The sequence below is a fragment of the Streptomyces sp. NPDC093225 genome, from assembly GCF_044753805.1.
In the GTDB taxonomy this organism is placed as follows: Bacteria; Actinomycetota; Actinomycetes; order Streptomycetales; family Streptomycetaceae; genus Streptomyces.
In genome coordinates, this window is the sequence record NZ_JBIVNX010000004.1 from 173,015 (window position 1) to 263,338 (window position 90,324).

Below are 90,324 nucleotides of genomic sequence, written 5' to 3' on the forward strand. Positions count from 1 at the left end.
AGGTCGCCCACGCGCTCCTGGTCGTCGCCGTGCTCGTCTCGGCGTTCCCCTTCTACTGGACGATCGTCGCGGCCAGCCGCTCCAACGCCGACCTGGCCCGGGTCCCGCCGTCGCTCCTGCCCGGGCCGAACCTCCTGCGGAACTTCGAGGCGGTGACGGAAGAGGCCGACATCGGCAGGGCGCTCCTCAACTCCCTCATCGTGTCGGGATCGGTCACCCTGGGCACGGTGCTGTGCTGCACGCTCGCCGGGTTCGCCTTCGCCAAGCTCCGCTTCCGCGGCCGCGGCGCCCTGCTGGCGATCACCGTCGGCACCATGATGATCCCGCCGCAACTGGGCGTCATCCCGTTGTTCATGCTGATCGCCGAGCTGCAGTGGGTGAACCAGCTCCAGGCCGTCATCCTGCCCGGCCTGGTCTCCGCCTTCGGCGTGTTCTTCATGCGCCAGCACCTCGTGCAGTCGCTGCCCGACGAACTGATCGAGGCCGCCCGGGTCGACGGCGCGTCCACGGCACGGATCTTCTGGTCCATCGTCGTGCCCATCGCCCGGCCCGGCATGGCCGTCCTCGGCCTGCTGACCTTCATGGCCGCCTGGAACGACTTCTTCTGGCCCATCGTCGCCCTGTCCTCCTCCGAGCCGACCGTCCAGGTCGCCCTGCGCCAGCTCGGCGGCGGCTACGTCAACGACCAGTCCGTGATCATGGCGGGCACCCTGCTCGGCACGCTGCCCGTGCTGCTGGTCTTCGGGCTGCTGGGCCGGCAGATCGTCGGCGGCATCATGCAGGGCGCGGTCAAGGGCTGACCACGCGGGGCGGGACCCGTCTCCGCGCCGCCCCGCCCACCCGTCCACACCACAGTCGTCTCACCTTCGGGAGATCCGCACCCATGACCGCCCTGGACACCCGCCCGAGCAGCACCACGACGCTCCGGTTCCCCGAGAGCTTCCGCTGGGGCACCGCCACCGCCGCCTACCAGATCGAGGGCGCCGCCGCCGAGGACGGCCGCACCCCCTCCATCTGGGACACCTTCAGCCGCACCCCCGGGAAGGTCCGCAACGGCGACACCGGTGACGTCGCCGCGGACCACTACCACCGGGTGGGCGAGGACGTCGCGCTGATGCGGCGGCTCGGCGTGACCGACTACCGCTTCTCCCTGGCGTGGCCGCGCGTCCAGCCGACCGGCCGGGGACCCGCCGTTCAGCGGGGCCTGGACTTCTACCGCCGGCTCACGGACGAGCTGCGCGAGGCGGGCATCCGGCCGGTGGCGACCCTGTACCACTGGGACCTGCCCCAGGAGCTGGAGGACGCGGGCGGCTGGCCGCGGCGGGAGACCGCGTACCGCTTCGCCGAGTACGCCGGCCTCGCGGCCGAGGCGCTCGGCGACCGCGTCGCGACGTGGACCACCCTCAACGAGCCCTGGTGCGCCGCCTTCCTCGGCTACGGCAACGGGGTGCACGCCCCCGGCCGTACCAGTGCGGTCGACTCGCTGCGGGCCGCCCACCACTTCAACCTGGCCCACGGCCTGGCCGTGCAGGCGCTGCGCGCCGCGCTCCCCGAGCCGGCCGAGGTCTCCCTCACCCTCAACCTCCACGCCGTCCGCGCCCACACCGGCACGCCCGAGGACCGTGACGCGGCCCGCCGGATCGACGCCGTCGGCAACCGGATCTTCCTCGACCCGGTCTTCCACGGACGGCTGCCGCAGGACCTCGTCGCCGACACCGCGGCCGTCACCGACTGGTCCTTCGTCCGGGACGGGGACCTGCGGACGGCCGCCGCGCCGATCGACTCGCTCGGCATCAACTACTACGCCCCCACCGAGGTCGCGGCCGGCAGTTCGCCCTCGCCCTCGCCGTCGCCCTCGCCGTGGGCGGGCGCCGAGCGGCACGTGCGCTTCGTTCCCGTCCCGGGGCCCCGCACGGCCATGGACTGGCCCGTCGACGCCGACGGGCTGTACGAACTCCTGGTCCGGCTGAAGGACGAGCTGCCCGGGCTGCCGCTGGTCGTCACCGAGAACGGCGCCGCGTACGACGACTACGCCGACCCGTCCGGCGCGGTGAAGGACCCCGAGCGGGTGGCCTACCTGCACGCCCACCTGACGGCCGTGCACCGGGCGATCGAGGACGGCGCGGACGTCCGCGGCTACTTCCTGTGGTCGCTGCTCGACAACTTCGAGTGGGCCTACGGGTACGGCAAGCGCTTCGGCATCGTCCACGTCGACTTCGCGTCGCAGCGCCGCACCCTCAAGTCCAGCGCCCACTGGTACGCGGACGTCATCGCCCGGGGCGGCGTGCCCGCCTGACCTTCCCCGCGCAGCCGGGCCTCCCGTGCCGCACCGCAGCCGCAGCCGCAGCCGTCGTCGACCGTCGACCGGCGTTCTCCGGCGCCGCGACGAGGTGCGCGCGTAGGCTGGTCGCCTTACGCGGGAGGGCAATTGAGTGCGGTCGTCTTCGTGCACGGCGTGGGCAAGCAGTACCTCGGCGAGGACTCCCTGGCGCGGGACACCGTGCCGGAGCTGCTGAGCGGCATACGGCTGGCGGGCGGGCCGGTGCCCGAACCGGACGACGTCGGCACGGCCTTCTACGGCGACCTGTTCCGGCCCCGCGGCACCCGCGCCGGGCAGGAACCGCCGCACGGGCCGGAGGACGTCGAGACCGAGGAGGAGTTCCGGCTCCTGATGGCCTGGTGGGAGGCGGCGGCCCGGACCGACCCGGCCGTCCCCGATCCGGCGGCCGACGGCACGCGGGGCGCGGCTTTCTGGGCGCCTTCCCAGGCCCTGCGGCTGAACGCCGTCCGGGCGGCCCTCGACGCCCTGACGGGCGCGGCGTTCCTGCGCGGGGTGCTCGACGGCATGCTCGTCGGCAGCCTCAAGCAGCTCACCGCCTACCTGTCGGACGACGACGTGCGCGCCGCGGCCCGGGCCCGGGTGGCCGCGCGGATCACGTCCGGGACCCGGGTGGTGGTGGGGCACTCGCTCGGGTCGGTGATCGCGTACGAGACCCTCTGCGACGAGGCGTACAACGGGAGTTGGGACGTGCGCATGCTCGTCACGCTCGGGTCCCCGCTCGGCATGCGGTCCCTCGTCCTGGACCGGCTCGACCCGCCGCCCCGGGACCGGAGGGCGCGCTGGCCGAAGCCGCTGCGGGCCTGGACCAACGTCGCCGACTCCACCGACGTCGTCGCCGCGGTGCGCGAACTGCGCCCCGCCTTCGGGAACCGCGTCACCGACCTCCTGGTCCACAACGGCAGCCACATGCACGACGCCACCCGCTACCTGACCGCCGTCGAGACGGGCCGCGCCATCGCCGCGGGGCTGGGGACGGAGCCGGGGCCCGGGGCGCGCTGATGCGCTACCTCGTGGCGGCGGGGACCCGGCACTACCGCGACGCCGCGCTCCCCGAGCTGCCGGCGGTCCCCGGCGACGTCGCGGCGCTGGTCTCGCTCTTCGGGTCGATGGGGTACGAGCGGGTGCTGGCCGAGGTCTCGGACGACCCGGGCGCGGGGGACCTCGAGGACGCGTTGGCCGACTGGTGCGCGTCCGCCGCGCTCTCGGCCGAGGACGTCGTGGTCGTGTACTACGCGGGCCACGGCGAGCGCCCGCCGGCCGGCGGATACCGGCTCGCGTGCGCGGACACCGGGTACGGCCGGCCGCACTCGTGGCTCTCGCCGGCCGACCTGGCCGAGGTACTGGCCACGTCGCCGGTCCGGCACGTCCTGTTCGTCGTCGACGCCTGCTACGCGGCGGTCGCCGGGACCGGCATCGGCACGGTGAGCGACGCCGTCGCCGCGGGCCGCGCCCGGACCGACGCCACGGGGTCCGGGACCTGGCTGCTGGCCTCCGCCCGGCACCGCGACCTCGCCGACGACGGGGCGTTCGTGTCCCGGCTGGCCGACGCGGTCGCCGCGGGCGACGGCGCGTCGCAGCGGTACCTGGCCCCCGGCACGCTCGCCGACCGGGTCAACCGCGCCTTCACCGCCGCCGGCCGCCGGCAGCGGGCCACCTGCTACGCGGTCGACCAGTCCGAGGCCCCGCCCTTCTTCACCAACCCCCTGCACGACCCCCGGGCGGAGCGGGCGGGGGACGGCGCCCGCGGCGCCGACGCCGGCGACCTCGCCGCGCACTTCGAGCCGCGCGGGCGCGGGGTGGAACAGGTCCACGACCCCGGCTCGTACTTCACCGGCCGCGAACGCGTCCTGCGCGAGGCCCGCGCGCACCTGGCCGGCGAGGGAGCCGCGGGCGCCCTGGTGGTGACGGCCGATCCGGGCTCCGGGAAGTCGGCCGTACTCGGCCGGCTCGTCCTCGAGGGCCACGCCGACGCGTCCGTCAACGCCCACCACCAGACCCTGGACGCCCTCGTCGGCAGACTCGCGGCCGCGGCCGACGTGCACGCCGCCACGCCGAGCGCCCTGTTCGAGGCCCTGGCAGGAAGGCGCCGGCCGCTGCGGATCGTCGTCGACTCGCTGGACGAGGCCGGTCCCGGCGGCGACCGGGCCGAGGCCCGCCGCATCGCCTGGGACCTGCTGCGGCCGCTGGCGGGCGTACCGTGCGTACGGCTGCTGGTCGGCTCGCGCCGGGAGCTGCTCCCGCACCTCGGGGACCGCGTCCCCCTCATCGACCTCGACGAGGGGACGTACGCCGACGACACCGACACCGCCGAGTACGTCGAGAAGGTGATCTCCGAGACGGGCGCCCCGTACGCGGACCTGCCCGACCTGGCCCGACGCGTCGCGGCGGAGGTCGCCCGCCGCGCCGGGCGGTGCTTCCTGGTCGCCCGGATGACGGCGAGCGCCCTGCTGCGCGGCCGGCCGGCCGACACCTCGGTGCCGGGCTGGGCGGAGCAGCTGCCGTCGGACGTCGGCGGCGCCTTCGAGGCGTACCTGCGGCGCCGTCCGGCCGGGCGGCGGACCGCGACGACGGCCCTGCTCACCGCGTTGGCGTTCGCCGAGGGCAGCGGCCTGCCGCGCCGGTTGTGGGTGCGGGTCGCCGGACGGCTGTCGGGGCTCCCCCTGACGGAGACGGACGTCGACCTGCTGCTGGAGGAGGACGGCTCGTACGTCGCGCACGCGTCGGTGGACCGTACGCGTTCCTTCCGGCTCTACCACCAGGAGCTCACGGACCACATGCGGGCGCGGGTGCTGCGGCACCGGGACGCGGCGGACGTCCAGCAGTGCTTCGTGGACGTGCTGCGCGAGCTGGTCCCGGACGGCGACTGGTCCGCCGCCCCCGCGTACGTCCGCTCGCACCTCGCCACCCACGCAGCGGGCTCGGGGGCACTGGACGACCTCATCGAGGACGCGGCGTTCGTCCTCGCCGCGGACCCGGCGACGCTGCTGCCCGCGGTGCGGCAGGTGGTGCGCCGGCCCGTGCCGGCGCTCGCGGTGGAGCGGTACGGGTCGCTGCTCGCGGGAGCGGACCCGGATCCCGACCGGGCGGCACTGCTGGCGTTCGTCGCGGAGACCTACGGGGTGCACGGGCTGGCGCGCGCCGCGGAGGAGCTCTCCGGCACGGTGCGGCGGATCGCGGCCCAGCCGCGGCGGATCACTCCGCACCGGGTGGTCGGCCGGCACGAGGGCGACGTCTACTCGACGATGTCGGTGTTCGGCGGCTGGCGGCTGGAGCCGCTGGTGCTGCCTTCCGCGGGCCGGGCCGTGGTGGCGCAGCCGCCACTGAAGGGCCGGGTGAACGTCTGGTTCCTCGACGACCCCGCCCAGTCCACGGTCCTGCCCCATGCGGACGGGGTCCTGGGGATCGCCGTGCTGGCGGACCGTGCCGAGGCCGTGACCCTCGACCGGGAGGGCACCCTGCGAGTCTGGGGCGTCGCGGACCAGTCGGTACGCGCAGCCGCTCCGGACACCGGCTTCCAGCATCTGGGCGGCAGTGCGTCCCTGTCCGACGGCACACCCGTGGTCATCTGCGGTGATGGCGACCGCGTGGTGGCACTGTCGCTCCCCGGCCTGGACGTCCTCGCCGAGCATCGAACGGAGCGGACCGGGCGCTCCGGTGCCCCTGCCCGCACCGCCCGCCTCGGCTGCGACGAGGCGGGCCGGGCCGTCATGTTCGTGTTCGACGGGAACAGTGGGGTGCTCACCGCGCACGACCTCGAGCGGAGCGGTGCACCGCGCCGGGTGCTGGCCGGCCTGGCCGGCGGGGTGCTGCTGGACGGCGTCCGCGGGCCGCGCGGCACGGTCCTCGCCTTTGTGGAGTGGCCGGGGCACTACACCGTGTTCGAGCCGGCCACAGGGAGGAGGAGGAGCACGCCTCGGGAGGTGTCCCTGCCCTGGGAGTCTGTGGGTGGTTTCGCGTACGGCGGCGGCGCGGACCCCGTGTACGTCGTGAGCAATATGGAGTACTTCCTCGGCGTCCGCCTCGGCGGGCTGATGAGGGGCGCGGCGCACGTCCATCTGCGTCCGGCCATGGCGGACGCCGTGCTGGCGGACGGCGAGCTGTTCGTCGTCGGCGCCCACACGAGCGGAGACGTGGTCCTGACCGCGTGCGCCACAGGAGCGCCGGCCGGCGCGCTGTACGGGCACGAAGGGGCGGTGAGCGCCGTGCGGGTGCTCGACGGCCCCGGGGCCGCGGGCCCGGACGTGCTCGCGGTCGGCAACGACGGGACCGCGCGGCTGTGGCGGTGGGGGGCGCACGCCGAAGGTCGGCCGCACGGCCCGGCGGCCGGCGAGGAACGGCTGCCCGCGCAGCCCGAGGTGCATTCGCTGGCCGCCCTGAGGGGGGAGCCCCTGTCCGTCGTGGCACGGGGATTCCGGACCGTGTGGCGCGCGACGTACGTCCCCGGGGAGGAAGGTACGGGCAGGGTGGCACTCGGCCCGACCACCGAGTCCGCTCTCCACGGCACCGACACCGTGCGCAGCCACGAGGACTCCGACGGAACGCTCAACCTCTTGGACCGGCGCGTGGCCTCGCGGAGCTTCGTCGGGTCCGGAGACGGGCCGCCGGACCCTGACGGGCCCGTGTTCGAGAGCATCATGTCCAGTACCTGGCGCCGGTTGCGGGCGGCGGCGGACCTGCCGGCCTGGAGCTGGCCCAGCGGGAACCAGTCCGCCCTTCACTCGTGGTTCCTGCCGGCCACGGACGGCCACCCCGCCACCCGTGTGCTCGAGTTCGACGCACTGTGCGGCCGTGCCACGCTCGTGGCGGGCTCCGACGGGGCGCGGAACGTCGTGGACCTGCCGTGGACCGTGGCCGTGGACGCGGACGTCGTCCGCGCCACGGGCTTCACGGCGACGGCGGGTGACGCGGTGCTCATGACCGCCACCAGGACCGCCCGGGGCGGCGAGACGAGCGTCGGCGGATACCGGCGCAACCGGCTGGGGCGCCCGAGCTCCGGGAGCGGGCAGGTCACCCCCGGACACCTCTGGGACGCGGCCACCGGACTGCCGTACGCCCGTGACGCGTACGAACTGGCCCCCGACGTGGACCTGTTGGTGCCGCACCACGGGCGGAGCGGGACGCGCTGGATCGCCCAGCGGGGCCTGGACACCGCGACGTCCGTCATCGACCTGGTGACCCGTGCCCGGTACCCGGTGAGCCCGCCGGCGCCGGACGCGAACCGGGAGAAGGACCCGGGCCCTGGCTTCCTCCGTTGGGCCGACCTCGGCGACGGCGCTGCCGTGCTCCTCTGTCTCGTCGGCCCGCTGCCGGACACCGTGGACGCGGTGCCGAGCGAGGCCCCCGTCCCGGTGGCCGTCTGGCACGCTGCGGATCCCGGGGTGACGGGCCGGCTGCCCGTCCTGGCCCACCGGATCCTGTGGACGGGGCACGCACCCAGCGGCGAAGCACTCGTGGCCGTGAGCGACGGAACCGGGGTGGTGCTGTGCCATCTGCCGAGCGGCGAGCAGGTGTGGGCCGCCCCGGTGCCGGCGCTCGTCACGGCGCTCGTCCCGCTGCCGGGCAGCGCGGGCCTGGACCTGGCCGTGGGGACGCAGCAGGGGGTGGTGTTCGTCCGGCCGCGGCTGTCGGCGAGGTGGCGGGAGCGGCTCGGGGTGGAGTGAGGGGTCAGCCGCCCGTCGCCAGGTGGTGGAAGCGGTCGGGGAGGGCCCGCAGCCAGCTGGCGCGGGCCCGGGCGACCTCACGCAGGCGGGCGTCGTCGGAGCGGGCCACGAGGTGGCCGAGGTAGCGCTCGTTGAAGCGGGCGTACTCCTGGTGCAGGGTGCGCAGGGCGCGGGCCGTGTGGTCCGGGGCGGTGCCGGACAGGCGGGCGAGGGCGGGGGCGTACTGCTTCCAGCGGCCCTCGACCGCCTGGCGCAGCAGGGCGGTCAGGTCGGCGGTGCGGTCGAGGACGGTGCGGAGCTCGTCGGGGGTCAGCCCGAGGGCGTCGGCGAGCAGGAGCGTCTGGCGGTCGGATCCGGGCCAGTGCTGGTCGCCCTCCGCCCGGGCGTAAGCGTCGGCGTCCATGCCGATGCGGCGGGCGAGGCGGGGGGCGGTGAACTGGCGGGCCAGCCGGTACTCGCGCAGGGTGCGGGGGTTGCGGGCCATCAGGACCGCGACCGGGCACCAGAGGGCGTCGGCGAGGGCGAAGAGCTCCGGTTCGGTGGGCGTGGCCGCACCCGACTCCCAGTCCCGGACGGTGTCGGGCTCGCGCGCGATGCCCAACTGGGACATGTGGAAAGTGACCTGGTGGAAGGTCAGGCCGACCCGGGCGCGGGCGGCCCGGGCCTGCTCGGCGGAGAACGGCGGGCGGGAGGGGGCGGGCGCCGGCGGGTACGGCGGCTGGTGCGGCTGGTGCGGGGGTGTCGGCGGCTGGGTGGGCACGGCGCGTCACCAGCTCGGGGTGGGGTCCGGGTCGGGGGCCAGCGCGGCGTCCCAGTCGATCTCCTCGCGCGAGCGGCGGTCGGCCCGGGTGTGGAAGAAGAGGTTCAGGAGGACCGCGGTCAGGCTGCCCAGGGTGATGCCGCTGCCGAGCACCGCGCGGACCTCCGTGGGCAGGTGGTCGAAGAAGGGGCCGACGACGGTGGGGAGCATCGCGGCGCCCAGGCTGAGCCCGAGGATCAGGGCGTTGCGCTCCTGCTTGAGGTCGGCCTTGCCCAGGATCTGGATGCCGACGGTGGCGACCATGCCGAACATCGCCACGGCCGCGCCGCCCAGGACCGGGTGCGGGACGGAGGCCACGATCGCGCCGGCCTTGGGCACCAGGCCCAGGGCGATCATGAAGACCCCGGCGGCGACCACGACGAAGCGGCTGGTCACGCGGGAGATCCGGACGAGGCCGATGTTCTCGGCGAAGGCCACGTACGGGAAGGAGTTGAAGACGCCGCCGAGGACGGTGGCCACCCCGTCCGCGCGCAGCGCGCGGCCGACGGTCTCGCCGTCGACGTCCCGACCGGTGATCTCGCCCATCGCGTACACGTCACCGGTGGTCTCCACCATCGTGATCAGCATGACCACGACCATGGCCAGCACGGGGAAGAGCGAGAAGTGCGGCAGCCCGTAGTGGAACGGGGTGCTGACGCCCAGCCAGCCGGCCTGGTCCACCGCGCCGAGGTCCGCGTCGCCGAGCAGCCAGGCCACGGCCGTGCCGCCGACCAGCCCGAGCAGGACGGCGACGCTGCCGAGGAACGGTCCGCCGAAGCGGGTGACGAGCAGGATGAAGAGCAGGGTGCCGCCGGCGTACGCGAGGTGGCTCGGGGCGCCGTACGAGGGCCCGCCCATCAGGGACGCGCCGCCCCCGACGTCCTGCAGGGCGACGGGGATGAGCGTGACGCCGATGACGGTCAGCAGGGTGCCCGTGACGATCGGCGGGAAGTACGGGGCGAGCCGGCCGGCGAACGGGGCCAGCAGGAAGGTCGCCACGCCCGCGGTGATCACGGCGCCGTACACGACGAGGAGGCCCGCGGTGCCGCCGCCCGCGCCCTGCCCGATGGCGATCATCGGGGAGACGGCGGTGAACGTCGCGCCCTGGACGAGCGGGAGGCGGGCGCCGATCCGCCAGAAGCCCCAGGCCTGGATGACGGTGGCGATGCCGGCGGTGACCAGGTCCGCGTTGATCAGGTACACGAGCTCCTGGCGGGACAGGCCGAGGCTGTTGCCGAGGAGGACGGGGACGAGGACCGCCCCCGCGTAGAAGGCCAGGACGTGCTGGAAGCCGTACAGCGTGAGTCGGGGGAGGGGGAGCACCTCGTCCACGGGGTGGACGGGGGCGGTGGTGCGGGTTCTGCGGCGCGCGGCCAGTGGTGCCATCTCTGCCTTGCCTGAGGGTAGGTGAATGAGAGGGGGCGCGACGGTGTCGTACGGCGCCACGGGGACGAGGGGCGTGCGTACGGTGGGGGCGTCGCGGCGAGTCGCGGGGGGGAAGGGCCTCGGGCGGTGTGCGGCCGGCCGCGCGGATGGGGCGGGCGAAGGGGTGGCCGGGCGCACGGGATTGCCGGTGCGCGGCCGGGAGCCGAGGCGGAACGGGCCGTTCCACGACCCGACGGGGGCTGATCCTTGCCGATGGGCGTGGCGGCGCGCAAGGCTCGGTGGCAGGGTTTCCGACCCAAAACCCGGCGGTAACTTGGGAATCGACGGAAACTACAGCGGGATGGGGATGGATCCTTTGGCGGTGTCGACGAGAGGTCTCCACCGCCCTCCGCCCCGACCCCTCGGGCCCGCCGCCGCCGTCGACGCGGACATGTCCGCATCGCGGGCGGTCCCGCCGCGGCGGATGCGCCGGTGGCTAGGGTGCGCCGCATGGCCGAGACGGTGCAGTTGGTGATCGTGATACGGACCCTGCCGGGACGCGGGGCGGAGCAGGTGGCGGCGTTCGAGCGGTTGGCGCCGGTCGTCCGGGCGGAGGAGGGGTGCCTGCAGTACGACATGCACCGGGTGGGCGGGGACCCGGACGGGTTCGTCCTCATCGAGCGGTGGGCCTCGCAGGAGGCGCTGGACGCGCACGACGCCACGCCGCACATGGTCGAGGCCGACGCGGCGAGCCCCGCCTTCCGGGCGGGGCCCGCGCAGGTGCTGCGGCTGGCGGCCGAGCCGCTGGCCTGACGGTCCCGAGGGGGTTGCCGGCGGACCGGGCCAGCCCCTTACGCGGGGGTGTCCGTCCCGTCAGGCCCGCGGGTGCGCGTCGAGGTGGGCGACGGTGAAGTGGCTTTCGCGAGCGGGGGTTTCGAGCTCGTCGAGCACGGCGACCGCCAGGTCCTCGGCGCTGATCCGCGAGTCGCCGTCGGTACCGGTGAGGAGGGTGTCGGTGCCGCGCCGGTAGCGGCCGGTGCGCACGCCCGGCTCCAGCAGGGCCGGCGGACTCAGGTACACCCAGTCGGCGTGGGCGTGCGTCCGGCAGGCCGAGAGCTGCGCGATCCCGGCGGCGGCCACGGGCCGCCACGCGTCCGGTACGTACGCCGGGTCGTCGGCGACGAGCAGGCCTGGGTCCGCCGGGCTGCGCAGCGCGCCGGCCCCGCCCACCACCAGCACGCGGATGCCGAGCTCGGCGGCGGCGTCCAGCACGGTACGGGTGGTGGCGGACAGGAACTCCGGGTCGGCCGGGAAGGTGCGGAGCGCGAGGACGACGACGTCCGCGGCCCGGTGGGCGGCGGAGGCGGCGAGCGCCGCGCGCAGGGACTGCGGGGAGCCCGCGTCGGCCGCGATCGGCAGGACGCTCCCCGGCAGGGTCCCGGCCCGGCCGCCGGCCCGGTTCTCCTGCTTCCCCGGCTCGTTCCCGCGGTCCCCCGTCGCGGCGGGTGACGGGGCGGGTGGGGGCACGGGGTTCCGGGAGAGGGCCAGGACGTCGTGGCCGCGGGCGGTGGCCTCGGCCAGGACGCGGCTGCCCACCATGCCGGTGGCGCCGAGGACGGCGACGGTCAGGCCCGCGGCGGTCCGGCGGGCGGTGGCGGGGTCGGGGTCGGGGTGCGTCGCGCGGGTGTTCATCGGGTGCGGTGTCCTTCGGGGGTCGGGCGGCCCGGGGTGAGCTGGGCGGCCAGGAGGGCGGTGAGGGAGAGGGTGAGGCCGAGTGCCTGGGGCGGGCTGAGCGACTCGCCCAGCGCCAGCCCGAGCAGGGTCGCCACCAGCGGCGAGAGGAGCACCAGGGGGGCCGATGCGCCCACCGGCAGGCGACCGATGCCGCGGAACCAGAGGACGTAGGCGATCAGGCCGCCCATGCTGCCCAACCACAGGTAGCCCGCCGTGGCGCCGGCGTCGATGTGCGCGGGTACGCCCTCGAACGCGAGCGTGAGCGGCAGGAGCAGGAGGCCGCCGGCCGTCAACTGCCAGGCCGCCAGGGTCAGGGGGCCGGCTCCCGGGGGCCGGCCCCAGCGCTTGGCGAGGACGACTCCGGCGGCCATGCCCGCCGTACCGGCGACGCCGGCGAGGACCCCGACGAGGTCCAGCCGGGCCGTCGGGCCGAGCACCATGAGCCCGACGCCGGCGACGCCCGACACCCCCCACGCCAGCCGCCAGGGCGTGGGCCGTTCGTGCAGCACCGCGACGGCCAGGCCGGCCACGATCAGCGGCTGGGTGGCGCCGAGCGTGGCGGCGACCCCGCCGGGCAGCCGCTGGGCCGCCAGGAACAGCAGGGGGAACAGGGCGCCTATGTTCAGCACCCCGAGCACGGCGGCCTTCCACCACCACTCTCCGCGCGGGAGCGTGCGGGCGAGGGCGAGCCCGACCAGTCCGGCGGGCAGGGCCCGCATCAGTCCGGCGAACAACGGGTGCCCGGGCGGCAGCAGTTCGGTCGTCACGGCGTACGTCGTGCCCCAGGCGGCGGGGGCGAGCGCCGTGAGGGCGAGGACCGCGTAGGGCGTACGGGGGGCGGCCGGACGTCCGGCGGTCGGGCGGGCGGCGCCGGCCTCGGGGGCGGGGGCGTCGGTGGGCGGGCGGTCGGCGGGTGGGCGGTCGGCGGGTGGGCGTCCGGCGGTGGAGGCGGGCATGTGGGAAGTCTCGGCCCGCACGGCCATGGCGCCAATTCATGGTTGTCATGCCAGTGATGAACCTGGAGCATGACGGCGTGGACCTGCAGCAGATGCGGTACGTCGTCGCCCTCGCCGAGACCCGCAACTTCACCCGTGCCGCCGAGCGCTGCGACGTCGTGCAGTCCTCGCTCAGCCACCGGATCGCCGGCCTGGAACGGGAACTGGGCGTCAGACTCTTCGCGCGGTCCAGCCGCCGCGTCGAACTCACCAGCGCCGGGACGGCGTTCCTCGCCGCCGCCCGCGACTGCCTGGCCGCCGCCGACCGCGCGGTCGCCGACGCGGCCGCGGCGGCCGGCGTGGTGCGGGGCCGGCTCGCCGTCGGCGTGATCGTGACCACGGCCGCCGTCGACATCCCCGACCTGCTCCAGCGCTACCGGGCCAGCTACCCGGACGTGCACGTGCGCCTGCGGGCCGGCGGCAGCGACGAGTTGGCCGCCGCCGTCCGGACGGGCGACCTCGACATCGCCTTCCTCGGCCTGCCCGAGGGCGAACGGCCGGCGGGCGTCGAGTCCCTGGCCCTCGACCACGACCGGCACGTGCTGATCGTCCCGGCCGGGCACCGCCTCGCCGGTGCCGCCCCCGTCACGCTGCGGGAGATCGCGGACGAGACGTACGTGGACTTCACCGCCGGGACCCCGGCACGGGCCCAGTCCGACCAGGCCTTCGCCGCCGCCGGGCTGGTCCGCGACGTCGCCTACGAGGCAGGCTTCGCCGAACTCGTCCCCGGCCTCGTCGCGCGCGGGCTCGGCGTCGCGCTGATGCCGTCCGCCTTCATCCGCCCCGTCGTCGCCGCCGACCCGGCCCTGGCCCTGGTCCCCGTCGTCGACGGCCCCCGCCGCGTCGAGTACCTGGCCTGGAGCCGCTTCAACCCGAGCCCGGCCACCCGCGCCCTGCTGGACGTCCTGGGCGTCAGGGGACGTTCCCAGGAGTAGTCCGGCCGGCCGTGCGGCTTCCCGAGCCGCTGCGCCGGCCAGCGCGGCGCGGGCTACCGGCCGGTGAGCAACTGCAGTGCGTGGGTGCGGAGTTCGGTGTCCGGTTGGTCGTCTCCCGCGCTAGCGGTACTCGACCGTGAGGGTGGGGCGGGGGGCGGTGGCGAGGAAGAGGTACGCCGTGGACGTCGGCGTGGTGGCGAAGCGCAGGCGGAGCTGGGTGGTGCCGGTGCGGTCGAGGGCGGCCAGGGCGGCGGGGGAGAGGTCCGTGGAGGCGCGCGTGCCGGAGGAGAAGGCGGGGAGTTCGGCGGCGGCGGGGACGGTCGCCGGGGCGGACCAGTCGGACGGCTCGGTGGTGCACGAGGCGCCGAAGCAGCCCGTACGGACGTCCAGCAGCAGGCGGTTGCCGGCGGGCGAGGCCCACGGGTCACCGGAGCCGCTCGCGCGGGTGGCGCTCACGTACGCCCGGACGATCTCCTTGCCGGCCGGGACGCGCGAGGTGTCGAAGGAGAGCAGGCTGCGGTTGTCCTTGCCGTCGCTGCCGCGGCCGAGGGCCAGGCCGGAGACGCCCTCGAGGGTGCCGACCGCCGCTCCGGAACCGTCCGGGGCGGCCTTCACGTAGCCGTCCTGGGCGTCGAGGGAGGGGAGGGTGACGGTGGTCGTCGGGGTCGGCGGTTCCGTGCCCCCGCCGCCGAGGGCGCGGACCATGTTCATGATGGCCTCGATCTGCTTGCCGCCGTGCTGTGCGTACGCGCCGTCGCCGAGGTAACCCCACCAGTTCCAGCACCCGTTGGGGTTGTCGAGGGTGGTGGTCGGGACGGCCTGCGGGTAGAGGACGAGGAGGTGGTTGGTGTCCGCGTACTCGTCGAGGTACGCGGTGTCGATGAACTTCGTGCCGAAGGACTGGTACGAGTACCCCTGCTTGCAGCCGTGCAGGGCGACGAGCAGGCGGCAGGGGGTGGCGGTGTCGGAGCAGGCGGCGGGTTCGTAGAGGAAGCCGCTGCCGTCCATGGAGACGGCGGAGGCCGATCCGCCGGGCACGTACCGGTTCTGGTCGAAGCGGACGAGCGAGCCGGTGGGGGCCGGGGCGGGGGCGTCGACGGCTCCCGTGAGGTGGCCGAGGAGGTCGCGCTCGGCGTCGATCCCGCAGTCGTTGACGTACGGGCTCTGCGTGACGGTGCACGCGTTCGGCCCCAGCGGGCTGATCCAGGCGTGCCCGGCGGCGGTCGTGGCGTCGTACCGCACGCGGGCGCCGAAGCGGCCGTAGTACGCGGCCAGGGCGCCGGCGACGGGCCGCTCCACGGTCGCGTCCCCCGACCCGCTGAAGACGTACACCGGGTCGCCGGAGAGGTTGGCCACCGGGTCGATCAGGCCCTGCGCGGACCGGTCGCGGGTGGTGCGCTCGAGGGCGTCGAGCCCGAGGTCCTGGTACGTCTTCATGCAGGCGTACTGGGCCCGGTAGAGGTCGCCCCGCGCGCAGTCGTACGGCCCGGCGGCGAAGACGGCGGAGCCGGCGAACGTGCCCGAGTACGCCACGTGGAGCTGGGTGGCCATGTACCCGCCGGACGAGATCCCGGCGGTGTAGGCGGCGCTGATGGTGTGGGGCCTGAGCTCGCCGGGGGTGGGTGCAGGCGTGACGGCAGCCTGGGCCGTGGGGGCGGTGGGGAGCGCGGTCGACGCGGCGAGCAGCAGCAGTGCGGCCAGCCGGCGGAGCCGCGGGAAGCGTGGCGGTTGCTTCAAGGGGGCCTCCTCGGTGGGGGTGGGGATTCCCGGGAGGCTAGGGCGCGCCGTGGTCGCCCACTATGTGATGGGCGGACACAACGGGGGTGGCGCGTATGGGTGTTCAGACGCAGGCGGTGAAGGCAGACCAGGCTCGGGGGGAGAGGGCGAGGGGGCGGAGAGCGGTGTCCTTGGAATCGCGGACGAGGACGGCCTCGGGCTGCACGGCGACTTCGACGCAGTTGTCGCCGTCGCCGCCGCTGTAGGTGCTCTTGAACCAGGCCGGTTCCGTGGTGCTCATAGCGCTCCTCGCATCTGCTCCAGCAGGCTCGTGCTGTCCTGACGGCTCAGGGCCTGTGAGCGCATCTTGCCATAGCGCTGGAGCATGGCACTGACCGCTTTCGTGTCACTGATCACGGTGCTCGTGTTGTGCCCTTCCACGTATCCCAGCCACTTATTGTCGCTGGTCTCGGCGAGGTACATCGAGCCGTCGTAGCCCGAGTGGTCCTCCTGCTGCAACGGCATGACCAGGACCTCGACGTTGCGGCGCCGGCCGTGCGTCAGGAGCCCCTCCAGGAGGGTCCGGGTCACCTCGGCACCGCCGAAGCGCCGTTCGAGGAGAGCCTGCTCGATCAAGAAGCAGAAGCTCGTGTTCGGCAGCTCGATCAGCAACTGTTGGCGTGCGAGCCGCGACGTGACCTGTCGCTCGATCTGCTCCTCCGTGAGCGGCGGCAGGCGACGCTCGAAGACCGCCCGCGCGTACGACTCCGGCTGGAGGAGTCCGGGGATGACCCGGCACTCGTACGTATAGAGGGAGACGGCCTCCTCCTCGATGCCGGCCCACTCGTGGAACCGCGACGCCAGCCCCGCCTTGCGGGTGAGGCTGTGTGCCGCCGCAGCCAGCACCTTGGCGGCGGCCGCTCCCAGCGCCTCCTCCGCCCGCTGCGGCAGATCCGCCGGAGGGAACCGCTTTCCCTGCTCGATCTTGGCGACGTAATGCGCCGAATAGCGCACCTTGCGGGCGAAGGCCTCCTGCGTCAGGCCGGCCTCGTCCCGCAGCGCCTTCAGGACCGCCCCGAACGTCTTGAGGCTGTCGGAGAACTCCGGATCGCCGTTGTTGCCGCCGCCGCTGTCAACCGTCATGAAACAGCCGCCCCTTCGCGCACGCGCACCCTCGCCCGACCCGGAACAGCGTTACGGACCGTCACCAGCACAGTCCAGAGCGGGAACCGGTACAGACGGATCTGTACCAGTGTCGGCCCTCCCGACCAGGGGGCGCAGCCGGAACGCTGGACCCCATGACACCTCGCGCACCCCAAGCCCCGGTCACCGTACGTACGTTCACCCAGCGGTTCTCCGCCACCCGCCGCGGAGCGCGCCTCGCGCGGCTGCTCGCTGCGCAGCAGGCCGTGGACTGGGGCATCCCGCGCGGTACGACCGCCCACGACGCGCTCGTGACGGTCGTGGGGGAGCTGGCGGCCAACGCCGTGCTGCACGGGCGCGTTCCCGGACGCGACTTCGAGCTGCACCTGCGCAGGGGCCACGGGTGCGTGCACGTGGAGGTATCGGACACCCATCCCCGCCGGCCGGCCCTGCGGCCGACGGGCGCCGACGCCGAGGGCGGCCGGGGGCTCGTGCTCGTCGGGGCGCTCGCGCTGCGGTGGGGCGTACGGGAGCGGAACGGGCCGGGCAAGACGGTCTGGGCCGAGTGCGCGGCCCGGTCCCGGCCCGCACGGCCGGCTCCTCCGGAGCGGTGTCGTCCGGACGGCGGTCCGGACCCCGGGTGACGCGGCGTACAACTTTTGTGTGCCGTCGCAGGTCACACGGGCCATGAAACATCGTCAACTTCGCTTCTCGGTCATGGCCGTGGCCGCTCTGGCCGCCCTCGGGCCGTCGGTGACGGCCACGGCTGCGCAGGCGTCCGCGCCCGCGGCCGCCCGGCCGGCCCCCGCCGCCGAGCCGCCGATCAGGCTGGAGGCGCCCGCCACGAACGTGGCCCTGGGCGGCCGCTGGCAGCTCCTCGACGTCCTCTACGACAACCCGGGCGCGGACTACCCGGACCCCTTCACCGTCACCGCGGACTTCGCCGGCATCGCCGGGTTCGCGAAGGCGGAGTTCGAGGAACCCGAGCAGGAGGACTGCAAGGTGACCGGCACCAAGGTCACCTGCACGGGATCCGCCGTGCTGCGCGGAGGCGCCCGGGGCCGGCTGGCCACGATCGTCGTCCGTACGCTGCCGGGCGCGAAGGTGGGTGACCGCGGGACCGTCAAGATCTCGGCCCACGTCCGGGGCCGCACCGTGAAGGGCGTCGACGCGAGGGTGGAGGCCGGTGGCCCCGACCTCGAGATGAAGATGCCCGACCACGACCCGAGGCCCGAGCCCGGTGCCCGGATCCCGCTGCCGTTCACGCTCACCAACAAGGGCACCGAGCCCGTCACCGACGTGCTGCTGACCGCGGAGGCAACGTACGGCCTGAAGCTGGGACTGGACCACCGCAACTGCGCGTACCGCCGCGGCCCCATGGACTACGTCGGCGGCGAGGACGCGTACCTCGACGCACTGATGAACATGTCGGCCACCTACCAGTGCCGGATCAAGGGCACCTTCCTGCCCGGCAGGAGCTACCGGCTCGCCCTCCCCGCCGGGATCCGGGTGGCCGCTTACGCCTCCGGCTCGGAGAGGTTCTTCCTCCGGGTCGACGAGGACAACGCGGGGAACCGCACCGCGTGGCGCGGGGGCCGCACGGTGCGCACCGGCACCGGTCCCGAGCTGAAGTTCAAGACGGTGGCCGTCGCGGCGCCCACCGGGGTGGGCGACACCGGCCGGGACACCAACCGCTACAACAGCCACTACTTCGGGACGGTGTCGGTCGCGGGCGGTGCGGACTTCGCGGCGGTCGGCACGACCGTGCGGGGCGGGGCAGGCACGACGGTGCGGGCCACGGTCAAGCTGCGCAACCAGGGCCCCGCGTACTTCCTCTCGGCGCGTGAGGTGCAGGGGATCCTGAAGCTGCCGAAGGGCGTCTCGGTCGTCAAGGCCGACCCTGCCTGCCGTCCGCGCGAGCGCGCGGACGGCACCGTGGCGTACCACTGGTGCGAGGTGGTCCCGCCCGGCGGCCGGATCTTCGTGAAGCCGGGCGACGAGTTCGCGTACACCTTCACCCTGAAGCTGGAGCAGACCCTCAAGGACGTCTCCGGCAGCTTCTCTACGAGGTTCCTTGCGGACACGTACCTCGACGACCCGGACCACCGCAACGACTCGGCCCGGATCCGGGTGAACCCGTCGAGGTCCTAATGCGTGTTTGAGATGCGTTCACAGTGCCTGCCGTATCAGGGCGAGTTGGATGGTGGCCTCGTAGCGGACGGCCAGCCTCTCGTAGCGCGACTGCTGGGCGGCTGGATTCATCCTCGGGGAGGGGCCGGTTGCCCTCGTGGCGGTGGACCGGCTTGCGGCCCCATGCTCATTGCCGACCTCTCAGGTACGTGAGAACGGCCTGGACACGCCGGTTGGTGTCGTTACTGACCGGCAGGTTCAGCTTGGCCAGCAGGCTGCCGATGTGTTTGCCCACACCTGCCTCGGTCAGGGTGAGGATGTGGGCGATCGCCGCGTTCGAATGCCCCTCGGCGATCAACGCGAGCACCTGACGCTCCCGCGGCGACAGGTGACGGAGCGGATCCCGCTGCCGCTGCATCAACTGCCGCACTACCTCGGGGTCGACGACCGTACCGCCGGCGGCCACCCGCCGCAGCATCTCCGCGAACTCGGCGACGTCGCCCACCCGGTCTTTGAGTAGGTACCCAACGGCCCGTCCCTGGCCCGAGGCGAGCAGTTCGTCAGCGTAGCTGTGCTGCACGTACTGGCTCAGCGCCACCACCGCCAAGTCGGGGTCGGCGTCGCGCAACGCCACTGCGGCGCGCAGGCCCTCGTCGGTGAATCCGGGTGGCATGCGCACGTCGGTGACCACCAGGCGGGGCCTGGTCTGCTGCACCGCCGCGACCAGCCCGTCGGCGTCACCGACCGCGGCCAGGACCTCGAAACCGAACCGGGGCAGCAGTCCGATCAGCCCCTCACGGAGCAGGACCGAGTCTTCGGCGATCACAACGTGCACGGCAGCTCCACCCGCACGATCGTCGGCCCTCCGACCGGGCTGGAGATCAGCAGCCGGCCCCCGGCCGCCGCCGTGCGGTCGGCCAGACCGGTCAGGCCCGTACCTCCCGACGGGTCCGCCCCGCCGCGTCCGTCGTCACGCACCTGCACGGTCAGTATGCCGCCCGAACGCCGGACCCTCACCGCGGCCTCGCCGGCGGCCCCGTGCTTGACCGCGTTGGCCAGTGCCTCCGACACCGCCGCGAACGCAACCGTCTCCACCCCTGGCGGGAAGCGACCCGGGTCGGCGTCCACCTCGACCTCCAGCGGGCTGCCCGCGGCCAGTTCCTCGATCGCGGCGCGCAGCCCCAGCTCACGGAGCGTTCGCGGACTGATCCCCCGGATCAGATCCCGCAGTTCGACCATCAACGCCTTGGCGTGGTCGTGCGCCAGGGCCACCGGCGCCTTCGCCGGAGAGTCCGCCGGCAGGTCCAGCTTGGCCACACTGAGTTGCATGGTCAGGCTCACCAACCGCTGCTGAGCGATGTCGTGCAGGTCTCGCTCGATCCGGTGGCGCTCGGCGTCGAACGCGTCCGCCAGCCGCGTCCGCGACCGTGCCACCTCGACCAGTTCGGCCGCAGCCGGGTCCGGCTCGGCGCACAGCAGCAACCGGGCGAGCCCGGCATGCGCACCACTGAACGTCGCGGTCAGGTACGGCATCGCCTGGAGCAGCAGCAGCCCGAGTGCGGCCCGCCCGACCACGCCGCCCACCGGTGCCGCGGCCGCCAGCTGATGGTGCACCGCAATCGGTGTGGAGACCACCACTAGGCCGGCGACCGCCAGTACCCCCAGCCACAGCGGCGCGATCACAGCCAGCAGCAGCAGGTACGCAACCGCCCGCCAGGCAGCCGGATCGGTGTAGACGCCGTTGTTGCGCCGCGACACGACCGGCCCGTCGTCGGCCAGCCGCAACCGCCACCGCTCCACGGCCGCCACCGCAAGGGCCAGCCACGGCCCCACCAGCGCGAGGAGGCTGACGCCGAGCAGACCGAGCGCGGTCGCGGCCAGTGCATACCAGCCCGTGTCGATCCCCTCGTTCATGAGTACTGCCACGGCCAGCACCAGGGGAGCAGACAGACAGGTCAGCACGAGCCAGACAAGGCCCGACACCACTGCCGCCGTCGCGGCGTACACCGCCCCGCGCCATGGCCACGCCGAGACCAGGAACCGGGGTCTCATCATCGCCCTGAGCAGGGTATCGGCCGAGGTCATGGGCCCAGGCTAGGCGCACCCGGTCGGCCCGAGCCAGGACGCTGGGGCGAGTCCTGCGGTAGGGCCAGCCCTACCTTTCCGCCCGCGCCGCCGCACAGCTCGCCCCGTGCCCGCCGACAGGTCCGGGCACGGCCACCGGCAGGTGGTGCCAGACCTACCCCGGGAGTAGGTCCAGCGGGCTGTCGGCGGTTGCCGACAGCCGCCTAGCTTGGGCGCACCGTGCCCGCCCACCTGCGTTGTGCGGCCGATCCGACGAGGAGTCACCTTTGAGCACCACCCACGCCCGAAGGCGTAACGCCGAGCTCCTGGCCATGACCCTTCTGCTGGCCGTCGCGTTCTTCCTGGCACCGCCACTGTTCTTCCCCGGCCCGTTCGACGACTTCCCGCGCGCCTTTGCCGCGTACTGGTCCTCGGGCGGCGGCCGGGGCTTCCCGGCCGACCTCCAGCACCTTGTCGACCAACAGTTCGGCTATCACCTGGTACGGGCGGTGATAGCTCTGCCGCTGCTCGTGGTGCTGGTGGCACTGGCCGTCCGGCTCCGGCGGTTCCGACTGCCGCTCGCGGTGCTCGCGCTCGCGGCGGCGGCACTGATGATCTTGAACGTCCAGGGGTTCGTGTCGCCGTTCGGCACGCTGCTGCCGCGTCTGGCGTCCCACCCCGCCCACGCCGATCTGACCGCTGACCTGGCCCAGGCCCGGAACCAGCTCGCACACGGCCCGATCTCGCCCGCGCTGCACGTGATGCTCGACGAGTACGTGCGATGGCACCTGGTGAAGGGCGTGCTGTCCGGGCTCCTGGCAGCCGTCCTCATCGGCCTGTCCGTGGTGGCCTGGCGTCGGGGTCGGCGGTGGTACAGCCTGCTGCCGACAGTCCCGGCCCTGGCTGCGCTGGGGGTCGTGGTGGCCAATGCAACCACCGTGGCGAACCCCGACCCGGGGTTCTTGCTGCTCCTCCAGGGCAGTTGGTGACCGCCGAACACCCAGGGAGTGGCTCCTGTCGAGCGGGTGCGGAACAACCCGCACACCATCTCGGAGAAGCGGGACCGGGCCGGACACCGTCGTCGGCGACCTGGGCGACGGCGGCGTCGAGCAGGCGGCCGTGGGCCGTGAGGGTGCCGGTCCGGTGGCGGGCGGTGTCGGTCACCGCGCGGGCGAACAGCGCTCCCCACCGCGTGAGGTCGCCGTCGGCCGCGGCCCCCAGGGCCGGACCGGAGACCTCACCGGCCACCTCCGCCCCTTGATCACGATCAGATCCGCGCGCTAGATCCCCCGGCCCGAGGCGGTGAGGTACACGTACACCGCGATCAGGCCCGTCACGCACAGGAGGACGGCCCACGAAGCGGCGCCCGTGTGGCGGCCCGTGCGGCGGGGGGAGCGAGGGGTGCGGGTGCGGCGGCGAGGGGCCGCGTCGTGTGCGCCGCGCTGCCGGGGGACGGTCGCGGCGTCCTCGGGAGCGGCCGTCTCGGCGAGGAGGCGGCGGCACAGGGCGGCGAGCCCGGCCGTGCCGGCGGCCGGGTCCGCGACGGCCTCGCAGCGGGCCGGGGCCGAGGTACCGCCGGGCAGGATCCGGCCGGCCCGAACGAGGAGTTCGCCCTTGCCGCCGGTCGGGGACAGGCTGATCCAGCGCTGGACGTGGTCCCCGCGGATCACCACCCCGCCCGACCGCTCCCGGTAGACGGTGTGCTCCCGCCACAGCAGGGCACCCAGTTCCGCCGCGGTCGCCCTCAGTCGTGCGCTCATGTCTCCCCACCCCTGGCCCTGCGCGAACGGTCGGACGGCACTGTAGCCGCGGCCACCGACAGGGGCCCTCCCGGGGCGACGGCCCGACGGCCTACGACTCCAGGTACCGCAGCACTGCGAGGATGCGGCGGCCGTAGCCGGAGGTGTGGGAGAGCTCCAGCTTGTCGAAGACCGCGTTGAGGTTCTTCTCCACCGAGCTGAGCGAGAGGTGCAGTCGGTGCGCGATGGCCGTGTTCGTGAGCCCCTCGGCCAGGGCCTCCAGCACCGTGCGCTCGCGCGGGGTCAGCCGGGCCAGCGGGTCGCCACGGGTGGTGCGGACGACGAGCTGCCGTTACGACTTCGGGGTCGAGGACGGCGCCTCCGGCCCGCGCACAGCGCCGGCGACGAGCAGGGCGGCCAAGGCCGCGCCGAAGTCGAGCAGTGCGAGGACGACGGTGCACAGCAGGCCCGCGGAGCAGCGCAGCGCCAGGAAGCGCAGGACCTTGGCGTCCGGGGCACGGTAGGGCGCGGGGAAGGCGTCGCCGAAGAAGGCGGTGCGGCGGGCGCGTTCCAGGGCTGCCAGCCGCCGGGCGCCGCCCATCAGGACGGCGAGGGCGTCCGGGCGGGAGCGGGGCCACAGGAGGAACGGGCCGGCCCAGCCCGCGAAGCCGTCGGCGGGCTGCTGGGCGAGGGCGATCGGGAGGAGGTGGGGCGGCATCGTGGGTCTCCGGGGGAGGGCTCGGTAGGCGGGGCGGTTGCCCCGGCGGCCCTTCCACGCTAGGAAGCGCGGGGCGGCGCGGGTATGCGGATGCCCGTCGGTCGCGGTGCGGTGGTCCGTATCCGACCCCTGCGGGAAACCGCAGGGTGGCGACCGGTTCTCCGGGTGGTTCTCAGGTCGGCTCTCAGGCTCCGGTACGGCGGCCCGGCGTGCGGACGGCCAGGGCGGCGCAGGCGCCGGCCAGCGGGAGTTCGGCGCAGGCGGCCATCGCCACGGCGGTCGCGAGGCCGGCGCCCGCCGGGGCCGTGGTGATGTCGAACCAGGCGTCGGTGACCAGCAGCGTCGCCGTGGCCGCGGCGGCGGCGGGCAGCCGCGGGTCGCCCTTGCGCAGGAGCACGCCCGTGGCGAGCAGGCCGGCCGCGATCAGGGCGTCCAGGCCCACCCAGGCGGTGGCCCAGTGCGACACCTCGGTGGTCTGCGGCAGGGTCTTGGCCAGGACCACCATCCACGGGAGCAGGGCCACGCCGGACCCGATGAGCACCGTGGGCAGCAGGCCGACGAGGGAGCGGCGCGGTGAGACCCCCGAAGTGCCGCGCCCGGCAGTGCCCTTGAAGCCCGGCAGCAGACCGGTCCGGGGCGCCGGGCGCCGCCGGCCGGAGGGGGCGAGCGGACCGAAGGACGGGCGCGGGGCCGTGAGGGACATGCGAGGGGACTCCTTTCGGCGCGGCGGGCCGGGCGGTCCGCCGTCGATGTCCCAAGCCTGTCCGGCGGGCCGCTCCCGGGCAGTAGCGCGGGCGTCCGAACCGGGGGTGGTGCCAGGTACACCATCGGGCGGGCACCAGGGGGATGGAGCCCGGCCCCGCCCCCATGATTAGCTTTCGATCATGGAAGCTACGGGGGCGCTGCGGCGCGCATTCCGAGGGACCGCCGCCCACGCCCCGTGGTCGGCCTTGGCCTGGCGCCACACGGCCTTCACGGTCTCGGCCCTGCCGCTCGCGCTGCCGGCCGCGGGCGCCGTCGCGTACCTCATGCGGGCGCCCGGCCGCACGCCCTCCGCGCTGCTCGCCCTCCTCGTTCTGAGCCCGCTGCTGACGGCGCTGCAACGCAGCCGGTTCTGGTCCCTGTTGGACCTCGAGGTGCCGGCGGTCGTCCACGAGGGTCGACCGCTCTCCCCGCGCGGGCTGCTCGCGCGGCTGCGCTCGGAGGCCACCTGGCGGCAGTACGGGTACCACCTGCTGGTCGCCCCCGTCGCCGGCGCGGCCGGCGCGCTCGTCGTCCTCGCCTGGCTCGGCGGCGCCGCCGGGGCCACCGCGTACGCCTGGGCCGCGGCCGTGCCGTGGCAGGAGCGCACCCTGGGGTGGACCTCCCAGTACGACCTGCTGACCGGCGCCGGCGTCCTGCTGCTGCTCCTGACGCCCTGGCTCGCGGCCGCCGTCGCGCGGCTCGACGCGACCGCCGCGGCCGCCCTGCTCGGCCCCAACCGCGCCAAGGAGCTCCAGCGCCGCGTCGAGGACCTGGCCGAGAGCCGGGCCGGGGTGCTGGACGCCGCCGACCTCGAACGGCGGCGCATCGAACGGGACCTGCACGACGGCGCCCAGCAGCGCCTGGTGGCCCTCGCCATGAACCTCGGCATCGCCCGCGCCACCCTCACCGACCTGCCGCCCGCCGCCCGCGCCGTCATCGACGAGGCGCACCGCGAGGCCAAGGAGGCCATCGCGGAGCTCAACGACCTGGTGCGCGGGCTGCACCCGGCCGTCCTGGAGGACCGGGGCCTGGACGCCGCGCTGTCGGGCGTCGCGGCCCGGGCGCCCTTCCCGGTCGAGCTGACCGTACGGCTGACCGAGCGGCCCGGGCCGACGGTGGAGGCCGTGGCCTACTTCGTGGTCTCCGAGGCGCTGGCCAACGTGGCCAAGCACGCCCGGGCCTCGCGGTGCGAGGTGACCGTCGTGCGCGAACCCGAGGGCGGGGGAGGCCCGTTGCGCATCACCGTCACCGACGACGGGGTCGGCGGCGCCGATCCGGCCGGGGGCACCGGACTGACCGGACTGCGCAAGCGCGTAGGGTCGGTGGACGGAACGATCGAGATCGACAGCCCCCTCGGGGGCCCGACCGTCATCACTGTGGAGCTGCCGTGCGGGCTGTGATCGCCGAGGACTCGGTGCTGCTGCGGATCGGACTCGTCAAGGTCCTGGAGATGGCCGGGTTCGAGGTCGCCGCCGAGACCGGGGACGCCGAGGGCCTGCTGGCCGCCGTCGAGGAGCACCGGCCCGCGCTGGCCCTGGTCGACGTCCGGATGCCGCCCGGTTTCACCGACGAGGGCGTACGGGCGGCGTTGATGATCCGTCAGCAGTGGCCGGGGACAGCCGTGCTGCTGCTCTCGCAGTACGTGGAGGAGCGCTACGCCGCCGACCTGCTCGCCACCCAGAGCGGTGGCATCGGCTACCTGCTCAAGCAACGGGTCGCCGACGTCGAGGAGTTCGTCGACGCCCTCAAGAGGGTCGCCGCCGGGGGCACCGCCCTGGACCCCCAGGTGGTGGCCCAGCTGCTGCTGCGCCGGAGCGGGGCCGAGCGGCCGCTGGCCCGGCTGACGCCGCGCGAGCGGGACGTGCTGGCGCTCATGGCGGAGGGGCGGTCCAACGCCGGGATCGCGGCCGAGCTGGTGGTGGGCGACTCGGCGGTGGCCAAGCACATCAACAACATCTTCGCCAAGCTCGACCTGCCCCCGGCGGACGGGGACCACCGCAGGGTGCTGGCGGTGCTGCGGTTCCTGGAGGGCGGCTCGTGACGGGCGCCCCCGACGCTCCGCCCGGTGCCGCCGGCGGCGACCGCGCCCGATCCGCCGCCCCCGCCGCCGGCCGCGAGGGTCCGTCCGCGCGCGCCGCGACGGCGGCCCCCGAGGGTGCGGGTCCCGGGACCTCGGCCTCCGCCACCGCGGCCCCCGAGGACGCGGCCCGTGCCGGCCGTGCCCCGCGGCGGGCGCGTACCGCGTGGTACGCCGTCGCCGCCGTGAGCGCCGCGCTGGTGCTCGTGCCCGTCGCGTCCTGGGCGGTGTCCCGGCAGGCCCGGCACCAGGAGGCGCTGGCCGGCGGCAGCGGCGCGCAGCGGGTGCGTGCCGTCGAGATCGAGGTGGACGACGCCTCGGTCAGCGTGACCCCCGGCTCCGGCGGCGCGGTGGACTACCGCGGTACGGCCCGGTGGTTCGGGCAGCGGCCGACCGTGGAGCAGAGCCTGCTGGGTGACGTGCTGCGGCTGACCGCCCGCTGTTCCGACGGCGGGCTGCCCCTCGTCGTGGGCCCCGGCTGCTCGTTGGACCTCGCGGTGACGGTGCCGAAGGGCGTCCCGGTGCGGGTCGAGAGCGCCTCGGGCCCGATCGGCCTCAGCGGTCTGACCGGCCCGGTCGACGCCCGCAGCGCGTCCGGCGAGGTGCGGCTGTACGGGCTCGGCGGTCCGGTACGGGCCGAGGTCGGCAGCGGCACCGTCCGGGCCACCGCGCTCACCTCCGCCCAGGCGGAGGTCCGGGTGGGCTCGGGCAGCGCCGTGGTGGGCTTCGCGGCGCCGCCCGGGTCGGTGACCGGGACGGCCGACTCGGGATCGCTGCACGTCACGCTGCCCCCGGGGGTGCGCTACCGGGTGCGGTGCACGGCCGGGTCGGGGACGTGCACGGTGTCCGACGCGCTCCGGGACCCCCGCGCGGCGGGGGTGCTGCGACTGTCCGCCGACTCGGGCTCGGCCGACGCGGACTACGCGGAGTGAAGCCGTCGGCGGCCGCCGCGCGGCACCGCGCCCGTATCCGCGAAGAAGACCAGGTCAGAGCCGCTTGACCAAAGAAACCGGCGGGCGTTACATAGGGGATATAAAGGGCATATAAAGCTTCATGGGAGGCGGCCCGAGATGACCACCAGCATTGAACAACACCCCGACCTCGCCGAGATGCGCGCCCGGTTCGAGCGGGCGACGACCACCCCACGGGCGCAGTTCACGGAGACCCTGGCCCTGCTCACGGGCCTGTACCTGGCGGCCTCGCCGTGGATCGTCGGCTTCAACGACCTCACGACGCTCGCCGTCACGAACCTGATCACCGGCGTGGCCTACTGCGCGATCATGGGCGGCTTCGGCTCGGCTTACGAGCGCACCCACGCCATGGCGTGGGCGGGCATCGCCATCGGCGCCTGGGCGATCCTCGCGCCGTGGGTCGTGGCCGGGAACGTCGACACCACCCGCAGTGTGGTCAGCAACGTCATCTGCGGAGCCGTGGCCCTGCTGCTCGGCTGCGCGATGGCGGCGGCCGCCATGGGTACGGGCGGCCGGCGCGGGCTGTCGGCCCGTCGGGCCGGACGCCCGCCGACCATGGACCCGATGGTCTGACGCGACCGGATCCCGGATCCATCGAGCCCCGCCGTCCCCGGCGGGGAAGGCCGGCTCCCCGTGCCCCCTCAGCGGGGCGTGGGGAGCCAGCCGCGTTGTACGGCCCGCGCGCCCGCCTCGAAGCGGCTGCGCGCACCCAGCCGGTCCATCAGCTCGGTGGCCAGCCGGCGCGCGGTGCGCGAGGAGACCCCGAGGCGCTTGGCGATCGCGTCGTCGGTGTGGCCGTCCGCCAGGAACCGCAGGACCGTCCCCAGTTGCGGGGTGAGGTCCTCCTCCTCGGACGGGGCGGCCGCCGGTTCGGAGCCGAGCGGCTCGGCCGCCGACCACAGGCCCTCGAACAGGGCGGTGAGCGCGCTCAGCGTGCCCTGCCCGGTCAGGACGACCGCCCCGGCGGCGGTGTCGTCGCTGCTCACCGGGATGACGGCGGTGGCCCGGTCGACGATGATCATGCGGGTGGGGAGGGTGGTCAGGGTGCGGACCTGGCCGCCGCGGGAGCCCAGCCAGTCGGCGTACTCGACCGTGGGCCGGTCGTTGCGCACGCTGGCGAGGTAGATCGTGCGCATCCGCACGCCGCGGCCCAGCAGTTCCTCGTCCAGCGGGCGGGCGGCCGCCAGGTTCTCGGGGGTCTGGGCGCCGCCCGGCGACAGGCTCACCACCTCCTCGCGGACCTCGCGGGTGAGCCGGGCGAGCCGGTCGCGGATCTCGTCCAGACCCAGCAGCTGCTCCACGCCGGGGTGGGCCGTGGCCGGGCGCAGGTCGGCGTACTCGGCGATGAGCTGGGCGGCGGCGGCCCGGGACTGCTCGAGGCGCTGCTGCTGGGCCGCGATCTCCGCCTGCTGGCGGACCATCAGCAGCTCCATGCCGACCTCCGGTGACACCGCGCGCAGCGAGCCGTCGCCGGTGTGCGAGGGGCGGACCAGGGCCAGGATGCTGAGTTGGTCGAGCGCGGCGCGCACGTCGTCCTGCGACAGGGCGCATTCGCCGGCCAGGGCGGGGATCCCCGCCAGCGGCAGGCGCAGCATGGCCCGGTAGACGAGCTCCGCCCCGGTTTCCAATCCCAGCGTGGAAAGCATCCGACCCCCCGGTTCCTTTGGATCAGTTGATCTTTACAGAACCCCCCCACGGCCTGCCATCTCCAGAGGTCCCAAAACGTGGACGGTTCCGGCCAGGGACGGAACCGTCCGTCGCGTCGACTGGCCCAGGACGCCCGGGATTTCCCACTCTTGTCGGCATGTACCTCGTCCATGTCTCCCTGCGCCCCCCGCCGGGCGGCGGTTCCCTCGGCGCGGACCTGCCCGCCCTCCTGCGCGCGATCTCGCGACCGGAAGAGGCCCTCGAACACGTCACGCCCCACCCCGACGCGCGGCCGTACCCGGTCCTCGGGCTGCACCTGGTCGCCGGCTCGCTCGCCGACGCCGAGGGTGCCGCGCTGGCCGTCGGCCGGCGCGGCACCAAGGTGCTCCCCGAGCTGCGCGGCTGGGCGGTCCAGTGCGCCCAAGTCCCCCTCCTCAGCGCCTTCCTGGACTTCGCCGGCACTCCTGCCGTACGCCGTCCGCCGGCCGGCCGGGACGGTTCCGGACAGGGCCGGATCCGTCCAGCCGGATGGGCTTCCGAGCGGCCGGGCCGATCCGAAAACTAGTGACCAGCGGCCGGAACGCACCGGCCCGGGACCGGAACCGGTAAGGCGCCAACCGCGGGGCGCCCCCAGGTCCGGACCCGTCAGTCGTCCGTACCCGTCCAGCCCTGATCACCCCGAGGAAGTCGCCATGCTTCGCACCAAGTCCCTCCTGGCCACCGCGGTCGCCTCCGTCGCCCTCGCGCTGCTCGCCCCCGCCGCCTCGGCGGTGGCCTTCGACGGTCCGAGCTCGGCCGTCGAAACCGCGCAGACGACCGTCGTGGTCACCCAGGAGGACACCGGCGCGGTGACCGACAAGGACTCGATGGGCTGGCAGTAGCCCGCGACCGGGCTCCCGGACCGGCCACGCCGGGCCGGCCGCGCCCCCGGGCGGCGCGCCAGCCTCCGTACCACCCCTCCGTACGGAGTCCCGGCGCCCCCCGCACCACCCCCGCGCCACCCCCGAACCACCCGCCGCAGGACTCCTCCGGCGACCTCTTGAACGACCCCTGACCGGGCCCCCGTCGACCGGGGTGCCGAGTCGAACCCCTCCATCCCCGCCGTGATGTGACGCGCCGTCGGCGCACCCCCGCCGCGGCAGTCATCCCCCGTAACAGTGAGGTACGTTCCGCATGCCATCCGACATGCCCCCCTCCCCGACGCACGACGACATAGCCGACGCGTCCGAGAGAAGATCCCTCCCCACCGCCCGGCGCCGCCACATGTGGCAGGCCGCCGCGATCGCCGTCCTGATGGTGGCCGACGGCGGCGGCATCGCGCTGGCCAGCACCCCGCAGGCCGCGCCGAACGCCGTACGCCCCGCCGCCCGGCCGAAGACCCTCGGACCGGCCGAGGCGCCCAACGCCGCCTCCGCCCGCCTGATGGCCAAGGTGCAGAAGCGCCGCATCGAGATCCTCGCCGAGCGCACCGACTCCACCAGCACCTTCGCCAACCCGGACGGCACGACCACCCTCGAGTCGTTCACCGGTCCGATCCGCGCCAAGGACGAGCACGGCAACTGGGCGCCGATCGACATGACGCTGGTCCCCGAGGGCGGGAAGATCCAGCCCAAGCAGGCCGCCGCCGACGTCGAACTGTCCGACGGCGGCACCGGCGAGCCGCTGGCCGCGGTCGACAAGGGCAAGCACTCGCTGGGCGTCGCGTGGGAGGGCAAGCTCCCCAAGCCCAAGCTCGACGGCCCGACCGCCACGTACGAGAACGCCGTCCCCGGCGGCGACCTGGTCGTCACCGCCCTCAAGGAGGGCTTCACCCACAACGTCGTCCTGCGCGAGCGCCCCAAGGCCCCGGTCGAGTACCGGCTGCCCATCGAGGCCGACGGTCTGACCCTCAAGGAGACCGCCGACAAGCGGCTGCGCTGGGACGACACGAAGAACAAGGCGAAGGCCACCGCGCCCGCGCCCGTCATGTGGGGCGCCACGATCGACAAGGGCTCCGGCGAGCCCGAGAAGATCGCCAACGTCGACGTCGAGATCGAGACGGGCAAGGACGGCAAGCAGGTCCTCGTCCTCAAGCCGAGCGCCGCGTTCCTCAACGACCCGAACGTGAAGTACCCGGTGACGATCGACCCGACCGACTCCCTGATGGGGCCGATCACCGACACCTGGATCCAGTACGACGACTACCTGACCTCGCAGCGCGGCTCCACCGAGCTGAAGGCGGGCACGTACGACGGCGTCGAGAAGGCCCGCTCGTTCCTGCAGTTCAACGTGGACAAGTACAAGGGCAAGCAGATCCTCGACGCGAAGCTGCGCATGTACTCGTACTACTCGTCGACCTGCAACACCGCCAACGCCGGCGTCCAGGTCCGCCGCGTCACGGCCGCCTGGGACCCGTCCGCCATCACCTGGTCCAACCAGCCGGCCACCACGGCCACCGGCGCCGCCACCATCAAGGACGCCAAGGGCTACAGCTCCTCCTGCCCGGCGGGCTCCAGCACCTGGGACATCGACGCCATCGCCCAGTCCTGGGCCGACGGCCAGGCCAACTACGGCCTGCGCGTGGCCTCCGCCGACGAGGCCGACCCGCTGACCTGGCGCCGCTACCGCAGCGCCAACTACGTCGACGGCGCGCACAACGCCACGTACGAGCCCTCGCTGACGATCAACTACAACACCAAGCCGGGTGCGGCCACCGCGGTCTCCCCGCTCTCGGGCTCGTCGACCAACGACACCACCCCGACCCTCACGGGCAAGGCCACCGACCCGGACGGCAACACCGTCCAGCTCTCCTACGAGATCTGGGCCGCCAACGGCACCGCCGCGCTGCAGACCGGCAAGTCGGCCTACACGGCCTCCGGTTCCAACGCCCCGTGGACGCCCACCACCGCGCTCGCCCCGGGCAGCTACAAGTGGCGCGCCGCCGTCTACGACGGCAACAACTGGAACGGCACCTGGTCCGCCTGGCAGACGTTCACCGTCGACACCACCAAGCCGAGCACGACCGCGGTCGGCTCCACCGCCTTCCCGGCCGGCCAGTGGTCCGGCACCGCCAACTCCAACGGCGACTTCTCCGGCAACTTCACCTTCACCCCGCCCTCCAGCGACGTGAAGGACATCCAGTACAAGCTCGACTCGGGCACCTGGACCACCGCCGCCACCACCGGCGCCGCGGTCACCAAGTCCCTGGCCTTCCGCGCCGGCAAGCACGTCCTGACCGTGCACACCCGCGACGCGGCGGGCAACGTCTCCGCCGACGTCACGTACACCTTCTACGCCGGCTCCGGTGCCGCCCTGCTGGCCCCGGCCGAGGGCGACCGCCCCGCCAGCCGCACCGCGCTGCTGGCCCAGGCCAAGCCCACCGACACCGGGGTGCGCTACCAGTACCGCCGCGGTGAGACCGACGCCTGGAAGGACGTGCCCGTCGCGGACGTCCGGATCGCCGCCACCGGGGCCACCCCGACCGCCTGGCCGGTCGCCGTCACCGGCGGCACCGTCCCCGAGCTGAGCTGGAACATCACCCAGACGCTGGCCGCCGACGGACCCGTCGACGTCCGCGCCGTCGTCACCGACGGCAGCTCCACGGACTACTCCCCGGCCAACACCGTCACCGTGGACCGCGCCGCCGGCGCCGCCCCCGACCTCTCGGTCGGCCCGGGCGACGTCAACGCCCTCACCGGTGACTTCACCCTCGCCGAGTCCGACGCCACGGTGTTCGGCATGTCGGTCACCCGCGCCGCCTCCTCGCGCCGCCCGGCCCTGGGCGCCGCCCAGACCGGCCAGGCCGCGATCTTCGGCCCGGAGTGGGCCGGCGGCACCGAACTCGCCGCCACCGAGAGCAACTGGGCCACCGTCCAGGAGCCCGCCGCGGGCCTGGTCACCGTCACCGACGGCGAGGGCAAGCAGACCGGCTTCACGGCCACCACCGGCGGCGGCTTCAAGCCCGAGCCCGGTGCGGAGGGCCTGGTGCTCACCAAGGGCGCCGACGGCTCGTACACCCTGAAGGACACGAAGGGCGTCACCAGCACCTTCACCAAGGCCACCGGCACCTCCGCCTGGCAGCTGTCCGCCACCGCCCGTCCCACCGACGACCCGGCCAACCCGAGCACCTTCCTGGTCTCCACGGTCGTCCCCGAGAACGGCAAGCAGGTCGCCCGCCCGAAGTACCTGGTCGCCCGCACCAGCGCCGTCGACATCGACGTCTGCAAGGTGACGCCGTCCACCAAGGGCTGCCGCGTCCTGGAGTACGTGTACGCCGCGAGCACCACCGCGACCGACTCCGCGCTCGGCGACTACGCGGGCCGCGTCCAGGGCATCCGCCTCTGGGCCACCAACCCCGGCGCCGCCGCCGCGACCGCGACCGACATCACCTCGTACGCCTACGACAAGGACGGCCGCCTGCGCGAGCAGTGGGACCCGCGGGTCTCCCCGGCGCAGAAGAAGACCTACGAGTACGACGCGGCCGGCCGCGTCGTGAAGTACGGCGAGCCCGGCGTCCTGCCCTGGACCCTCACCTACGGCAAGGTCGGCACCTCCCCGGTCTCCGGCGACGGCATGCTGCTCAAGGCCTCCCACCCGACCCTGACCCAGGGCTCGAAGACGGAGACCAACGGCACCGCCGCCACCAGCGTCGTCTACGGCGTGCCGCTGAGCGGAGCGAAGGCCCCGTACACCATGGGCGCCTCCGACGTGGCCGCCTGGAGCCAGAGCGACGTCCCCACCGACGCCACCGCCCTCTTCCCGGCCGACCAGGTCCCGTCCGCCAACGACGGTGACGCGCTCGCCGCCGGCGACTACAAGCGGGCCGTGGTCACCTACACCAACGCCTCCGGCCGCCAGGTCAACACCGCGCAGCCCGGCGGGTTCGTCACCACCACCGAGCACGACGCCTTCGGCAACGAGGTCCGCGAGCTGACCGCGGCCAACCGTGCCCTCGCCCTGGGCACGTCACCCGGCGCCGCCCAGAGCCTGGACGCGCTGAACATCTCCGAGCTGGGCACCGCCGAGCGCTCCGACATGCTTTCCTCGGTCAGCGTCTACAGCGCCGACGGCGTCGACGAGCTCGACAGCCTCAGCCCGCTGAAGCTGACCGGTCTCGCGGCCGGCCTCACGGCCACCGCCGACCTCCCGGCCGTCGCGGCCGGCTCCGAGGTGGCCGCCCGCGAGCACACCCGCACCGCCTATGACGAGGGCCGTCCCACCGACGGCAGCGCCAAGGCCGCGCACCTGGAGACCAAGAAGAGCACCGGCATCGTGGTCACCGGCTACCCGGAGGCCGAGGTGCGCACCCTGGCCACCGGCTACGACTGGGCCAAGGGCCTGCCCACCTCCAAGACCGACGACCCGGCCGGCCTCGCCCTGAAGCGGACCACCGGCTACGACAGCCAGGGCCGCCCGACGCTGTCGACCGTCCCGGCCTCCGACGGCGCGGACGCCTCCGCCAGCACCACGGTCTACTGGACCGCGGGCGGCACGGGCGACTGCTCCGGCCGACCGGAGTGGGCCGACCTGGTCTGCAAGACCGCCCCGGTCGCCAAGATCACCGGCGCCAACGGCAACCCCGACGAGCTGCCGACCGTCGTCACCGAGTACGACCGGCACGGCCAGGTCGCCAAGCGCACCGAGACCGCCAACGGCTCCTCGCAGGTCATCACCACGGCCTTCGACGCCGCCGGCCGCCCCGTGACCAACTCGGTCTCCGGACCGGGCGCTGCGGTGCAGGCCTCCACCACCACCTACGACCCGGCCAACGGCCAGGTCACCAAGGTCGCCACCGCCGACGGCGCGGTGACCACCGAGTACGACGCGCTCGGCCGCGTGACGAAGTACACCGACGCCGAGGGCGCCACGACCGGCACCGAGTACGACGCGCTGGACCGCACCGTCAGGACGGTCGGCTCCGCCCCGTACACCACCACCTACGAGTACGACACGAACGCCGAGCCGCGCGGCCTGGCGACCAAGGTGACCGACTCCGGCGCCGGTGTCTTCACCAACAAGTACGACGCCGACGGCAACACGGTCGAGCAGACCCTGCCCGGCGGGGTCACGATGCGCCAGACCAACGCGCCCGGCGGCGAGACGGTCAACCGCACCTACACCCTGGACGGCCAGACCGAGCCCTTCTTCGCCAGCGCCGGCAGCACCTCGGTGCACGGCCAGCTGCTGAACCGCTCGGGCCTGACGGTCGCCGCCAACACCTATGACGCCGGCGGTCGGCTGGTGACGCAGCGGACCGAGGCCCAGGACGGCTCCGGTACCTGCGCGGTGTACAGCTACACGTACGACGCCAACGGCAGCAAGAAGACCGAGGCCTCGGCCACCGGCACCACCGACACCGGCTGCCCGACCTCCGCGGGCGCGGCCACCAGCCACGCGTACGACTCGGCCGGCCGGATCGTCGACGCGGGCTACCAGTACGACGCCCGCGGTCGCCTGACCACCAGCCCCGACGGCCTGTCGTCGACGTACTTCGCCAACGACCAGCTGCAGAGCCAGACCGCCGGCACCCGCCGGCAGACCTGGACGCTCGACCCGCTGGGCCGCAAGCGCGGCGCCCTGATCGAGACGAACAGCGGCGGCACCTGGGCCTCGGTGGAGACCCAGAAGTTCCACTACGACGGCAGCGACCAGCTGGTCTGGACGCAGAACGGCACCGCCGTCACCCGCACCCTGATCACCGACGTCGCCGACCTCAACGGCCTCGCGGCGATCGACGCGGACGGCACGGTCACCATCTCGCTGAACGAGGCGAGCGACGACGGCCAGATCCAGTACACCCCGGCCACCGGTGAGTTCCTGGTGCGCGACAGCATCGGCGACCTGACCGTCGGCACCAACCCGGCCGACCAGATCACCGGCCAGGAGTCCATCGGCGCGGGCAGCCTGCTCTCCTCCTGCCCCGGTTGCAGTGCGGCCCCGCTGTCGGCCCCGACGGCCATGACCTCCTACAGCGCCAGCCGCTCCAAGGCCTCGAAGACCGACACCTGGCTCTTCCACAAGAGCCTGTGGACGTTCAAGAAGGAGAAGCAGAAGAGGCACCACAGCGACGGCCTGATCTGGAAGGACAACGGCTGCTCGGCCCCCTGGCTGGTGAAGGTCTCCAGCGCGGTCGTCTACTACTACAGCTCCGAGTTCCGCTGGCCCTGCGCCCGCCACGACTTCGGCTACCGGAACTACCAGGACCAGCACCGCAAGAAGCGGAAGTACAAGGACCGGATCGACTCCAACTTCAAGAAGGACATGAAGAAGTACATCTGCGAGCCGAAGAACATCTTCACGGAGCAGCCCTGCAAGGGCGCCGCGGAGGGCTTCTACTACGCGGTCCACTGGTTCGGTGACGACGCCTTCGGGATCTGATCGGAACGGGATCCGGACCACCGCCCCCGAAGCGCGGTGACCGACTCCGAGAGGGGCCGGCGGGAACGACCACAGCGGTCCGTTCCCGCCGGCCCCGCCGGCGTATCCGCGCCGTGTACGCCCACTGCCTCACCCCTCACGCCCCTGGCCCCCTGGCTCCCCGGCCCCCTCGCCCCCGCCTCGCCCTCGCGGAGAAGACCCCATGAACGCCTCCAAGCCCGCCGCCCTGACGGCCCTGCCGGCCGCGGCCCTCGCCGCCGGCGCGTACCTGCTCCTCATGCCCTGGGACCCGCGCGCCGAGGTGCCGGCCGGGCCCGGCTCCACCACCCTGACCTCCGGACACACCGTCTGGGGAGTCGCCCTGTTCGCGCTGGTGCTGGCCGTCCTGGCGGCCGCAGTGGGCCGCATCACCGCCCGCCCGGCGGCGGCCATGGTCGGGGTCGGCGGCACCCCCGCCGCGCTCCTCCTGGCCTCGTACCTCAGCCACCGGCCCGCCCCGGACGGCTTCGCCGGACTCTGGTCCGTCGACTGGCTGTTCACGGCCGCGCTGATGGTCGCGGGCACCGGACTGGTCGCCTACCTGGCCCGCCGTGACCGCACCCCCGAGCTGCTGCGGTCCGGCTTCCGCGACGCTCTGCTGCCCGTCGCCGCCGTCGCGGCCGCGGGCCTGGCCGCCTTCTTCGCCCAGGCCGTCGCCGAGCACGGCGCGGCCGCGGCCCGTACCGCCGCCGCCGTCCTCGCCCTGGCCCTCGGCCACGGACTCGGCTGGGCGCTGCGCGCCAGCGGCCGGCGCCCGACGTCCACCGCGGCGCTGGCCGGCGGTGGGGTGGTGCTGATCGCGGTGGTCGACAGCGCCGCCGTCCCGCTGTGGGGCTGGACCGCCCCCGACCTGCTCGCCTGGGCCGTGGCCGGCGGCGCGTTCGCCCTCGGGGCCGCCCTGGCCCACGCCGTCCACCCGGCCCGGCCCGCCGCCTCCCACTGAGCCGGGGCCGCCGCGCGCGGCGGCGGCCCCGGCCGTCCCGGTCCGAGGGGCCGGCCGGCCCCTACCGCGCCGCCGGCCCGGTCCAGCCGGCCGGTATCCGGCCCAGCCGGACGCGCTGCGGGTGGTCGCCCACCGGGACGGACACCGTCGGCCGGCCGGTGGCGAAGTCGATGGCCGTGACCCGGTCGGAGCCGCTCTCGGAGATCACGCAGGACCTGCCGTCGCCGCTGACGGTCGCCCAGTACGGCTTGTCGGCCGGCACCAGCGGCCCCTCGGCGAGGGTGGCCCGGTCGACGACGGTGGCGTACTCGTCCATCGTCCCGGCCACGCACAGCTTCGTGCCCTCGGGGTTCATCGCGAGGCCGTGGTGGCGCGAGTCGTTGACCCAGGTGGTGCGGTCCTCGCTGGTGGCCGGGTTCTTGGGGAGCGTCTTGATCTTGGTGATCCGGTCGGCGGCCACGTCGTACTCGACGAAGCCGTTGAAGAACGACAGTTGGAAGTACAGCTTCGACCAGTCCGGCGTGAAGGCCACCGGCCGCACGGCGTCGGAGAGGTCGGAGCGCCCGGCCGCGTCCAGCCGCTGGCGCATGTCGATCACCTTGACCGGCTTGTACGTCTGCGCGTCCACCACCGTGATGCGCCGGTCGCCCTTCGTCCAGTCCAGCCACGACGCGTCGAGGGCGCTGGTGACGTCGCCGATGGACATGTTCCAGAGGTAGCGGCCGCCCTCGGTGTAGACGTTCTCGTGCGGCTTGTCGCCGGTGGCGAAGGACCCCACCTGGCGGCCGGTACGGATGTCCAGCACGTGCACGGTGTTGGCGGTGGAGGCGGACACCGCGACCTTGGTGCCGTCGGGGGAGACGGCCATGTGGTCGGCCCGGTAGCCGGCCACCGGGAAGCGCCAGTTGAGCCGGCCCGTGGCCAGGTCGAGGGAGACCACGTCCGCGAAGCTGGGCCGGGAGACGACCAGCGCGGTGCCGTCCGGGGTGGCGTACATGTCGTCGGCGAACTGGTCGTGGCCCTCGCCCGCGGTGCTGCGGATGCCCAGGAAGTAGCCCAGCTTGATGGGGTTGAGGTAGATCTCGCGGAGCCGTTCGTCCTTGTCCGGGACCACGTTGATCCGGCCGATCCGGGCGAGGTCGCCGGAGGAGGCCAGGACGTCGGCGGTGCCGTCCCAGTTGTTGCCGACGAAGAGCACCTCGCGCAGGCCGTCGGCGGACACCGCCGGCACCGACCGGGCGGCGCCGGCTCCGGGGGCCGCGTCGGGGGCGGACCGGGCGTACGAGGTGCCGGGGGCGGCGACCGTCAGTGCCGCCAGAGCGGTCAGCGCGGCGAGCGGCGCGGTGCCCGCGGCCACTCCGCGCGATCGCCGGGACTTTCGTGAACGGCCGTACTCTGTAAGGGAGTTGGTCTTCGAACCGGGGCGCACGGAGGGCTCCTCACACGTGGGGGGTCCATTACCTGCCGGTAAGGTACTGACCCGTCAGTTCCGTGGCCAGACCTTCGCGCGCCTCCGCAACGCATTCGTCCGTGTCGGTGTTGGGCTGATCGGGTGAAACGCGAGAGGATGTGGGGATGCACATGAATGGCGGGGCCGAGGTGGTCCGGTGAGCAGGTACGACGTCACCGACGAACAGTGGGAGGGGCTGGCCCAGGTCGTCCCCCTGCGCAGCCGCAACGAATGGCCGTCGCGGGTCGACCACCGGACGATCCCGCGCGAGCAGATCGAACGGCAGCGCCGGTTCGTCGTCCTGCGGGTCCAGGTCTTCGCGGACGCGCGCGAGGTGGCCGAGTACCTGATCGCGCAGATCCCCGTGCTCCTCGACCTCACGGGGGCCGACACCGAGGTCGCCAAGCGCATCCTCGACTTCAGCAGCGGCGTCGTCTTCGGCCTCGGCAGCGGCATGCACCGCGTCGACCGCAACGTCTTCCTGCTGGCGCCCGTCGGCACCGAGGTCGAGGGCATCGCCGCCGCCATCCCGCACTCCTGACCAGGTTCCCGGACCGCCCGCCCGCCCGCCCGCGTACGCCCCGCCCCGTGCGGGGCGTACGCATGTCGGGGCACGGCCGGGACGGTCAGGAGGCGAGGCCCTCGACCAGCTCCGCGCCGGGGAGCTCGGTGAAGAGCTTGCCCGGGACGATCAGCTTGCCGCGGCGGCGCCCGCTGCCGATCAGCACCCACGGCATGTCGGCCACCGTCGAGTCCACCAGGACCGGCCAGTCCGCCGGGAGCCCGATCGGCGTGATGCCGCCGTACTCCATGCCGCTGAGCTCCACCGCGGTGTCCATCGAGGCGAAGGAGACCTTGCGGGCGCCGAGCAGGCGGCGGACCGTGCCGTTGACGTCGGCGCGGGCGGCGGCGGGGACCAGGCAGGCGGCGAGGGTGGTCTCGCCGCCGCGCTTGGCGGCGACCACCACGCAGTTCGCGGACGCGGTCATGAGGTCCTGGCCGTAGTGCTCGACGAAGGCCGCGGTGTCGGCCTTCGCCGGGTCGGTGTCCACGTAGATCATCTCGTCGGCCGGCACGGTCCCGCGCCAGGCGCGGACGGCGGCGGCGACGGGCCCGGTGAGCTCGTCGAGGCAGTCGGGGGCGGGGCGGGCGTTGTCGAAGTTTCCGATGGGTGCACGCATGGGGCTCATCGTGCACCAGCGGGCCCCCGCGACGCAGGGTTACATGTGACTCCGCGCACCCTCCCTTGACCGGAAAAGCAAGGTTTGCCTAATTTCCTGTGGCATGACCTCCCACGACCCGATACCCGAGCCGCCCGCCCGACCCGGCGACGGCCCCGGCAGGACGCCCGAGGGCGCCGGCCCGACGATCGGCTTCGACGTCGACTTCACCGCGCACGAGATCGAGCGGCGCGCCCAGGTCCTCGCCGCGATCGGTGCGGACTGGGACCCGGTCGAGGTGCTGCGCGGCGAGGAGCAGGCGTACGACCTCCTGTACTCCGGCCTCGACGCCGAGCAGCAGCGCCTGTACGAGGACCTGGTCGCGGCCGGCGTGCTGCCGCGCCGGTCCGGCGGTGGCCATGCTGCCCCTTGACCCGCAGGCCGACCCCGGCCGCCGCGCCTGGGTCGCCTGCCCCCGGTGCGACGACGCGCGGGGGTGCGAGCCGTGCGGGGCGCGGCGGAACTGCGGCACCCACTGGCGCTACCTGCTGACGAACACCGGCAGCCTGCTCCACCTCCAGTGCCCGGCGTGCACGCACGTGTGGGTGCACGAGAGCGGCTTCGGCGCGACCCGGTCCATCCCCGACCAGCGCTCGCGCGCCCGCGCCGACCTCGGGGACCCCTCCTAGGGTCCGGTGCGGGTGGCTCCGGTAGTCCGTTCGTAGGAAGGCGCCGAGGGCGGAACGGTTCGGCGCGCGGGCGACTGCGTAGCGTCACGGCGCATGGACGCCACCCCTCTCCGCCTCCGCCCGGATGCCGCGCCGTCCCCGGAACGCCCTGCCGCAGCCCCGTCCCAGGAATGCCCGGCCGTCGCCCCGGCCCCGGAACGCCCTGCCGCCGGGCCGGCCCGCCCCGCCGTCACCGAGCTGCGGCTCTCGGCGTACAAGCGCCACCGCGGGGCCGCCTTCCCGCTCGGGCCCGTCACCCTCTTCGCCGGCGCCAGCGGCACGGGGAAGTCCACCGCCCTGGAGGCCTACGCCCGGCTCGCCGCCCTCGCCTGCGGACGGACGCTCGCCGAGGCCTTCCCCGACGCGTCCGACTGCGTCCCCGACCGCGCCGTGGCCGACGCCCAGGGCCGGCGCGGCTTCCGCATCGGCTGCACGGTCGACGGCCCCGCCGGCCCGGTCCGCCTCGACCTCGCCGTCCAGGCCGACCCCGAGCTGCGGGTCGTGGGCGAACGGCTGGAGGTCGCCGGGCAGACCCTGCTCACCACCGCGCTGACCGACCCCCGGCGCCGCAGCGTGCAGGCGGCCTGGCTCACCGGAGGCACCGCGCACGTCACCCGCGCCCCGCTCCCCGACGACCGGCTCGGCACGGCCCTGCTCCCGCTCCGCGTCGCCGGCAGCACCGCCGGCCAGCGCACGGTGCTGGCCGCCGCCGAACAGGTCGTGGTGGCCCTGCGCGCCGTCTTCGCCTGCGATCCGCAGCCGCACCGGATGCGGGCCCCCGCGGCCCCCGGCGCCGGACTGCTCCGCGCCGGCTGCGACAACCTGGCCGAGGTCCTGCGCCGGACCCGCGACGAGTGCGCCACCCGGCACGCCGCGCTCGTCCGGGCCGCCCGCACGGGCTGCACCGGCCCGGTGGCCGACCTCCGCGCCCGCACCCTGGCCGACGGGCGGGTCACGGCCGAGCTCGGACGGGGCGGGGTCGTCCCGGGCACCCCGCTCGGCCGGCTGGGCGAGGGCGAGCTGCGGTTCCTCGCCCTGGCGCTGGTGCTGCTCACCGGGCCCGGCGTGCTGGCCGTCGACCCGGCGGCGGAACTGCTGCCCGCGCGCCAGGCGCTGGCGGTCCTGGCCGACGGCCTGGACCGCGGCCTCGACGCCCGGCAGACCGCCGAGCTGCTGCGGCTGGCCCTGCTCTCCTGCGGTCGTGGGCACATCCGGCTCGCGGGAGCCGTGGGGGAGGACGGGGCGGGGGCCCGCGGGCTGGCCGGGGTGTCGGTGGTAGACCTGGTGGCGTGAGCGCATCGGAGAAGTCACAGGGGCGACCGGGACGGGCGGCGGGGGCGGGGGACGCTGGGGGCGCAGGGGGCGCGGCGGGGGTCGGCGGTGCCGTCACGCTGGCGTCCCTGCAGGAGCGGCTCGTCGAGTTCGCCGCCGCGCGGTCCTGGGAGCCGTTCCACACCCCGAAGAACCTGGCCGTGGCGCTGAGCGTCGAGGCGTCGGAGCTGGTCGAGATCTTCCAGTGGCTGACGCCGGAGGAGTCGGCCCGGGTGATGGACGACCCGGAGGCCGCGCACCGGGTCGGGGACGAGGTCGCGGACGTGCTGGCGTACCTGCTGCAGTTCTGCGCGGTGCTCGGGGTGGACCCGTTGTCAGCCCTCTCTGCCAAGATCGACCGCAACGAAACGCGCTTCCCGCGGCCAGGAGCCACGCCGTGAGGGCCTGATCGTCACTCTTCGGAGTGATGGACTTGTCCACAACCGTGAGAGTGTCCACAGATTTCCGAATACCCCTGGCTTTACGGGTCCATTGCCCTCACGCTGGGTAGTGGCTAAGCAGCAAGATGTCGTACGGACGGGGGACGGCATATGGATGCGGTACGGCTCATCGCGGCCGGCCGTCACGCTCTGGCACAGAGCCGGACGGTGGGGGACACGGTGGTGGAGGCCTGGCAGGCCCAGGCGCTCGCCCAGACGATGGGAAGCTGGTTGGCGGTCACGGGGCCGCCGGAGCTGAGAACGGAGGCGCGGGGCCTCGGCGAAGCGGGCGGCAGGGGCTGCGGCGTGCTGGACCGGCAGGCCCTGGGGCTCGACGCCAGAGCGGACACGGTGCCCAGATCGGCGCAGTTGTCGGCGCTGGGCGACCTGCGGCAGGCCCTGCTGGGCCTGGGGGCGCTCCTCGGGGAGGTCGGCATAGCCCTCGTGTCGGTCGCGTGCGCCACCGACGACGAAGGCCTGTACTGGCACTGCATCGAGGCGATCGACGCGGCCGACGAGTCCAGCGACCGGGTCCGGGCGATACTGCGCAGGCTCACGGATCGGGAGCGGGGCAGCACCTCCGGTGCCGCCCGGGACTCGACGGCGGGCGCCGGCTGAACCGGCGGTCGGCCGGAGGGAGGGGTCAGAAGGAGCGGCGGGAGGGCAGCTCGCCCTCGGCGTCGTGACTCAGCGCCACCGGCTCGGGGCGGCGCTCCGCGGAGGTCTGGAGATCGGCGTCGAGCTGTGACAGGTCCGCGTTCAGTGCGGCCATCAGCTCCTCCATCTGCTGCAGCAGGCCCTTCGGCGCCCCGGACTGGGCGGGCACCGCCTTGTCCTGCTCGGCCTGTCCGGTGTGCTGCGGCACGTGTTCCTGGGACATGGCGGCCTCCTCGGCCCGGGCCCTTCCGCGGGGGAAGGGGGCGGTGAACGCACCGGCGGCGGCCGCCGGCGCGCGGGCCGGGCGGTCCGGCTCCGACCGAGCCAACGATCTCCCCGGGCGCCGGTCACTGGCCCGGACGGGCGCGGAGTACCTGGTTGACGCAGATTCACCCAGCCGGGGTGCCGGCGGGGCAGGATGGGAGGTATGGATCTTCGCATCTTCACGGAACCCCAGCAGGGCGCCGACTACGACACGCTCCTGCGCGTCGCCAAGGCCACCGAGGACCTCGGCTTCGACGCCTTCTTCCGGTCGGACCACTACCTGCGCATGGGGGCCGACCGGGCGCCCGGGGACGGGGAGGAGCCGCCCGGCATGCCCGGCCCCACCGACGCGTGGATCACGCTCGCGGGACTGGCCCGGGAGACCAGCCGGATCCGCCTGGGCACCCTCATGACCGCGGGGACCTTCCGCCTCCCCGGGGTCCTGGCGATCCAGGCCGCCCAGGTCGACCGGATGTCGGGCGGGCGGGTGGAACTCGGCCTGGGCGCGGGCTGGTTCGAGCGCGAGCACCAGGCGTACGGGATCCCCTTCCCGAAGGAGCGGTTCGACCGCCTGGAGGAGCAGCTGGCCATCGTCACCGGGCTGTGGGAGACGAAGGTCGGGGACACGTTCGACTTCGACGGCACCTACTACCAGCTCACGGACTCGCCGGCACTGCCCAAGCCCGCTCAGGCGAAGGTGCCCGTGCTGGTCGGCGGCCACGGTGCCCGCCGCACCCCCCGGCTGGCCGCCCGGTACGCCGACGAGTTCAACATCCCGTTCGCCTCGGTGGCCGACACGGAGCGGCAGTTCGGCCGGGTGCGCGAGGCCGTGGCGGCGGCCGGGCGCGCGCCGGGGGACCTGGTGTACTCCAACGCCCTGGTGGTGTGCGTGGGCAGGGACGACGCCGAAGTGGCCCGGCGCGCCGCGGTCATCGGCCGGGAGGTCGACGAGCTCAAGGCCAACGGCCTCGCCGGCACGCCCGACGAGGTGCTCACGAAGATCGCCGGCTACCGCGCCGTCGGCTCCCGGCGCATCTACCTCCAGGTGCTCGACCTGCACGACCTCGACCACCTCGAGCTGATCGCCGACCGGATCATGCCGCACCTCGGCGGCCCGACCCGGGCGGGAACCCTGGCCGGGCCCTGGGTGTCCTCCGGACCCGGCGAGGGACCCGTCGAGGGACCCGGTGCCGGCCGGACGGCGGGCACCGGCGGCCCCCAGGGCTGATGGCGCGCGCGGGCACGCCGCTCGCCGAGGCGCTGGCGGTGCGGCCGGTGCTCCTCGACGGGGGCCTCAGCAACCAGCTCACCGACCAGGGCTGCGACCTGTCCGGCGGCCTGTGGTCCGCCCGCGTGCTCGCCGAGGCGCCCGCACAGGTCGCGGCGGCCCACACCGCCTACGTCCGCGCGGGCGCCGAGGTGCTCATCACCGCCAGCTACCAGGTGTCGTACGAGGAGTTCGGCCGCCGGGGCCGCGGCCCGGACGAGGTCACCGCGCTCCTGCGGCGCAGCGTCGAGCTCGCCGACCGGGCCGCCGGGGCGGCCGGGCCGGAGCGCGAGGTGTGGGTGGCCGCGTCCGTGGGACCGTACGGGGCGGTCGTCGCCGACGGCTCCGAGTACCGCGGCCGGTACGGGCTCGGCGCACGGGAGCTCGCGGCGTTCCACGCCCCCCGCATCGAGGCGCTGCTGTCCGCCGGGCCGGACGTCCTGGCCCTGGAGACGATCCCGGACACCGACGAGGCCGCCGTCCTGCTGGAGCTGCTCGCGGGCACCGGCACCGCGGCCTGGCTCTCGTACACGGTCGAGGGCGGCCGCACCCGCGCCGGGCAGCCGCTCGCCCGTGCCTTCGCCCTGGCCGCCGAGGTCCCGGAGGTGATCGCCGTCGGGGTCAACTGCTGCGACCCGGCCGAGGTGGCCGACGCCGTGCGGACGGCCGCCGACGCCACCGGCAAGCCGGTGGTCGCCTACCCCAACGACGGTTCCGTGTGGGACGGCGCCACCGGCGTCTGGCACGCCCCCGCCGCGCCCGCCCCCTGGCCGGTGCCCTCCTGGCGCCGCGCGGGGGCCCGCCTCATCGGCGGCTGCTGCCGCGTCACCCCGAAGGACGTCGCCGCCCTGGCCCCCCGCCTGACGTCCTGACCGCCCGCCCCGCGCTCCGACGCCGCCCCGCCGTGCCTGCGGCCGGGCGGACCGACACGGAAAATGCGTGGTCAGGGGGTCGGGGCGCGGGAATACTCGGACAGGTGTTCCTGACCATCACCACCACCGGTACCCACGACCGCCCCGCGACCGACCTCGGCTTCCTGCTCCACAAGCATCCGGACAAGGCCCAGGTCTTCCGGACGGCGCACGGCAACGCGCACGTCTTCTATCCCGAGGCGGGCGCGGAGCGCTGCACGGCCGCGCTGCTGCTGGACGTGGACCCCGTGGCGCTGGTGCGACGGGGCCGGGGCAAGGGCCGGGGCGGCGCGCCGGACGCGGCCCTCGCGCAGTACGTCAACGACCGCCCGTACGCCGCATCCTCGCTGCTCGCCGTCGCGCTCGGCGGGGTGTTCTCCAGCGCGCTCAAGGGCCGCTGCCCGGCCCGCCCCGAGCTCCCGGAGCAGCCGCGGGAGCTCCGCGTCGAGATCCCGGTGCTGCCCGCCCGGGGCGGGGCCGAGCTGGTGCACCGCCTCTTCGAGCCGCTCGGCTGGCGCACGGTCGCCGCGGAGCCCGTCGCACTGGACGCCGGTTTCCCCGAGTGGGGCGACTCCCGGTACGTACGGCTCGTCCTGGAGGGCGAGCTGCGGCTGGCCGACGCGCTGAACCACCTCTACGTCCTGCTGCCGGTGCTCGACGACGCCAAGCACTACTGGGTCGCCCCCGACGAGGTCGACAAGCTGCTGCGGGCCGGCGACGGCTGGCTGGCCGACCACCCCGAGCACCCGCTCATCACCGCCCGGTTCCTGTCCCGCCGCTGGGGCCTGACCCGGCAGGCGATGGAGCGGCTCGAACTGGTCCGGCTCGCGGAGGCCGACGGCACGGTCGTCGAGGAGCTCGACAACGCCGTGGACGAGACCCACGACACCGAGGACAGGCCGGTCCCGCTGGCCGTGCAGCGCCGCACCGCCCTCGTCGGCGCACTGCGCACGGCCGGCGCCCAGCGGGTGCTCGACCTCGGCTGCGGGCAGGGCCAGCTGGTCCAGGAGCTGCTGAAGGACCCGGCGTTCACGGAGATCGTGGGCGTGGACGTGTCCGTGCGCGCCCTGACCGTGGCCGCCCGCCGGCTGCGCCTGGACCGCATGGGCGAGCGCCAGAGCTCGCGCGTCACGCTGCGCCAGGGCTCGCTGACGTACACCGACAAGCGGCTGACGGGCTACGACGCGGCCGTGCTCAGCGAGGTGATCGAGCACCTCGACCTGCCGCGGCTGCCCGCCCTCGAGTACGCCGTCTTCGGCGCGGCCCGACCCCGGACCGTGCTCGTGACCACCCCGAACGTGGAGTACAACGTGCGGTGGGAGAGCCTGCCCGCCGGGCACGCCCGGCACGGCGACCACCGCTTCGAGTGGACCCGGGAGGAGTTCCGCTCCTGGGCCCGGTCCGTCGCGGAGCGGTACGGGTACGGAGTCGCCTTCGAGGCCGTCGGCACCGACGACCCGGAGGTGGGGCCGCCCACCCAGATGGCGGTGTTCTCGCTCACCACGGCCACGGACCACCCGGTCACCGACACCACCAGCGCCACCACCAGCGCTACCAGCACCACCACCACGCCCGCCGCCACCCCGAAGGAGGAGAAGGCCGTATGACCACCGCACCCGACACCACCACCGCACCGGCCGCCGCCGAGCGGCGCACGCTGCCCGTGACCGACCTCTCCCTCGTCGTGCTGATCGGCGCCACCGGCTCGGGCAAGTCCACCTTCGCCCGCCGCCACTTCAAGCCCACCGAGGTGATCTCCTCCGACTACTGCCGGGGCCTGGTCGCCGACGACGAGAACGACCAGAGCGCGAGCAAGGACGCCTTCGACGTCCTGCACTACATCGCCGGCAAGCGCCTGGCCGCCGGCCGGCTGACGGTGGTCGACGCCACCAACGTCCAGCCCGAGGCACGGCGCCAGCTCGTGCAGCTGGCCCGCGCCCACGACGTGCTGCCCATCGCCGTCGTCCTGGACCTGCCGGAGGACGTCTGCGCGGCCCGCAACGCCGTCCGGCCCGACCGGGCCGGCATGCCCCGCCACGTCATCACCCGTCACCGCCGCGAACTGCGCCGCTCCCTGCGCGGCCTGGAGCGCGAGGGCTTCCGCAAGGTGCACGTGCTGCGCTCCGTCGCCGAGGTCGACGCGGCCGAGGTCGTCCTGGAGCGCCGCTTCAACGACCTGCGCCACCTCACCGGCCCCTTCGACATCGTCGGGGACGTCCACGGCTGCGCCTCCGAACTGGAGACCCTGCTGACCCGGCTCGGCTACGAGGACGGCGTCCACCCCGAGGGACGCACCGCCGTGTTCGTCGGCGACCTCGTCGACCGCGGCCCCGACAGCCCGGCCGTGCTGCGCCGGGTCATGGGCATGGTGAAGTCCGGCAACGCCCTGTGCGTGCCCGGCAACCACGAGAACAAGCTCGGCCGGTACCTGAACGGCCGGAAGGTGCAGCTCACCCACGGCCTCGCCGAGACCGCCGAGCAGCTCGGCCGGGAGGACGAGGCGTTCGTCGCCGAGGTGCGGGAGTTCCTCGCCTCGCTCGTCAGCCACTACGTCCTCGACGGCGGCGACCTGGTGGTCTGCCACGCCGGACTGCCCGAGAAGTACCACGGCCGCACCTCCGGCCGGGTCCGCTCGCACGCCCTCTACGGCGACACCACCGGGGAGACCGACGAGTTCGGGCTGCCGGTCCGCTACCCGTGGGCCGAGGAGTACCGCGGCCGGGCGGTCGTGGTGTACGGGCACACGCCCGTGCCGAACACCTCCTGGGTCAACAACACCGTCTGCCTGGACACCGGTTGCGTCTTCGGCGGGAAGATGACGGCGCTGCGCTGGCCGGAGCGCGAGCTGGTCGACGTACCCGCCGAGAAGGTCTGGTACGAGCCCGTCAAGCCGCTGGTCCCGCAGGCCCCCGGGGGCCACCAGGGCCGGCCGCTGGACCTGGCCGACGTGCACGGGCGCCGGCTGGTCGAGACCCGGCACCAGGGCAACGTCACGGTCCGCGAGGAGAACGCGGCGGCCGCGCTGGAGGTCATGAGCCGGTTCGCGGTCGACCCGCGGCTGGTGCCGTACCTGCCGCCGACCATGGCCCCGACCGCCACCTCCAAGGTGGAGGGCTACCTGGAGCACCCGGCCGAGGCCTTCGCCCACTACCGGGCCGAGGGCGTCGAGCGGGTGGTGTGCGAGGAGAAGCACATGGGCTCGCGCGCCGTGGCCCTGGTGTGCCGCGACGCGGACGTCGCCCGGGAGCGGTTCGGGGTCGAGGGACCGACCGGCTCGCTGTACACCCGTACCGGCCGGCCGTTCTTCGACGATCCGGCCGTCACCGAGGAGGTGCTGGACCGGCTGCGGGCCGCGATCGGCGGCGCCGGCCTGTGGGACGAGCTCGGCACGGACTGGCTGCTGCTCGACGGCGAGCTGCTGCCCTGGTCGCTGAAGGCCGGCGGGCTGCTGCGCAGCCAGTACGCGGCGGTCGGCGCGGCCTCGGGGGCGGTGTTCCCCGGCGCGCTCGCCGCGCTGGAGGCGGCCGCCGCCCGCGGGGTGGAGACCGGGGAGCTGCTCGCCCGGCAGCGGGAGCGGGCCGCCGACGCGGCCGCGTTCACCGAGGCGTACCGGCGCTACTGCTGGAGCACCGAGGGGCTCGCGGGCGTCAGGTTCGCGCCGTTCCAGCTGCTCGCCGCGGCGGGGCGCAGCCTCGCGACCGAGGTCCCGCACGACACCCAGCTGGCCTGGCTGGACCGGCTGGTGGCGCACGACCCGACCGGGCTGGTGCGCGCCACCCGGCGGCTGGTCGTCGACACCGGCGACGAGGCGTCCGTACGGGCCGGCACCGACTGGTGGCTGGAGCTGACCGGCGACGGCGGCGAGGGCATGGTCGTCAAGCCGCTGGCCGCGTACGCCCGGGACGCCAAGGGGCGCCTGGTCCAGCCCGGCGTGAAGGTGCGCGGCCGCGAGTACCTGCGGATCATCTACGGTCCCGAGTACACGCGCCCGGAGAACCTGGAGCGGCTGCGCGAGCGGTTCCTCGGGCACAAGCGCTCCCTCGCGCTGCGCGAGTACGCGCTCGGGCTGGAGGCGCTGGACCGGCTGGCGGCGGGGGAGCCGCTGTGGCGGGTGCACGAGGCCGTGTTCGCGGTGCTCGCGCTGGAGTCGGAGCCGGTCGACCCGCGGCTCTGAGCGGGTCCGACCCACCGTTCCGAGCGGGTCCGACCCACCGTTCCGAGGGCGGGTTCGGGCCGTGGCTCCCGCTGCCGCAGGCGCGGCCCGGACGCTCCCGCGCGCCCGCCGGTTCCCCCGCACCACCCCGTCGCGTTACGGCAGACGGGTGAAGTTTTCGGGGAATCGGCGGGTGGGCTCGTTCTTCCAGGGCAGCGGAGTGTCCGCGATCCTGGAAGAACGGAACGCAGTATGAAGATGACCGCGCGCGGAAGCATCGCGGCGCTCGTGACGTGTGTGGCGTCGGCGGTGGGCGTGTCGCCCGCGCTGGCCGTCGGCGCCGTCCCGGTGGACGTGCCCCTGGAGGCCCTCGAGGTGCCGCTGGGCATGAAGACCCCCCACCTCGCGACCGGCCTGCCCCTGCTCACCCCCGGCGTCCCGGACGGCCCGCGCCACCACACCGGGGAGCTGCTGCCCAACCCGGTCCTCCCGATGGTCCCGCTCGCCGGCGAGCTGGGCACGACCGACGCCTCCTCCCCGCTGCCGAGCCTGCTGGGCACCGGCAAGGACGGCGTGGCGCAGGTGGCCTCGCCCGCCTCGGACGTGGCGGCCAAGACCCCCGGCGCGGTCCTCGGTGCCCCCGTGGCGGAGCCGGGCGCCCAGCACTTCGGCCTGCCCGAGCTCGCGCTGCCCAAGTTCGGGATCCTCGCGCCGACCCTGCAGGGCGACCCCGGCGCGGCCCTGGGCGTGCGCTGAGGCCGGACCCCCTAGGGCCCGGGAGGTCCCGGCGGCCCCATCCGCCTTGGGCCGACACGCGGCCAAAAGGCCGCCCGGTCTGCGACCGTGTAGGCATGGGATTCCATGTCGACTCCGAGACCGGGCGGCTGCGCCGCGTCATCCTCCACCGGCCGGACCTGGAACTGAAGCGGCTCACCCCGACCAACAAGGACGCGCTCCTCTTCGACGACGTGCTCTGGGTGCGGCGGGCCCGCCAGGAGCACGACGGGTTCGCCGACGTGCTGCGCGACCGTGGCGTGGAGGTGCACCTCTTCGGCGACCTGCTGTGCGAGGTGCTGTCCGTACCGGAGGCCCGGCACCTGGTGCTGGACCGGGTCTTCGACGAGAAGGAGTTCGGCCCGCTGGCCACCGACCACCTGCGGGCCGCCTTCGACGAACTTCCCGACGCGGAGCTGGCCGAGGCGCTGGTCGGCGGGATGACCAAGCGCGAGTACCTGGAGCGGCACGGCGAGCCGGTGTCGGTCCGCTTCCACGCCCTCGACCTCGACGGCTTCCTGCTCGGGCCGCTGCCCAACCACCTCTTCACCCGCGACACCTCCGCGTGGATCTACGACGGGGTGTCCATCAACGCGATGCGCTGGCCCGCGCGGCAGCGCGAGACCGTGCACTTCGAGGCGATCTACAAGCACCATCCCCTCTTCACGGCCTCCGGCGCCTTCCACTACTGGTCCCAGGGGCAGGCCGACTACCCCTCCACCATCGAGGGCGGTGACGTCCTCGTCATCGGCAACGGCGCGGTGCTGATCGGCATGAGCGAGCGCACCACCCCGCAGGCCGTGGAGATGCTGGCGCGCGGCCTGTTCGCCGCCGGGTCGGCCCGCACGATCGTGGCGCTCGACATGCCCAAGTCCCGGGCGTTCATGCACCTGGACACGGTGATGACGATGGTGGACGGAGATACGTTCACTCAGTACGCGGGCCTGGGGATGCTCCGCTCGTACACCATCGAGCCGGGTGCCGCCGAGAGCGAACTGAAGGTGACCGACCACCCGCCGGAGCACATGCACCGGGCCATCGCGGCGGCGCTCGGGCTGGACGGGATCCGGGTGCTGACGGCGCGCCAGGACGTGCACTCGGCGGAGCGCGAGCAGTGGGACGACGGGTGCAACGTGCTGGCCGTCGAGCCGGGCGTGGTGGTGGCCTACGAGCGGAACGTCACCACCAACACCCACCTGCGCAAGGAGGGCATCGAGGTGATCGAGATCCCCGGGAGCGAGCTGGGCCGGGGCCGGGGCGGCCCGCGCTGCATGAGTTGCCCGGTCGAGCGGGACCCGGTCGCCTAGCCGGGCGGGCGCGGAGGGGGACAGGGGGCGGCCGCTGCCCGGCGTGCTCCCGGGGGTGCGACGGGCCGGTCGCGGTGATGTGGCCCGCATCACGACGCCTGGCCGTATAGAGATACGGATGTTCGTATAGAATTCCAGCCTTCCCTGTCCCCTTCCGCATCCCCGAACCCGTAGGAGTCCCCCATGGCGACCGACCTCGTTGGCCGGAGCTTCCTGAAGGAGCTCGACTTCACCGCCGCGGAGTTCCGAGGCCTGGTCGAGCTGGCCGCCGAGCTCAAGGCCGCCAAGCGCGCGGGCGTCGAGGTCCAGCGGCTGCGGGGCAGGAACATCGCGCTGATCTTCGAGAAGACCTCCACCCGCACCCGCTGCGCGTTCGAGGTCGCCGCCGCCGACCAGGGCGCCCGCACCACCTACCTCGACCCCGCCAGCTCCCAGATGGGCCACAAGGAGTCCGTGCGCGACACGGCGCGCGTGCTGGGCCGGATGTTCGACGGCATCGAGTACCGCGGCGACAGCCAGGACGACGTCGAGCAACTGGCCGCGTACGCCGGCGTGCCGGTCTTCAACGGCCTGACCGACGACTGGCACCCCACGCAGATGCTGGCCGACGTGCTCACGATGACCGAGCACACCGACAAGCCGCTGGAGACGGTCGCCTTCGCCTACCTCGGCGACGCCCGCTTCAACATGGGCAACTCCTACCTCGTCACCGGCGCACTGCTGGGCATGGACGTCCGGATCGTCGCCCCGCGCGCGTACTGGCCCGCCGAGCAGGTCGTCGCGCTGGCGGAGGCGGCCGCCGCGGCCAGCGGCGCCCGGATCACGCTCACCGAGGACGTGGCCGAGGGCGTCGCGGGCGCGGACTTCGTGGCCACGGACGTGTGGGTGTCCATGGGTGAGCCCAAGGACGTGTGGGGCGAGCGGATCAAGGCGCTCGCGCCGTACGCCGTGACCATGGACGTCCTGCGGGCCACCGGCAACCCGGACGTGAAGTTCCTGCACTGCCTGCCGGCCTTCCACGACCTGGGCACCGAGGTCGGCCGCGACGTCCACGAGCGGTACGGGCTGGAGTCGCTCGAGGTCACGGACGAGGTGTTCGAGTCGGCCCACTCGGTGGTCTTCGACGAGGCGGAGAACCGGCTGCACACCATCAAGGCCGTACTGGTCGCCACCATGGCGGGGGACCGCGCCGCATAGTCATGCGGACGGGGGCGGTGGAGCGGGACGCGGCAGCTCGTCCCTTCGGGGCTCGGGGGTCGGGGCGGGCTCGCTTCGAGGGGTGGGCCGTGTGGTGTGTGGGTCCCCTCGCCGCTTGACTGCCCATGGCCTGCAGGCCCTGCGGCAGGCCCACCCCTGGGGCTTCGGGGCCTTCGGCCCTGGCCTTCGGCCACCCCAGGCCCGGGCCTGCCTCCGGACCAGCCTGCCACGGGCAGTCAAGCGGCTCCCCCACACACCACACGGCCCACCCGGCTCCGCCAAGGAGTCGGCGGCCGGGATGGACCGGGCCCGAGGCGTCCGCGAAGGGGCTATCGCGCTTAGCTGACGTACGTCACGAGATGGTGATACGTTCGTTGCCGTGAGCCCCTTCACCGGTTCCGCAGCCCGTACCGACCGCTGGCGTCACCTGCGGGTGACCCGGCAGGACGGTGTCGCCACGGTCACCCTCGACCGCCCCGAGAAGCTGAACGCGCTCACCTTCGGCGCCTACGCCGACCTGCGCGACCTCCTCGCCGAACTGTCCCGGGAGCGCGCGGTCCGCGCCCTCGTGCTGGGCGGCGAGGGGCGCGGCTTCTGCTCCGGCGGCGACGTCGACGAGATCATCGGCGCCACCCTCGCCATGGACACCGACCAGCTCCTCGACTTCAACCGGATGACCGGCCAGGTCGTGCGGGCGATCCGGGAATGCCCCTTCCCGGTGATCGCCGCCGTGCACGGGGTGGCCGCGGGAGCCGGCGCGGTGCTGGCCCTCGCCGCCGACTTCCGCATCGCCGACCCCACCGCCCGCTTCGCGTTCCTCTTCACCCGGGTCGGCCTCTCCGGCGGGGACATGGGGGCGGCGTACCTGCTGCCCCGGGTCGTCGGCCTCGGCCACGCCACCCGCCTGCTCATGCTGGGCGAACCGGTCCGGGCCCCCGAGGCCGAACGGATCGGTCTGCTGAGCGAACTCACCGACGAGGGCAAGGCCGACGTCCGGGCCGCCGAGCTGGCCGCCCACCTCGCGGCCGGCCCCGCACTCGCGTACGCCCAGACCAAGGCGCTGCTGACGGCCGAACTCGACATGCCGCTGGCCGCCTCCGTCGAACTGGACGCCAACACCCAGGCACTGCTGATGAACGGCCAGGACTACGCGGAGTTCCACGCGGCCTTCACCGGCAAACGGCCGCCCGCGTGGCGGGGGAAGTGAGGCCCGGATGCGCATCGCGGTCATCGGCGGCGGACCGGGCGGCCTCTACGCGGCCGCCCTGCTCAAGCGGCTGGGGCCGGACCGCCGCATCGAGGTCTGGGAGCGCAACACCCCGGACGACACCTTCGGCTTCGGCGTGGTGCTCTCCGACGAGACCCTCGGCGGCATCGAGCACGCCGACCCGGAGGTCTACCGGGCGCTGGAACGGGAGTTCGTCCGCTGGGACGACATCGACGTCGTCCACCGCGGCCGGATCCTGACCTCCGGGGGCCACGGCTTCGCCGCCCTCGGCCGGCGCGCCCTGCTGCGCATCCTCCACGAACGCTGCGCCGGCCTCGGCGTGGTCCTGCACACCGAGCGCGAAGCACCGCCGGCCGCCGAGCTGGCCGCGGCGTACGACCTCGTCATCGCCGCCGACGGCGTCCACAGCCGTACCCGCGAGGCACACGCCGACTCCTTCGGCCCCCGGATCACCGGCCACCGCTGCCGCTACATCTGGCTGGCCGCCGACTTCGCCTTCGACGCCTTCCGCTTCGAGGTCGCCGAGACCGAGCACGGCGTGATGCAACTGCACGCCTACCCGTACGCGTCCGACTCCTCCACCGTGATCGTGGAGATGCGCGAGGAGGTGTGGCGGGCCGCCGGCTTCGACCTGTGCGACGAGGCCGAGTCCGCCGCCCGCTGCGCCAAGCTCTTCAGCGAGGCCCTGCGCGGCCGCCCGCTGCGCGGCAACAAGTCCGCCTGGACCGCCTTCCGCACCGTCGTCAACGCGCACTGGTCGCACGGCAACACCGTGCTGCTCGGCGACGCCGCGCACACCGCGCACTTCTCGATCGGCTCCGGCACCAAGCTCGCCGTCGAGGACGCCCTCGCCCTGGCCGCCTGCGTCGAGGAGCACCCCGGGGACCTGCCGGCCGCCCTGGCCGCGTACGAGGCGGAACGCAAGCCCGTCGTCGAGTCCACCCAGCGGGCCGCGGCCGCCAGCCTGCGCTGGTTCGAGGAGCTCGCCGGGTACGTGGACCAGCCGCCGCGGCAGTTCGCCTTCAACCTCCTCACCCGCAGCCGCCGCGTCACCCACGGCAACCTGCGGCTCCGCGACGCCCGCTTCACCGGCACCGTCGAACAGGACTTCGGCTGCCCGCCCGACACCCCGCCGATGTTCACCCCCCTCCGGCTGCGCGGACTGACCCTGCGCAACCGGGTCGTGGTCTCCCCGATGGACACGTACTCCGCCACCGACGGCGTCCCCGGCGACTTCCACCTCGTCCACCTGGGCTCCCGCGCCCTCGGCGGCGCCGGACTGGTCATGACCGAGATGGTCTGCGTCAGCCCCGAGGGCCGCATCACCCCCGGCTGTGCCGGCCTGTACACGGCGGACCAGGCCGCGGCATGGACGCGGATCACCGACTTCGTGCACGCCCAGGCGCCCGGCGCCGCCCTCGGCGTCCAACTCGGCCACTCCGGCCGCAAGGGCTCCACCCGCCGCATGTGGGAGGGCATGGACCAGCCCCTGGAATCCGGCAACTGGCCCCTCGCCGCCGCCTCGCCGCTCCCGTACCTCCCCGGCGTCAGCCAGGTCCCGCACGCCCTCACCCCGGCCGAACTGGACCTGATCCGCGACCAGTTCGCCGAAGCCGCCACCCGGGCCGCAGCCTGCGGCTTCGACCTCCTCGAACTCCACTGCGCCCACGGCTACCTGCTCTCCGGCTTCCTCTCGCCGCTCACCAACCACCGCACCGACCACTACGGCGGGAGCCTGGCCGACCGCCTGCGCTTCCCGCTGGAGGTCTTCGACGCCGTCCGCGAGGCCTGGCCGGCCGACCGCCCCATGACGGTCCGCATCTCCGCCACCGACTGGGCCGCCGGCGGCACCACCGCCGAGGACGCCGTCGCGATCGCCCGCGCCTTCGCCGAGCACGGCGTCGACGCCGTCGACGTCTCCACCGGCCAGGTCGTCTCCGACGAGCGCCCCGAGTACGGCCGCTCGTACCAGACCCCGTACGCCGACCGGATCCGCAACGAGCTGGGCGTCCCCGTCATCGCCGTCGGCGCCATCTCCTCCTGGGACGACGTCAACTCCCTGCTGCTGGCGGGCCGGGCCGACCTGTGCGCGCTGGCCCGCCCGCACCTGTACGACCCCCACTGGACCCTGCACGCCGCCGCGGACCAGGGCTATACCGGCCCCGCGGCCCCCTGGCCCGCCCCCTACCGCGCCGGCAGCCGCACCCCACCGACCGGCCGCACCGACGCCCCGAAACCCCGCCTCACCCTGCCGGCCGGGTAGGCGCCGCGTAGTCGTCCCACGCCTCCGGGTCGTTCAGTGAACCGGTGATCGCTTCGAGTAGCGCCGCCGCCTCGTCCCCACGGCCCGCTCTGCGCAGGATCCTCAGGGCCTCCACGCCGTAGCGCTGCTTCGCGTCCTTGGACTTCGTCTCCTTGCGCAGCTGCTCGAGGGCGCCGTCGACGTCCCCGGCGTGCTCCAGGATCCGGGCCCGCTCCAGCACGCAGAACGTGTTGCCCGCCTCCGCCTCGGGACGCAGGAGCTCAGCGGCTTCGGACAGCCTCCCGAGGAGCGCCAGCGCCTGGGCGTGGCACCGCTGCACCTGCCAGTGGTCGGCGTCCCTCCCCACAGGTTCCGGAACGTTCGCCCCGACCGACGCCGCCTCTGCGTACCGGCCTTCCTGGATCAGGACCTCCATCAGGCAGTAGGCGTACGTGCTGGAGCGTGGGGCGGCGGCATTCGCGCGCCGGAAGTGCCGCAGTGCGGCGTCGCGCTGGTTCAGGTCCGTGAGGATCAACGCCAGGGACCAGTGGTAGAAGGCGTTCTCCGGGTCGAGCTGCGTGGCCCGCCGGGCGAACGCGGCAGCAGCGGCCAAGTCCTCGTACTCCGCGCACAGATCGGAGAAGAAGTGCGCGACGTGGGCGTGGTTCGCTTCGCACGACTTCACCCGCTCGTACACCTCCTCCACCTCGGCCCACTTGTTCAGCGCGGTGAGCAGACGCACCCTGAACACGTCGAGGTCGGTGACCCGGTGCGGCGCGGAGGCGCGCGACTCACGGACGCACAGGTCGAGGGCCTCCTGGGTGCGGCCCGATGCGTGGAGGTGCCGCGCGACCTCGTAGGCGGCCATCTCCCGCACGTAGATGAGGTCCCAGTCGTTCGCCGGCAGGTAGTGCCGTGGCGAGGGCGGGGCCGCGGCGTGAGGAGGGGCGTCTTCCTTGACCGTCCGTTCCTCCGCGAGTTCGTACGCACGCCCCGCCTTCCACACGCGCCGGGCGTCGTCGAGGTCGCCGCCGAGGGCTTCGACCACCACCTCGACCGGGCCCCAGCGGCCGGCGCGCCTGCCGGCGAGGAGCTGGTGCACGGCCGTGTGGCTGATCGCCCCACCCGTGCGCCGGGCGATGTCGCGGGTGCTCGGGTCGCCCGCTTCGAGGCGCATCGTGCGGAGCAACTGGGCGAGCTGCGCAACGGGGTTGTCCGTCTCTGCCATGTAAAGGATCGTAAACCGGCAGGTAGGAGCCCGTTGGCGAGCGTACGGATTCGTCTGCGGACGGAAGCAGTCGTCCGCGGCCGTCACCGCTCCCGTTTACACGCCCAGGCTCGAATGCATGGATGACAAACGAGTCGACTGGAAGGCGGCCGCGCGGCGGGCCGCCCGTGTGATGGACCTGCTGGCTTCCGCGGGAGCCGTGGTGGAACTGGTGCGCTTCGTCCTGACCTTCAGATCGTGACCACGACCCGATCCGTCACGGGCACGTAGCCGATCCGCCGGTAGATGCCGTTGCTCGTCGGATTGGCGAGGTCGGTGAACAGCAGTACCTCGGGCGTCCCGGCGAGCCGGGAGGCCTCGGCGGTGGCCCCGGCGGCGTAGCCGCGGCCGCGGTGCTCCGGCGGGGTGTACACGGGGCCGACCCTGCTGGCCCCGCCCAGCGGTCGGGTCCGGCAGGCCAGGGAGACGGGGGTCCCGTCGTGCTCCCACAGCACCACCCCGCCGTACCCGATCCGGTCGCGGACCCAGCCCTCGTCGGCCGGGGCCAGATCCTCCAGCTCCGCCACGAAGGCGTTCACCCAGTCCAGCACCAGCGGAACGTCCGCCTCACCGGCGATCCGCGGCACACCGGCCGGGGCCGGGTCCGGCGGCACGAGCCCGGCGAGGCGGTAGAGCCGCTGCTCCTCGGTCACCCGCGACGGGCGGCCCCGGGCGCCGGCGAGCGCCTCGGCATCGGAGCGTTCGGCGTTGAACCCGGTGACGCCCGCCAGCCGGGGCTCGGCCGCCAGGGCCGCGGCCAGCGGCCGCACGGACGCGGCCGGCAGCGCGGTGAGGAGCATCGGGCGCGGGCGGGTGCACAGCGCGGCCGCGGTGACGGCTCCGTCGGCCGCCGTCCACCAGCCGTAGAGCGGCGCCTCCGCCCCGAAGGCGTTCGGCCCGCGCCGCCGGAGCGCGTCCACACAACTCAGCATCAGCGTGTTCTCGACGGGCCGGGCCTCCACCGTGGCGCCGGCGGCAGCCGTGAAGGCCGCCAGGTCCTCACCGAAAGTCCATGTCATGCCCGAGTATGGCCGGTCCGCCGGCTGTCGGCGCACGGCATTTTCCGGGCTGCCACGACGGGACGGACCCTACAGCCGCGCGTACGCGGCGCCCGCGGTGTGGAGGCGGGCGTGCAGTTCGGCGAAGACGGCGGCCGAGCGGTCGCCCGGCCAGTCGGAGGGCAGCAGGGCGGTCGGCAGGCCCGGGTCGGCGTACGGCAGCCGGCGCCAGGAGTCCAGCGCCAGCAGGTAGTCGTGGTAGGCCTCCTGCGGGGCCGGCTCGCGCCCCGACTGCCAGCCGCGCAGCACCGGCTCGTGGCGGTCCAGGAACTCCTCGTGCTGCTTGGCGATGGCCGTCAGGTCCCACCACCGGCCCACCGCCTCGACGGTGGGCGCGAACCCGAGGTGCTCGCCGCGGAAGAGCTCCACGTACGGCCGCAGCTGCAGCCGCTCCAGCGTGTGCCGGGCCTCGTCGTACAGCCGGGCCGGGGCGATCCACACGCCCGGCGCCGCCGTCCCGAAGCCGAGCCGGGCCAGCCGCGAGCGCAGCAGGTGCCGCTTGTGCCGCTCCTGCTCCGGTACGGAGAACACGGCGAGCACCCAGCCCGCCTCGCCCACCTCGCCCGGGGCCGGGCCGGCCTCTTCGCCGGGCACGCCCGCCGCGTCCACGCCCCCCGCCACCGCGTCGCGGTAGCCGTAGATGCGCCGGTCGCCGTCCTCGAGGAGCTCGCGGGCCTCCGTCGACAGGCCGTACGCCGCCGCGCCCTCCGCCGTCCGGTCGGCGACCAGGAACCCGCGGCGTTTGAGGCGGGACACGGACGACCGTACGGACGGCGCGTCGACCCCGACGGCGCCCAGCAGGCGGATCAGCGAGGCCACCGGGACAGGGCCCGGTGCCGACCGCCCGTAGGCGCCGTAGAAGGTGACGATCAGGGATCGCGGGGTGTGCTGCTCGGCCACGGGTTCACTCTAGATCGCGCAGCCGGAACCGCTGCAGTTTGCCCGTCGCCGTACGCGGCAGCGCAGGGGAGAGGACGAACACCCGCGGGCACTTGTGCGGGGCCAGCTCCGCCTTCATGAAGGCCTTCAGGTCCTCCTCCGTGACCGGCGACCCGTCCCGCAGCACCGTGTACGCCACCACGACCTGGCCGCGGCGGTCGTCCGGTCGGCCCACCACCGCGGCCTCGAGCACGTCCGGGTGCCTCAGCAGGGCGTCCTCCACCTCCGGCCCGGCGATGTTGTACCCGGCGGAGATGATCATGTCGTCGGCGCGGGCCACGTAGCGGAAGTACCCGTCCGGCTCGCGCACGTACGTGTCCCCGGTGACGTTCCAGCCGTCCCGGACGTACTCCCGCTGCCGTGGATCGGCCAGGTACCGGCAGCCCACCGGCCCGCGCACCGCCAGCAGTCCGGGCGCCCCGTCCGGCACCGGCCGCCCCGCCGGGTCCACCACCCGCGCCTGCCAGCCGGGCACCGGGCGGCCGGTGGTCCCCGGTCGGATGTCGTCGTCCGCGGCCGAGATGAAGATGTGCAGCAGCTCGGTCGCCCCGATGCCGTTGATGATCCGCAGCCCGGTGGCCGCCCGCCAGGCCTCCCAGGTGGCCGCCGGCAGGTTCTCGCCCGCGGACACGCAGCGGCGCAGCGCGCCCAGGTCGTACGCCGGCCCCGCGGCCGTCACCCCGGCTGTCCCCCCGGCCGCGACCGGGGCCGCCAGCTCGTCCAGCATCGCCCGGTACGCGGTCGGGGCCGTGAACAGCACCGACACCCGGTGCGCGGCCAGCGCCGGCAGCAGCTGCCGGGGCCCGGCCTGCTCCAGCAGCAGCGCGGAGGCGCCCACCCGCAGCGGGAAGACCACCAGCCCGCCCAGCCCGAAGGTGAAGCCCAGCGGGGGACTGCCCGCGAACACGTCGTCCGGCTCCGCCCGCAGCACGTGCCGCCCGAAGGTGTCCGCGATCGCGAGCACGTCCCGGTGGAAGTGCATGCAGCCCTTGGGCCGCCCCGTGGTGCCGGAGGTGAACGCGATCAGCGCCACGTCGTCGGCCGCGGTGTCCACCGCCGTGAACGGCTCGGGCCCGGCCCCGGCGACCAGGCCGAGCAGGTCGTCGGGCGCCTCCCCGCCGTACGGGGTGATCCGCAGCTCCGGCACCTCGGCCTTCACCAGGTCGTCCAGCGCGTCGACGTGGCACAGGGCGTGCGTCACCCGCGCCATGGCGCACACGGTCGCCAGTTCCGCCGACCGCTGCTGCGCCAGCACGGTGACGGCCACCGCCCCGGCCTTCGTCACGGCCAGCCAGCAGGCCGCCAACCACGGACCGGTCGGCCCGCGCAGCAGCACCCGGTTGCCGGGTACGACGCCCAGGCGGCCGGTGAGGACGTGCGCGATCCGGTCGACCCGGTCGCTCAGCTCCCCGTACGACCACACCGCCCCGTCCGCCGTCCGGAAGGCCGGGCGGTCCGGGCCCAGCCGGGCGACGGTGGCGTCCAGCAGCTCGGCCCCGCAGTTCAGCCGGTCCGGATAGGCGAGCTCGGGCAGCTCGAACAGCAGTCGGGGCCACTGGCCCGGCGGCGGCAGGTGGTCGCGCGCGAAGGTGTCGGCGTGGGCGGATGGCAGGAGATCCAAGGCGGGATCGCCCCCTTGCGGGTGTCCGGAGGGAGGGGTGGTGGTCCGGAAAAAGGGGTGGTGCCGGGTGCCGTGCGGTCGCCCCACGAGCGTATCGTGATGGTGACGACAGTCAACCGAACGCGATAGAACTGACCGACGCGACAGAACTGACCGAACGCGACTGACCGCGACGCCCCCGTCGCGACGGAAATGAGGCCGCCCGTGCCCGGTTTCGCGCTCGACCCCGACCAGCAGCAGTGGTGCGCCCGGCTGCGGACCCTGGCCGCCGACCGGCTGCGCCCGCTCGCCGACAAGGGCGAACCCGGCCGCGTCAACCGCCCCCTGCTCGCCGCCCTCGGTGAACTCGGCCTCCTCGACAGGGTGTTCACCTCCGGCGCGCTCGACCTGTGCCTCCTGCGGGAATCCCTCGCCCACGCGTGCACCGAGGCCGAGACGGCCCTCGCCCTGCAGGGGCTCGGCGGCCACCCCGTGCTGCGCTCCGGCACGCCCTCACAGCGTGACCGCTGGCTGCCCGAGGTACGGGCCGGACGCGCCGTGGCCGCCTTCGCGCTCAGCGAGCCGGCGGCCGGTTCCGACGCCGCCGCCCTGACCCTGCGCGCCGAGCCGGACGGCTCCGGGTGGCGGCTGACCGGCGAGAAGACCTGGATCTCCAACGCCCCCGAGGCGGACTTCTACACCGTCTTCGCCCGGACGGGTGAGGACGGCGGGGCCCGCGGGGTCACCGCCTTCCTCGTCCCCGCCGACCGGTCGGGGCTCACCGGGCGCCCGCTGGACATGCTCTCCCCGCACCCGATCGGCTCCCTCGCCTTCGACGGGGTCCCCGTCACCGCCGAGGACCGGCTCGGCGCGCCCGGCGGCGGCTTCCGCGTCGCCATGGAGACCCTCAACCTCTTCCGGCCCAGCGTCGGCGCCTTCGCCGTGGGCATGGCCCAGGCCGCCCTCGACGCCACCCTCGTCCACACCGCCGGGCGGTCCGCCTTCGGCGGCGTGCTCGCCGACCTCCAGGCCGTCTCCCACCGGGTCGCCGAGATGGCCACCCGCACCGAGGCCGCCCGGCTGCTGGTGTACGCGGCGGCCGGCGCGTACGACAGCGGGGACCCGGACGTGCCGAGGCGGGCGGCCATGGCCAAGCTGATGGCCACCGAGACCGCCCAGTACGTCGTCGACCACGCCGTCCAACTGCACGGCGCCCGCGCCCTCGAACGCGGCCACCTGCTCGAACACCTCTACCGGGAGGTGCGCGCACCCCGTATCTACGAGGGCGCCAGCGAGGTCCAGCGGACCATCATCGCCAAGGAGCTGTACCGATGACCACCGTGCCCGTACGGAAGCGGAAGGCCGGGGACGCCCGATGAGCCTGGAGCGCGTGAACCCCGCCGAACTGTCCCCGCCCACCGGCTTCTCGCACGCCGTGGTCGCCACCGGCTCCCGACTCGTGATGCTCGCCGGCCAGACCGCCCTGGACGGTGCGGGCCGGGTCGTGGGTGACACGCTGCCGGAGCAGTTCGAGACGGCGCTGGCCAACCTGCTCGCCGCCCTGAAGGCGGCCGGCGGTACGCCCGACCGGCTGGCCCGGGTCACCGTGTACGCCGTCGACGTGGCCGACTACCGGGCCTGCGCCCCCGAACTGGGGCGCATCTGGCGCCGGTTGGCGGGGCGCGACTATCCGGCCATGGCGGTGATCGGCACGACCCGGTTGTGGGACGAAGAGGCCCTGGTCGAGCTCGACGGGATCGCCGTGCTCGACCAGGGCTGAGGTCGGGGCCCGTCACGCGGGCCGGGTGGGGTGGTGCGGGGTCAGTAGCGCAGGTCGTCGCGGAGCGTCTGCTCCAGCGAGTCGGCGTACAGGCGCGCACCGGCGATCTTCGGGTGGAACGACTGGGCGGAGTTGCCGATCCGGCCGTTGAGCGAGCCGTCGCTGATCGCCTGGTCGTCACTCTCCACGACGTCCATCACGATGCCGTGCACGGACTCGGGGTTGCCGCAGATCGCCTTGCCCGCGAACTCGTCCTTGGGGTTGGAGAACCAGGCGTTGACGCCGAAGTTCCGGGCGTCGTTGACGGCGTTCCCCATCTCCTTCAGCAGGTCGTCGCCGACTGTGTTGAGCCACATGGCCTCGTTCGGCTGGATGCCGGGGATGCAGTAGGCGCCGTTCTCCAGCAGGGGCGGGTAGCCCATGAGGATGATCCGCGCATTGGGAGCCTTGGCCTGGATGGACTTGAGCACCTTGACGATGGCGGGCCGGACGACGTTCTTCATGCGGTCCGGAAGGTAGTCGCCGAGCATGGCGGTGTCGTTCGGCAACTGGTTGCCCATGGCGTCGACCTCCTTGATGCGCGAGTTGTAGCACTCGATCGCGAAGGCGAGGCACTCGATGAAGACGTCGGTGAACCGGGTGTCGTTGCCGCCGATCGAGATGGTCACCAGGTTCGTGTTCTGGTCGAGGTAGCCCGCGTCGAGCTGGGCGACCTCGCCGTAACCCTGCCTGCCGCCGCCGTCGGCCGCGCCCAGCACCTGGTAGGTGCGCGCACCCGAGCAGGCGATCAGGTGGAAGTCCATCGAGGTGTCGTAGGCATCGGCCATCGTGCCGATCGAGGAGCTCATGCCCGGGAGGGTGGCCTGGCGCGACCACGCCTTCTTCGAGCGGTGGCACGCGTCGCGGGTGGACTTGTCCGCGGGGTCCATGAAGTTGGTCTCGCGGTAGTAGTCCGAGCCGCCGGACACGGACGCGCCCTCACCCGAGGAGAACGAGTCGCCCATCGCGACGATCTGGTGCTTCGGCTTGCCGGGCAGCGGCTGGAAGGCCACCGCGTCCCAGGCGACGTCCTCGTTGCCGTTGCCGCCGTCGGCGTGCGTGCTCAGCGACACCTTGGGGGTGCCGGTGAAGTGGAAGGAACCGAGGTCGACCCAGCGGTTCTCCTGGGTGCGCTGCGGGGTCACGCGGACCGGGCTGGTCGAGTCCGTGCCGTGGACGACGTACCGCGCCTGGCGGGTGTGCGCGCCGTGGTCGGGCATGTGGACCAGGACGCGGGCCCAGCCGCTGCCGGGGATGTTCTGGCCGAGCGTCCAGGTGCCGGTGGTCAGCATGCGGGCGCCGTTGGTGCCGGCCGTGTCACGGGTGTGCGAGAACCAGAAGTGGTTGCCGTATCCGGCACCGATCTGGTGCATGTCGATCTTGCTCGGGTACGTGCCGTTCCACAGGGTGAAGTCGAACGTGAACGTGCCCGCCGAGGCGACCGCGCCGCAGCCGCGCGCGTCGGAGCCCGCCGGCCGGACGCCGTTGGGGACGTCGTCGACGATCAGTGCGTTGGACGGGAGGCCGGTGCCGCCCACCCCCTGCGAGGTGATGTTGGGGCAGCGGGGCGGGTACGAGTTCTCGTCCGGCTGCTCGGGGTAGGTCGTGTCGAAGCGGTGGATCGCCACGCCGCAGTGGCCCTTGTCGCAGTCGTCGACCACCTTCGACTGGTGCCACCAGCAGTACAGGTCGGCGCGGTTGCAGGCGCCCAGACCGGGCTCGTTCTTGTCATTGGGACCGATCTTGGTCCAGTCGCACTGGTTGTCGGCGGTGCAGAACGCGCCCTCGGGGGTCTTGATGCCACCGGTGCGGTAGGCGACGGCGTTCCACCAGGCGCCCTTGTAGCCGGCGGCCATGACACCGGGCTTGAAGAGCGCGGCCGGCGGGCGGGCCGCCCAGCCGAGCACCTTCTCCTGGTACGGCCAGTCCTGCGGGTGCGAGGCGTGGGAGTAGTCGTCGGTGCCGGTGGGCGACTCCAGGAACGGCATCCGGTTGGCCTTCCACAGCGGGTCGGCCGGGTTGTTGGTCCAGCCCAGACCCCACTGGCCGCCGTTGGCCGGGGCCTCCGACTGCGGGTGGAAGCCGGTGTTGTACGACCACAGGGCGAAGTACCAGCTCTCGACGTACTTCGGCTGGCCGTTGTCGAAGACCAGGCCGGCGTCGCGGGTCTGGTTCCACTTCTCCGCCAGCTTGTCCGCGCCGGCCGCGATGTTGGCCACGTAGTCGAGCGCCGCGGCCTCCTGCTGCGTGGTGCTCATCGTGGGCTGGTCGTGGCCCGGCAGGCGCATGCCGTCGGTGATCTGCGTGATGCCGTAGCCGCAGTCCGCCTTGGACCAGTTGATCGCCCACGGGTCACCCTGCGAGCCGTTGGGCGCGTACTCGATGCCGTAGTAGTTGCCAATCAGCGGGTTGCCGGTCGCGCCGGGCACGACGGTGCGGCTCGCCTGCCACATGTTCGACTCCTGGGCGGTGACGCCCAGCATGATCGCGGCGGGGATGTGCCAGTTGTCGGCCTTGTCGACGTACCCGTTCGGGTCGCCGCTCAGGACGCGCAGCGGGAAGAGCGACTGCGGGTTGTAGCCCGCCATGCCGGTGCCCTTCCAGTTGGGGGCCCGGTAGACGAGCGGGTTCAGGGCGTTGATGACGGCCTGGTCCGCGGCCCACTCCACCTGGCGGGGCGTGGGCTGGAAGGCCTGCTTGCGCAGGTCGCCGCGCGGCACGGCGCAGGTACGCTCGGCCTCGACCGGGTTGTTCGGGTCGGCGGCCTGGACGCCGGCCGCACCCTTGGGGGCGGCGGAGCGTACGGGCGTGGCCTTGACCGGGGTCAGCGCGGGCGACGGGGCGCCGCCGTCCGCCACCCTGGCGGGAGCCACCGGCTCGCTGCCCGGGGTGGCCTCGAGCTGGACGGCGCGGCCGGTGCCGAGCACCTTCACGCCGGTGACCACCGTGCGCTCGGTGACCGCCTGGCTCGGGTCGACCGGCGTGTTGCCGGGACCGTGCGCCCAGCGGGAGGTGACGGCCGCCTGGCCGCGGGTGCTCAGCAGCGCGCCCTTGGCGAGGCCGCCGGGGTTGTGCACGTGCGCCGGGAGGCGGCCCGCGGTGCGTGCGGCGCCGGTGACGTACACCTCGCCGGAGGCGGAGCCGGCCACGTCGAGGCCGGTGAACTCGCCGGTGGCGACCACGCGGGCGGTGCCGGTCGCGTCGGCCGCGGCGTTGCCGGCGGCCTTGCCGGTACGGGTGCCGGCGGCGCGGACCGCGGTGGCGTCCACGTGCTTGACCTGGCCGACCGGCTTGACGCCCTTGCGCTGCCGGGCGGGCCGGTCCAGGAACGTGATGCCGCCGGCCGCGTCCTTCGTGATCTCGAACGGGGTCTGCTCGGCGGTGGCGATCCGGCGGCGGACGCCGTCCTTGCCGATCCGGACCAGGTCCCGGCCGGCGGCGGCGACGACCTCGCCGCCGCCGTACGGGATCGCGGACGTGACCTGGCCGGGCAGCTGGCGCGGCGTGGTCGCGCGCCCGGCGGAGGCGTCGACCGTGACGAGACGGGTGGCGTTGCGCCGGGAGGCGTCGTCGGTGAACTGCGACAGCACCGCCTGCTCGCCCTCGCCGCAGCCGGGGGAGAAGAACGACAGCGAGGCGCGGACGGGCAGCTTGGAGACCTTGCCGGTGGCGAGGTCGACCACGGCGGTGAACGCGCCCCGGGTCATCAGCTCGGGCTTGTTGGTGAACGTCCGCGGGGCGTAGGCCACCACGGCCCGTCGACCGGACTCCGTCACGCAGGCGTTGCCGATCCAGGCGTCGGTGTCGAAGCCCGGCTCGGACAGCGTGGCGGCGGTCTTCCAGCGGTAGCCGGCCGTGGCGTCGGCGACCAGGACGTGGAAGCCGGCCGCGTCGCCGGAGGTGGTCCAGGCCCGGTCCGAGGCCTTGCCGACCACGCTCTTGCGCGCGGCGGGCGGGACCGCGGCCGGGTGCTGTTCGGCGCCGGCGCCCGCGGTGGCCGGGCGGGCGTCCGTGCGCGGGACGGGAGCGGCGCCGGCCGTGCCGGCGGGCAGGGCGAGGGACGAGGTCATCGCGGCCGTGGCGAGCAGGACGGCGACCGCCGAATGCCGGCCGGGGCCTCGTCCGGGGCCTCTGGGGCCCGGCCGTGAGAGCGGGCTGACGGATCTTCTCAAGGTGGTCTCTTCCATGCGTCCGCGCCGGAGCCGCCCGGGGCGCACGAGGGTGCGCGGGCGGACGTCGGCAGCGGGGGGTGGGGTGAGGTGAAGTGAGGAGAAACGGCCGCCGCGGGGGTGGCCGGTCGCGGGGCGGGCTCGATGACCGGCCCCGACCGGCAGAAATGTAGGGCGTGTTCGGGCTGGTGGGGGGACTTGCGGGTGTCTCTGGGACGTCTCTGGGGGGTGGGGGGTGTGGGACGGGGGGTGGGGGGACGGGAGGGGGACGGCGGGGACGTACCGGGGACGGGTGGTGGGCGCCGGGAGGCCGGGGGGCGTGCGCGTGACGGGCGGGCGCGGGGGTCCCGGGGGCGTCCCGCGTGTGTCGTGGGGTCCCGGCGGGCGCATGGGATCCGGGGTGGGAACCGGTTCCCCGGTCCCGTGCCGCGGCGGGTGCCGGCCGGGGAGCGCGGGGTGCGGAGGTACGTCCCACCCCGGGGGCTCCCGCGGGCGGCCGTGGGAAATCCGGCGGCTCCGGGCGGAGTTGCGGGACGGGCCGGCGCCGGGCGGGACGGGAGCCGCCGGGACCACGGCGGGACGGGCCGGGACGCTACCGGGACGCGGCCGCCCTCGGGGTCGCGGGCACCGGGTGACTCGGGACGGCCGTCCCGGGGGCGGTGGGGCGGGGGCTTGGTTCGGCGGGGGCCCGAGTGGTCCTTGGAACGGAGACGGGTTGCGCGTACGGCCGAGGCCGGCTGCGCCGCTCCGGGAAGGGCGGGGCAGCCGGCCTCGGCCGGTCGGTTGCGGTGCGGTTCTCCGTCACACCGCGGTGCGGACTAGTACCAACGCTGGTTCTCGCCCCAGTGGCAGTCCCACTGGGTGGCCGGGGCGCCGTTGTCGATGCGCCAGCCGCCGATCTCCAGGCACTTGCCGCTGTTCACGTTGTACAGGGCCACCGTGTAGTCGCTCGTGGGGCGCAGCTGCCACAGCTGGTTGGCGCCGCCGTGGCAGTCCCACTGGTCGATGGTCGCGCCGTTGGCGGTGGACCAGCCCTGGACCTCGAGGCACTTGCCGCTCTTGGCGTTGCGGATGAGCCTGGCATTTCCGCGGGTTTCCCCGATCCACTGCTGGTTGGCGCCGTTGTGGCAGTCCCACTGGTCGACGGCCGCGCCGTTGGCGGTGGACCAGCCGCTCACTTCCAGGCACAGGTTGCTGTAGTTGTTGACCAGCGTGCCCCACGTGGACAGTTCCACGGCGGAGGCGGGTGAGGCGGGCAGGGCGACCGAGATGAGCGCGGCGCCGAGGGCTGCGCCCAGGGCGCGGCGGACGGACTTGATGATGTTCAGGCGCACGAAAAAATCCCCCCGTATGGCCGGTCACGGCCTACTTTCGACTGAATCGAGGCTGACCCTACTTGATCTTGAAGCTGTCACCAAGGCGTCTCATGCCTTGGTCGCTGGACCGTCCTGAGGCCCGGTCGTTCCCCGCCGAGTGCGCGGCGGGGAACGACCGGGCCGGTCTGGGTGGTGGTGGGTGGGTGGTGCTGTGCTGTGGCCCGAGTTCGCGGTGACCTCTCGCTTCGTGGGGCCGCCCCGTGGTGTGTGGGGGGCCGGGGGCGTTCTGGGCGTGGTCGGCGTGGATCCGAACCGCAGGGCCTAGTGGCGGAGGTGGGCCAGGACGGAGGTCAGGGCGTGGCGGATGGCCTTGCGGGACTCGTCCGTGGGGTCCAGGGTCTCGAAGCCGTGGTGGCCGTTGGGCACGTCGACGACCTCGAGTTCCGCGGCGCAGTCCCGGGCCGAGGCCAGGAACTCCTCGATGGTCGCGTCGATCTCCGCCGTCTCCAGGCCCGCCCGGGTCAGGACGATCGGGAGGTTCCCGGCGCCGCGTACTGCCTCCGCCGGGCGGAACCGGCCTTCGGGGAGGCCCCAGTTGCCCATCGGAACCAGCACCGGGTACGTCGCGGCCAGGCAGCGCAGCCAGGCCGGGGGAGCGGACAGCCACTCCGCCGAGAGCAGGCTGCCGCCGGAGAAGAACCACAGCGCGATGCGGTCCCCGTCCACCCGGGGGTCGGCCCGCAGCCGGTCCACCGCGGCCGCGACGTCCGCGGCGGCGAGGGGGAAGTCGGTGATGTCGTGCAGCCGGTGGTCGAGCGCCGCGCCCACCACGCCGGCCTCGACCGCGAGACGGGCGTACCCGGTCATCAGCGTCCAGTCGCGCGGGGTGGGTCGGGCGTCGGCGGGCACCGGGCCGCCGTGGACGAACAGCACGGCGGGCAGGGGGCCGTCGGCCTCCGGCACGTACAGGTCGAGGCGGTCGCGGCGTTCGCGCGGGACCTCGGGCGCTTCGAGCGCGAACGGCCGCAGGTGCGGCGGGAGTTCCGAGTCGGGCCGGGTCAGTCGGTGCCCCTCGCCGGCGGCCGCGGCCAGCAGCGCGCCGGCCAGCTCGTCGGGGCAGGAGAGCATCGGCCAGTGGCCGGTGGCGAGCTCGAAGAAGGAGACGCGAGGGTCGACGAGGGCCTGCAGGGCGGGGTGGCCCATGTTCACGAAGTTCTGGATCAGTTCGATGCCCGCCCCGTTGCCGGTGCACAGTACGGCCGACGTGGGCACCGCGGCGACCGCCCCCGTGAGGCGGAGCGGCTGGAGGAGGGTCCCCAGGGGCTGGGGCGCGGCGAGCTGGGTCAGCCGCTCCAGCTCTTCCGTCGGGACCCCGGCGGTGCTGCCCCAGCGCTGCCACTCGGTGGCGGTGGTCGGGGCGGGGAGCAGGCCGGCGGCGGCCTCGCCGCCCTGCTCGGCCAGCAGCGCCAGTTCCTCGCGCAGTGTCTGGTCGGGCACGGCGGCCAGGGCCGGCAGGCCGTCCTGCGGCATGCCCGCGTCGGCGTACACGATCCGCGTGATGCGGTCCGCGCGCCGGTCGGCGGCCCCCAGTACCGGGTGGATCCCGTAGTCGTGGCCGACGAGCACCAGGTCCTGTCCGGCGGCGACGGCGTCGATCGCCCGGAGGACGTCGGCGATGTGCGTCTCCAGGTCCGTGCCGGGGGCGGCGAGGGCCTCTCCGGCGAGCCCGGTGAGGGTCACCGGGTGCGCCTCGGCACCCGCCGCGGCCAGCCGCGCCACCGTCGCGTCCCACACGTCCCCGCCGGTGAACACACCCGCCACCAGAATGAATGCGGTCATGGCCTTCTCCCCTTCGTCGTGCCTCGGAGTCCGCCCAGCGGCGGCTCCGTGCGGTCTGCGCGCGGACGGCACCCCCGTTGTTCATGATCGCCGTCCGCGCTCACGAGTAGGGTAGGAACTCCCTTTGGGGGAGGTTCAAATGACGATTCCGCAGGACGGCCTGTGGAGCATCGGCGAACTCGCCGAGCGCGCCGGCACCACCGTCAAGACGGTCCGCTTCTATTCCGACGGAGGCCTGCTGCCCGAGGCCTCGCGCAGCTCCGGGGGACACCGCCGCTACGGGCCGGACGCGCTGGACCGGCTGGGTCTGATCCGCTCGCTGCGGGCGCTGGACCTGCCCGTGCCGGAGGTGCGGCGGATCCTGGAGGACGACGGGACGGGCGGCGCCGTGCTGGCGGACGCCGTCGCCGGGCAGTTGCGCGAACTGGGGGGCCGGATCCAGGCGTTGCGGTGGCGCGAGGCGGGTCTGCAGCTGGTCCAGGAGTGTGCGCCGGAGGAGCGCGCCGACCGGCTGCGGCTGATCGGTGCGGTGGCGGCCCCGCCGAACACGGACACGCTGGTGCGGTTCTGGCGGGCCTGGCTGCCGCCGCGGATGGCGGCCCGGGACCGGGCGGCGTTCCTGGAGGTCGCCGTGCCGGCCCCGCCGGCCGACCCGGAGCCCGGGCAGGTGCTGGCCTTCGCCCGGCTCAACGCCTTCGTGACGCAGCCGTGCATCGCGGACCGCCCCTGCCAGCCGGCCGCGCACCACTCTCCCGAGTTCCGGCCGGACGTGCTGTACGCGGGCCTGGCCGAGGCGTACGACCTGGCCGCACCGCACCTGCGACGGGGGCGCGCGCCGCGGTCGGGGGAGGCGCTGGACTGTTTCGTGGCGGCGTACGCGGACGCGTTCCGGACCCGCGACACGGCCGGCTTCCGGCACGTGCTGGGCGAGCAGCTCGCGGGGGACCCGCGCATCGACCGGTACTGGGAGCTGGTGGCGGAGGTGCTCGGGTCGCGGGACGGCCGGCCGGTGCCGACCCCGGGTGCCGCGCACGACTGGCTGCTCGCCGCCCTGACCACGGAGCCGGCCCTGCGGGCTGCGTGCTGAAGGGCGCGCCGGACCGGGGGTCGCGGCGGCTCAACCAGGGGGCTCCTCCCGGCGTCTGCTCCTGTGCGACCCGGTGCCGGCCGGGTGTCGACCGGGGAAAGGGGCACTGACGATGGAAGAGGCCGTGTTCGTGGTGGGCAAGACGGTGGTCCGGGTGGTCGGAGGACTGCTGTACGCCGCCGGCGAGATGCTGCTGGGACTGTGGCCGGACGCCCCGGCCAGGAGGGCCGGGGAGCGCCGCGACGAGAGCGGGTGACGCCGCCGCGGGCGGCGGGACCGTACGGGTCCCGCCGCCCGGGCGCGATCAGTTCGCGCCGTGGAGCAGGGTGCCCATCCACTCCTCGATGCCGGCCACGGTGCGCGGCAGCGCGCCCGACATGAGCCGGGCCCCGTCCTCGGTGATGACCAGGTCGTCCTCGATGCGGACGCCGATGCCGCGCAGTTCGGCGGGGAGCGTCTCGTCGTCGGGCTGGAGGTAGAGGCCGGGCTCGACGGTGAGGACCTGGCCCTCCTCGAGCACGCCGTCCAGGTACGTCTCGGCGCGGGCCTTCGCGCAGTCGTGCACGTCGAGGCCGAGCATGTGGCCGCTGCTGCACAGGGTGTAGCGGCGGTGCAGGTCGCCCTCGGCGTCCTTCAGCACGCCCCACTCGGCCAGGCCCTCGGCGATCACGCGCATGCCGGCGCGGTGGAAGTCGCGGAAGCTCGCGCCCGGCCGCAGCGCGGCGATGCCGGCCTCCTGCGCGGCGAGCACCAGTTCGTACACCTGCTTCTGGACGGAGGAGAAGCGGCCGGACAGCGGCAGGGTGCGGGTGATGTCGGCGGTGTAGAGGCTGTCGGTCTCCACTCCCGCGTCGAGCAGCAGCAGTTCGTCCCGGTTCAGCCGGCCGTCGTTGCGGATCCAGTGCAGGACGCAGGCGTGCGCGCCGGAGGCGGCGATGGTCTCGTACCCGAGGCCGTTGCCCTCGGCGCGGGCCCGCAGCCCGAACACGCCCTCGATCCAGCGCTCGCCGCGCGGGTGCGCGAGGGCCCGGGGGAGTGCCCGTACGACGTCCTCGAAGCCGGCGGCGGTGTGGTCGACGGCGAGCTGGAGCTGGCCGACCTCCCAGGCGTCCTTGACGAGTCGGAGCTCCGACAGCGCGGCGGCGAGCTCGGGATCGGTGGTGGCGTCGCGGCCCGTGGGGGAGCCGAGGGCGTCGAGGTGGGCGCAGCGCAGGCCGGTGAGGCGCTCGGCCTCGGCGAGGTCGGGGCGGCGGCCCACCCAGAACTCGCCGTAGCGGCGGTCGCGGTAGAACTCCTCGGTGCCGTCGGCGCGGGCCGAGCGCGGGCGCAGGTAGAGCACGGCCTCGTGGCCCTGCGGTCCGTTGGGCTCCAGGACCAGGACGTGGCCGACCTGGTCCTCGCCGGTCAGGCCGGTGAGCCAGGCGTACGCGCTGTGCGGGCGGAAGCGGTGGTCGCAGTCGTTGGAGCGGACCCGCAGTTCGCCGGCCGGGACGATCAGCCGCTCGCCGGGGAAGCGGGCGGAGAGGCGGGCACGCCGGGCCGGGGTGACGGAGTACGCGTCGACCCGGGCGTCGGCGGGCAGCGGCGAGGGCGCCCAGCTGCCGGCCATGAACCGGCTCAACTCCGGTGATACGGGCAGGTCGTGGCTGCCGATGTGCAGGCGGGAGGGGGTCTCGGGCACGGGTGCTCCCTCGGGGGCGGCGGGCGGAATGTGTAGTTCCGGAAAACGGGAGATGCACACCTCTTGTCAGTGCAATTTCACATTACTATGTTACAGCTCACATGGCACCGGGCATGCACCCGTCAACTGCCGTGCTTTTCAAGGCATTTCACGCACGCCCTGGCATTCCCATGCACGTCCACGCACACCCCCCACTCTCCCCACCCAGGAGTCCTTGGTGTCCCAGTTGAGCACCGTGCGCAAGCCGTTCCTCGCCGCCGCCGTGGCGGTCACCCTGCTCGCCGGCGTCGGTCAGACCGCCGCCTCCGCCGCGCAGGCCGAGGCTGCCCCGGCGGCCGCGCCGCAGACCGCCCCCGCCGCCTTCACCGGGGCCCGCCCCGGCCCGGCGGACGGCCGGTCGAACCCCTTCGACGAGGTCCAGCACCTCGGCAAGGCCCCCAAGGTCACCCCGCGTCCGGCCCCGGCCCCCGGCGGCCTCGCGGCCGGCCGCGTCGCCGGCGCCGTCAAGGCCCCGGCCGCCAAGGCCAAGGCCAAGGACGCCACGGGCGCGAGCAGCGCGGCCGCCGCCGGCCAGACCGCCGCCGGCGTCCCCTGCACCCTCGACGGCGTCACCGGCCTGTCGCCGGAGGCCTTCGCCGACTTCCTCGCCGACCCCGCCGTCACCGCCGACGGCTGTCTGCGGAACCTGATCTGGACCTGGGACGCGCGGCTGGCCCCGGTCATGTCCGACGCCCACGTCCAGGCCGTCTCGCGCCGGATATCCGGCCTGGCCGCCGGCCACGACGGCAAGGGCACCAGCCACCTGGAGGAGATGTTCACCTACCTCCACGCCGTCGCCTACCACGACTACTCGCGCACCGAGATCGACGTCACCGACGCCCCCACCGTCGACGCCATGCGCCGCGCCGTCGCCGACTTCGGCGCCGCCGCCCGCACCTTCGACGTCACCCGCTCCAACGCGAACACCCTGCGCGAGGCCCTCTACGCGGCCAGCGCCCCGGGCCTGCGCCAGCACCAGATAGGCCTCATCAAGAAGGTCCTGGCCACCATGGACCCGGCCCACCCGGCCACCCACACGGACACCGCCTGGGCCGGCGCCGCGCTCGCCGCCCTCTCCGTGAACTACCTCGGCGTCTACCCGGGCAACAACGACGCCGCCTTCCAGGCCGCGGCCGCCGCCGACGCCGACTACCGGGCGATGTTCAAGGCCTTCGGCGGCTACACCCACCTCAAGGGCACCGCCAACGCCTGGGTGGCCCGCGACGCGCTGGGCGAGTACGGCCGCTTCGGCCAGATCGACTCCCTCAAGAGCGGCGTCGTCGCCGACCTCGGCGGACTCATCACCACCACCAGGAACACCTTCGGCGCCGGCAGCGAGCAGTGGGCCAAGGTGGTCTCCTGGCTCAACTACTACGGCGCCTGCCAGCAGTACGGCGTGTGCAAGGCGGACATCGAGCGGCAGCTCTTCCCGTACACGTACACGTACGACAACGGCGGCATCAAGGTCCGCACCGCGCTCGACCGGGCCACGGTCGACCAGCTCTACTACGCCAGCAAGCGCGTGAAGTCGCAGTTCTTCCGCGTCATCGGCACCGACAAGCCGCTGGCCGGCGACACCAACACGACGCTGAACATCGTGCTGTACGCCTCCCGCCTCGACTACGAGATGTACCACCCGATCCTCACGGGCATGGGAACCAACAACGGCGGCATCTACATCGAGCGCGGCGCGACCTTCTACACCTACCAGCGGCGCGTCCCCCAGGACTCCACGCTCACCCTCGAAGAGCTCTTCCGCCACGAGTACACCCACTACCTCAACGGCCGCTGGGCCGTGCCGGGCTACTTCGGCGAGGGCGACTGGTACCAGGGCGACCGCACCACCGCCATGGACGAGGGCACCGCGGAGTTCTTCGACGGCGCCACCCGCGACGACGGCATCGCGGTGCGCAGGTCCCTGGTGCGCGGGATCGTCAACGACACGGCGGGCGGCGGCCCCCGCATGTCCGTCGAGCAGCTGCTGAACGCCACGTACGACGGCGACGGCTTCCGGTTCTACAACTACGCCGGCACGTTCTTCGAGTTCCTGTGGACCTCGCACCCGTCGATGCTGCGCGAGATGTACGGCTACCTGCGCGCGAACGACGTGGCGGGCTACGACGCCTGGCGCCACCGCACGGGCGCCGACACCTACCTGCAGCGCGAGTACGACCGCTTCCTCGACGCGCAGATCGCCAAGGTGAACGACCTGTTCGTGCCGAACACCGTCTTCACCCCGAACGAGCAGCTGCGCGACGCCTCCGCCGAGGCCGTGCGCCAGGCCTTCGCCGCCGCCACGTACAACAACCCCGACTGCGTGGAGAACGGCGACACGGGCAAGCGGCGCTTCGTCTGCACCGGCCGGATCACGGCCAACCTGTCGAACTTCCGCAGCTCCGACCAGGTCTTCAAGGACATGTCCGAGACGGTCGACTACTTCATCCTCGACCGCGCCGGCGCCGCCTCCAACAACCTGGCCGACATGAACTGCTCGTTCGGCCCGGTGGAGATCTGGAGCAACAACAAGGCGGGCACGTCCTCCTACAGCTGCGAGGGCCCGCTGCGCAGCTAGTCCCCGCCGCCGGCCCCCGTCCGGACCGGTGGAGGACCCGCCCCGCGCCACGGGGGGCGGGGCGGGTCCTTCCCCGCCTCAGAGTTATGTGACATATTACTGCCGTGCCCAACAGACACTCCCTGGACGTCGTCGTCATCGGTGCCGGCGTCGTCGGGGCGGCCTGCGCCTACTACGCAGGCCGCGCCGGCCTCTCCGTCGCCGTGGTCGACCGCGGCCCCGTCGCGGGCGGGACGACCGGCGCCGGGGAAGGCAACCTGCTCGTCTCCGACAAAGAGGCGGGCCCCGAGCTCGACCTCGCGCTGCTGTCCACCCGACTGTGGCGCGAGCTCGCCGACGCTCTCCCACCGGAGACGGAGTACGAACCCAAAGGCGGTCTCGTCGTGGCGCCCGACGAGACCACCCTCAAAGCCCTCCGGGGCTTCGCCGAGGGCCAGCGGGCAGCCGGGGTGGTGGCCGAGGAAGTCCACGCCGACCGGCTGCCCGACCTGGAGCCGCACCTCGCGGCCGGCCTCGCGGGCGGCTTCCACTACCCGCAGGACGCCCAGGTCCAGCCCGCCCAGGCGGCCGCCCAACTGCTGCGCGCGGCCCGCCGGTACGGTGTCGAGCCGCGCCTCGGCACCGAGGTCACCGGACTCCTCACCGGCCCGGACGGCTCGGTGCGCGGGGTCCGCACGACCGGCGGCGACATCGCCGCCGCGCACGTCGTGAACGCCGCCGGCACCTGGGGCGGCCGGATCGCCGGGCTCGCCGGCGTCCACCTGCCCGTACTGCCCCGCCGGGGCTTCGTCCTGGTCACCGAACCGCTGCCCCGGGTGGTCCGCCACAAGGTCTACGCCGCCGACTACATCGCCGACGTGGCCAGTGGCTCCGCCGCCCTCCAGTCCTCCGCCGTCGTCGAGGGAACGCCCTCCGGCCCGGTGCTCATCGGCGCCACGCGCGAACGCGTCGGCTTCGACCGCACGCTCTCGACCGAGGCCCTGCGCCGGCTCGCCGGCCAGGCCGCCGCCCTCTTCCCGGTGCTGGCTGACGTCAAGGTGATGCGCACCTACCACGGCTTCCGCCCCTACCTGCCCGACCACCTCCCGGCCATCGGCCCCGACCCGCGGGCCCCCGGACTGCTGCACGCCTGCGGCCACGAGGGCGCCGGCATCGGACTCGCCCCGGCCACCGGGCTGCTCGTCGCCGAGACCCTGGCCGGCCGGGCGACCAGCCTGGACCTCACACCCTTCCGCCCCGAGCGGTTCGCCGACCCCGGGCGGGGGACGCGAGGATGAGCCGTCCCCGCGCCCGCACCGCCACCCGTACGACACCACCCACCCGAAGGGGCCGACGATGACCGACCCGGCAGGCCAGGAGCGCCGCAACCGGCGCGGCAGGCCCGGGCGCGGACCGCGCGCGCTCGTCGGCGGCCGTGCCGAGGAGGCCTTCGACCTCGACTTCGACGGCCGCCCCGTGCCCGCGGAGTCGGGCCAGACCATCGCCGCCGCCCTCTGGGGCGCCGGCATCCTCGCCTGGCGGACGACCCGCGACGGCGGCGCCCCGCGCGGCGCGTTCTGCGGCATCGGGGCCTGCTACGACTGTCTCGTCACCGTCAACGGGCGCCCCAACCAGCGCGCCTGCCTCGTCCCCGCCCGGCCGGGCGACACCGTCACCACCCAGGAGGGCACCGGCCATGCCGACCTCGCCGTCTGACCCGCGGCCCGGGCCGCGCGCCGTGAGCGCCGACCTCGCCGTGGTCGGCGCGGGACCGGCCGGGCTGGCGGGCGCCGTCACCGCGGCCCGGCTCGGGCTGAGCGTGGTCCTGCTCGACGCCGCCGACCGGCCCGGCGGCCAGTACTACCGGCACCCCGCCGCCGGGCTCGGCGCCGCGCGCCCCGAGGCCCTGCACCACGGCTGGCGGGCCTTCGCCGAGCGCGAAGCCGCCCTGCGCGCGCACGGGTCGGCGGGCCGGATCACGTACCTGCCCGGCCACCACGTGTGGAGCGTGACCGGCGAGGCACCGCACTGGACCCTGCACGCGGTGGCCTCCGGTGGCGACGAGGGCTCGGCCGGGGAGCCGTTCGGGGAGCGCCCCGCCACCGTCCACGCCCGGGCCGTCCTGCTGGCCACCGGCGCGTACGAACGCCAACTGCCCTTCCCCGGCTGGACCCTGCCCGGGGTCGTGGGTGCGGGCGGCGCCCAGGCCATGCTCAAGGCCGGGCTCGTGCTGCCCGGCAGGCGCGTGGTCGTGGCCGGCAGCGGACCGCTGCTGCTGGCCGTCGCCGGCTCGCTCGCCGCCGCCGGTGCGCGGGTGCCGGCCGTGGTGGAGGCCGCCGCCTACACCGGGTACGCCGGTGAACTCCCCGCCCTGCTGCGCAACCCCGGCAAGCTGGCCGAGGGCGCGCTCCACGGCGGCGCCCTGCTGCGCCACCAGGTGCGGCTGCTGAGCCGGCACGCCGTCACCGCCGCGCACGGCACCGACCGCGTCGAGGCCGTCACCGTCAGCCGGCTCGACCGCGACTGGCGGCCGGTGCCGGGCACCGGCCGGACCATCCCCTGCGACGCCCTCGCCGTCGGCCACGGGCTGGTCCCGCAGCTGGAACTCGCCACCGCGCTGGGCTGCACCACCCGTCGTACCGCCGACGGCACCCGGGCGCTCGTGCTCGACGCCGACCAGCGCACCTCCGTACCGGGCCTCTGGGCGGCCGGCGAGACCGGCGGCATCGGCGGCGCCCAGCTGGCCCTCGCCGAGGGGGAGCTGGCGGCCCACGCCGTCGCCCGCGCGCTGCGCGGCGCGCTCCCGGCCGGCGGCCCCGTACCGGCCGCCCCCGCGGCGCTGGTGCGCCGACGGGCCCGGCTGCGCGCCTTCGCGGACGCCATGGCGGCGGCCCACGAGCCCGGCGCCGGCTGGACCGGCTGGCTCACCGACGACACCGACGTGTGCCGCTGCGAGGAGGTGCCGGCCGGTCGGATCCGCGAGGCGGTGGCCGACCTCGGGGCGACCGACGCGCGCACCGTCAAGCTCCTGACCCGGGCCGGGATGGGCTGGTGCCAGGGCCGGATGTGCGGCCCGGCCGTGGCCGCCCTGACCGGCCAGGACGCGGCGGCCGACCGCCGCCCGCTGTCCTGCCCGGTGCCGCTGCGGCACCTCGCGGCCCTGCCGCCGGACGGGTCGGCCGGTTCCGCCGGCCCCGCGGCACCGGCCGGAACCGCCGGCGGAACCGGTGCCGGAGCGGGCCCGTCCGGCCCATCCGGCACCACCCACTGACGCCACCCCCCACGGGCCCTTGTGGCCTTTCACGCCACTCAGTACAATGTCACACATCACACTAGGGAGTGTCCTGCCATGACCGTCGCGTCCATCCCGCCCCGCACCCGTCCCTGGCACGGAATCATGGTCGCCACCGCGCTGCCGATGCGGGACGACCTCAGCGTCGACTACGACGCCTACGCCGAGCACGTGGCCTGGCTGATCGCCAACGGCTGCGACGGCGTCGTCCCCAACGGCTCGCTCGGCGAGTACCAGACCCTCACCGACGAGGAGCGCGCCCGCGTCGTCCGCACCGCCGTCGAGGCCGCCGGCGACGGCGACCGCGTCATGCCCGGCGTCGCCGCCTACGGCAGCGCCGAGGCCCGCCGCTGGGCCGACCAGGCCGCCGAGGCGGGCGCCGGCTCCGTCCTGCTGCTGCCGCCCAACGCCTTCCGCGCCGACGACGAGACCGTCCGCGCCCACTACGCCGAGGTCGCCAAGTCCGGCCTGCCGGTGGTCGCGTACAACAACCCGTACGACACCAAGGTCGACCTCACCCCCGCCCTGCTCGCCCGGCTGCACGCCGACGGCAGCATCGTGGCCGTCAAGGAGTTCAGCGGCGACGTCCGCCGCGCCTACGAGATCGCCGAGCTCGCCCCGGGCCTGGACCTCCTGATCGGCGCCGACGACGTCCTGCTCGAACTCGCCCTGGCCGGTGCGGTCGGCTGGATCGCCGGCTACCCCAACGCCCTGCCCGCCTCCTGCGCCACCCTCTACCGGGCCGCCGTCGCCGGCGACCTGGAGACCGCGCTGCCGCTCTACAAGTCCCTGCACTCCCTGCTGCGCTGGGACTCCAAGACCGAGTTCGTGCAGGCCATCAAGCTCTCCATGGACATCGCCGGCCGGCCCGGCGGCGCCACCCGCCCGCCGCGCTTCCCGCTCACCGGCGAGACCGAGGCCGCCGTCCGCGCCGCCACGGAGAAGGCCCTCGCCGAGGGCCTGAACTAGCCATGCGGACCACACACGTCTACCACGCGGTCGACAGCCACACCGAGGGCATGCCCACCCGCGTCATCACCGGCGGCGTCGGGGTCGTCCCCGGCGCCACGATGGCCGAGCGCCGGCTCCACTTCATGGAGCACATGGACGACCTGCGCACCCTGCTCATGTACGAGCCGCGCGGCCACGCCGCGATGAGCGGCGCGATCCTGCAGCCGCCCACCCGGCCCGACGCCGACTGGGGCGTGCTCTACATCGAGGTCTCCGGCCTGCTGCCCATGTGCGGCCACGGCACCATCGGCGTGGCCACCGTGCTCGTCGAGACCGGCATGGTCCCGGTGTCCGAGCCCGTCACCACGGTCCGGCTGGACACCCCGGCCGGCCTGGTGAGCGTGGACGTCCAGGTCGAGGACGGCCGGGCGAAGGCGGTGACGCTCACCAACGTCGCCTCCTTCTGCGTCGGCCTGGACCGCAAGGTCGAGGTCCCGGGCCACGGCACGGTCACCTACGACCTCGCGTACGGCGGCAACTTCTACGCCTTCGTCGAGCTCGACTCCCTCGGCCTGCCCTTCGACCGGGACCGCAAGCAGGACCTGCTCGACGCCGGACTGGCCGTCATGGAAGCGATCAACGCCGCCGACCGCCCCGTGCACCCGGAGAACCCCTCGATCGGCGGGGTCAAGCACGTCTACCTCGCCGCCCCCGGCTCCGACGCCGTCCGCTCCCGGCACGCCATGGCCATCCACCCCGGCTGGTTCGACCGCTCCCCGTGCGGGACGGGCACCTCGGCCCGGATGGCTCAGCTGCACGCCCGCGGACAGCTGCCGCTGGGGCGGGACTTCGTCAACGAGTCCTTCATCGGCACCGAGTTCACCGGCCGGCTGGTCGAGGAGACCACGGTCGGCGGACTGCCCGCCGTGGTCCCCACGGTCACCGGGCGCGCCTGGATCACCGGCACGGCCCAGTACTTCCTGGACCCGACCGACCCGTTCCCCGCCGGGTTCCTCCTGTGAGCCCCACCGGGGCGCCGGGCACCGACCCGGTGCGCACCACCGACTACCACACCGCGGGCGAGCCCTTCCGGATCGTCACCGGTGGGCTGCCGCCCGTGCCCGGGGACACCGTCGCCGAGCGCTGCGCCACCGCCATCGGCGCGGGCGGCTCCGGTACGGCGCCCCGGCGCGGCGCGCTGGACGAGGTACGCCGGCTGCTCGTGCAGGAGCCGCGCGGGCACGCCGGCATGTACGGCGGCTTCGTCGTACCGCCCGACGACGACGGCGCCCACCTGGGCGTGCTGTTCTGGCACAAGGACGGCTACTCCACCGCCTGCGGCCACGGCACCATGGCGCTGGGCGCCTGGGCCGTGGACAGCGGCCGGGTGCCGGCCCCCGACGACGGCGACGTACAGGTGCGCATCGACGTGCCCTCGGGCCGGGTCGCGGCCACCGTGCACCGCACCGGCGGCCGCACCACCGGCGTCACCTTCCGCAACGTGCCCGCGCGGGTGGCCGCCCGCCGGGTGCCGGTGGCCACCGGGCGGGGCGTGGTCGAGGTGGACATCGCGCACGCCGGTGCCTGCTACGCGGCCGTGCCCGCCCGGGAGCTGGGGCTGACGGTCACCCCGGCCGAGCTGCCCGAGCTGGTCCGCGCGGGCCGGGAGATCCGGGCCGCGCTCGCCACCCACCCGGCCACCTGGCACCCGGCGGGCCCGCTGCTGTCGGGCGTCTACGGGGTCGTCCTGTACGAGGAGCTGGCGGACACGCCGCTGGGCCCGCACCAGCGCAACGTGACCGTCTTCGCCGACGGGCAGATCGACCGCTCGCCCTGCGGCTCCGGCACGTCGGCCCGGCTCGCCATGATGGTCGAGGAGGGGACCCTGGCCCCCGGGCAGGACCTGCTGCACGAGTCCGTCTGCGGCACCGTCTTCACCGGGCGAGTGCCCAAGGAGGAGGCCGCCCGGGCCGCGGACGCGGGCCTGGTCACCGAGGTGACCGGGACGGCGTACCGCACCGGCGAGCACGTCTTCCACCTCGACCCGCACGACGGGTTGGCCACCGGGTTCCTGCTGTGACGGGGAGTACGGCCACGGCGCCGGCGTACCTCGACGCCGGGCCCGTCGCGGCCCTCGGCCCCGCCGCGGCCGCCGAGGCGCTGGCCGACGCGCTGCGCGCGGGACTCGACCCGGAGTCCTGCCCGCACCGCACCAGCGTCGCCGCACCCGCCGGTGAGCTGCTGCTCATGCCCGCGGCCGCCGGCCCCTGGGCCGGGGTGAAGATCGCCGGGGTGGCGCCCGGCAACCCCGCCCGCGGGCTGCCCCGGATCACCGGCAGCTACCTGCTGCTGGACGGGCCCACCCTCACCCCGGTGGCCCTCCTGGACGGCGCGGCCCTCACCGCGCTGCGCACCCCGGCCGTCTCCGCCCTCGCGCTGCGCCACCTGGCGCGCCCCGGACCGCTGCGCCTGGTGCTCTTCGGCACCGGCCCGCAGGCCCGGGGACACCTCGAAGCGGTGTGCGCGGTGGCGGAGCCGGCCGAGGTGGTGGTCGTCGGGCGCCGGCCGGACGCGGTGGCCGCGCTCGTCGGGCACGCCCGGAAGCTCGGCGTCCCACGGGCCCGGGCCGGCGACCCGGCGGACGTGGCCGGCGCCGACGTGGTCGTGTGCGCGACCACGGCCCGCGAACCGCTCTTCGACGGGCGGCTGGTGGCCCCGGGCGCGGTGGTCGTCGCGGTCGGCTCGCACGAGCCGGACGCCCGCGAGCTCGACACGGCGCTGGTGCGGAGCGCCGCGGTGTACGTCGAGTCCCGCGCGGCGGCGCTGCGCGAGGCGGGCGACCTGTTGGTCCCGGTCGCGGAGGGGGCGATCGGGGCCGACCACGTCACCGGGACGCTCGCGGACCTGGTGGCCGGAACGCATCGGCGGCAGGAGGACCGTCCGCAGGTCTTCAAGAGCGTCGGCATGGCCTGGGAGGATCTCGCCGTGGCAGCGGCCGTGTACCGCACCGTGAGGGCGAACAGCGAAACGTGACATTGTACGCTGTTCCTCTGCTGGATATCGGAGGAAGAGCGATGGGTGACCTGAAGCAGCGCAATCTCATCACGGCCCAGGAGCGGCTCCGCGACCAGGTCGCCCACGCCCTGCGCGCCGCGCTGATAGCGGGTGAACTCCGGCCCGGCCAGGTCTACTCGGCGCCCGGCCTCGCGGCCGAGTACGGCGTGTCGGCCACCCCGGTGCGCGAGGCGATGCTGGACCTGGCGCGCGAGGGGCTCGTGGAGCCCGTACGCAACAAGGGCTTCCGGGTCACCGAGGTCAGCGAGCGCGACCTGGACCAGTACACCGAGCTGCGCGCCATGATCGAGGTGCCGACCGTGGGCCGGGTCGCGCGGCTGTCGGCCGGGGACCCGGCCGTCCGGGAGGCGCTGGAGGCGCTGCGGCCGGTGGCCGCGGAGATCGTGGCCGCGGCCCGCGACCACGACCTGATCGCCTACCTGGAGGCCGACCGCCGCTTCCACCTCGCGCTGCTCGCCCTCGCGGGCAACGACCGGCTGGTCGAGACGGTCGGTGAGCTGCGCAAGCGCTCGCGGCTGTACGGGCTGACCGGTCTGGACGAGGCCGGCATGCTGGTGCACTCCGCGGAGGAGCACGACGACCTGCTGGAGGCCGTCATCTCCGGTGACGCGAAGAAGGCGGAACGCCTGATGGCGAGCCACCTCGGACACGTCCGCTCGCTGTGGGCGCAGGGGCGCGACGAGCCGGTCGAGCCGCGCCAGAAGCGGCGTCTCGGCGGGACGCGCACGGCCTCGTAGCCGACCTCCCGTTCCGCCCCCGGGCCCCTGACCTGCATGGTCGGGGGCCCAACTGCGTTGTGGCGAAGGGGATTCGGACACGGCTGGATAACGGCGCCGCTCACCCCTTGTCAGTACAATTTCACATTACTATGTTACCGGTCACACCTTAGAGCGCGATCTCAGAGCGCGGCCCTTCACTGGAGTGACCCATGACCAAGCGCACCCAACTCGCCCTCGCCACCGCCTTGGTGGCCGCACTCGCACTCGGCGCCTCGGGCTGCTCCGACCCGGCGAAGAAGGGTTCGTCCGCTCCCGGCGGCAAGAACCCGGCGGCGGCCAACGACGGCAAGATCCTCGGCGGCACCCCGGCGAAGGGCGGCACCCTGACGGTCCTGTCCAACCAGGACTTCTCCCACCTCGACCCGGCCCGCAACTGGGTCATGCCGACCATGGACTTCGGCACCCGGCTGCTCTACCGCACCCTGGTCACCTTCAAGGCCGAGCCCGGCAAGGCCGGCAGCGAGCTCGTCCCGGACCTCGCCACCGACCTCGGCAAGCCCTCCAACGGCGGCCGCACCTGGACGTTCACCCTCAAGGACGGCCTGAAGTACGAGGACGGCAGCCCGATCAAGGCCCAGGACGTCAAGTACAACGTCGAGCGGTCCTTCTCCCCGGACCTGACCGGCGGCCCCGACTACGCCGCCCGCTACCTGGCCGGCACCAAGGGCTACACCGGCCCCCTCCAGGGCAAGCACCTCGACTCGATCAAGACCCCCGACGACAAGACGATCGTCTTCGAACTGAACCGCCCGGTCGCCGAGTTCTCCGCCACCGCGACCCTGCCGACCTTCTCGCCCGTGCCGCAGTCCAAGGAGAAGGGCACCCAGTACGACGCCCGCCCGTTCTCCTCCGGCCCGTACAAGATCGAGTCGTACGCCCGCGACAAGAAGCTCGTCCTGGTCCGCAACGAGCACTGGGACCCGAACACCGACCCGGTCCGCAAGGCCTACCCGGACAAGTTCGTGGTCGTCATGGGCCTCAAGGGCGGTCAGATCGACGACCGGATCATCGCCTCCTCGGGCGCCGACGCCTCCGCCGTCGAATGGGCCAACATGCGCCCCGAGAGCGCCCCCAAGGTGCTCCCCGAGCCGGACGTCAAGGCCCGCCTGCTGGCCGAGTCCCAGGGCTGCACCACCATGCTCCAACTCAACACCACCCGGGCCCCGTTCAACGACGTCAAGGTCCGCCAGGCCATCCAGTACGCCGTCGACAAGGACTCCGTCCTGACCGCCGGCGGCGGCCCGGCCCTCAACCAGATCGCCACCGCCTACCTGCCCGCCGCGCTCTCCGGCGGCGCCCAGGCCGACACCCTGAAGATCGCCCCGGCCGGCGACCCGGAGAAGGCCGAGCAGCTCCTGAAGGAGGCCGGCAAGGACAAGCTCAAGGTCTCCTTCACCGTGTCCACCGGCGACAAGGGCCGCGCCGAGGCCATCCAGCAGGGCCTGGCCCGCGTGGGCGTCGAGGTGGTCATCGACACCGTCGACCCGGGCGCCTTCTACGACGTCATCGGCGACACCACCACCGCCCCCGACATGACCCTCAGCGGCTGGTGCCCCGACTACCCCTCGGGCTCCACCTTCCTGCCCTTCGTCTTCGACGGCCGCACCATCAAGGTCAAGGGCAACAGCGGCAACTACGCCCAGTTCAAGGACGAGGCGACCATGAAGCGGATCGACGAGATCAACGCCATGGCCGACGCCGCGCAGGCCAACAAGGCCTGGATCGACCTCGACGCCGAGATCATGGCCAAGGCCCCGGCCGTCCCCGTCCTGCTGGAGCGCAAGCCGCTGCTCGTCGGCACCAACATCGCCGGCGCGTTCGGCCACCCGGTCTGGGTCGGCCAGATCGACTACGCCACCGTCGGACTCAAGGACCCGGCCAAGAGCCAGGGCTGACCGGCCGAAACCCCTCAGAGGCCACTCACATGACCGCCACCGCCCCGGCTCCCGCCGACGGCGCACCGGCCCCGGCCGTTCCCCCGGGCAGCAGCCCCTGGCAGCTCGCCCGGCGGGAACTCCGCCGCCGCCCCGCCGTCCGCGTCAGCCTCGCCGTCGTCGTCCTCTTCGTCCTCATGGCCGTCGCCGCGCCCTGGCTGGGCGCGCTCGGCGGCTGGTCGCCCGACGAGTTCGACAAGTCCGCCGTCGACCCGTACCTCGGCGGCCTCCCGCTGGGCTCGTTCGGCGGGATCAGCCCCGAGCACTGGCTCGGGGTCGAACCCGTCACGGGCCGCGACCTGTTCTCCCGCGTCGTGCACGGCGCCCAGGTCTCCCTCATGATCGCCTTCCTGGCCACCGCCATCGTCGTGGTCGCCGGCACCGCGGCCGGCATCGCCGCCGGCTACTTCGGCGGCCGCACCGACGCGGTGCTGTCCCGGCTGATGGACCTGACCATGTCCTTCCCCTCGCTGATCTTCATGATCGCGATGCTGTCGGTGGCCAAGGACGTCAACCGCATCGTCCTCATGACCGCCGTCATCGGCCTGTTCGGCTGGCCCGGCGTGGCCCGCGTGGTGCGCGGCCAGACCCTCTCGCTCAAGCACCGCGAGTACGTCGACGCCGCGCGCGTCGGCGGCTCGGGGGCCTGGCGCATCCTCACCCGCGACATCCTGCCCGGCGTCTCCGGGCCCGTGATCGCGTACACCACCCTGCTCGTCCCCGGCATGATCAGCACCGAGGCAGCCCTGAGCTACCTGGGCGTCGGCGTCCGCCCGCCCACCCCCTCCTGGGGCCAGATGATCGCCGAGAGCGTCGCCTTCTACGAGACCGACCCCATGTACTTCGTCATCCCGAGCACCTTCCTCTTCCTCGCCGTGCTCGCCTTCACCCTGCTCGGCGACGCGCTGCGCGACATCCTCGACCCGAGGGGCGGGCGGACGTGACCGTTTACCTGCGCGACACCCCCCGGCGTGACGGGCGGGCCGACGCGATCCGCCACCTGCGCGACACCCTCCGGCGTGACGGGCGGGCCGACGCGATCCGCCACCTGCGCGGCACCCCCGGCCCGAAGGGCGGCCGTACGTGATCCTCTACCTGCTGCGCCGCCTCGCCGGGGTGGCCGGGGTGCTGCTGGCCATCGCCGCCGTCACCTTCCTCATCTTCTACGTCCTCCCCTCCGACCCGGCCGCCGCCGCGTGCGGCAAGACGTGCAGCCCCGAGCGGCTGGCGAGCGTACGGGAGTACCTCGGGCTGGACCGACCGCTCTGGGAGCAGTTCCGGGAGTTCGTCACCGGCATCTTCACCGGCCGTACCCTCGGCACCGGGCAGTTCGCCGTCCAGTGCGACTTCCCCTGCCTGGGCTACTCGTACGAGAACTCCCTGCCCGTCTGGGACCTGCTCATGGACCGGCTGCCGGTCTCCGCCTCGCTCGCCGTCGGCGCCGCGGCCATGTGGCTCGTGCTGGGCCTGGGCGCCGGCGTCTGGGCGGCCCTGCGCAAGGACACCCTCACCGACCGGGCCCTGATGGTCGGCGCCGTCGCCGCCGCCTCCCTGCCCGTGTACTTCACCTCCGTCATGCTGATCTACGGCGTCATCCGCATCGCGGGGCTCCTGCCGTACCCCAGCTACCAGGCCTTCACGGAGAACCCGCTCGCCTGGGCGTCGAACCTGCTGCTGCCGTGGATCGCGCTGGCCCTGCTGTACGCCGCCATGTACGCCCGCCAGAGCCGCGGTTCGATGATCGAGGCGATGGCCGAGCCGTACATCCGCACCGCCCGCGCCAAGGGCATGCCCGAGCGCTCCGTCGTGGTCAAGCACGGGCTGCGGTCCGGCATGACCCCGATCCTGACCATCTTCGGCATGGACCTCGGTGGCCTGCTGGCCGGCGCCGTCATCACCGAGTCCATCTTCGGACTCCCCGGCATCGGGCGGCTGTTCTACGGCGCGCTCGTCAGCTCCGACCAGCCCGTCGTCCTCGGCGTCACCCTGCTCGCCGCCTTCTTCATCGTCGTCGCCAATCTCGCGGTCGACCTCCTGTACGCCGTCGTCGACCCGAGGGTGAGGTACTGATGCCGCCCCTGCTCGAAGTACGCGACCTGCGCGTCGCCTTCACCACGCCCAGGGGGCGGGTGCAGGCGGTGGACTCGATCGGGTTCACCGTCGAGGCCGGCCGCACCCTCGGCATCGTCGGCGAGTCCGGCTCCGGCAAGTCCGTCACCTCGCTGGCGGTCATGGGCCTGCACCGGGGCGCCGAGGTGACCGGCTCCATCGCCCTGGACGGGCGGGAGCTGACCGGGCTGCCCGAGAAGGAACTGTCCCGGCTGCGCGGCCGGAAGATGGCGATGATCTTCCAGGACCCGTTGTCCAGCCTGCACCCCTACTACACCGTCGGCGAGCAGATCGCCGAGCACTACCGGGTCCACTTCAGGGCCTCCCGGGCCACCGCGAGGAAGCGGGCCGTGGAGATGCTCGGCGAGGTCGGCATCCCCGAACCCGCCCGCCGGGTGGGGGAGTACCCGCACCAGTTCTCCGGCGGCATGCGTCAGCGCGCCATGATCGCGATGGCGCTGGCCTGCGAGCCCGACCTGCTCATCGCCGACGAGCCGACCACCGCGCTCGACGTCACCGTCCAGGCCCAGATCCTGGAACTGATCGCACGCCTGCAACAGGACCGCGGCCTGGGCGTCATCATGATCACCCACGATCTGGGGGTGGTCGCCCGCGTCGCCCACGAGGTGCTCGTCATGTACGGCGGCCGGGCCGCCGAACAGGCCCCGGTGGACGACCTGTTCGCCGGACCGGCGCACCCCTACACCCAGGGGCTGCTGGAGTCGCTGCCCCGGCTCGACGACGCCGACGACGCCCCGCTGCGGGCCATCCCCGGCGCCCCGCCCTCACTGCTCGCCCCGGCGGCCGGGTGCGCCTTCGCGCCGCGCTGCGCGCGGGCCGCGGCCGCCGGGGAGGCGGAGCGGGACCGGTGCGCGCAGGAGCGGCCGGTGCTCACGGCGTACGGTGCCGGGTCGTCGCACCGGAGCGTCGCCTGCCATTTCGCGGGGCCGGCTGCGGCCGGTCCGGCCGCTCCCGTGAAGGAGGGGGTCCGATGACTGCCGTGAAGGAGGGGGTCCGATGACTGCCGAGTCCGTGATCGCGGGGGGTGCTGATGGCGGGGCGGGTGCGCCGGGGGCGGGTGGGGGTGCTGCTGCGAGTGGTGCGGGTGTGGGTACTGGCACCATGGACGCCGCCGCCCCGGTGGGCGGCGACGCCGGTGGTGTGCCGCCGCTGCTGTCCGTGCGCGATCTGGCGATGACCTTTCCCGGCCGGCGCAGCGCGACCGGCCGTCGGGGCGCGCCCGTGCGGGCCGTCGACGGCCTGAGTTTCGACCTCGCCGCGGGGGAGACCCTCGGCCTGGTCGGCGAGTCCGGCTGCGGCAAGTCCACCACCGGCCGGATGCTGGTCCGGCTGCTGGAGCCCACCTCCGGCAGCATCACCTTCGACGGCAAGGACATCACCCACCTCTCGCAGAGCCGGATGCGCCCGCTGCGCACCCGCCTGCAGATGGTGTTCCAGGACCCGCACTCCTCCCTCAACCCCCGCCAGACCGTGGCCCGGATCATCTCCGACCCGCTGCTGGTCCAGGGGTGGAGCGCGGCCGACGCCCGGGCCCGTGCGGCCGAGCTGATGGAGCTGGTCGGCCTCATCCCCGAGCACATCGACCGCTACCCGCACGAGTTCTCCGGCGGCCAGGCCCAGCGCATCGGCATCGCCCGGTCGCTGGCCACCAATCCGAGGCTCGTCATCGCCGACGAGCCGGTCTCCGCGCTGGACGTCTCCGTCCAGGCGCAGATCGTCAACCTCATGGAGCGGCTGCGCCGCGAGCTGGGCCTGGCGTACGTGTTCATCGCGCACGACCTGTCCGTGGTCAAGCGGGTCAGCGACCGGGTCGCGGTCATGTACCTCGGCCGGATCGTGGAGATCGGCGACAAGCGGGAGCTGTACGAGCGTCCGCGCCACCCGTACACGCGGGCGCTGCTGTCCGCCGTACCGCTGCCCGACCCGGCGGCCGAGCGGCGGCGGGAGCGGATCACGCTGCTGGGCGACCCGCCGAGCCCGGCCGCGCCGCCGCCGGGCTGCTCCTTCCACCCGCGCTGCCCGAAGGCGCAGGAGGTCTGCCGCACCGAGCGCCCGCTGCTGCGGATCGCGGCGGCGGGGGAGCGGCGGGAGGTGGCCTGCCACTTCCCGGAGGACTGACTCGGTTCTGTTTGGTCTGGTCCCGTTTGGTCCGGGCTGGTGCGGTCCGTTCGGTTCGTTCTGGTCCGGCTTGGTCCGGTTCGGCCTGTGCGGCGGGTCCTGGGTGTGGTTCCGGGGCTCGCCGTACAACCCTTTTGCCGTCTCCGTGCGTCTGTGTGGTGGTCCAGAGGGGTTGTTCGGAGGTTGAGGCGTGGGGGAGAAGCGGGTCGGGGTGCGGTCGCTGCTGGTGGGGCTGGTCGCGTTGGTGGTGGTCGTGGTGGGCGCGGTGGCGTACCGGTGAGACGGGGCCGCTCGCCTCGGTGGTGGGGCGGGGGCTTCGGCGGGCTCGCTTCGGGGGCGGGTCCCGTGGTGTGTGGGTCCCCTCGCCGCTTGACAGACCGTGGCCTGCAGGCCCTGCGGCAGGCCCACCCCTGGGGCTTCGGGGCTTCGCCCTGGCCTTCGGCCACCCCAGGCCCGGGCCTGCCTCCGGACCAGC

General features: G+C 74.1%; 74 protein-coding genes and 2 pseudogenes (1 of these 76 running past the window's edge). 52 read left to right on the forward strand and 24 right to left on the reverse strand.

The window, feature by feature from the left end:
- The 4 genes from ACIQCH_RS06450 to ACIQCH_RS06465 all read left to right on the forward strand — a co-directional run.
- Positions 1 to 800, forward strand: the 3' portion of a protein-coding gene (locus tag ACIQCH_RS06450; protein ID WP_402578545.1) for a carbohydrate ABC transporter permease. Its footprint begins 103 nt before the window's first position; the window shows 800 of its 903 coding nt (coding positions 104–903); the start codon falls outside the window, past its left edge; it ends in the stop codon at positions 798 to 800.
- A gap of 83 nt (positions 801 to 883) precedes the next feature.
- On the forward strand, positions 884 to 2,296 hold the full coding sequence (locus ACIQCH_RS06455; protein ID WP_402578547.1) for a GH1 family beta-glucosidase: 1,413 nt from the start codon (positions 884 to 886) through the stop codon (positions 2,294 to 2,296).
- 132 nt (positions 2,297 to 2,428) lie between these two features.
- A complete protein-coding gene (locus ACIQCH_RS06460) occupies positions 2,429 to 3,340 on the forward strand; it encodes a hypothetical protein (RefSeq protein WP_402578549.1) in 912 nt (303 codons plus the stop codon).
- Entirely contained in the window at positions 3,340 to 8,001 is a 4,662-nt protein-coding gene (locus ACIQCH_RS06465) for a caspase family protein (protein WP_402578551.1), read from the forward strand. The genes ACIQCH_RS06460 and ACIQCH_RS06465 overlap by 1 nt, the downstream gene beginning before the upstream one ends.
- Positions 8,002 to 8,005: 4 nt before the next feature.
- On the opposite strand, the gene ACIQCH_RS06470 is transcribed toward ACIQCH_RS06465, so the two are convergent.
- Positions 8,006 to 8,761, reverse strand: coding sequence for a helix-turn-helix domain-containing protein (locus tag ACIQCH_RS06470; RefSeq protein ID WP_402578553.1), 756 nt, complete (start codon positions 8,759 to 8,761; stop codon positions 8,006 to 8,008).
- 6 nt (positions 8,762 to 8,767) lie between these two features.
- Positions 8,768 to 10,186: a nucleobase:cation symporter-2 family protein gene (locus ACIQCH_RS06475; RefSeq protein WP_402578555.1), complete on the reverse strand. Its 1,419-nt coding sequence runs from the start codon at positions 10,184 to 10,186 to the stop codon at positions 8,768 to 8,770.
- Between the two features lie 489 nt (positions 10,187 to 10,675).
- Between ACIQCH_RS06475 and ACIQCH_RS06480 the strand changes: the two genes are divergently transcribed.
- Entirely contained in the window at positions 10,676 to 10,978 is a 303-nt protein-coding gene (locus ACIQCH_RS06480; RefSeq protein ID WP_402578557.1) for a putative quinol monooxygenase, read from the forward strand.
- Positions 10,979 to 11,038: 60 nt separating this feature from the next.
- On the opposite strand, the gene ACIQCH_RS06485 is transcribed toward ACIQCH_RS06480, so the two are convergent.
- The gene (locus ACIQCH_RS06485; RefSeq protein WP_402578688.1) at positions 11,039 to 11,794 is read right to left on the reverse strand and encodes an NAD(P)-dependent oxidoreductase; all 756 of its coding nucleotides are present in this window, start codon (positions 11,792 to 11,794) and stop codon (positions 11,039 to 11,041) included.
- A 59-nt stretch (positions 11,795 to 11,853) separates the two neighbouring features.
- Entirely contained in the window at positions 11,854 to 12,855 is a 1,002-nt protein-coding gene (locus ACIQCH_RS06490; protein WP_402578559.1) for an EamA family transporter, read from the reverse strand.
- A gap of 77 nt (positions 12,856 to 12,932) precedes the next feature.
- On the opposite strand from ACIQCH_RS06490, the gene ACIQCH_RS06495 reads away from it, so the two are divergent.
- Positions 12,933 to 13,829: a LysR family transcriptional regulator gene (locus ACIQCH_RS06495; RefSeq protein ID WP_402578690.1), complete on the forward strand. Its 897-nt coding sequence runs from the start codon at positions 12,933 to 12,935 to the stop codon at positions 13,827 to 13,829.
- Positions 13,830 to 13,949: 120 nt separating this feature from the next.
- Here ACIQCH_RS06495 and ACIQCH_RS06500 read toward each other — a convergent pair whose 3' ends face one another.
- The 3 genes from ACIQCH_RS06500 to ACIQCH_RS06510 form a co-directional block, all read right to left on the reverse strand.
- Positions 13,950 to 15,566, reverse strand: a complete 1,617-nt coding sequence (locus ACIQCH_RS06500) for a poly(3-hydroxybutyrate) depolymerase (protein WP_402578561.1) — start codon at positions 15,564 to 15,566, stop codon at positions 13,950 to 13,952.
- Positions 15,567 to 15,669: 103 nt separating this feature from the next.
- Positions 15,670 to 15,846, reverse strand: coding sequence for a DUF397 domain-containing protein (locus ACIQCH_RS06505; RefSeq protein WP_402578563.1), 177 nt, complete (start codon positions 15,844 to 15,846; stop codon positions 15,670 to 15,672).
- A complete protein-coding gene (locus tag ACIQCH_RS06510) occupies positions 15,843 to 16,688 on the reverse strand; it encodes a helix-turn-helix domain-containing protein (protein ID WP_402578565.1) in 846 nt (281 codons plus the stop codon). Before ACIQCH_RS06510 ends, ACIQCH_RS06505 begins: the two co-directional genes overlap by 4 nt.
- Positions 16,689 to 16,843: 155 nt before the next feature.
- Here ACIQCH_RS06510 and ACIQCH_RS06515 point away from each other — a divergent pair, with 155 nt between their 5' ends.
- Positions 16,844 to 17,332: an ATP-binding protein gene (locus tag ACIQCH_RS06515; protein ID WP_402578567.1), complete on the forward strand. Its 489-nt coding sequence runs from the start codon at positions 16,844 to 16,846 to the stop codon at positions 17,330 to 17,332.
- Between the two features lie 73 nt (positions 17,333 to 17,405).
- Positions 17,406 to 18,839: a hypothetical protein gene (locus ACIQCH_RS06520; RefSeq protein ID WP_402578570.1), complete on the forward strand. Its 1,434-nt coding sequence runs from the start codon at positions 17,406 to 17,408 to the stop codon at positions 18,837 to 18,839.
- 166 nt (positions 18,840 to 19,005) lie between these two features.
- Here the strand turns inward: ACIQCH_RS06520 and ACIQCH_RS06525 are convergent, their stop codons facing one another.
- Complete coding sequence (locus ACIQCH_RS06525) at positions 19,006 to 19,644, reverse strand: LuxR C-terminal-related transcriptional regulator (protein ID WP_402578692.1); 639 nt, start codon at positions 19,642 to 19,644, stop codon at positions 19,006 to 19,008.
- Positions 19,641 to 20,903: a sensor histidine kinase gene (locus ACIQCH_RS06530; RefSeq protein ID WP_402578572.1), complete on the reverse strand. Its 1,263-nt coding sequence runs from the start codon at positions 20,901 to 20,903 to the stop codon at positions 19,641 to 19,643. Before ACIQCH_RS06530 ends, ACIQCH_RS06525 begins: the two co-directional genes overlap by 4 nt.
- 266 nt (positions 20,904 to 21,169) lie before the next feature.
- On the opposite strand from ACIQCH_RS06530, the gene ACIQCH_RS06535 reads away from it, so the two are divergent.
- Positions 21,170 to 21,871 carry a hypothetical protein gene (locus ACIQCH_RS06535; protein WP_402578574.1) on the forward strand — a complete coding sequence of 234 codons (702 nt, stop codon included), beginning with the start codon at positions 21,170 to 21,172 and terminating at the stop codon, positions 21,869 to 21,871.
- A 291-nt stretch (positions 21,872 to 22,162) separates the two neighbouring features.
- On the opposite strand, the gene ACIQCH_RS06540 is transcribed toward ACIQCH_RS06535, so the two are convergent.
- The 3 genes and pseudogenes from ACIQCH_RS06540 to ACIQCH_RS06550 all read right to left on the reverse strand — a co-directional run bounded on the left by ACIQCH_RS06540 (position 22,163) and on the right by ACIQCH_RS06550 (position 24,042).
- Positions 22,163 to 22,642: a hypothetical protein gene (locus tag ACIQCH_RS06540; RefSeq protein ID WP_402578576.1), complete on the reverse strand. Its 480-nt coding sequence runs from the start codon at positions 22,640 to 22,642 to the stop codon at positions 22,163 to 22,165.
- A gap of 91 nt (positions 22,643 to 22,733) precedes the next feature.
- A pseudogene (locus tag ACIQCH_RS06545) lies at positions 22,734 to 23,007 on the reverse strand (response regulator transcription factor); the annotation flags it as partial.
- A gap of 516 nt (positions 23,008 to 23,523) precedes the next feature.
- Positions 23,524 to 24,042, reverse strand: coding sequence for a hypothetical protein (locus tag ACIQCH_RS06550; protein ID WP_402578578.1), 519 nt, complete (start codon positions 24,040 to 24,042; stop codon positions 23,524 to 23,526).
- A gap of 181 nt (positions 24,043 to 24,223) precedes the next feature.
- Between ACIQCH_RS06550 and ACIQCH_RS06555 the strand changes: the two genes are divergently transcribed.
- The 4 genes from ACIQCH_RS06555 (at position 24,224) to ACIQCH_RS06570 (ending at position 27,704) form a co-directional block, all read left to right on the forward strand.
- Positions 24,224 to 25,483, forward strand: coding sequence for a sensor histidine kinase (locus tag ACIQCH_RS06555; RefSeq protein ID WP_402578580.1), 1,260 nt, complete (start codon positions 24,224 to 24,226; stop codon positions 25,481 to 25,483).
- Entirely contained in the window at positions 25,471 to 26,124 is a 654-nt protein-coding gene (locus ACIQCH_RS06560; protein WP_402578582.1) for a response regulator, read from the forward strand. Before ACIQCH_RS06555 ends, ACIQCH_RS06560 begins: the two co-directional genes overlap by 13 nt.
- Positions 26,121 to 27,092 (forward strand): hypothetical protein, encoded by a 972-nt coding sequence (locus ACIQCH_RS06565; protein ID WP_402578584.1) that lies wholly within the window; start codon positions 26,121 to 26,123, stop codon positions 27,090 to 27,092. The genes ACIQCH_RS06560 and ACIQCH_RS06565 overlap by 4 nt, the downstream gene beginning before the upstream one ends.
- Before the next feature lie 138 nt (positions 27,093 to 27,230).
- Positions 27,231 to 27,704, forward strand: a complete 474-nt coding sequence (locus ACIQCH_RS06570; RefSeq protein WP_402578586.1) for an SPW repeat protein — start codon at positions 27,231 to 27,233, stop codon at positions 27,702 to 27,704.
- A 68-nt stretch (positions 27,705 to 27,772) separates the two neighbouring features.
- Here ACIQCH_RS06570 and ACIQCH_RS06575 read toward each other — a convergent pair whose 3' ends face one another.
- Positions 27,773 to 28,777 (reverse strand): LuxR C-terminal-related transcriptional regulator, encoded by a 1,005-nt coding sequence (locus ACIQCH_RS06575; protein ID WP_402578588.1) that lies wholly within the window; start codon positions 28,775 to 28,777, stop codon positions 27,773 to 27,775.
- 158 nt (positions 28,778 to 28,935) lie between these two features.
- Here ACIQCH_RS06575 and ACIQCH_RS06580 point away from each other — a divergent pair, with 158 nt between their 5' ends.
- The 4 genes from ACIQCH_RS06580 to ACIQCH_RS06595 all read left to right on the forward strand — a co-directional run bounded on the left by ACIQCH_RS06580 (position 28,936) and on the right by ACIQCH_RS06595 (position 37,116).
- Positions 28,936 to 29,343 (forward strand): hypothetical protein, encoded by a 408-nt coding sequence (locus ACIQCH_RS06580; RefSeq protein ID WP_402578590.1) that lies wholly within the window; start codon positions 28,936 to 28,938, stop codon positions 29,341 to 29,343.
- A gap of 127 nt (positions 29,344 to 29,470) precedes the next feature.
- Positions 29,471 to 29,659 (forward strand): hypothetical protein, encoded by a 189-nt coding sequence (locus ACIQCH_RS06585; RefSeq protein WP_402578592.1) that lies wholly within the window; start codon positions 29,471 to 29,473, stop codon positions 29,657 to 29,659.
- Positions 29,660 to 29,963: 304 nt separating this feature from the next.
- Positions 29,964 to 36,134, forward strand: coding sequence for a phospholipase A2 (locus ACIQCH_RS06590; protein ID WP_402578594.1), 6,171 nt, complete (start codon positions 29,964 to 29,966; stop codon positions 36,132 to 36,134).
- Positions 36,135 to 36,336: 202 nt separating this feature from the next.
- On the forward strand, positions 36,337 to 37,116 hold the full coding sequence (locus tag ACIQCH_RS06595; RefSeq protein WP_402578596.1) for a hypothetical protein: 780 nt from the start codon (positions 36,337 to 36,339) through the stop codon (positions 37,114 to 37,116).
- A gap of 61 nt (positions 37,117 to 37,177) precedes the next feature.
- Here the strand turns inward: ACIQCH_RS06595 and ACIQCH_RS06600 are convergent, their stop codons facing one another.
- Positions 37,178 to 38,473 carry a YncE family protein gene (locus tag ACIQCH_RS06600; protein ID WP_402578598.1) on the reverse strand — a complete coding sequence of 432 codons (1,296 nt, stop codon included), beginning with the start codon at positions 38,471 to 38,473 and terminating at the stop codon, positions 37,178 to 37,180.
- 250 nt (positions 38,474 to 38,723) lie between these two features.
- On the opposite strand from ACIQCH_RS06600, the gene ACIQCH_RS06605 reads away from it, so the two are divergent.
- Positions 38,724 to 39,107, forward strand: a complete 384-nt coding sequence (locus tag ACIQCH_RS06605) for a cell division protein SepF (protein ID WP_402578600.1) — start codon at positions 38,724 to 38,726, stop codon at positions 39,105 to 39,107.
- Positions 39,108 to 39,192: 85 nt separating this feature from the next.
- On the opposite strand, the gene ACIQCH_RS06610 is transcribed toward ACIQCH_RS06605, so the two are convergent.
- Positions 39,193 to 39,747 (reverse strand): YbaK/EbsC family protein, encoded by a 555-nt coding sequence (locus ACIQCH_RS06610; protein ID WP_402578602.1) that lies wholly within the window; start codon positions 39,745 to 39,747, stop codon positions 39,193 to 39,195.
- 103 nt (positions 39,748 to 39,850) lie between these two features.
- Between ACIQCH_RS06610 and ACIQCH_RS06615 the strand changes: the two genes are divergently transcribed.
- The 5 genes from ACIQCH_RS06615 (at position 39,851) to ACIQCH_RS06635 (ending at position 42,823) form a co-directional block, all read left to right on the forward strand.
- On the forward strand, positions 39,851 to 40,159 hold the full coding sequence (locus ACIQCH_RS06615; protein ID WP_402578604.1) for a DUF6400 family protein: 309 nt from the start codon (positions 39,851 to 39,853) through the stop codon (positions 40,157 to 40,159).
- On the forward strand, positions 40,146 to 40,415 hold the full coding sequence (locus ACIQCH_RS06620) for a hypothetical protein (protein WP_402578606.1): 270 nt from the start codon (positions 40,146 to 40,148) through the stop codon (positions 40,413 to 40,415). Before ACIQCH_RS06615 ends, ACIQCH_RS06620 begins: the two co-directional genes overlap by 14 nt.
- A gap of 93 nt (positions 40,416 to 40,508) precedes the next feature.
- Positions 40,509 to 41,747: an AAA family ATPase gene (locus ACIQCH_RS06625; protein WP_402578608.1), complete on the forward strand. Its 1,239-nt coding sequence runs from the start codon at positions 40,509 to 40,511 to the stop codon at positions 41,745 to 41,747.
- Positions 41,748 to 41,845: 98 nt separating this feature from the next.
- Positions 41,846 to 42,166, forward strand: a complete 321-nt coding sequence (locus ACIQCH_RS06630) for a nucleotide pyrophosphohydrolase (RefSeq protein WP_402578694.1) — start codon at positions 41,846 to 41,848, stop codon at positions 42,164 to 42,166.
- A gap of 150 nt (positions 42,167 to 42,316) precedes the next feature.
- Positions 42,317 to 42,823 (forward strand): DUF6099 family protein, encoded by a 507-nt coding sequence (locus ACIQCH_RS06635; RefSeq protein ID WP_402578610.1) that lies wholly within the window; start codon positions 42,317 to 42,319, stop codon positions 42,821 to 42,823.
- Between the two features lie 25 nt (positions 42,824 to 42,848).
- Here the strand turns inward: ACIQCH_RS06635 and ACIQCH_RS06640 are convergent, their stop codons facing one another.
- The gene (locus ACIQCH_RS06640; RefSeq protein WP_402578612.1) at positions 42,849 to 43,085 is read right to left on the reverse strand and encodes a hypothetical protein; all 237 of its coding nucleotides are present in this window, start codon (positions 43,083 to 43,085) and stop codon (positions 42,849 to 42,851) included.
- 204 nt (positions 43,086 to 43,289) lie between these two features.
- On the opposite strand from ACIQCH_RS06640, the pseudogene ACIQCH_RS06645 reads away from it, so the two are divergent.
- The 9 genes and pseudogenes from ACIQCH_RS06645 to ACIQCH_RS06685 all read left to right on the forward strand — a co-directional run.
- Positions 43,290 to 44,234 (forward strand): annotated as a pseudogene (locus ACIQCH_RS06645) (LLM class F420-dependent oxidoreductase); the annotation flags it as partial.
- A 119-nt stretch (positions 44,235 to 44,353) separates the two neighbouring features.
- Complete coding sequence (mmuM, locus tag ACIQCH_RS06650) at positions 44,354 to 45,265, forward strand: homocysteine S-methyltransferase (protein ID WP_402578614.1); 912 nt, start codon at positions 44,354 to 44,356, stop codon at positions 45,263 to 45,265.
- A 104-nt stretch (positions 45,266 to 45,369) separates the two neighbouring features.
- Positions 45,370 to 46,911, forward strand: a complete 1,542-nt coding sequence (locus tag ACIQCH_RS06655) for a 3' terminal RNA ribose 2'-O-methyltransferase Hen1 (protein WP_402578616.1) — start codon at positions 45,370 to 45,372, stop codon at positions 46,909 to 46,911.
- The gene (locus ACIQCH_RS06660; protein ID WP_402578618.1) at positions 46,908 to 49,478 is read left to right on the forward strand and encodes a polynucleotide kinase-phosphatase; all 2,571 of its coding nucleotides are present in this window, start codon (positions 46,908 to 46,910) and stop codon (positions 49,476 to 49,478) included. The genes ACIQCH_RS06655 and ACIQCH_RS06660 overlap by 4 nt, the downstream gene beginning before the upstream one ends.
- 231 nt (positions 49,479 to 49,709) lie before the next feature.
- The gene (locus ACIQCH_RS06665; RefSeq protein WP_402578620.1) at positions 49,710 to 50,213 is read left to right on the forward strand and encodes a hypothetical protein; all 504 of its coding nucleotides are present in this window, start codon (positions 49,710 to 49,712) and stop codon (positions 50,211 to 50,213) included.
- 95 nt (positions 50,214 to 50,308) lie between these two features.
- Positions 50,309 to 51,538: an arginine deiminase gene (locus tag ACIQCH_RS06670; RefSeq protein ID WP_402578622.1), complete on the forward strand. Its 1,230-nt coding sequence runs from the start codon at positions 50,309 to 50,311 to the stop codon at positions 51,536 to 51,538.
- A 183-nt stretch (positions 51,539 to 51,721) separates the two neighbouring features.
- Positions 51,722 to 52,735, forward strand: coding sequence for an ornithine carbamoyltransferase (gene argF, locus ACIQCH_RS06675; RefSeq protein WP_402578624.1), 1,014 nt, complete (start codon positions 51,722 to 51,724; stop codon positions 52,733 to 52,735).
- A gap of 379 nt (positions 52,736 to 53,114) precedes the next feature.
- Complete coding sequence (locus tag ACIQCH_RS06680) at positions 53,115 to 53,942, forward strand: enoyl-CoA hydratase family protein (protein WP_030210913.1); 828 nt, start codon at positions 53,115 to 53,117, stop codon at positions 53,940 to 53,942.
- A 7-nt stretch (positions 53,943 to 53,949) separates the two neighbouring features.
- Complete coding sequence (locus ACIQCH_RS06685) at positions 53,950 to 56,226, forward strand: bifunctional salicylyl-CoA 5-hydroxylase/oxidoreductase (RefSeq protein WP_402578627.1); 2,277 nt, start codon at positions 53,950 to 53,952, stop codon at positions 56,224 to 56,226.
- On the opposite strand, the gene ACIQCH_RS06690 is transcribed toward ACIQCH_RS06685, so the two are convergent.
- Positions 56,207 to 57,433 carry a hypothetical protein gene (locus tag ACIQCH_RS06690; protein WP_402578628.1) on the reverse strand — a complete coding sequence of 409 codons (1,227 nt, stop codon included), beginning with the start codon at positions 57,431 to 57,433 and terminating at the stop codon, positions 56,207 to 56,209. The two genes, ACIQCH_RS06685 and ACIQCH_RS06690, sit on opposite strands and share 20 nt — an antisense overlap.
- Positions 57,434 to 57,551: 118 nt before the next feature.
- Between ACIQCH_RS06690 and ACIQCH_RS06695 the strand changes: the two genes are divergently transcribed.
- Entirely contained in the window at positions 57,552 to 57,674 is a 123-nt protein-coding gene (locus ACIQCH_RS06695) for a hypothetical protein (RefSeq protein WP_402578630.1), read from the forward strand.
- Here ACIQCH_RS06695 and ACIQCH_RS06700 read toward each other — a convergent pair.
- The 3 genes from ACIQCH_RS06700 to ACIQCH_RS06710 form a co-directional block, all read right to left on the reverse strand.
- A complete protein-coding gene (locus tag ACIQCH_RS06700) occupies positions 57,664 to 58,491 on the reverse strand; it encodes a GNAT family N-acetyltransferase (RefSeq protein WP_402578632.1) in 828 nt (275 codons plus the stop codon). The two genes, ACIQCH_RS06695 and ACIQCH_RS06700, sit on opposite strands and share 11 nt — an antisense overlap.
- 69 nt (positions 58,492 to 58,560) lie before the next feature.
- Positions 58,561 to 59,430 carry a PaaX family transcriptional regulator C-terminal domain-containing protein gene (locus tag ACIQCH_RS06705; RefSeq protein ID WP_402578634.1) on the reverse strand — a complete coding sequence of 290 codons (870 nt, stop codon included), beginning with the start codon at positions 59,428 to 59,430 and terminating at the stop codon, positions 58,561 to 58,563.
- Positions 59,431 to 59,434: 4 nt separating this feature from the next.
- Positions 59,435 to 61,090, reverse strand: a complete 1,656-nt coding sequence (locus ACIQCH_RS06710) for an AMP-binding protein (protein ID WP_402578636.1) — start codon at positions 61,088 to 61,090, stop codon at positions 59,435 to 59,437.
- Between the two features lie 204 nt (positions 61,091 to 61,294).
- Here ACIQCH_RS06710 and ACIQCH_RS06715 point away from each other — a divergent pair, with 204 nt between their 5' ends.
- Both ACIQCH_RS06715 and ACIQCH_RS06720 read left to right on the forward strand, forming a co-directional pair.
- Positions 61,295 to 62,404, forward strand: coding sequence for an acyl-CoA dehydrogenase family protein (locus ACIQCH_RS06715; RefSeq protein ID WP_402578638.1), 1,110 nt, complete (start codon positions 61,295 to 61,297; stop codon positions 62,402 to 62,404).
- Positions 62,405 to 62,444: 40 nt separating this feature from the next.
- Positions 62,445 to 62,849 (forward strand): RidA family protein, encoded by a 405-nt coding sequence (locus ACIQCH_RS06720; RefSeq protein ID WP_030202355.1) that lies wholly within the window; start codon positions 62,445 to 62,447, stop codon positions 62,847 to 62,849.
- Between the two features lie 41 nt (positions 62,850 to 62,890).
- Here ACIQCH_RS06720 and ACIQCH_RS06725 read toward each other — a convergent pair whose 3' ends face one another.
- The 3 genes from ACIQCH_RS06725 to ACIQCH_RS06735 all read right to left on the reverse strand — a co-directional run bounded on the left by ACIQCH_RS06725 (position 62,891) and on the right by ACIQCH_RS06735 (position 70,212).
- Positions 62,891 to 66,958 carry a NocE gene (locus ACIQCH_RS06725; protein ID WP_402578641.1) on the reverse strand — a complete coding sequence of 1,356 codons (4,068 nt, stop codon included), beginning with the start codon at positions 66,956 to 66,958 and terminating at the stop codon, positions 62,891 to 62,893.
- 917 nt (positions 66,959 to 67,875) lie between these two features.
- Positions 67,876 to 68,391 carry an RICIN domain-containing protein gene (locus ACIQCH_RS06730; protein WP_402578643.1) on the reverse strand — a complete coding sequence of 172 codons (516 nt, stop codon included), beginning with the start codon at positions 68,389 to 68,391 and terminating at the stop codon, positions 67,876 to 67,878.
- Positions 68,392 to 68,694: 303 nt separating this feature from the next.
- Positions 68,695 to 70,212, reverse strand: a complete 1,518-nt coding sequence (locus tag ACIQCH_RS06735; RefSeq protein ID WP_402578644.1) for an alpha/beta hydrolase — start codon at positions 70,210 to 70,212, stop codon at positions 68,695 to 68,697.
- Between the two features lie 139 nt (positions 70,213 to 70,351).
- Between ACIQCH_RS06735 and ACIQCH_RS06740 the strand changes: the two genes are divergently transcribed.
- Positions 70,352 to 71,299 carry a MerR family transcriptional regulator gene (locus ACIQCH_RS06740; protein ID WP_402578646.1) on the forward strand — a complete coding sequence of 316 codons (948 nt, stop codon included), beginning with the start codon at positions 70,352 to 70,354 and terminating at the stop codon, positions 71,297 to 71,299.
- A 112-nt stretch (positions 71,300 to 71,411) separates the two neighbouring features.
- Positions 71,412 to 71,555: a hypothetical protein gene (locus ACIQCH_RS06745; protein ID WP_402578648.1), complete on the forward strand. Its 144-nt coding sequence runs from the start codon at positions 71,412 to 71,414 to the stop codon at positions 71,553 to 71,555.
- A 48-nt stretch (positions 71,556 to 71,603) separates the two neighbouring features.
- On the opposite strand, the gene ACIQCH_RS06750 is transcribed toward ACIQCH_RS06745, so the two are convergent.
- A complete protein-coding gene (locus ACIQCH_RS06750; RefSeq protein ID WP_402578650.1) occupies positions 71,604 to 72,980 on the reverse strand; it encodes an aminopeptidase P family protein in 1,377 nt (458 codons plus the stop codon).
- Between the two features lie 217 nt (positions 72,981 to 73,197).
- Here ACIQCH_RS06750 and ACIQCH_RS06755 point away from each other — a divergent pair, with 217 nt between their 5' ends.
- The 15 genes from ACIQCH_RS06755 to ACIQCH_RS06825 all read left to right on the forward strand — a co-directional run bounded on the left by ACIQCH_RS06755 (position 73,198) and on the right by ACIQCH_RS06825 (position 89,849).
- Positions 73,198 to 75,591, forward strand: a complete 2,394-nt coding sequence (locus ACIQCH_RS06755) for a collagenase (RefSeq protein WP_402578652.1) — start codon at positions 73,198 to 73,200, stop codon at positions 75,589 to 75,591.
- A 104-nt stretch (positions 75,592 to 75,695) separates the two neighbouring features.
- Positions 75,696 to 76,868, forward strand: coding sequence for an NAD(P)/FAD-dependent oxidoreductase (locus ACIQCH_RS06760; protein ID WP_402578654.1), 1,173 nt, complete (start codon positions 75,696 to 75,698; stop codon positions 76,866 to 76,868).
- 58 nt (positions 76,869 to 76,926) lie between these two features.
- Positions 76,927 to 77,286, forward strand: a complete 360-nt coding sequence (locus ACIQCH_RS06765) for a (2Fe-2S)-binding protein (RefSeq protein WP_402578656.1) — start codon at positions 76,927 to 76,929, stop codon at positions 77,284 to 77,286.
- Complete coding sequence (locus tag ACIQCH_RS06770; protein ID WP_402578658.1) at positions 77,267 to 78,841, forward strand: FAD-dependent oxidoreductase; 1,575 nt, start codon at positions 77,267 to 77,269, stop codon at positions 78,839 to 78,841. The genes ACIQCH_RS06765 and ACIQCH_RS06770 overlap by 20 nt, the downstream gene beginning before the upstream one ends.
- Before the next feature lie 78 nt (positions 78,842 to 78,919).
- Entirely contained in the window at positions 78,920 to 79,831 is a 912-nt protein-coding gene (locus tag ACIQCH_RS06775; RefSeq protein WP_402578660.1) for a dihydrodipicolinate synthase family protein, read from the forward strand.
- A gap of 2 nt (positions 79,832 to 79,833) precedes the next feature.
- Entirely contained in the window at positions 79,834 to 80,835 is a 1,002-nt protein-coding gene (locus tag ACIQCH_RS06780) for a proline racemase family protein (protein ID WP_402578662.1), read from the forward strand.
- Positions 80,832 to 81,893, forward strand: coding sequence for a proline racemase family protein (locus ACIQCH_RS06785; RefSeq protein ID WP_402578664.1), 1,062 nt, complete (start codon positions 80,832 to 80,834; stop codon positions 81,891 to 81,893). The genes ACIQCH_RS06780 and ACIQCH_RS06785 overlap by 4 nt, the downstream gene beginning before the upstream one ends.
- Positions 81,890 to 82,846 (forward strand): ornithine cyclodeaminase family protein, encoded by a 957-nt coding sequence (locus ACIQCH_RS06790; RefSeq protein WP_402578666.1) that lies wholly within the window; start codon positions 81,890 to 81,892, stop codon positions 82,844 to 82,846. The genes ACIQCH_RS06785 and ACIQCH_RS06790 overlap by 4 nt, the downstream gene beginning before the upstream one ends.
- A 41-nt stretch (positions 82,847 to 82,887) precedes the next feature.
- The gene (locus ACIQCH_RS06795; RefSeq protein ID WP_402578668.1) at positions 82,888 to 83,625 is read left to right on the forward strand and encodes a GntR family transcriptional regulator; all 738 of its coding nucleotides are present in this window, start codon (positions 82,888 to 82,890) and stop codon (positions 83,623 to 83,625) included.
- A gap of 191 nt (positions 83,626 to 83,816) precedes the next feature.
- Positions 83,817 to 85,562 carry an ABC transporter substrate-binding protein gene (locus ACIQCH_RS06800; protein WP_402578670.1) on the forward strand — a complete coding sequence of 582 codons (1,746 nt, stop codon included), beginning with the start codon at positions 83,817 to 83,819 and terminating at the stop codon, positions 85,560 to 85,562.
- A 29-nt stretch (positions 85,563 to 85,591) separates the two neighbouring features.
- Entirely contained in the window at positions 85,592 to 86,545 is a 954-nt protein-coding gene (locus ACIQCH_RS06805) for an ABC transporter permease (RefSeq protein ID WP_402578672.1), read from the forward strand.
- Positions 86,542 to 86,688, forward strand: coding sequence for a hypothetical protein (locus ACIQCH_RS06810; protein WP_402578674.1), 147 nt, complete (start codon positions 86,542 to 86,544; stop codon positions 86,686 to 86,688). Before ACIQCH_RS06805 ends, ACIQCH_RS06810 begins: the two co-directional genes overlap by 4 nt.
- A complete protein-coding gene (locus tag ACIQCH_RS06815; RefSeq protein ID WP_402578676.1) occupies positions 86,685 to 87,671 on the forward strand; it encodes an ABC transporter permease in 987 nt (328 codons plus the stop codon). The genes ACIQCH_RS06810 and ACIQCH_RS06815 overlap by 4 nt, the downstream gene beginning before the upstream one ends.
- Entirely contained in the window at positions 87,671 to 88,705 is a 1,035-nt protein-coding gene (locus tag ACIQCH_RS06820; protein ID WP_402578678.1) for an ABC transporter ATP-binding protein, read from the forward strand. Before ACIQCH_RS06815 ends, ACIQCH_RS06820 begins: the two co-directional genes overlap by 1 nt.
- Positions 88,706 to 88,832: 127 nt before the next feature.
- Positions 88,833 to 89,849: an ABC transporter ATP-binding protein gene (locus tag ACIQCH_RS06825; RefSeq protein ID WP_402578696.1), complete on the forward strand. Its 1,017-nt coding sequence runs from the start codon at positions 88,833 to 88,835 to the stop codon at positions 89,847 to 89,849.
- The last annotated feature ends 475 nt before the right edge of the window (positions 89,850 to 90,324 follow it).

Coding starts and splice junctions, on each gene's coding strand:
- ACIQCH_RS06775 (WP_402578660.1), top strand. CDS start 78,920: ATGACCGTCGCGTCCATCCCGCCCCGCACCCGTCCCTGGCACGGAATC.
- ACIQCH_RS06795 (WP_402578668.1), top strand. CDS start 82,888: ATGGGTGACCTGAAGCAGCGCAATCTCATCACGGCCCAGGAGCGGCTC.
- ACIQCH_RS06580 (WP_402578590.1), top strand. CDS start 28,936: ATGTACCTCGTCCATGTCTCCCTGCGCCCCCCGCCGGGCGGCGGTTCC.
- ACIQCH_RS06640 (WP_402578612.1), bottom strand. CDS start 43,085: ATGTCCCAGGAACACGTGCCGCAGCACACCGGACAGGCCGAGCAGGAC.
- ACIQCH_RS06745 (WP_402578648.1), top strand. CDS start 71,412: ATGGAAGAGGCCGTGTTCGTGGTGGGCAAGACGGTGGTCCGGGTGGTC.
- ACIQCH_RS06685 (WP_402578627.1), top strand. CDS start 53,950: ATGCGCATCGCGGTCATCGGCGGCGGACCGGGCGGCCTCTACGCGGCC.
- ACIQCH_RS06490 (WP_402578559.1), bottom strand. CDS start 12,855: ATGCCCGCCTCCACCGCCGGACGCCCACCCGCCGACCGCCCACCCGCC.
- ACIQCH_RS06465 (WP_402578551.1), top strand. CDS start 3,340: ATGCGCTACCTCGTGGCGGCGGGGACCCGGCACTACCGCGACGCCGCG.
- ACIQCH_RS06515 (WP_402578567.1), top strand. CDS start 16,844: ATGACACCTCGCGCACCCCAAGCCCCGGTCACCGTACGTACGTTCACC.
- ACIQCH_RS06735 (WP_402578644.1), bottom strand. CDS start 70,212: ATGACCGCATTCATTCTGGTGGCGGGTGTGTTCACCGGCGGGGACGTG.
- ACIQCH_RS06625 (WP_402578608.1), top strand. CDS start 40,509: ATGGACGCCACCCCTCTCCGCCTCCGCCCGGATGCCGCGCCGTCCCCG.
- ACIQCH_RS06725 (WP_402578641.1), bottom strand. CDS start 66,958: ATGACCTCGTCCCTCGCCCTGCCCGCCGGCACGGCCGGCGCCGCTCCC.
- ACIQCH_RS06615 (WP_402578604.1), top strand. CDS start 39,851: ATGACCTCCCACGACCCGATACCCGAGCCGCCCGCCCGACCCGGCGAC.
- ACIQCH_RS06550 (WP_402578578.1), bottom strand. CDS start 24,042: ATGTCCCTCACGGCCCCGCGCCCGTCCTTCGGTCCGCTCGCCCCCTCC.
- ACIQCH_RS06585 (WP_402578592.1), top strand. CDS start 29,471: ATGCTTCGCACCAAGTCCCTCCTGGCCACCGCGGTCGCCTCCGTCGCC.
- ACIQCH_RS06555 (WP_402578580.1), top strand. CDS start 24,224: ATGGAAGCTACGGGGGCGCTGCGGCGCGCATTCCGAGGGACCGCCGCC.
- ACIQCH_RS06570 (WP_402578586.1), top strand. CDS start 27,231: ATGACCACCAGCATTGAACAACACCCCGACCTCGCCGAGATGCGCGCC.
- ACIQCH_RS06590 (WP_402578594.1), top strand. CDS start 29,964: ATGCCCCCCTCCCCGACGCACGACGACATAGCCGACGCGTCCGAGAGA.
- ACIQCH_RS06700 (WP_402578632.1), bottom strand. CDS start 58,491: ATGACATGGACTTTCGGTGAGGACCTGGCGGCCTTCACGGCTGCCGCC.
- mmuM (WP_402578614.1), top strand. CDS start 44,354: ATGGCGCGCGCGGGCACGCCGCTCGCCGAGGCGCTGGCGGTGCGGCCG.
- ACIQCH_RS06780 (WP_402578662.1), top strand. CDS start 79,834: ATGCGGACCACACACGTCTACCACGCGGTCGACAGCCACACCGAGGGC.
- ACIQCH_RS06720 (WP_030202355.1), top strand. CDS start 62,445: ATGAGCCTGGAGCGCGTGAACCCCGCCGAACTGTCCCCGCCCACCGGC.
- ACIQCH_RS06805 (WP_402578672.1), top strand. CDS start 85,592: ATGACCGCCACCGCCCCGGCTCCCGCCGACGGCGCACCGGCCCCGGCC.
- ACIQCH_RS06520 (WP_402578570.1), top strand. CDS start 17,406: ATGGCCGTGGCCGCTCTGGCCGCCCTCGGGCCGTCGGTGACGGCCACG.
- ACIQCH_RS06740 (WP_402578646.1), top strand. CDS start 70,352: ATGACGATTCCGCAGGACGGCCTGTGGAGCATCGGCGAACTCGCCGAG.
- ACIQCH_RS06610 (WP_402578602.1), bottom strand. CDS start 39,747: ATGCGTGCACCCATCGGAAACTTCGACAACGCCCGCCCCGCCCCCGAC.
- ACIQCH_RS06530 (WP_402578572.1), bottom strand. CDS start 20,903: ATGACCTCGGCCGATACCCTGCTCAGGGCGATGATGAGACCCCGGTTC.
- ACIQCH_RS06690 (WP_402578628.1), bottom strand. CDS start 57,433: ATGGCAGAGACGGACAACCCCGTTGCGCAGCTCGCCCAGTTGCTCCGC.
- ACIQCH_RS06820 (WP_402578678.1), top strand. CDS start 87,671: ATGCCGCCCCTGCTCGAAGTACGCGACCTGCGCGTCGCCTTCACCACG.
- ACIQCH_RS06800 (WP_402578670.1), top strand. CDS start 83,817: ATGACCAAGCGCACCCAACTCGCCCTCGCCACCGCCTTGGTGGCCGCA.
- ACIQCH_RS06480 (WP_402578557.1), top strand. CDS start 10,676: ATGGCCGAGACGGTGCAGTTGGTGATCGTGATACGGACCCTGCCGGGA.
- ACIQCH_RS06770 (WP_402578658.1), top strand. CDS start 77,267: ATGCCGACCTCGCCGTCTGACCCGCGGCCCGGGCCGCGCGCCGTGAGC.
- ACIQCH_RS06660 (WP_402578618.1), top strand. CDS start 46,908: ATGACCACCGCACCCGACACCACCACCGCACCGGCCGCCGCCGAGCGG.
- ACIQCH_RS06540 (WP_402578576.1), bottom strand. CDS start 22,642: ATGAGCGCACGACTGAGGGCGACCGCGGCGGAACTGGGTGCCCTGCTG.
- ACIQCH_RS06635 (WP_402578610.1), top strand. CDS start 42,317: ATGGATGCGGTACGGCTCATCGCGGCCGGCCGTCACGCTCTGGCACAG.
- ACIQCH_RS06455 (WP_402578547.1), top strand. CDS start 884: ATGACCGCCCTGGACACCCGCCCGAGCAGCACCACGACGCTCCGGTTC.
- ACIQCH_RS06670 (WP_402578622.1), top strand. CDS start 50,309: ATGGGATTCCATGTCGACTCCGAGACCGGGCGGCTGCGCCGCGTCATC.
- argF (WP_402578624.1), top strand. CDS start 51,722: ATGGCGACCGACCTCGTTGGCCGGAGCTTCCTGAAGGAGCTCGACTTC.
- ACIQCH_RS06575 (WP_402578588.1), bottom strand. CDS start 28,777: ATGCTTTCCACGCTGGGATTGGAAACCGGGGCGGAGCTCGTCTACCGG.
- ACIQCH_RS06695 (WP_402578630.1), top strand. CDS start 57,552: ATGGATGACAAACGAGTCGACTGGAAGGCGGCCGCGCGGCGGGCCGCC.
- ACIQCH_RS06825 (WP_402578696.1), top strand. CDS start 88,833: ATGGACGCCGCCGCCCCGGTGGGCGGCGACGCCGGTGGTGTGCCGCCG.
- ACIQCH_RS06475 (WP_402578555.1), bottom strand. CDS start 10,186: ATGGCACCACTGGCCGCGCGCCGCAGAACCCGCACCACCGCCCCCGTC.
- ACIQCH_RS06505 (WP_402578563.1), bottom strand. CDS start 15,846: ATGAGCACCACGGAACCGGCCTGGTTCAAGAGCACCTACAGCGGCGGC.
- ACIQCH_RS06665 (WP_402578620.1), top strand. CDS start 49,710: ATGAAGATGACCGCGCGCGGAAGCATCGCGGCGCTCGTGACGTGTGTG.
- ACIQCH_RS06510 (WP_402578565.1), bottom strand. CDS start 16,688: ATGACGGTTGACAGCGGCGGCGGCAACAACGGCGATCCGGAGTTCTCC.
- ACIQCH_RS06765 (WP_402578656.1), top strand. CDS start 76,927: ATGACCGACCCGGCAGGCCAGGAGCGCCGCAACCGGCGCGGCAGGCCC.
- ACIQCH_RS06620 (WP_402578606.1), top strand. CDS start 40,146: ATGCTGCCCCTTGACCCGCAGGCCGACCCCGGCCGCCGCGCCTGGGTC.
- ACIQCH_RS06595 (WP_402578596.1), top strand. CDS start 36,337: ATGAACGCCTCCAAGCCCGCCGCCCTGACGGCCCTGCCGGCCGCGGCC.